Source organism: Micromonospora sp. WMMD967 (genome assembly GCF_029626165.1).
GTDB classification, from domain to species: domain Bacteria; phylum Actinomycetota; class Actinomycetes; order Mycobacteriales; family Micromonosporaceae; genus Micromonospora; species Micromonospora taraxaci.
The window spans coordinates 1,431,141-1,546,483 of the sequence record NZ_JARUBK010000001.1 but is presented as its reverse complement, the minus strand read 5'-3'; the positions used below and the strand labels follow the sequence as shown (position 1 = coordinate 1,546,483).

General features: G+C 70.9%; 104 protein-coding genes and 1 tRNA gene (2 of these 105 cut by a window edge). 40 read left to right on the top strand and 65 right to left on the bottom strand.

Annotated elements, in window-relative coordinates; translation table 11 throughout:
- A protein-coding gene (locus tag O7631_RS07375; RefSeq protein ID WP_278143583.1) for an esterase-like activity of phytase family protein crosses the window boundary here: on the top strand, window positions 1-108 show its 3' portion. 2,199 nt of this gene lie to the left of the window's left edge; 108 of the gene's 2,307 nt are visible here — the last part of the coding sequence; its start codon lies off the left edge, out of view; it ends in the stop codon at window positions 106-108.
- A 311-nt stretch (window positions 109-419) separates the two neighbouring features.
- Here O7631_RS07375 and ligD (O7631_RS07370) read toward each other — a convergent pair whose 3' ends face one another.
- Together ligD (O7631_RS07370) and ligD (O7631_RS07365) are read right to left on the bottom strand one after the other, a co-directional pair.
- Entirely contained in the window at window positions 420-1,337 is a 918-nt protein-coding gene (ligD, locus tag O7631_RS07370) for a non-homologous end-joining DNA ligase (protein ID WP_278143582.1), read from the bottom strand.
- The gene (gene ligD, locus O7631_RS07365; protein WP_278143581.1) at window positions 1,327-2,268 is read right to left on the bottom strand and encodes a non-homologous end-joining DNA ligase; all 942 of its coding nucleotides are present in this window, start codon (window positions 2,266-2,268) and stop codon (window positions 1,327-1,329) included. The genes ligD (O7631_RS07370) and ligD (O7631_RS07365) overlap by 11 nt, the downstream gene beginning before the upstream one ends.
- An 85-nt stretch (window positions 2,269-2,353) precedes the next feature.
- Here ligD (O7631_RS07365) and O7631_RS07360 point away from each other — a divergent pair, with 85 nt between their 5' ends.
- The 6 genes from O7631_RS07360 (at window position 2,354) to O7631_RS07335 (ending at window position 7,654) form a co-directional block, all read left to right on the top strand.
- On the top strand, window positions 2,354-3,382 hold the full coding sequence (locus O7631_RS07360; protein ID WP_278143580.1) for a Ku protein: 1,029 nt from the start codon (window positions 2,354-2,356) through the stop codon (window positions 3,380-3,382).
- 74 nt (window positions 3,383-3,456) lie between these two features.
- Window positions 3,457-4,095 carry a DUF4241 domain-containing protein gene (locus tag O7631_RS07355; RefSeq protein ID WP_278143578.1) on the top strand — a complete coding sequence of 213 codons (639 nt, stop codon included), beginning with the start codon at window positions 3,457-3,459 and terminating at the stop codon, window positions 4,093-4,095.
- Between the two features lie 145 nt (window positions 4,096-4,240).
- On the top strand, window positions 4,241-4,912 hold the full coding sequence (locus O7631_RS07350) for an FKBP-type peptidyl-prolyl cis-trans isomerase (RefSeq protein WP_278143576.1): 672 nt from the start codon (window positions 4,241-4,243) through the stop codon (window positions 4,910-4,912).
- 189 nt (window positions 4,913-5,101) lie between these two features.
- Window positions 5,102-5,929: a hypothetical protein gene (locus O7631_RS07345; RefSeq protein WP_278147871.1), complete on the top strand. Its 828-nt coding sequence runs from the start codon at window positions 5,102-5,104 to the stop codon at window positions 5,927-5,929.
- A gap of 32 nt (window positions 5,930-5,961) precedes the next feature.
- Window positions 5,962-6,615, top strand: coding sequence for an HAD family phosphatase (locus O7631_RS07340; RefSeq protein ID WP_278143575.1), 654 nt, complete (start codon window positions 5,962-5,964; stop codon window positions 6,613-6,615).
- Between the two features lie 28 nt (window positions 6,616-6,643).
- Window positions 6,644-7,654: an NADPH:quinone reductase gene (locus O7631_RS07335; protein WP_278143573.1), complete on the top strand. Its 1,011-nt coding sequence runs from the start codon at window positions 6,644-6,646 to the stop codon at window positions 7,652-7,654.
- Window positions 7,655-7,841: 187 nt separating this feature from the next.
- Here the strand turns inward: O7631_RS07335 and O7631_RS07330 are convergent, their stop codons facing one another.
- Window positions 7,842-9,476: a fatty acid--CoA ligase gene (locus O7631_RS07330; protein ID WP_278147870.1), complete on the bottom strand. Its 1,635-nt coding sequence runs from the start codon at window positions 9,474-9,476 to the stop codon at window positions 7,842-7,844.
- 71 nt (window positions 9,477-9,547) lie between these two features.
- Between O7631_RS07330 and O7631_RS07325 the strand changes: the two genes are divergently transcribed.
- A complete protein-coding gene (locus O7631_RS07325; RefSeq protein WP_278143572.1) occupies window positions 9,548-10,039 on the top strand; it encodes an NUDIX domain-containing protein in 492 nt (163 codons plus the stop codon).
- 116 nt (window positions 10,040-10,155) lie between these two features.
- Here O7631_RS07325 and O7631_RS07320 read toward each other — a convergent pair whose 3' ends face one another.
- The gene (locus tag O7631_RS07320) at window positions 10,156-11,832 is read right to left on the bottom strand and encodes an MDR family MFS transporter (protein ID WP_278143571.1); all 1,677 of its coding nucleotides are present in this window, start codon (window positions 11,830-11,832) and stop codon (window positions 10,156-10,158) included.
- Window positions 11,833-11,991: 159 nt separating this feature from the next.
- On the bottom strand, window positions 11,992-12,531 hold the full coding sequence (locus tag O7631_RS07315; RefSeq protein WP_278143570.1) for a type 1 glutamine amidotransferase domain-containing protein: 540 nt from the start codon (window positions 12,529-12,531) through the stop codon (window positions 11,992-11,994).
- A 161-nt stretch (window positions 12,532-12,692) separates the two neighbouring features.
- On the opposite strand from O7631_RS07315, the gene rfaE2 reads away from it, so the two are divergent.
- Both rfaE2 and O7631_RS07305 read left to right on the top strand, forming a co-directional pair.
- The gene (gene rfaE2 / locus O7631_RS07310) at window positions 12,693-14,510 is read left to right on the top strand and encodes a D-glycero-beta-D-manno-heptose 1-phosphate adenylyltransferase (protein ID WP_278143569.1); all 1,818 of its coding nucleotides are present in this window, start codon (window positions 12,693-12,695) and stop codon (window positions 14,508-14,510) included.
- Window positions 14,507-15,385 (top strand): glycosyltransferase, encoded by an 879-nt coding sequence (locus O7631_RS07305; RefSeq protein WP_278143568.1) that lies wholly within the window; start codon window positions 14,507-14,509, stop codon window positions 15,383-15,385. Before rfaE2 ends, O7631_RS07305 begins: the two co-directional genes overlap by 4 nt.
- 6 nt (window positions 15,386-15,391) lie before the next feature.
- Here O7631_RS07305 and O7631_RS07300 read toward each other — a convergent pair whose 3' ends face one another.
- The 3 genes from O7631_RS07300 to O7631_RS07290 are packed head-to-tail and all read right to left on the bottom strand — an operon-like array spanning window position 15,392 to window position 17,558.
- Window positions 15,392-16,501 (bottom strand): glycosyltransferase family 9 protein, encoded by a 1,110-nt coding sequence (locus O7631_RS07300; protein ID WP_278143567.1) that lies wholly within the window; start codon window positions 16,499-16,501, stop codon window positions 15,392-15,394.
- Between the two features lie 8 nt (window positions 16,502-16,509).
- A complete protein-coding gene (locus tag O7631_RS07295) occupies window positions 16,510-17,055 on the bottom strand; it encodes an Hsp20/alpha crystallin family protein (protein ID WP_278143566.1) in 546 nt (181 codons plus the stop codon).
- A complete protein-coding gene (locus O7631_RS07290; protein WP_278143565.1) occupies window positions 17,055-17,558 on the bottom strand; it encodes a DUF2231 domain-containing protein in 504 nt (167 codons plus the stop codon). Before O7631_RS07290 ends, O7631_RS07295 begins: the two co-directional genes overlap by 1 nt.
- Window positions 17,559-17,711: 153 nt before the next feature.
- Here O7631_RS07290 and O7631_RS07285 point away from each other — a divergent pair, with 153 nt between their 5' ends.
- Window positions 17,712-18,329: a pyridoxamine 5'-phosphate oxidase family protein gene (locus tag O7631_RS07285; RefSeq protein WP_278143564.1), complete on the top strand. Its 618-nt coding sequence runs from the start codon at window positions 17,712-17,714 to the stop codon at window positions 18,327-18,329.
- Between the two features lie 13 nt (window positions 18,330-18,342).
- Here the strand turns inward: O7631_RS07285 and O7631_RS07280 are convergent, their stop codons facing one another.
- Both O7631_RS07280 and O7631_RS07275 read right to left on the bottom strand, forming a co-directional pair.
- On the bottom strand, window positions 18,343-18,894 hold the full coding sequence (locus O7631_RS07280; protein WP_278143563.1) for a DUF4240 domain-containing protein: 552 nt from the start codon (window positions 18,892-18,894) through the stop codon (window positions 18,343-18,345).
- A 31-nt stretch (window positions 18,895-18,925) separates the two neighbouring features.
- Window positions 18,926-19,102, bottom strand: a complete 177-nt coding sequence (locus O7631_RS07275) for a VOC family protein (RefSeq protein WP_278143562.1) — start codon at window positions 19,100-19,102, stop codon at window positions 18,926-18,928.
- 25 nt (window positions 19,103-19,127) lie between these two features.
- On the opposite strand from O7631_RS07275, the gene O7631_RS07270 reads away from it, so the two are divergent.
- From O7631_RS07270 to O7631_RS07245, 6 genes are all read left to right on the top strand, one after another.
- On the top strand, window positions 19,128-19,730 hold the full coding sequence (locus O7631_RS07270) for a DUF5565 family protein (protein ID WP_278143561.1): 603 nt from the start codon (window positions 19,128-19,130) through the stop codon (window positions 19,728-19,730).
- A gap of 3 nt (window positions 19,731-19,733) precedes the next feature.
- Window positions 19,734-20,378: a class I SAM-dependent methyltransferase gene (locus O7631_RS07265; RefSeq protein ID WP_278143560.1), complete on the top strand. Its 645-nt coding sequence runs from the start codon at window positions 19,734-19,736 to the stop codon at window positions 20,376-20,378.
- A 343-nt stretch (window positions 20,379-20,721) separates the two neighbouring features.
- Window positions 20,722-21,237: a hypothetical protein gene (locus O7631_RS07260; protein ID WP_278143559.1), complete on the top strand. Its 516-nt coding sequence runs from the start codon at window positions 20,722-20,724 to the stop codon at window positions 21,235-21,237.
- The gene (locus O7631_RS07255; protein WP_278143557.1) at window positions 21,234-21,929 is read left to right on the top strand and encodes a toll/interleukin-1 receptor domain-containing protein; all 696 of its coding nucleotides are present in this window, start codon (window positions 21,234-21,236) and stop codon (window positions 21,927-21,929) included. The genes O7631_RS07260 and O7631_RS07255 overlap by 4 nt, the downstream gene beginning before the upstream one ends.
- The gene (gene fxsT, locus O7631_RS07250; RefSeq protein ID WP_278143556.1) at window positions 21,929-25,387 is read left to right on the top strand and encodes an FxSxx-COOH system tetratricopeptide repeat protein; all 3,459 of its coding nucleotides are present in this window, start codon (window positions 21,929-21,931) and stop codon (window positions 25,385-25,387) included. The genes O7631_RS07255 and fxsT overlap by 1 nt, the downstream gene beginning before the upstream one ends.
- Before the next feature lie 521 nt (window positions 25,388-25,908).
- Window positions 25,909-26,829, top strand: coding sequence for a Nif3-like dinuclear metal center hexameric protein (locus O7631_RS07245; protein WP_278143555.1), 921 nt, complete (start codon window positions 25,909-25,911; stop codon window positions 26,827-26,829).
- Window positions 26,830-27,324: 495 nt separating this feature from the next.
- On the opposite strand, the gene O7631_RS07240 is transcribed toward O7631_RS07245, so the two are convergent.
- A tRNA-Thr gene (locus O7631_RS07240) sits at window positions 27,325-27,398 on the bottom strand.
- Window positions 27,399-27,512: 114 nt separating this feature from the next.
- Here O7631_RS07240 and O7631_RS07235 point away from each other — a divergent pair.
- The gene (locus O7631_RS07235) at window positions 27,513-29,294 is read left to right on the top strand and encodes a metallophosphoesterase (RefSeq protein WP_278143554.1); all 1,782 of its coding nucleotides are present in this window, start codon (window positions 27,513-27,515) and stop codon (window positions 29,292-29,294) included.
- Window positions 29,295-29,396: 102 nt separating this feature from the next.
- Here the strand turns inward: O7631_RS07235 and ricT are convergent, their stop codons facing one another.
- From ricT to tmk, 6 genes are all read right to left on the bottom strand, one after another.
- Window positions 29,397-30,236 (bottom strand): regulatory iron-sulfur-containing complex subunit RicT, encoded by an 840-nt coding sequence (gene ricT / locus O7631_RS07230; RefSeq protein WP_269681451.1) that lies wholly within the window; start codon window positions 30,234-30,236, stop codon window positions 29,397-29,399.
- Window positions 30,237-30,543: 307 nt separating this feature from the next.
- On the bottom strand, window positions 30,544-31,224 hold the full coding sequence (locus tag O7631_RS07225) for a hypothetical protein (protein ID WP_278143552.1): 681 nt from the start codon (window positions 31,222-31,224) through the stop codon (window positions 30,544-30,546).
- A complete protein-coding gene (locus tag O7631_RS07220; RefSeq protein ID WP_278143550.1) occupies window positions 31,224-31,529 on the bottom strand; it encodes a hypothetical protein in 306 nt (101 codons plus the stop codon). Before O7631_RS07220 ends, O7631_RS07225 begins: the two co-directional genes overlap by 1 nt.
- 1 nt (window position 31,530) lies before the next feature.
- Complete coding sequence (locus tag O7631_RS07215) at window positions 31,531-31,860, bottom strand: YbaB/EbfC family nucleoid-associated protein (RefSeq protein WP_007454690.1); 330 nt, start codon at window positions 31,858-31,860, stop codon at window positions 31,531-31,533.
- Window positions 31,861-31,983: 123 nt separating this feature from the next.
- Window positions 31,984-33,249 carry a DNA polymerase III subunit delta' gene (locus O7631_RS07210; RefSeq protein WP_278143549.1) on the bottom strand — a complete coding sequence of 422 codons (1,266 nt, stop codon included), beginning with the start codon at window positions 33,247-33,249 and terminating at the stop codon, window positions 31,984-31,986.
- Window positions 33,249-35,339, bottom strand: a complete 2,091-nt coding sequence (tmk, locus tag O7631_RS07205; RefSeq protein WP_278147869.1) for a dTMP kinase — start codon at window positions 35,337-35,339, stop codon at window positions 33,249-33,251. Before tmk ends, O7631_RS07210 begins: the two co-directional genes overlap by 1 nt.
- A 317-nt stretch (window positions 35,340-35,656) precedes the next feature.
- On the opposite strand from tmk, the gene O7631_RS07200 reads away from it, so the two are divergent.
- Window positions 35,657-36,865: an amino acid deaminase/aldolase gene (locus O7631_RS07200; RefSeq protein WP_278143548.1), complete on the top strand. Its 1,209-nt coding sequence runs from the start codon at window positions 35,657-35,659 to the stop codon at window positions 36,863-36,865.
- Between the two features lie 32 nt (window positions 36,866-36,897).
- Here the strand turns inward: O7631_RS07200 and O7631_RS07195 are convergent, their stop codons facing one another.
- Complete coding sequence (locus O7631_RS07195; RefSeq protein WP_269683700.1) at window positions 36,898-37,494, bottom strand: TetR family transcriptional regulator; 597 nt, start codon at window positions 37,492-37,494, stop codon at window positions 36,898-36,900.
- Between the two features lie 226 nt (window positions 37,495-37,720).
- On the opposite strand from O7631_RS07195, the gene O7631_RS07190 reads away from it, so the two are divergent.
- Entirely contained in the window at window positions 37,721-39,037 is a 1,317-nt protein-coding gene (locus tag O7631_RS07190; protein ID WP_278143546.1) for a D-arabinono-1,4-lactone oxidase, read from the top strand.
- A 57-nt stretch (window positions 39,038-39,094) separates the two neighbouring features.
- Here O7631_RS07190 and O7631_RS07185 read toward each other — a convergent pair whose 3' ends face one another.
- The 7 genes from O7631_RS07185 to O7631_RS07155 form a co-directional block, all read right to left on the bottom strand.
- Window positions 39,095-40,036 carry a hypothetical protein gene (locus O7631_RS07185; protein WP_278143544.1) on the bottom strand — a complete coding sequence of 314 codons (942 nt, stop codon included), beginning with the start codon at window positions 40,034-40,036 and terminating at the stop codon, window positions 39,095-39,097.
- Between the two features lie 139 nt (window positions 40,037-40,175).
- Window positions 40,176-43,004 (bottom strand): type I DNA topoisomerase, encoded by a 2,829-nt coding sequence (topA, locus tag O7631_RS07180; protein ID WP_278143543.1) that lies wholly within the window; start codon window positions 43,002-43,004, stop codon window positions 40,176-40,178.
- A gap of 380 nt (window positions 43,005-43,384) precedes the next feature.
- Window positions 43,385-44,110, bottom strand: a complete 726-nt coding sequence (locus tag O7631_RS07175; protein ID WP_278143542.1) for a hypothetical protein — start codon at window positions 44,108-44,110, stop codon at window positions 43,385-43,387.
- Window positions 44,101-44,643, bottom strand: coding sequence for a hypothetical protein (locus O7631_RS07170; protein ID WP_278143541.1), 543 nt, complete (start codon window positions 44,641-44,643; stop codon window positions 44,101-44,103). The genes O7631_RS07175 and O7631_RS07170 overlap by 10 nt, the downstream gene beginning before the upstream one ends.
- Before the next feature lie 102 nt (window positions 44,644-44,745).
- Window positions 44,746-47,106, bottom strand: a complete 2,361-nt coding sequence (locus O7631_RS07165) for a sodium-translocating pyrophosphatase (RefSeq protein ID WP_278143539.1) — start codon at window positions 47,104-47,106, stop codon at window positions 44,746-44,748.
- Window positions 47,107-47,423: 317 nt separating this feature from the next.
- Window positions 47,424-47,861 (bottom strand): ATP-binding protein, encoded by a 438-nt coding sequence (locus O7631_RS07160; RefSeq protein WP_030334228.1) that lies wholly within the window; start codon window positions 47,859-47,861, stop codon window positions 47,424-47,426.
- Window positions 47,858-48,214, bottom strand: a complete 357-nt coding sequence (locus O7631_RS07155) for an STAS domain-containing protein (RefSeq protein WP_088986718.1) — start codon at window positions 48,212-48,214, stop codon at window positions 47,858-47,860. The genes O7631_RS07160 and O7631_RS07155 overlap by 4 nt, the downstream gene beginning before the upstream one ends.
- Before the next feature lie 188 nt (window positions 48,215-48,402).
- On the opposite strand from O7631_RS07155, the gene O7631_RS07150 reads away from it, so the two are divergent.
- The 3 genes from O7631_RS07150 to O7631_RS07140 all read left to right on the top strand — a co-directional run bounded on the left by O7631_RS07150 (window position 48,403) and on the right by O7631_RS07140 (window position 52,010).
- The gene (locus O7631_RS07150) at window positions 48,403-50,982 is read left to right on the top strand and encodes a DEAD/DEAH box helicase (protein WP_278147868.1); all 2,580 of its coding nucleotides are present in this window, start codon (window positions 48,403-48,405) and stop codon (window positions 50,980-50,982) included.
- 98 nt (window positions 50,983-51,080) lie between these two features.
- Window positions 51,081-51,290, top strand: coding sequence for a hypothetical protein (locus O7631_RS07145; protein WP_088986720.1), 210 nt, complete (start codon window positions 51,081-51,083; stop codon window positions 51,288-51,290).
- Window positions 51,291-51,431: 141 nt separating this feature from the next.
- Window positions 51,432-52,010 (top strand): hypothetical protein, encoded by a 579-nt coding sequence (locus tag O7631_RS07140; protein WP_278143538.1) that lies wholly within the window; start codon window positions 51,432-51,434, stop codon window positions 52,008-52,010.
- Between the two features lie 136 nt (window positions 52,011-52,146).
- Here the strand turns inward: O7631_RS07140 and O7631_RS07135 are convergent, their stop codons facing one another.
- The 8 genes from O7631_RS07135 to O7631_RS07100 form a co-directional block, all read right to left on the bottom strand.
- Window positions 52,147-52,551 (bottom strand): Rv3654c family TadE-like protein, encoded by a 405-nt coding sequence (locus tag O7631_RS07135; RefSeq protein WP_278143537.1) that lies wholly within the window; start codon window positions 52,549-52,551, stop codon window positions 52,147-52,149.
- Complete coding sequence (locus O7631_RS07130; RefSeq protein ID WP_278147867.1) at window positions 52,551-52,943, bottom strand: TadE family type IV pilus minor pilin; 393 nt, start codon at window positions 52,941-52,943, stop codon at window positions 52,551-52,553. The genes O7631_RS07135 and O7631_RS07130 overlap by 1 nt, the downstream gene beginning before the upstream one ends.
- 80 nt (window positions 52,944-53,023) lie before the next feature.
- Window positions 53,024-53,191 carry a DUF4244 domain-containing protein gene (locus O7631_RS07125; protein ID WP_076470820.1) on the bottom strand — a complete coding sequence of 56 codons (168 nt, stop codon included), beginning with the start codon at window positions 53,189-53,191 and terminating at the stop codon, window positions 53,024-53,026.
- A gap of 23 nt (window positions 53,192-53,214) precedes the next feature.
- Complete coding sequence (locus O7631_RS07120; protein WP_278147866.1) at window positions 53,215-53,814, bottom strand: type II secretion system F family protein; 600 nt, start codon at window positions 53,812-53,814, stop codon at window positions 53,215-53,217.
- A 74-nt stretch (window positions 53,815-53,888) separates the two neighbouring features.
- On the bottom strand, window positions 53,889-55,175 hold the full coding sequence (locus O7631_RS07115) for a hypothetical protein (protein ID WP_278143536.1): 1,287 nt from the start codon (window positions 55,173-55,175) through the stop codon (window positions 53,889-53,891).
- Window positions 55,172-56,383, bottom strand: a complete 1,212-nt coding sequence (locus O7631_RS07110) for a TadA family conjugal transfer-associated ATPase (protein WP_278143535.1) — start codon at window positions 56,381-56,383, stop codon at window positions 55,172-55,174. The genes O7631_RS07115 and O7631_RS07110 overlap by 4 nt, the downstream gene beginning before the upstream one ends.
- The gene (gene ssd / locus O7631_RS07105; RefSeq protein ID WP_278143534.1) at window positions 56,380-57,483 is read right to left on the bottom strand and encodes a septum site-determining protein Ssd; all 1,104 of its coding nucleotides are present in this window, start codon (window positions 57,481-57,483) and stop codon (window positions 56,380-56,382) included. The genes O7631_RS07110 and ssd overlap by 4 nt, the downstream gene beginning before the upstream one ends.
- Window positions 57,484-57,703: 220 nt before the next feature.
- Entirely contained in the window at window positions 57,704-57,955 is a 252-nt protein-coding gene (locus tag O7631_RS07100) for a hypothetical protein (protein WP_278143533.1), read from the bottom strand.
- 238 nt (window positions 57,956-58,193) lie between these two features.
- Here O7631_RS07100 and O7631_RS07095 point away from each other — a divergent pair, with 238 nt between their 5' ends.
- From O7631_RS07095 to O7631_RS07070, 6 genes are all read left to right on the top strand, one after another.
- Entirely contained in the window at window positions 58,194-58,778 is a 585-nt protein-coding gene (locus O7631_RS07095; RefSeq protein ID WP_278143532.1) for a hypothetical protein, read from the top strand.
- A 139-nt stretch (window positions 58,779-58,917) separates the two neighbouring features.
- Window positions 58,918-59,295: a carboxymuconolactone decarboxylase family protein gene (locus tag O7631_RS07090; RefSeq protein ID WP_088986731.1), complete on the top strand. Its 378-nt coding sequence runs from the start codon at window positions 58,918-58,920 to the stop codon at window positions 59,293-59,295.
- A 400-nt stretch (window positions 59,296-59,695) separates the two neighbouring features.
- Window positions 59,696-60,502: an HAD-IB family hydrolase gene (locus O7631_RS07085; RefSeq protein WP_269681479.1), complete on the top strand. Its 807-nt coding sequence runs from the start codon at window positions 59,696-59,698 to the stop codon at window positions 60,500-60,502.
- Window positions 60,503-60,818: 316 nt separating this feature from the next.
- Window positions 60,819-61,715, top strand: coding sequence for a hypothetical protein (locus O7631_RS07080; protein WP_278143531.1), 897 nt, complete (start codon window positions 60,819-60,821; stop codon window positions 61,713-61,715).
- A complete protein-coding gene (locus O7631_RS07075; RefSeq protein ID WP_278143530.1) occupies window positions 61,712-63,076 on the top strand; it encodes a methyltransferase in 1,365 nt (454 codons plus the stop codon). The genes O7631_RS07080 and O7631_RS07075 overlap by 4 nt, the downstream gene beginning before the upstream one ends.
- A complete protein-coding gene (locus O7631_RS07070; protein WP_278143529.1) occupies window positions 62,971-63,603 on the top strand; it encodes a TetR/AcrR family transcriptional regulator in 633 nt (210 codons plus the stop codon). Before O7631_RS07075 ends, O7631_RS07070 begins: the two co-directional genes overlap by 106 nt.
- 7 nt (window positions 63,604-63,610) lie before the next feature.
- On the opposite strand, the gene O7631_RS07065 is transcribed toward O7631_RS07070, so the two are convergent.
- Window positions 63,611-64,357, bottom strand: a complete 747-nt coding sequence (locus tag O7631_RS07065) for an oxidoreductase (RefSeq protein WP_278143528.1) — start codon at window positions 64,355-64,357, stop codon at window positions 63,611-63,613.
- Between the two features lie 641 nt (window positions 64,358-64,998).
- On the opposite strand from O7631_RS07065, the gene acs reads away from it, so the two are divergent.
- The 4 genes from acs to O7631_RS07045 all read left to right on the top strand — a co-directional run bounded on the left by acs (window position 64,999) and on the right by O7631_RS07045 (window position 73,904).
- Window positions 64,999-67,020, top strand: coding sequence for an acetate--CoA ligase (gene acs, locus O7631_RS07060; protein ID WP_278143527.1), 2,022 nt, complete (start codon window positions 64,999-65,001; stop codon window positions 67,018-67,020).
- 224 nt (window positions 67,021-67,244) lie between these two features.
- On the top strand, window positions 67,245-70,040 hold the full coding sequence (locus O7631_RS07055; protein ID WP_278143526.1) for an immune inhibitor A domain-containing protein: 2,796 nt from the start codon (window positions 67,245-67,247) through the stop codon (window positions 70,038-70,040).
- Between the two features lie 332 nt (window positions 70,041-70,372).
- A complete protein-coding gene (locus O7631_RS07050) occupies window positions 70,373-72,805 on the top strand; it encodes an immune inhibitor A domain-containing protein (RefSeq protein WP_278147865.1) in 2,433 nt (810 codons plus the stop codon).
- A gap of 166 nt (window positions 72,806-72,971) precedes the next feature.
- A complete protein-coding gene (locus O7631_RS07045; protein WP_269681486.1) occupies window positions 72,972-73,904 on the top strand; it encodes an alpha/beta hydrolase in 933 nt (310 codons plus the stop codon).
- A gap of 4 nt (window positions 73,905-73,908) precedes the next feature.
- Here the strand turns inward: O7631_RS07045 and O7631_RS07040 are convergent, their stop codons facing one another.
- Window positions 73,909-74,274 (bottom strand): hypothetical protein, encoded by a 366-nt coding sequence (locus O7631_RS07040; RefSeq protein WP_145785941.1) that lies wholly within the window; start codon window positions 74,272-74,274, stop codon window positions 73,909-73,911.
- Window positions 74,271-77,117, bottom strand: a complete 2,847-nt coding sequence (locus O7631_RS07035) for an SseB family protein (protein ID WP_278143525.1) — start codon at window positions 77,115-77,117, stop codon at window positions 74,271-74,273. The genes O7631_RS07040 and O7631_RS07035 overlap by 4 nt, the downstream gene beginning before the upstream one ends.
- A 152-nt stretch (window positions 77,118-77,269) precedes the next feature.
- On the opposite strand from O7631_RS07035, the gene mycP reads away from it, so the two are divergent.
- The gene (gene mycP, locus O7631_RS07030; protein WP_278143524.1) at window positions 77,270-78,493 is read left to right on the top strand and encodes a type VII secretion-associated serine protease mycosin; all 1,224 of its coding nucleotides are present in this window, start codon (window positions 77,270-77,272) and stop codon (window positions 78,491-78,493) included.
- 97 nt (window positions 78,494-78,590) lie between these two features.
- Here the strand turns inward: mycP and O7631_RS07025 are convergent, their stop codons facing one another.
- Window positions 78,591-78,884, bottom strand: coding sequence for a WXG100 family type VII secretion target (locus O7631_RS07025; protein WP_278143523.1), 294 nt, complete (start codon window positions 78,882-78,884; stop codon window positions 78,591-78,593).
- 22 nt (window positions 78,885-78,906) lie between these two features.
- Window positions 78,907-79,227, bottom strand: coding sequence for a WXG100 family type VII secretion target (locus O7631_RS07020; protein ID WP_088986744.1), 321 nt, complete (start codon window positions 79,225-79,227; stop codon window positions 78,907-78,909).
- Between the two features lie 282 nt (window positions 79,228-79,509).
- Between O7631_RS07020 and eccE the strand changes: the two genes are divergently transcribed.
- From eccE to rarD, 4 genes are all read left to right on the top strand, one after another.
- A complete protein-coding gene (gene eccE / locus O7631_RS07015; RefSeq protein ID WP_278143522.1) occupies window positions 79,510-81,393 on the top strand; it encodes a type VII secretion protein EccE in 1,884 nt (627 codons plus the stop codon).
- A gap of 62 nt (window positions 81,394-81,455) precedes the next feature.
- On the top strand, window positions 81,456-81,842 hold the full coding sequence (locus tag O7631_RS07010; protein WP_278143521.1) for a phage holin family protein: 387 nt from the start codon (window positions 81,456-81,458) through the stop codon (window positions 81,840-81,842).
- A 106-nt stretch (window positions 81,843-81,948) separates the two neighbouring features.
- The gene (locus O7631_RS07005; protein WP_278143520.1) at window positions 81,949-82,446 is read left to right on the top strand and encodes a GNAT family N-acetyltransferase; all 498 of its coding nucleotides are present in this window, start codon (window positions 81,949-81,951) and stop codon (window positions 82,444-82,446) included.
- A complete protein-coding gene (gene rarD / locus O7631_RS07000) occupies window positions 82,443-83,378 on the top strand; it encodes an EamA family transporter RarD (RefSeq protein WP_278143519.1) in 936 nt (311 codons plus the stop codon). Before O7631_RS07005 ends, rarD begins: the two co-directional genes overlap by 4 nt.
- A 198-nt stretch (window positions 83,379-83,576) precedes the next feature.
- Here rarD and O7631_RS06995 read toward each other — a convergent pair whose 3' ends face one another.
- Both O7631_RS06995 and O7631_RS06990 read right to left on the bottom strand, forming a co-directional pair.
- Window positions 83,577-84,287 carry a zf-HC2 domain-containing protein gene (locus O7631_RS06995; protein WP_278143518.1) on the bottom strand — a complete coding sequence of 237 codons (711 nt, stop codon included), beginning with the start codon at window positions 84,285-84,287 and terminating at the stop codon, window positions 83,577-83,579.
- On the bottom strand, window positions 84,284-84,799 hold the full coding sequence (locus tag O7631_RS06990; protein WP_088986748.1) for a sigma-70 family RNA polymerase sigma factor: 516 nt from the start codon (window positions 84,797-84,799) through the stop codon (window positions 84,284-84,286). The genes O7631_RS06995 and O7631_RS06990 overlap by 4 nt, the downstream gene beginning before the upstream one ends.
- 214 nt (window positions 84,800-85,013) lie before the next feature.
- Between O7631_RS06990 and O7631_RS06985 the strand changes: the two genes are divergently transcribed.
- Window positions 85,014-87,140 (top strand): PhoX family phosphatase, encoded by a 2,127-nt coding sequence (locus O7631_RS06985; protein ID WP_278143517.1) that lies wholly within the window; start codon window positions 85,014-85,016, stop codon window positions 87,138-87,140.
- A 108-nt stretch (window positions 87,141-87,248) separates the two neighbouring features.
- Here the strand turns inward: O7631_RS06985 and O7631_RS06980 are convergent, their stop codons facing one another.
- Complete coding sequence (locus O7631_RS06980) at window positions 87,249-88,031, bottom strand: IclR family transcriptional regulator C-terminal domain-containing protein (protein WP_145785932.1); 783 nt, start codon at window positions 88,029-88,031, stop codon at window positions 87,249-87,251.
- A gap of 154 nt (window positions 88,032-88,185) precedes the next feature.
- Between O7631_RS06980 and O7631_RS06975 the strand changes: the two genes are divergently transcribed.
- Complete coding sequence (locus O7631_RS06975; protein ID WP_278143516.1) at window positions 88,186-89,415, top strand: MFS transporter; 1,230 nt, start codon at window positions 88,186-88,188, stop codon at window positions 89,413-89,415.
- Here the strand turns inward: O7631_RS06975 and O7631_RS06970 are convergent.
- The 24 genes from O7631_RS06970 to paaC all read right to left on the bottom strand — a co-directional run.
- A complete protein-coding gene (locus O7631_RS06970; protein ID WP_278143515.1) occupies window positions 89,391-90,476 on the bottom strand; it encodes a polyprenyl synthetase family protein in 1,086 nt (361 codons plus the stop codon). The genes O7631_RS06975 and O7631_RS06970 overlap by 25 nt on opposite strands.
- A 90-nt stretch (window positions 90,477-90,566) precedes the next feature.
- Window positions 90,567-92,120 carry an NADH-quinone oxidoreductase subunit NuoN gene (gene nuoN, locus O7631_RS06965; protein WP_278143514.1) on the bottom strand — a complete coding sequence of 518 codons (1,554 nt, stop codon included), beginning with the start codon at window positions 92,118-92,120 and terminating at the stop codon, window positions 90,567-90,569.
- Window positions 92,117-93,652 (bottom strand): NADH-quinone oxidoreductase subunit M, encoded by a 1,536-nt coding sequence (locus tag O7631_RS06960; protein WP_278143513.1) that lies wholly within the window; start codon window positions 93,650-93,652, stop codon window positions 92,117-92,119. Before O7631_RS06960 ends, nuoN begins: the two co-directional genes overlap by 4 nt.
- A gap of 64 nt (window positions 93,653-93,716) precedes the next feature.
- Window positions 93,717-95,645 carry an NADH-quinone oxidoreductase subunit L gene (gene nuoL, locus O7631_RS06955; RefSeq protein ID WP_278143512.1) on the bottom strand — a complete coding sequence of 643 codons (1,929 nt, stop codon included), beginning with the start codon at window positions 95,643-95,645 and terminating at the stop codon, window positions 93,717-93,719.
- Between the two features lie 11 nt (window positions 95,646-95,656).
- Entirely contained in the window at window positions 95,657-95,974 is a 318-nt protein-coding gene (gene nuoK / locus O7631_RS06950; protein ID WP_088986756.1) for an NADH-quinone oxidoreductase subunit NuoK, read from the bottom strand.
- The gene (locus O7631_RS06945; protein ID WP_278143510.1) at window positions 95,974-96,744 is read right to left on the bottom strand and encodes an NADH-quinone oxidoreductase subunit J; all 771 of its coding nucleotides are present in this window, start codon (window positions 96,742-96,744) and stop codon (window positions 95,974-95,976) included. The genes nuoK and O7631_RS06945 overlap by 1 nt, the downstream gene beginning before the upstream one ends.
- Window positions 96,741-97,382, bottom strand: coding sequence for an NADH-quinone oxidoreductase subunit NuoI (nuoI, locus tag O7631_RS06940; protein WP_088986758.1), 642 nt, complete (start codon window positions 97,380-97,382; stop codon window positions 96,741-96,743). Before nuoI ends, O7631_RS06945 begins: the two co-directional genes overlap by 4 nt.
- A gap of 1 nt (window position 97,383) precedes the next feature.
- Window positions 97,384-98,736: an NADH-quinone oxidoreductase subunit NuoH gene (nuoH, locus tag O7631_RS06935; protein WP_278143509.1), complete on the bottom strand. Its 1,353-nt coding sequence runs from the start codon at window positions 98,734-98,736 to the stop codon at window positions 97,384-97,386.
- Window positions 98,733-101,231 (bottom strand): NADH-quinone oxidoreductase subunit G, encoded by a 2,499-nt coding sequence (locus tag O7631_RS06930; protein ID WP_278143508.1) that lies wholly within the window; start codon window positions 101,229-101,231, stop codon window positions 98,733-98,735. Before O7631_RS06930 ends, nuoH begins: the two co-directional genes overlap by 4 nt.
- A gap of 58 nt (window positions 101,232-101,289) precedes the next feature.
- Window positions 101,290-102,606 carry an NADH-quinone oxidoreductase subunit NuoF gene (gene nuoF / locus O7631_RS06925; RefSeq protein ID WP_088986761.1) on the bottom strand — a complete coding sequence of 439 codons (1,317 nt, stop codon included), beginning with the start codon at window positions 102,604-102,606 and terminating at the stop codon, window positions 101,290-101,292.
- Window positions 102,603-103,760 carry an NADH-quinone oxidoreductase subunit NuoE gene (gene nuoE / locus O7631_RS06920; RefSeq protein ID WP_278143507.1) on the bottom strand — a complete coding sequence of 386 codons (1,158 nt, stop codon included), beginning with the start codon at window positions 103,758-103,760 and terminating at the stop codon, window positions 102,603-102,605. Before nuoE ends, nuoF begins: the two co-directional genes overlap by 4 nt.
- Window positions 103,757-105,082, bottom strand: coding sequence for an NADH-quinone oxidoreductase subunit D (locus O7631_RS06915; protein WP_088986763.1), 1,326 nt, complete (start codon window positions 105,080-105,082; stop codon window positions 103,757-103,759). The genes nuoE and O7631_RS06915 overlap by 4 nt, the downstream gene beginning before the upstream one ends.
- Window positions 105,079-105,816, bottom strand: coding sequence for an NADH-quinone oxidoreductase subunit C (locus tag O7631_RS06910; RefSeq protein WP_278143506.1), 738 nt, complete (start codon window positions 105,814-105,816; stop codon window positions 105,079-105,081). The genes O7631_RS06915 and O7631_RS06910 overlap by 4 nt, the downstream gene beginning before the upstream one ends.
- Window positions 105,813-106,490: an NADH-quinone oxidoreductase subunit B gene (locus O7631_RS06905; protein ID WP_145785918.1), complete on the bottom strand. Its 678-nt coding sequence runs from the start codon at window positions 106,488-106,490 to the stop codon at window positions 105,813-105,815. Before O7631_RS06905 ends, O7631_RS06910 begins: the two co-directional genes overlap by 4 nt.
- 14 nt (window positions 106,491-106,504) lie before the next feature.
- Window positions 106,505-106,870 carry an NADH-quinone oxidoreductase subunit A gene (locus O7631_RS06900; protein WP_007454588.1) on the bottom strand — a complete coding sequence of 122 codons (366 nt, stop codon included), beginning with the start codon at window positions 106,868-106,870 and terminating at the stop codon, window positions 106,505-106,507.
- A 190-nt stretch (window positions 106,871-107,060) separates the two neighbouring features.
- Window positions 107,061-108,338 carry a geranylgeranyl reductase family protein gene (locus tag O7631_RS06895; protein WP_088986766.1) on the bottom strand — a complete coding sequence of 426 codons (1,278 nt, stop codon included), beginning with the start codon at window positions 108,336-108,338 and terminating at the stop codon, window positions 107,061-107,063.
- Window positions 108,339-108,477: 139 nt separating this feature from the next.
- Window positions 108,478-108,702, bottom strand: a complete 225-nt coding sequence (locus O7631_RS06890) for a hypothetical protein (protein ID WP_088986767.1) — start codon at window positions 108,700-108,702, stop codon at window positions 108,478-108,480.
- Window positions 108,703-108,791: 89 nt separating this feature from the next.
- Window positions 108,792-109,526: a demethylmenaquinone methyltransferase gene (locus O7631_RS06885; protein ID WP_278143505.1), complete on the bottom strand. Its 735-nt coding sequence runs from the start codon at window positions 109,524-109,526 to the stop codon at window positions 108,792-108,794.
- A gap of 164 nt (window positions 109,527-109,690) precedes the next feature.
- On the bottom strand, window positions 109,691-110,965 hold the full coding sequence (locus O7631_RS06880; RefSeq protein ID WP_278143504.1) for a cell wall anchor protein: 1,275 nt from the start codon (window positions 110,963-110,965) through the stop codon (window positions 109,691-109,693).
- A 426-nt stretch (window positions 110,966-111,391) separates the two neighbouring features.
- The gene (gene mqnC / locus O7631_RS06875; RefSeq protein ID WP_278143503.1) at window positions 111,392-112,582 is read right to left on the bottom strand and encodes a cyclic dehypoxanthinyl futalosine synthase; all 1,191 of its coding nucleotides are present in this window, start codon (window positions 112,580-112,582) and stop codon (window positions 111,392-111,394) included.
- Window positions 112,583-112,660: 78 nt separating this feature from the next.
- Window positions 112,661-113,056 carry a hypothetical protein gene (locus O7631_RS06870; protein WP_278143502.1) on the bottom strand — a complete coding sequence of 132 codons (396 nt, stop codon included), beginning with the start codon at window positions 113,054-113,056 and terminating at the stop codon, window positions 112,661-112,663.
- Entirely contained in the window at window positions 113,053-114,162 is a 1,110-nt protein-coding gene (paaE, locus tag O7631_RS06865) for a 1,2-phenylacetyl-CoA epoxidase subunit PaaE (RefSeq protein ID WP_278143501.1), read from the bottom strand. The genes O7631_RS06870 and paaE overlap by 4 nt, the downstream gene beginning before the upstream one ends.
- Entirely contained in the window at window positions 114,159-114,638 is a 480-nt protein-coding gene (gene paaD, locus O7631_RS06860; protein ID WP_278143500.1) for a 1,2-phenylacetyl-CoA epoxidase subunit PaaD, read from the bottom strand. The genes paaE and paaD overlap by 4 nt, the downstream gene beginning before the upstream one ends.
- Window positions 114,632-115,343: the 3' portion of a 1,2-phenylacetyl-CoA epoxidase subunit PaaC gene (paaC, locus tag O7631_RS06855; RefSeq protein ID WP_278143499.1), read on the bottom strand. It continues 14 nt past the right edge of the window; only the last 712 of its 726 coding nucleotides appear in the window; its start codon lies beyond the right edge, outside the window — the gene reads right to left on this strand; the stop codon is at window positions 114,632-114,634. Before paaC ends, paaD begins: the two co-directional genes overlap by 7 nt.

The following is a 115,343-nucleotide window of genomic DNA, read 5'->3' as shown; positions in this document are numbered from 1 at the left end:
AACGGCGAGGTGTACGCGATCACCGATAACGACGCGGTGCAGGACGCCACCGGCGAGACGGTGCTCCTGCGGCTCGGCTCCAGCCGAAAGGTCTTCGGCCGCAACTGACCCACCGCCAGTCCCCGACGGCCGGCGTCCACCCTCGCGGTGGGCGCCGGCCGATCACATCGGGTGATCTCGGCACGGGGCCACCACCCCCACCTCACAGCCTTTGCTTTGCATACCTATGTGCGACGCACACGCTCCGCGAGGAGGGTTCCATCCCCCAACTGCACGGCCATCAGTGAAGTACCAGGTCACAGCGGTGTCGCCTATAGGTATGCAGAGCAAAGGCGGCGGGTGATGTGGGCGGGACACCGCGGTCCGTAACACTCTGTTGCTGATAGCAACCTGCGGGCCATCTGGGCGTTCGTTATTACCTAGCGTGAGCCTGGCAACTCCGGGCCGCCGTCGAGCAGCGGGGCGAGCAGGTCGTCGTACTCCTCGACCCGGGCCAGGACCTCGGCGGCGGTGAACTGGCGGACGGCGGGCTTCCGGCCACGGGCGCCGGCCTCGACCTCGTCCCAGGTCAGCGGCGTCGACACCGACGGCACCGACTGGGCCCGCAGGGAGTACGGCGCCACCGTCGTCTTCGCCGCGTTGTTCTGACTCCAGTCGATGAATACCTTGCCCGGGCGGAGGTTCTTCGCCATCTTCGAGACGATCAGCTTCGGGTGGGCCTTCTCCAACTCCTGGGCGATCCGTCGGGCGTAGTCGGAGACGAGATCGGACGACTGGGTGCCCGCGATCGGGCAGCAGAGCTGCATGCCCTTCTTGCCGGAGGTCTTCGGGTACGACTCGATCCCGTCGTCCGCGAGCCGGTCCCGCATCAGCACCGCCACCGGGCAGCATTCGGCGAGCCCCGCCGGCGGCCCCGGGTCCAGGTCGACGACCATCATGTCCGGGTGTTCGCCGACCTTCCACTGCGGCGTGTGCAGCTCCAACGCGGCCAGGTTGGCCAACCACACCAGTGTGGGCAGGTCGTCGGCGACCACGTAGTCGATGGTCTCCCGGCCCTTCGTCGACCCGGGCGCGGGCAGGTTCTCCACGCGCACCCAGTCCGGGGTCGCGGCCGGCGTGTTCTTCTCGAAGAACGACTTGTCGTCCACGCCGTTCGGGAAGCGGATCCGGGTCACCGGCCGGTCCCGCAGGTGCGGCAGCAGCACCGGCGAGATCCGGGTGTAGTAGTCGATCACCTCGCCCTTGGTGAAACCCGCCGCCGGGTAGAGCACCTTGTCCAGGTTGGACAGCTCCAGCGGGCGGCCCTCGACGTCCACCCGTAGCCGCTCAGCCGGCATCGTCGACCTCCTCGGGAGGTTTGTCCGGGCGCAACCGCAGCACCCGGGGGAAGCGCAGCCGACCGTCGGGGGTGCGTTGGCCGTACTTCACCTCCACCACCACCCGGGGTTCTACCCAGATGGCTCCCCGCGCATCCTCGCGCGGCACACCGGGCGCGAACGGCGACGCGCCGGACCGCAGCGGCTCCAACTCGGCGAGGAGCTGCCGCTCGATGGCCGCGCCGATTCCGCCGCCGACCCGACCCCGGTAGATCAACCTGCCGTCCGGGCCGGGCACACCGACCAGCAGGCCGCCGATCCGGCGCGCGCCCGGTCGCCAGCCACCCACGACGAAGTCACCGGTCACCTCCAGCTTGACCTTCACCCAGTCCGGTGAGCGCACCCCCGGGCGGTAGACGGCACCGACCCGCTTGGCCATCACGCCCTCCAGGCCGTGCTCACCGGCCGCCTCGTAGGTGGCCGGCCCGTCGGCGAACATCGGCGGCACCGCCCACCGGGGACCGCCGAGGCCCAGCCCGTCCAGGGCCTCCCGGCGGCGCTCGTACGACCAACCGGTCAGGTCGTCGCCGTCGAGCCGCAACAAGTCGAAGATCATGTACGTCACCGGCATGACCGCCGCCAGCCGGGCGGCCTTGTTGCGGTCCCGCACGTGCATCCGCTCGGCCAGCGCGGTGAACGACGGCTGCCCGCCCTCGCCGAGCAACACCACCTCGCCGTCGAGCAGCGCGTCGTCGACCTGCTCGGGCAGTGTAGCCAACTCCGGGTACGCGGCGGTGATCTCCACGCCGGAACGGGCATACAGGTGCTGACCACCACCGGAGATGTCGGCGAGCGCGCGGACCCCGTCCCACTTGAACTCGTACGCCCAGCCGTCACCCGCCGGGAGCGGCCCGGTCATCGCGAGCATCGGCTTGAGCGGCGCGCCGGGCACGACCCGACTGTAGTAGCAGGCCGAACACCTCGCGTCCGGTTCTTTCGGATGCGAGCATGGTCGATACCGGGGAAGGGAGCGCAAGATGCGTGCCATCTGGAAGGGAGCCGTGTCGTTCGGGCTCGTCTCGATCGGGGTGAAGCTCTACTCCGCGACCGAGGAGAAGGACATTCGGTTCCACCAGGTGCACCGCGAGGACGGCGGCCGGATCCGCTACAAGCGCACCTGCTCGGTCTGTGGCGAGGAGGTCACCTACGACGACATCGCCAAGGGCTACGACATCGGCGGCGGCGAGATGGTGATCCTCACCGACGAGGACTTCGCCGACCTCCCGCTGACCAGTTCACGCGCGATCGACGTGCTGGAGTTCGTACCGGCCGAGCAGGTCGACCCGATCCTCTACAACAAGGCGTACTTCCTGGAGCCGGAGGGCGCGGCGACCAAGCCGTACGTGCTGCTGCGCGACGCGCTGATCGACTCGGAGCGGGTGGCCATCGTCAAGGTGGCGCTGCGCCAACGGGAGCAGTTGGCCACGCTGCGGGTCCGTGAGGGTGTGCTGCTGCTCAACACGATGCTCTGGCCCGACGAGATCCGTACCCCGGACTTCGGTTTCCTCGACGAGGACCTCAAGGTGCGCCCGCCGGAGCTGGCGATGGCCAGCTCCCTGATCGACTCGATGACCGGCGAGTTCGAGCCGGACGTCTTCACCGACGACTACCGGGCCGCGTTGCAGGAGGTCATCGACGCCAAGGTGGAGGGTCGCGAGGTCGTCCAGCCGGAGGAGGTCGAGGAGGCACCGGCCGCCGCGGTGGACCTGATGGCCGCGCTGAAGGCGTCGGTGGAACGCGCCAAGGCGGCGCGTGGTGAGCAACCCGCCCGTGGTGGCGGTGGCGGCGGTGAGCCGACGCCCATCTCGTCGGCCCGGTCCGCCCAGAAGGCGGCCGAGAAGAAGGCCGCCAAGGCCCCCGCGAAGAAGACCACGGCGAAGAAGACCGCCGAGAAGAAGACTGCCGAGCCGGCGAAGAAGACCGCCGCCAAGAAGACGCCCGCGAAGAAGGCGGAGCCGGCGAAGAAGACGGCCGCCCGCAAGACCGCACCCCGCAAGAGCGCCTGACCGGTACGGCAGCGGCGGCGGTGTCCGCCGGGCCGGGTACGCTCCGCCGGCCGCTGGCCACCGGAGGAGCCCCCATGCCGTACACCCCTGATTTGGACCGGTTGTTGACGCCCGGAGCCCGCTTCACCGACCAGCACGGCGCGTACCTGATCGAGGCCCACCCGGTGGACGACGTCGTGCTGCCGACCGGTCGGGTGGTCGGGTGTGACCCGCTGGTCTGCCCGGAGGCCGAGCCGTTCACTGTCACGGTGCCGCCGGGGCGGTATCCCGCTCGCGCCTGGGTGGCCGTGGTGCTCCGCGAGGACACCGAGGTGGACCGACGGGTGGCCGCGTTCGAGCTGGTCGTCTCGGCCGAGCCCACCAGTCGTTGGGAGCTGGCCGTCGCGGGCGACCAGGATGTCGCCACCCTCGGCGCCGACGACTACTTCGGGTACGGGGTGGACGCCGGCGCCGGCACCCTGGCCGACCCGACGGCGCTCGCCGCTCTGGAAGGCTGGGACGAGGACCGGATCGAGGAGGTCTTCGTCCCGGACGAGCTGCCCATGTCGCCGGTGCGCGGGTTGGTCACCGCTGTGCTCGACGAGGCCAGTGGTGCCAACGTGGTCACGGTGGCCACCGGGTGGGGCGACGGTTGCTACGGCACCTGGATCGGCCGTACCGCCGACGGACGGGTCACCTCGTTCGTGACCGACTTCATGGTCGTCCCGGAATAACGCCGGGAAAGGTCCCGGAAGTGCCTCGCCGGGCGATCCGAGGCGTGCGCGGCGGGCACGGTGGGCCGTGGTGCGGGTACCGTGTGCGTCGGCTTTCCCCCCGGCACCGGGTGCCGGCCACACTTCGCAGCAGGGAGTCGACGACGTGAGCGAGCGGACGCAGCAGACGGGCCCGGACCAGAGCCCGGCGACCAAGTCGGGGCGCCGACTGGCCGCCCAGTTGGCGGCGAAGAAGGCAGCCGACGCGAGGCGGAAGCGCAACGCGTGGGCCAGTGGCCTCGCCGCGGTCGCCGTGGTCGGGGTGCTGATCACCGTCTTCGTGGCGATCGGCGGGGGCGACGACAAGCCCAAGAACCAGGCCGACGCGACCCCGTCCGCCTCCGCTCCGGCCCCCGACGCGGCCGGCGCTCCCCCCGCCCCGCAGCTTCCCGAGGGGGCCGACCCGGCGCTGGGCACCAAGCCGACCGTCACGCCGGGCACTGGTGACCTCAAGAAGCTCACCGTCACCCCGCTGATCAAGGGCACCGGACCGGCGGTGCAGAAGGGCCAGAACATCACCACCAACTACGTGGGGGTGTTCTACAAGGACGGCAAGGAGTTCGACTCGTCCTGGAAGGCCGGGCAGCCGGCCACCTTCCCGATCGGTGTCGGTCAGGTCATCCCCGGTTGGGACCAGGGTCTGGTCGGCGTGAACGTGGGCAGCCGGGTGCAGCTCGACATCCCGGGTGAGTTGGCGTACGGCAACGACGAGGCGAACGCCGGCGGACGCCCGACCGGTCCGCTGCGCTTCGTGGTGGACGTCCTCGCCGCCCAGTGACCTGACCGAATCGCCCCGGTTGTCCACCGGTCGCGATGGAGTTGTTCACATGGGGCTTCCGGCCCGTCACCCACCGGCAGTAGGTTCGGCGTCACCCCGGGCGGTCCACCGCCCGGGGTGAGCATCCGTAACCGGGACGCGGAGGTGTGTGTGACGGCGCTGGACGAGGCTGGACGGACGGCCCGCGTGATGTGGGCGTACTTCGAGCCGGTGCACGCGGTCACCTACCTTCATCCCCGGGCCCGCGCCGCGTACGAGGCGGTCGGGTTGCGCGGCTACTGGCGGGGCTACTTCGCCGGCCGGGCCGCACCGCTGGGCGCGACCGAGGCGGCCCCGGTGGTCGCCGCCTTCTTCAACTTCGCGCCGCCGATGGTGGCCCGGGCGCTGCCGGCGGTCTGGCGGTTGGCCACCCCGCAGGAGGCGCTCCGCGCCCGCCTGACCGGCGCGGTGCAGGCGCTCGCCGAGCTGACCTACGAGCTGCCGGAAGCCCACCTGGCCGAGGCCGCCGACCTGCTGGAGCGGGCCGCCTTGGCGGTGGAGACCGCCGGCCGGGTGCTCGGCGCGGCCAACGCGGCGCTGCCGGTCGGGGAATACCCGCTGGCCCGCCTCTGGCAGGCCGCCACGACGCTGCGCGAGCACCGGGGGGACGGGCACGTGGCGGCGCTGGTGGCCGCCGGGCTGGACCCGGTCGAGACGCTGACCTGGCGGGTGGCGATGGACGGCTCCCCGCCGCAGTACCTGCTGGGCCGGGGCTGGTCCGAGGAGCAGTGGAAGGCCGCCCGCGAGCGGCTGACGCAGCGGGGCTGGCTGGCGGCGGACGGCACTGTCACCGAGCACAGCCGGGTCGAGTTCGAGGCCGTCGAGGAGGCCACCGACCGGGCCGCCAGGCACCCGTGGGAGGCGCTCACCCCGGACGAGACGGACCGGCTCCGGGAGCTGTTGGAGCCGATCGCCCGGTCCGGCCACACGCTGCTCCCCGAGGGCAGCCCGGTCGGCCTGCCCGCGCTGCCCGGCTGACCGGGCGCCCACCGGTCGGGCAGGATGGTGCCGTGACGGATGCGGTGGTCTTCGACCTGGACGGCGTGATCGTGGATTCCGAGCCGGTGTGGGAGGAGGTCCGCCGGGCGTACGTGGCGGCGCACGGCGGGACGTGGCAGCCGGACACGCAACGTCGCCTGATGGGGATGAGCACCGGCGAGTGGGCCCACTACCTCAGCGGTGAGCTGGGCGTCGACCGCACCGCCGAGCAGGTCGCCGCTGAGGTCGTCGAGGAGATGACCCGGCGCTACCGGGACCACGTACCCCTCATCGACGGCGCCGACCAGGTCGTCCGCCGGCTGGCCGGGCGTTGGCCGCTGGGGCTGGCCAGCTCGTCACCGACCCGGCTGATCGAGGCGGCGCTGGCCGCCACCGGCCTGACCGACGCGTTCGGCGCGACCCTCTCCACCGAGCAGACCGAGCGCGGCAAGCCCGCGCCGGACGTGTACCTGAGCGTGGCGGGACGCCTCGGCGTCGACCCGGCCCGCTGCGTGGCGGTGGAGGATTCGTCCAACGGGGTCCGTTCGGCGGCCGCGGCGGGCATGCGGGTGGTGGCGGTGCCGCATGGTTCGTACCCTCTCGACCCGGACGCCGCCCGGCTGGCCACCGTGACGCTGGGCGCGATCGGTGAGCTGACGCCGGAGGTGGTGGACGGCCTGGGTTGACCGGGGCCGGGAGGGGTAGAGACCACGAATGAAGGCCATCGTGTACGAGCGGACCGGCGACCCTTCGGTGCTGGAACTGGTCGACCGGCCGGTGCCGGAGCCGGCTGCGGGCGAGGTGCTGGTCCGGGTGGCGGTCTCGGGGGTCAATCCGACGGACTGGAAGTCCCGCCGCAATTCCGCCCCGGACGGGTGGCAGATTCCCGGGCAGGACGGTGCGGGGGTGGTGGAGGCCGTCGGCGAGGGGGTCGACCCCGACCTGATCGGTGAGCGCGTCTGGATCTGGGAGGCGGCCTGGCAGCGGCCGTGGGGCACCTCGGCGGAGTACACGCTGGTGCCGGTCCGGCAGGCGGTACGCCTCGGTGCCGCCCCGTTCGAGCTGGGGGCGGCCCTGGGCATTCCGTTCCTCACCGCGCACCGCTGTCTGACCGCCGGGGAGTTCATGCCGGACACGCTGCGCGCCGGTGCGTTGGCGGACCACACGGTGCTGGTGCAGGGCGGGGCGGGCGCGGTCGGCAACGCCGCGATCCAGCTCGCCCGCTGGGCCGACGCCACTGTCGTCGCGACGGTGAGCAGTGCGGAGAAGGCGCAGCTCGCGGCGGCGGCCGGCGCCTCGCACGTGATCAACTACCGGGAGCAGGACGTGGTCGAGGAGGTCCGTCGGATCGCCCCCGACGGGGTCCACACGATCGTGGAGGTGGCCCCGGCCCGCAACGCGGCGGTGGACGTGCAGGTGCTGCGGCACGGCGGCGCGGTCTGCATGTACGCGGACAACGGCGGGAGTGAGGTGAGCATCCCGATCCGGGCGATGATGGCGCCGAACGCCCGCTGGCAGTTCGTGTTGGTCTACACCGAGCCGAAGGCGGCCAAGGCGCAGGGCGTGAAGGACGTGGCCGCGGCGGCCAGCCAGGGCGCGCTCCGGGTCGGCGCGGAGGCCGGTCTGCCTCTGCACTACTACCCGCTGGCCGAGACGTCGGCGGCGCACGAGGCGGTGGAGAACTCCACGGTGGGCAAGGTGCTGGTGACCACCAGCGACGCCTGATCGAGTCGCGGACCACCCGATTTCCGCGTCATCAGGACAGAAGCGAAGAACTTTCGCAACAATGACGGTGCGGGTCATCCGCGTGGAACGGGCGGCCCCGGCGCGGTGCGAACGCCGGGGCCGCCCCCTGGGGAGGGATCTTCAGGAGTTGCCCCTGCCCCAACAGGCGACAGTGCCGGGAAAAACGTTACGGGGCTGTCAGCTCCCGGACAGTCAGCTCACCGTCGGCGTACCGCGAACGGACGACCTTCTTGTCGAACTTTCCCACGCTGGTCTTGGGCACCGCGTCGATGAACGCCCAGCGCTCGGGCAGTTGCCAACGCGCCACCGAGTCGGCCAGGAAGTCCCGCAGCTCCTCGGCGGTCACCGTGGCACCCTCCCGAACCACGACGGTGGCCAGCGGTCGCTCGTCCCACCGCTCGTCCGGTACGCCCACCACGCACGCCTCCAAGACGGCCGGGTGAGCCATCAGGGCATTCTCCAGCTCCACCGACGAGATCCACTCACCCCCGGACTTGATCACGTCCTTGGCGCGGTCGGTCAGCGCGATGTACCCGTCCGGCGAGAGGGTACCCACGTCCCCGGTACGCAGCCAACCGTCGCGGAACTTCTCCTCGTCCGGGGTGTCGTCACCGACGTACCGGGCGGTCACCCACGGCCCACGGACCTCCAGCTCGCCCACGGCCGTGCCGTCGGTGGGCAGCGGCTCGCCCGACGGTCCGACGATCCGCGCCTGCACACCCGCCGGCACCCGCCCCTGCGTGTAGCGGTAGCGCCACGCCTGCTCCCCGGACGCCCCGGCAGGTGGACGCGAGACCGACCCCAGCGGTGACATCTCGGTCATGCCCCAGGCATGGATGACGTCGATCCCGTGTCGCTCGTCGAAGGCGTGCATCAGCGCGGGCGGGCAGGCCGAGCCGCCGACGATCACCTCGGTGAGCGACGAGGTGTCCACGTCGTGACCGTCCAGGTAGGCCAGCAGATCCGTCCAGATGGTCGGCACCGCGCCAGCCAGGGTGGGCCGCTCAGCGGCGATCATCTCGGCGATCGGCGCGGCCTGGAGGAACCGGTCCGGCATGATCAGTGACGCGCCGGAGAGGAAGGCCGCGTAGGGCAGACCCCAGGACATGGCGTGGAACATCGGCACGATGGCCAGCTCCCGATCGGTCGGCCCGAGACCGAAGCCCTCCGGCATGCAAACCTGCAACGAGTGCAGGTAGATCGAGCGGTGCGAGTAGGCGACGCCCTTCGGGTTGCCGGTGGTGCCCGAGGTGTAGCAGAGCGCGGCGGCGTCGCGCTCGTCCACCTCCGGCCAGTCGTACACCTCGGGCCGGTCGGCGAGCAGCGCGTCCCAGTGGTGCACGGTGATCCGGTCGCCGGCTGCCGCCACCAGCGGCGCCGGGTCACCACCGCCGACCACGACGACGTGCCGCACCGTGGTCAGCTCGCCGATCACCCGGGCCAGCAGCGGGATGAGCGTGGTGTCGACGAGCACCACCCGGTCCTCGGCGTGGTTGGCGATGTAGACGACCTGGTCGGGAAACAGCCGGATGTTGAGCGTGTGCAGCACCGCGCCCATGCTCGGCACCGCGAAGTAGGCCACCAGGTGCTCGTTGTTGTTCCACATGAAGGTCGCGACCCGCTCGTCACCTGTCACCCCGCACTCGTCACGCAGCGCGTGCGCCAGCCGGGCCGCGGAGCGGCCCACCTCGGCGTACGTCATCCGACGGGGTTCGGCACCGGTCCAGGTCACCACCTCGGCCGTGCCGTGCACTCCTGCGCCGTGATCGAGGATCCGGGAGACCTGGAGAGGGGCGTCCATCATCGTGCTACGCATGGGTAACAAGTTAGTGTCGCCGGTCACACGTTGGGAACCCCCGTAAGTTGTCGCAGGTGAGCATCTCCTGGGCCGACTCGTACGTAGGGCAGTTACGCGCAATCGCCGGGGACCGGACGCTGATGTTCGTCGGCGCTCGTGCCGTGGTCAACGACAACGCCGGACGCATCCTGCTGATCCAACGCTCGGACAACGGCCAGTGGGCCATGCCGGCCGGCGCGATGGAGCTGGGCGAGTCGATTGCCGACTGCGCCGTCCGGGAGGTCCGCGAGGAGACCGGGCTGCGCGCGTTGCGGGTCTGCGCGTTCGCCCTCTACACCGGGCCGGACCGGACCAGCACCAACATGTACGGGCACACGTACCAGGTCTTCACGACGGCGTTCAAGGTGGAGGAGTGGGACGGGCAACTGGCCCGGGTCACCGACGAGACCACCGACGCGGGCTTCTTCGCCCGGGACCGGTTCCCCGCCCCGCTCTCCACCTCGGTCCTGGAGACCCTGGCCGACCTGGACGTCTTCGAGCAGACGAACCGGCTCATCCTGAAGTAGGTCGGCCGGGCCGCGTTACTGCGGGTGGCGCATCCCGGCGGAGAACCCCTCCTGAAGCGGCCGCCGGATGACGTCGGCCGCCCCGGAGAGGTCCGGGGCGGCCGACGTCGACACGATCAGATCATCGTCTGGGACTTGGCCTCCATGTCGGCGGCGGCCTCCTCCTTGGATTCGCGGGTCAGCGGCTTGCCACCCGGGGCCGGCGCCTCGCCGCCGAGCGGGTCGGCGCCGCCGGTGGCGCCCTGCGGACCGGCACCGCGCAGTTGGGTGTTGGGCAGCGTCAGCGTGACCACCACCGCCAGGATCGCGATCAGACCGGCGGTCAGGAAGACCATGTCCAACGCGTCGACGAAGGCCCCCTGGATGGCCGCGCGCACCGGCGCCGGCAGGGCCAGGATGGTCGCCGGATCGTTGATCGAGATGTTGGAGCCGCCACTCGCCGCAACGGCGGCCTGCTCCTGGGGCGGGAGCTGCGCGATCGCACCGGGCAGCCGGTCGGCGAGCCCGCCGGTCAGCCGGGACGAGAGCACCGTGCCGAGGATCGCCACCCCGAACGAACCACCCAGCGACCGGAAGAACGTGGCCGACGAGGTGCCGGCCCCCAGGTCACGCACGGACACCGCGTTCTGCACGGCAAGGATCAGCGACTGCATGCACAGACCCAGCCCGACGCCGATCACCACCATGAACCCGAAGGCCACCCAGAGCGAGGTGGCCACCTCCAGCCGGGTGAACAGGAACATGCCGACCAGGAGGGTCACCGACCCGGCGACCGGGAACCACTTGTACCGGCCGATCCGGGTCATCGCCCGGCCGGTCAGGATCGAGGTGATGATGATGCCGGCCATCATCGGCAGCATCAGCAGACCACTGCGGGTCGGTGAGGCGCCCTTGACGATCTGCAGGTACAGCGGGATGAAGATGATCGAGCCGAACATCACCAGACCGATGATGAGCAGCGCCGAGTTGGCCAGGGCGAAGGTGGCGCTGCGGAACAGCCGCAGCGGCAGGATCGGCTCGGCGACCCGGGCCTCCTGGACGACGAAGAGAACCCCCAGCACCGCACCGACGACGAACAGACTGATGATCACGCCGGAACCCCAGGCGTACTCGTTGCCGCCCCAGCTCAGCGCGAGCAAGAGCGCGCTCACCCCGGCGACCAGCAGGCCGGCACCGAGCCAGTCGATCGAGTGCTCCCGGCGCTCGAACGGGATCAACCGCATCACGTGGTAGCAGACCACGATGGCCAGGATCGCCAGCGGCACGTTGATGTAGAAGATCCACCGCCAGTCGGTCTCCGCGAAGTAACCACCGACCAGCGGCCCGGCCACCGACGAGATTCCGAAGACCGCACCGAACAGACCCTGGTAGCGCCCGCGCTCACGGGGGGACACCACGTCCGAGATGATGGTGAACGCCAGTGTCAGCAGACCACCCGCGCCGAGGCCCTGGATGCCCCGGGTGATGATCAGCTGGGTCATGTTCTGGGACAGTCCGGCCAGCAACGAGCCGACCAGGAACGTGCCGATCGAGAAGAGGAAAACCGGTCTACGTCCGTAGAGGTCGGCCATCTTGCCGTACAGCGGGGTCGACGCGGTCGAGGCGAGCAGGTACGCGGTCACCACCCACGAGTAGTGGTTGATTCCGCCCAGCTCGCCCACGATGGTCGGCAGGGCCGTGCCGACGATGGTCTGGTCGAGCGCGGCCAACAGCATGCCGGTCATCAGACCGAGCATGAGCAGTCGGATCTGCTGACGGTTCAGCATCGGCGCGTCCGAGGCTTCGGTGGTCATGTGGCCTTCTATCCGGCGAGCCGAGGAACATGCGCCCAATCCCCAAAAAGCCCCCACCACCCCTGTTGATCAAGAGGTTTGCGTCAGGAAACACTGCGGGAATGACGCAAACCTCTTGATCAATGAGAGCGGGAGCGGGGTGGGTGGGGTGGGTGGGGGTCAGGCGGCGAAGGTTTCGGTGATCTTCTGGCAGAAGGCGGGGAGGTCGTCGGGGTTGCGGCTGCTGGTCAGGTTGCCGTCGGTCACGCACTCCTCGTCCACCCAGGTGGCGCCCGCGTTGGTCAGGTCGGTACGCAGGGTTGGCCAGGAGGTGATCCGGCGACCGCGCACCACGTCCGCCTCGATGAGCGTCCACGGGCCGTGGCAGATCACCCCGACGGGCTTGCCCGCGTCGAAGAACGCCCTCACGAACCGCACCGCGTCCGGGTCGCCCCGCAGGAAGTCCGGGTTCGCCACCCCACCGGGCAGCACCAGCGCGTCGTAGCCGGCGGCGTCCGCCTTGTCCGCTGTCACGTCCACGTCGTACGTCTTGGACTGGTCCAGGTGGTTGAAGGACTGGATGGTGCCGGGCTTCAGCGAGACCAGCTCGACCGTCGCACCGGCGTTCTCGACCGCCTCGCGCGGCTGGACGTACTCGACCTCCTCGACGCCGTCGGTGGCCAGGAAGGCGATCCGCTTGCCGTTCAATGCCGCTGTCATGTCGGTACATCTCCTTTCCAAGGGGTACCTCAATCCCCTTCCCCGCCCGCAACGCCCGAAACAGACCCGACCGGTGACGAACCACCGAAAGGCGTACGACCAGCGGCGGGACCGACCGTCGCCCAGGTTTGGCCAGGGGGGCGGTGGGGACCCGGGGAGGCATGGCAGGAGCAGCAGCGGAACAGCGCCGGCTCGCCACCGTCGTGGAGAGCTGGCTCGGACGCCCGGTCCTGATCGTCGGTGACGCCATGTTGGACGAATGGCGGTTCGCCGACTCCGATCGGCTCTGCCGGGAGGCACCAGCTCCGGTCCTGACCCTGCGCAGACGGATCTCCGCAGCCGGTGGTGCCGCGAACACCGCTGTCAACGTCGCCGCGCTGGGCGGCAAGGCGGTGCTGGTGGCACCGGTCGGCGCCGACGTGGCCGGCGACGAACTGCACGACTGTCTGGACCGCGCCGGCGTCTGGGACCGCACCGTCAACCAGCCGGGACGACCCACCCCGGTCAAGCGGCGGATGCTGGCCGGTAACCAGATCCTGCTGCGGGAGGACTCCGGCGACCCGGACGACGCCCTCGACCCGGAGGGCGTGAGCCGGCTGCTCACCGCGCTGGCCTGCGCCACCGAGGAGCTGCGCGCCGCCGCCGGCGGCGAGGCCCCGACCCTGGTGGTCTGCGACTACGGCCTGGGCGCGCTGCCCGCGCCGGTCCGCGCGTGGCTGGTCGAGCAACGCGAGCGGTACGCCACCGTCGCGCTGGACGCCCACGATCTGGCCGACTGGCGAGGGCTCGCCCCGACGGTCGTCACGCCCAGCTTCGCCGAGGCGACCCGCCTGCTGGCCCGCGCCGGTGGCACGACCCGGCCGGCGGGCGGGACCGACCTGCACCTGGAACACCCGGACATCGACCCGGCTGACGGGCCCTCGGAGATGACAGTGGGCGCGGCCCCGGGCGGGGTACGTGCCGACGACGCCGCCGACCGCACCGGCCCGGTCGGTGAGCCGATCCGGGGCGAGGGCCGGGTGGCGCTCACCGGCGACGGGCTCAGCGTCACCGGCACCGGCGTCACGGTGAACACCCGGGCCGGGGAGGGCGTCGACCGGGCCGTACTGGCCGAGTCGCGGCTGGCCGAGTTGCGCGCGCACACCGGCGCGGACGTGGTCGCGGTGACCCTGGACACCGAGGGTGCCGTCGTCGGCGGTGCCGACGGGGCACCACGACGCAGCCACAGCACCCCGGTCCCGGCCAGTCACGCCGTGGGCGCCGGGGACGCGTACCTGGCGGCGATGACGTTGGCCCTGGCCGCCGACGCGCCGCTGCCCACCGCCGCGCAGCTCGCCCAGCTCGCGGCGACCATCACCGTCTCCGACACCGGCACCTGCGTGTGCCGGCGGGAGGACCTGCTCACCGCGCTCGACCAACCGACCGGAAGCACGGACCGCTCGGGGCTGGTCGGCACCGACGAGTTGGACGCGATCGTCGCCGAGTACCGCGAGGCGGGACGGTCAGTGGTGTTCACCAACGGCTGCTTCGACGTGCTGCATCGCGGCCACGTGCGCTACCTGGAACAGGCCCGCGCCCTGGGCGACCTGCTCATCGTCGCCGTCAACTCGGACGGCAGCGTACGACGGTTGAAGGGCCCGGACCGCCCGGTCAACCCGGTCGAGGACCGGGGTGCCCTGCTCGCCGCGCTGGCCTGTGTGGACCACGTCGTGGTCTTCGAGGAGGACTCGCCCGCCGCGCTGATCGAGGCGGTCCGCCCGGACGTCTACGTCAAGGGCGGCGACTACCCGCCGGAGCTGGTCCCGGAAGGCCCGCTGGTGCGTCGCCTGGGCGGGCAGGTGCGCACCCTCGGGTATGTGCCGGACCGGTCCACCTCCGCGATCATCGAGCGGATCCGGACGCACAGTCAGGACCCGGCCCCGCGCGCCTCGGACCACACGCCCGACGAGTCGCTGCGCACCCGAACCCAGGCGTCGTGAACCGCCCCCTCGACCTCGGCGACCCGGAGGAGTTCCGCGCCGACCGGCTGCTCGACGTGCTGATTCCGACCCGGAACCGGCCCGCCGAACTGGCTGTCACCCTGGCCGGGCTCGCCGCCCAGGACGGGGTGCCCGGCTTCGGGGTGGTGGTCAGCGACCAGTCCGACGGGGAGCCCGCGTACGCGCACCCCGCCGCGGCCACCATGGTCCGGGCGCTGCGCCAACGGGGTCACCCGGTGCTGTTGACCCGTCGGCTGCCCCGCCGGGGGTTGGCCGAACATCGGGCGTACCTGCTCGCCGCCTCGGCCGCCCGGTACGTCCTCAACCTCGACGACGACATCTGGTTGGAGCCGGGGGCGGTGCACCGGCTGGTCACGGCGATCGGTGAGCTGGGCTGCGGGTTCGTCGGCAACGGCGTGCACGGGCTGTCGTACACCGACGACGTGCGGCCGGAGTCGCACGGGCACTACGAGGAGTGGATCGGCCCTCCGACGCCGGAGCGGATCCGCCCGGACACCCCGGAGTGGAACCGCGCCCGGATCCACTCGGCGGCCAACCTGCTGCACGTCACCGAGCGGTTGGCGCTGCCGCCGGGCGCCTGGCGGGCGTACAAGGTGTCCTGGATCGGCGGGTGTGTGCTCTACGACCGGGCCAGGCTCGTCGACGTCGGCGGTTTCGACTTCTGGCGTCGGGTGCAGGAAAAACACCAGGGTGAGGACGTGGCCGCGCAGCTCGCCGTGCTGGTCCGGTACGGCGGGGCGGGCATCCTGCCCAGCGGCGCGTACCACCTGGAGTCGCCGACCACCGTCACCGACCGGGACGTCGAGGCGTGGGAGGTCGTCCTCGCCGAGGAGGACAGCCCTCAGCCGGCCTGATCGCCGTCACTCGGCGCTGAGCAGCTCCCGCGCGGCTTCGAGCACCTCGACCACCGGCACGTCCGCCACGAACGAGTCCCGGTGTGGGCACTCGCCGTCCCCGGGGCGGTGCGGGTAGATGCCCGGTGTGCAGTCCACCCCGCAGACCGGGCAGTGCACAGTCCAGGAACAGATTGGCCGGTGCCGGCCCCGCAACGGGTTCGCCGTGTTGATCAGGTTGCCGACCCAGAAGATGCCCACCGTGGACGTGCCCACCGCGGCGGCCACGTGCAGCGGGCCGGTGTCGTTGGAGACGACCAACGCACAGTCGGCGTAGCAGCCCAGCAACCCGCCGAGGCTGAGCGTCCCGACCTGCGGCCGGACCGGAACCCCGGCCGCCGCGACGACCCGGTCCACCACGTCCTGCTCGGAGGGCGTACCGGTGACCAGCACCTCGTAGCCGTCACCGTGCAGCTCCCGGGCCACCTCGGCGAAACGCTCGGCGGGCCAGCGGCGGCGGGTGTCGCTGGCCCCGGGGTGCAGCGCCACCCGGGGCCGGTTCGCCGACCCGAGCACCTGGGCCGCCTCTGCCCGGTCGGCGTCGGTGACGGTCAGCGTCGGAGTGATGGTGGTCGCCGGTGCCCCGACCAGCGCCACCACCTCCAGGTAGCGGATCACCTCGTGCTGGTAGTAGACGTAGCGGAGCCACCGGTCCAGCGGCGGCGCGTCCTCGGCGCGCAGGCCGACCGTCACCCGGGCACCCAGGCGACTCATCAGCGGGTTCGAGTTGGCGCCGCCACCGTGGATCTGCACCGCCAGGTCGAACCCCTCACCGGAGGCAGCGGCGACGAAGTCGTCCATCGACGACTCCGGCTCACCCGGGTCGGGAGTACGTATGCCGGGCGCCGGCGGCACCACCAGCACCCGGTCCACCGGGCCCGGCCGGTCGCGCCAGAGCTTCGCGTGCCACGGCGCGCCGAGCAACACGATCTCCGCCGAGGGGTACGCGGCGCGCAGCGCGTCCAGCGCCGGCAGGACGAACACGAAGTCGCCCAGTGCGTTGGCGCGGAGCACGGCGATCCGCCGCACGTCGGGAAGGCGCTCGGCGGTCGGGCCGAGCACGGACGGGGTGACCACGCAGCCCGCTACTGCCGGTCGATCTCGCCGACGGTGTCCGGGCGGTGCAACTCCCGGTCCGCGGCGGGATCGGCAGGCATCGGCGTACCCGTGGAGCCGGAGCGCGGGCCGGTGCGACCGACGGTGATGGTGCGCGGCGCGGGCCGGGTCGCCCTGGGCAACCGGACCCGGAGCAGGCCGTGGTCCATGACCGCGTCGATGGCGTCCGGGTCGACCCGGGCGGGCAGGTTGACGCGATATTCGAAGCCGCGGGTCTCGAAACCGCCGGGGATGCCCTGGTCGGCGTTGACCTCCGCCTCGGATCGGGCCCGCACGCACAGCTCGCTGTCGTCCAGTTCGACCGCCACCTCTTCCGGGGCCACGCCGGGCAGCCGGACGACGACCTCCCAGCCGTCCGAGGTCTCGGTCAGTTCGACGTCGGACGCGCCGGCCCGACCGCCGACCAGCCGGCTCAGCTCGGCGCGCAGCGACTGCAACTCGCCCATCGGGTCCCAGCCCTGCTGTCGGCCGCCCCGCCAACCCCGGCCGAAGCCGCCGGTCTGCTGCTCGCTCATCACACGTCTCCGATCCGCTGTGCGGCCGCTGGCGGCCGTAGTGAGCTGGGCGCGTCCAGGTTGGCGTCGCGGTCGACGCCCACGCCGAGCCGGTCGACCAGCTCGCCGCCCAGCCAGGCGCTGATGCCGAGGATCGCCACAGCGACCACCTCGATGGCGATCAACGCGCCGCCGGCAGCCCGGGAGTCGGCGTTGAGGCGGACCACCCACACGGCCGCGAAGAGGAGGATCACCGCGACGTTGGCGGCGGCGTGCAGCAGACCCACCCGCTTGGCGCGGGTGCCGGTCGGGATCGCCAGCAGGTCGAACGACCCGGCGGCCGCGGCGAGCAGACCCCCGATGAGGCCCACTGTGATGTTCCAGTACGCGACCTCGCCCAGGAAGTCGGGACCACCGACGGTGTCGACCACGTCGAACAGCACCGCCGTGACCAGCAGCGCGACCGGGAACATGACCAGCATCGGGTGGACTGGATGACCCAGCACCTTGAGTCGGCTCTCCATCTCCCGGCCTCCACTGGTCGGCTTCACTGCGCGACGGCTCGTACGGCGGGCCGTACCCCCGGCGACCTGGCGCAAACCTCGCGCTGGTCAGGACGGCCTAGGCTGGCGAACGGTGCTACCCGCCAACGGGTCAACGCCTGAGGGAGGAGCAACGTGACGGTGGAGATCACTTCCCACGAGGAGTTACGCGACCTGCTCGGTACGCCGAACGCACGAGCCGCCGACAAGGAACGCGCCCGCCTGCACGAACTGGACCGCGAATGGCTCGCCGCCTCACCGTTCTGCCTGGTGGCCACGGCCGGCGCGGATGGCAGCTGCGACGTCTCCCCCAAGGGTGACCCGGCGGGCTTCGCCCTGGTGCTGGACGACACGACAATCGCGCTGCCCGAGCGGCCGGGCAACAAGCGGGCCGACGGCTACCACAACATCATCGACAACCCGCACGTCGGGCTGCTCTTCATGATCCCCGGGCGGACCGACACGCTACGGATCAACGGGAGGGCCCGCCTGGTCGGCGACGCGCCGTGGTTCGACGACATGGTGGTCAAGGGGCACCGGCCGGTGCTCGCCGTGGTGGTGGAGATCGAGCAGATCTTCTACCACTGCGCGAAGGCGTTCCTGCGCTCCGCGTTGTGGAAGCCGGACACCTGGCAGCCCGACCTGCTGCCGTCCCGCGCACGCCTGATCAAGGAGGTGGAGGCACCGGCGGAGAGCCTCGAAGACCTGGAACGGCACTACGGCCCGGAGTACGCCAAGAAGATCTACGTCTGATCGCCCGGCCGGGTCAGGTCGACCAACCGGCGGGGTTGCCGAACGACTCCCGGGAGATGCCGGAGCCGGTCTCCGGCCACGAACCGAACCGGTCGTTGTGCAGATGGGCGAAGAAGTAACACATGCTTTCGCACTCGGCGTCCGGCAGGGCCATGGCGGGGTCGGCGCGCACTGTCTCGTAGTACGCCCGACCGAGCGCGACGATGAACCCGCGGCAGTAGAGGAAGCCGTCGTCCGACCCGTCGGTCACCTCGTGGATGTCCTCCCGATCGATGTCGTACAGCTTGCGCTCCACCACCCGGTCGAGGTCGGTCAACTCCGGCCCGGTCAGCTCGGCACACAGGTGCTTCAGCCGGTCGAGAAACCGGTCGAGCCAGTCGTCGATCGCGTAGGACGGGTCGCCATCGTCATCGTCGTCGTCGGTCGGGTCGCGTTCGACGAGGGCCTGCCGGAGCGCGGCAGGCTCCGCGCCCAACTCGGCCCACGCCGACTCGATGAGCGCCCACAAGCGGGCCTCGTCGGCGGGGGTGGGCAACGTGCCAGGGGCATCAGTGGTCACGGTCACCGGTGGACCGTATCCACCACCACCGACGCTTTCAGGACCCCGAGTCGACCGAGACCATCCACAGGTGACCGTCCGGATCGGCGAAGGCTCCCGCGTACCCCCAGGGTTGTGTTGTCGGCTCGGTGACCACGTCGGCGCCGGCGGCGACCTGCCGAACCGCAATAAGCCGTGGCAGTGCGCACCACCGCTCCTTCATGCTGTGCGGCACCAGCGCAGCAGGAAGGAGCAGGCGCGTGCGGAAGATCCCGACCCTGTTTCGACGTGACCCGGAGGACATGCGCCGGGTGACGTCAGACGTCCACCCGGACTGCCGGTGGGTGCTCGACGGCGAGGGAGTAGCCACCCGGAAGTACGACGGCACCTGCGTCATGTACGACGGCGAACGCTGGTGGGCCCGGCGTGAGGTCAAGCCGGGCAGGGCCACGCCGCCTGGGTACCAGCCGGTCATGACCGACGACGTGACCGGCAAGACCGTCGGCTGGGAGCCGATCGAGCAGTCCGCCTTCGCCGCGTTCCACGCCGAGGCCCTCGGCGCCATCGTCGACCAGTTCGACGGCCCACAGCCAGGCGCCACCTACGAACTGGTCGGGCCGAAGGTGAACGGCAACCCGGAGAAGGCCACCGGCCATCAGCTCGTCCGCCACGGCTTCTCCGCTCCAGGGGACGTCGAGGAACTGAGCGAGGCGCCGCTGGACCACGACGGGCTGCGTGAATGGCTGCTGGGCCACCCGGGCTGGGAAGGCGTGGTCTGGCACCACCCGGACGGCCGGATGGCGAAGCTCAAGCGCCGGGATTTCCCCACGGGGTCCGGGCCTTTCGTTGCTCGGGCCAGCTGAGGCATGAGCGTCGACGACTGGCTGTCCGACACCCGAACCTCCTACGACACCGTCGCCGTCAGTTACGCGCACCTGTTACGCGACCTCCTGGCGCAGTCACCGCACGAACGGGCGGCTCTGGCGTTGTTCGCCGAACTCGTCGACGCGGCCGGAGGCGGGTCGGTCGTCGACGTGGGCTGCGGAACCGGGCGCATCACCGCCCACCTGCACACGCTCGGCGTCGACGCCTTCGGGATCGACCTCTCACCCGGGATGATCGCGGTGGCCCGCCGTGATCATCCCGGCCTGAGGTTCGAGGTCGGCTCGATGACCGACCTCGACCTGGCCGACGGTTCGGTCACCGGCCTGATCGCCTGGTACTCACTCATCCACATCCCGGACGACCAGCTCGGCGCGGTGCTCGCGCACTTCCGCAGGGTGGTGCGTCCCGGAGGCCCGCTGCTGCTCGGCTTCCACGTCGGCGACGAGACGACCCGCAAGACGGAGGGCTACGGCGGCCACCCGATGAGTGTCGACGTGCACCGTCGCCAGCCCGACCAGATGGCGGCCCGGCTGCGGACGAGCGGCTTCCGGGTGGAGTCGCAGACGACCCTCACCTCACCCGAGAGCAAACTCGGAGGGATCATCTTCGGGAGACGCGAACCCTGACCCGGGACGGCGGTACGCGGTCGTCCGCTGGTGGCCGCTGGTTCGGCTGCTCATTTGGCTGCTCGTGCCGCAATCGGGCACCACTCCGTCCCGGTCCGTGGCCGCCTCGTCAGCGCAGGAGATAAGCCCGGTGGCCTTCCACGAAGGACAATGCGTAACGTGGGCTGCCTAACCCATGGCGGGCTTCACTAAGGGCAGCCGTCCAGCGGCCATTGCTGTTACGCCGCCACCTCGGCGAATTGGGCGAATATGGACGGCGCGGCACGGAAACCGGGAGGTGCCGCGCTGCCCTGGCAGGGCGTCGGCATGATGGGTACGTCGCATCGGCATGAGGATGGGATTGGTGATGGTTCGTCCGCCCGAGAGTGTCGAGGTTCAGCTCGACCTGGAATTGGTTTCGGTGGCCGGGACGTGGGAGCTGAACAACACCGAACGGGCTGCGGCGTGGCTGCACGTGGAGCTAATCACCCGGGCCGGGGTTGCCCCGCTGCAGCGTGGGCTGCTTCGCGCAGCCATGACTAGCCTGTACTCGCTGTTCGGCATCTCGCGAGAGGCGCTGCGCCGCTACGACCCCGACGTCGCCGAGCCAAAACACGGCAAAGAGTGCAACCTCGGCTACCTAGTCGTAGTCATGCTCAACTATGCTGTCCGCCCGGTGTTGTTCTACCGGCATCCGGAGAATCGTCGCGACCGGAGTGTCTCGCCACTGGATCACAAGCGGGCCCGGGACCGTACCGACGAGCTGCGCGCCGCACTCGACACGACCTGGAAGCACCTAGCCGCCTACGCCGGCCTACTGGCTGCGGCCTGTGGTGTGCCGGCTCTAGGTGCGGCCATCCCTACCCCATCCCAGCCGTGAGTGTTCACGACCGCCAGCCCGGCGAGCTCGTGTCGGTAAAGAACGAGCAGACCATCGGCGGTGCACCGTCCTCGCCGATGGAGGGATGTTACGAGTACGACGTCTTCCTCAGCTACTGCCGGCGCAGCGGCAGTGCGGCCGAGTGGGTTACCGAGTACTTCGCACAGCTGCTGGAAAAGTTCCTTGGCGACCTGTTGCCGGACCGGCCAAGGATTTATCTCGACGCCCAAATGGAGACCGGCGAGCGGTGGCCTGACCATCTCCGTCGTGGCTTGTCTCGCTCAAAGCTGATGATCGCCGTCTGGAACGCACCCTATTTCTCCTCACCATGGTGCTTGGCGGAGTGGTATTCCATGCAGGAGCGGGAGCGGATATGTTCCCACGCCGGCCCGACCAACCCTGCCGGATTGGTTCTTCCCTTGCACTACGCCGACGGCAACTACTTCGACGCGGAGGCTCGGACGCGCACAAAGACCAACGTGCAGAAGTGGTGCCGCGTCAGCCCGGCGTTCGCCCAATCCGCCGACTTTCTGACTTTTGAAGAATGCATTAGGCGCCTAGCGGAGTTGGTAACCCAGAGGCTGGAATGGGTTCCGCCATGGCAGGATTGGCCAGTCAGGATTCCCGATCCGGCGTCGGTGCCGCCGGCACCGGCCGCCACGGATCCGAAGTCTTGGTTAGGAGGTGCCTGATGGCCGGCAATGTCGTGACGTTCTACTCGTACAAGGGCGGGGTCGGCCGCAGTTTCGCGCTGGCCAACGTGGGCGCCATCCTCAGCCGCTGGGGATTCCGGGTGCTCTGCATCGACTGGGACCTCGACGCGCCCGGTCTCACCTACTACTTCCGTGACTGGCTGTCACGACCACCGCTGGGCGGCGTGGTGGATATGATCTCCGAGTGGGAGCGGGGGGGCATCGGCGACCATGACCAGCACATCATCGACGTTTGCCTGCCCGACATCCGGGGCGACCTGCACATATTGCCAGCTGGCAGTTCGGGGCCCGATTATATCGACTCAGCGCAGTCCTTGAATTGGTCATGGCTCTACGAGGAGCGCGATCTCGGTGGCTTCCTGGAGGCCCGTCGCAGACACTGGTCGGCGGAGTACGACTTCGTCCTCATCGACAGCCGCACCGGAATCACCGACATCGGCGCAGTGTGTACCGCTCAATTGCCTGACGTGCTCGTCATGCTCTTCACGGCGAATCGGCAGAGCCTGGACGGCACTTTGGACGTAGCGAAGCGGGTTGAAAAGGCACGCAACGGCCTGCCATATGATCGCGCTCGCCTGTCGATCGTTCCCGTCCCTGCGCGATTCGACGAGACCGAGGAGTACGACCGAGCGGTGGAGTGGAAGGACCGCTTCCAAACGCAACTAGCGAGTCTGTACTCGGGCTGGCTCTGGCGGGATATGCCCGTCGAGAAGGTGCTTTCTTACACGACAGTGCCGTACGTGTCTGCCTGGTCTTTCGGTGAAGGGCTCGCCGCATTGAGCGAGCGAGAGCCGACACCTCGGCAGATTTCCTATTCTTTTGAGGTTATCGCCGCGCTTATCGCGCACAATCTCGACCGGACGGATCTCCTTGACACCAGTCGCGAGTCCTATATCGCGGCTGCCGAACGGGAAGGGCTGTTGCGGCACGGCAACGTCAGTTACGACGTCTTCGTCAGCAGCTCTGCGGCCGACCGTGCAGTTGCCCGAAAGCTGGTGACAGAACTGAGAAACCGGGGTGGCCTACGGGTCATCTTCGACGCCGAAATGGCTTCCAACGACGACAGTTGGACCGAGGCAATCGAAGAAACGCTGACCCAGTCCCGGCACATGGTGGCGCTGGTCGGTAGCCACAGCGACAAGGCCAACTTCACGATACCTGCGCAATTCTTCCGCCAGACCCTCGACGACGATGCCCGGCGGCTGTTGATCCCGTGTTATCTTCCCGGCGCCCGGCGAGACGCGTTACCCGGATTCTTCGGCAGTATCAAAGGCCTTACCGTCGACCCAACGGACTTGGGCTCGACAGCCGAGGCAATCATTTATGCCGTCGCAGCGGCCAGGGAGCCACACGGCTTGACTCAGACCCTTCCCGTCTTTACCGAGACTCACCGGCTGCCCGGCTCACTGCCATCGGTATGGAATGTGCCCCCTCGCAACCCCGCCTTCACCGGCCGGGATCGGATGCTTGTCGACCTCCGGCAGGCGCTGGTCAGCGGCGGCCGGGCCGTTGTCTACGCCCTGCAGGGCATGGGCGGGGTGGGTAAGACCCAGTTGGCCATCGAGTACGCGTACCGGTTCGCTCGTGAGTACGAGTTGGTGTGGTGGATCGCCAGCGAGCAGCCCGAGCTCATTGGCGAGCAGTTCGCCGCGCTTGCCACTGCCGTCGGCGTCGCCGACGCTGACACCGACGTCCCATCTGCGGTCACCAGCGTCAAGGGTTTTCTCCGCTCGGCCGATCGACTGCTACTGGTCTTCGACAACGTCGAGGCCCGGGAGGATATTGACCCGTGGCTACCGGGCGGCTCGGGTCATGTGGTGGTGACCTCGCGAAGTCCGGTGTGGACGGGCGTTGCTCAACCGGTCCGAGTGGATGTGTTCGCCCGGTCGGAGTCGATGGCGCTGCTGCGTACCCACCTGCCACAGGTGGGCGAAGCGGAGGCAGAACAACTCGCCGGTGCCCTCGGCGATCTGCCTCTTGCGGTGGCGCAGGCCGCCGAGCTGCTCGCCGAAACCGGCCTGCCCGTTCCGGACTATCTCCAGACCTTGGACGAGCACGCCGCGGACTTGCTCCGAGACCGGCCACCGGTCGGCTACCCGGTCGCCCTCGGCGCCGCGATACGCGTCGCCGCAGAACGCCTCAACCGGGAAGACCCGGCCGCTGGGCAACTGCTGACGCTGTGCGCGTTCCTCGCCCCTGAACCCGTTCCCCTGCACCTGTTCCGCGACGTCCCCGACCAAGCCCTGCCCGAGCCCCTCGCCACCACCGCACGCAGCGCGATCGCCCTAGACCGGACCGTCGGACACATCACCCGCTACGGCCTGGCCCGCCCCACCGCCGACGGGCCAATCCTGCACCGCCTCACCCAAACCATCCTCAGGGATACCTTCACCCCCGAACAGCGCACCACCTACCGCCAGCAGGTCGACCAACTGCTCATCGCCGCGCGGCCCGACGACGGCACCGACCCCGCTCACTGGCCCCGCTGGGCCCGGCTGATGCCCCACATCCTCGCCAGCGACCCTGCCGCCACCACCAACATCCAACTGCGCTATCTCGCCTGCAGTGCCGTGTGGCACTTGCTCGCCCGCGGGGACGCCCGCACCGCCCTGCCCCTGGCCCACCACCTGCATACCGAATGGACCGACCGATATGGCCCGGACGACGACACCACTCTCTTCGCCTCAACCATGCTCGCCTACGCCCACCGACAACTCGGCCAACACCAGCGGGCTCACGCCCTCGATGAAGACGCCCTCCACCGACGACGCCGCATCCTCGGCAACGACCACCCCGACACCCTGACCTCCGCCAACAACCTCGCTATTGATCTAGACGAGCTGGGCCAGCACGAACAGGCCCGCGCCCTCGACGAAGACACCCTCAACCGACGACGCCGCCGCCTTGGCCACGACCACCCGGACACCCTGACCTCCGCCCACAACCTCGCCGTCGACCTGCGCCAGCTCGGCCAGTACGAACAGGCCCGCGCCGTCAACGAGGACACCCTCAACCGACGCCGCCGCATCCTCGGCAACGACCACCCCGACACCCTGACCTCCGCCCAGAACCTCGCCGTTGATCTAGCCGAGCTGGGGCAGTACGAACAGGCCCGCGCCGTCAACGAGGACACCCTCAACCGACGCCGCCGCATCCTCGGCAACGACCACCCCGACACCCTGACCTCCGCCCACAACCTCGCCGTCGACCTGCGCCAGCTCGGCCAGCACGAACAGGCCCGCGCCCTCAACGAAGACACCCTCAACCGACGCCGCCGCACCCTCGGCAACGACCACCCCGACACCCTGACCTCCGCCCACAACCTCGCCGTCGACCTGCGCCAGCTCGGCCAGCACGAACAGGCCCGCGCCCTCAACGAAGACACCCTCAACCGACGCCGCCGCACCCTCGGGGACGACCACCCCGATCCGCAGTGACCTGCGGCGAAGAGAATCCGGCGTACAGGTCGACTCGTCCGTCGCCCACCAGGTCAGCCGCCGTTTCCTGACGGCTGACCCTGCTGTTCCTTCGGGTGCCACTGGTCGTCTCCGGTCATCTTCGGTCGGTGATTGACGGCCAGCGTCCTTCTCGCCCAGGCGCGTGCCCGCCCTCCGACCTCGGTACATGGCGGCCTAGCAGCGGAAACACCTCTCGACATCTCACACCACTCCCCCGCTTTCGGTCGGCCTCCTGCCGACTAGATGCGGACTGCAGGTCAGGCGGCGGAGCGTCAGTTTGGAATAGCGTGCTCAACGGGCCGTGATGCCCGAAACGCCTGCGATCGGCAGCAGAGCCGAATGCCGCTCGTGCCCGCTCATGACCGCGGTGCGCCACGGTTACTGGCCCGTGGATGGCCCATCGCGGCCACCGGACCGGTTGGGTACACCGACATCGGTGCGGTCCGACGCCTACCGGGCTGCAGGTGCTCTCCGCCCCGGTGACGTCGTAGGCTCCGCGGATGGTTGTGGATCTCAATCGGATCGTCGCCGCCCTGGATGAGCTGTTCGCCCTCAACGCGTCCGCACCCGACACCGCGATGAGCCGGCACCTACCCCGGGTCTTCGATGAGGTCGGCACCGACTGGCGGGCGTTCGTCGAGCCGCTTTTCGCCCAACGGTTCAACGGGCTCATGCGCCGCGGCCACCCGACAGTTCGCACCGTGTACGGTGCCTGCTTCCCATCGGCCGAAGTCATCGACGCTTGGCTGGCCGTGGCCAGGCGCGGCGACCTGCTGGTCACCCACCATCCGATCGACGTGCGTAACGGCTCACCCGAAGACGACACCTGGGCAGAGGGCTTCGTACCGATCGACGCGACCCAACTGAAGGCCATCGCCGAGCGTGAACTGTCGATGTACGCCTGCCACGCCCCGATGGACACCTCGCTGCGGGTCGGCACCGCAGCGGCCATCGTTGAAGCACTGAACGGCACTGTCGTCAACCAGTTCTGGCCGTATGGCGACGGCCACGCCGGGCTCGTCGCCGACATTCCGACGATCAGCAGCACCGCTCTCGTAGACCGCGCCCGGGAAATCTTCGCCGTGGACACCGTCGAGGTCGCGGGAGCAATCCACGACGCGCTAACCCGTGTCGCGGTAGTCGGCGGCATCGGGGATCACGTCGACCAGATGGCATTGGCCGAACGTATGGGCGCTCAGGCGTATCTGACCGGTGAGCTGCACGTACGCATAGAGGGCGACTACGGACGCCGCAAGTTCGCCGACGTAAATGCCTTCTCAGCCACCACCGGTATGACCCTGATCGGCGTCTCACACGCCGCCAGCGAACACCTGGTCATCGAGACACAGCTCGCCCGCTGGATCGCGGAAAACCACCGGATAACCCTTCGCCCCATCCGGGAACCGCGCTGGTGGCGTTGAAGTGTGAGCGAGTGCTCTTGGCGAATGAGCAGATCTCCTCGTCGGTCAGTCGCCACACCGTCCAGCCTCCCCGGACGGGGACAAGGTGGAGCGCCCTACCGGACGTGCGACCTTGGCCCCGTCCGGGGAAGCTGGCAGCCCGTGTGGTGCCCGGCGAGGTGATCTGCGGCGGCATCTCTGAGGAGGGTCGGGGTTCGGAGCAGCGCCCCGAGGTCTTCCGAGGTCTTGTCGTCCCCAAGCGTGGCCGGCAGGCCCGGCCGATGCCGGCCGAAGGTCGCCAGCAGGCCGGGGCCGGGCCGGCGCGGCCCGCTTGCGGGCCGCCTTGACGTGTACGCCGGGCTATTCGGTGACGACCTGGACGCGGTCGCCAACCGGCTGGACGAGGCGGGTCGCGGCTCGGGATGCGGACTATCTGCGGACTGGCACGTCCGGCGGCGGTGTCGTGGACCTTGGGAAACGGCGAAGCCCAGGTCGATGACCTGGGCTTCCGTGCCGAGCCGCCTGACGGAATCGAACCGTCGACCTACGCATTACGAGTGCGTCGCTCTAGCCGACTGAGCTAAGGCGGCAACGATCAGCAAGTGTACGGCACCCCGACGTCGCCAGCCGAACGGGATACCCCCACACCGTCCGTGCGCACCAACCGGACATCAATCGCTATCTGGACGTTTACCAGACAGCGGATGATCGGGACCGGGACTACGCTGCGGCGGGTGAGCGACGAACGCGACCACCCCGGCCACCCGAACGACGCCACCGAACGCCCTGATCCGGTACCGGCCGAACGCGCCGCCCACCGGCCGAGCAGCACCGACCCGCTTGAGCTGGGCTTCACGCCCCGCAAGCCGGTTCCGTGGCTGGCGCCGTTCCTGCTGATCAGCACCGGCATCCGTACGCTGCTGGCGGTGCTGTTCGGGGCGTACCTGGACAAGCGCGAGTTGCAGAACGCGTTCGACGACGGTGTCTTCCGCCAGGTGGGGCCGGACGGCGGGCTGTGGCTGGACTACGTGGCGGACCTGGGCGACGGCTTCAACGCCACCTACTCGGTGGCGTACCTGCTGGCGCAGCCCGAGCTGACGGTCGACGGGCACCGGCTGCCCCGGGCGCAGACGCTGGTGATGGGTGGCGACCAGGTGTACCCGTCGGCGGCCTACGCCTCGTACGAGGACCGGTGCAAGGGGCCCTACCAGGCCGCGCTGCCCGTGCCGCCGCCCGAGAAGCCCACGCTCTTCGCGGTGCCGGGCAACCACGACTGGTACGACGGTCTGACCGCGTTCCTGCGGTTGTTCGTCCGCTCCCGGGACCGGAACTTCGCCGGGTGGGGCACCGGCCAGTCCCGGTCGTACTTCGCTGTCGAGCTGCCGGCGGGCTGGTGGCTTCTCGGTGTGGACGACCAGTCCGGCTCGTACCTGGACGACCCGCAGTTGGCCTACTTCGACGAGGTGGCCCGACGGCTCGGCCCGGAGTCGAAGGTGATCATCGCAGCGCCGGCGCCGACCTGGGTCAAGGCGGCCGACAGCCCGACGGCGTACGACTCGATCGACTACTTCATCCGGACGATCATCGATCCGACCGGGGCGCGGGTGCGGCTGTTGATCTCCGGGGACCTGCACCACTACGCCCGCTACTCCGGGCCGGAACGGCAACTGATCACGTGCGGCGGAGGCGGCGCCTACCTCTACCCCACCCACAAACTGCCCGAGCGCATTGAGGTGCCGCCGCGGGACACCCTGGCCCGCCGGGCCAGCTCTTCCCAGCCGTACGACCTGGTGGCCCGCTATCCGGACGCGGCCCGCTCCCGTCGCTACGGCTGGGGCATCTTCCCGAGGCTGCCGTTCCGCAATCCGGGCTTCACCACCCTGCTCGGCATCCTGCACACCCTGCTGATGCTGGCCATGGCGGGCGCGACGGCGAACTGGGCGGACAGCACGGGTCAGCGACTGTTCAGCGTCCCGCTGGTGGTGATGGTGCTCGTGACGGTGCTGGCGGCGATCCTGTTCGCCAAACCGCCGAGTGCGAGCGGCAAGCGGCACGTACGGCACGGGATTCTCGGCGTCGGCCACGGCGTGGCGCAGGTGGCCCTCGCGGCGGCCGGCACGTGGGCGTGGTTGGCCCTGCCGTTCTACGACTGGCCGTGGCCGCTGCCGGCGGTCGCCGCGGCGGTGCTCTACGGTCCGGTGATCGGCCTGGTGGCCAGCCAGTTGGTGGCCGCGTACCTGCTGGTGGCGGGCTCGTTCGGGGTGAACGTCAACGAACTCTTCGCCGGTCAGGGCATCGAGGACTCGAAGGTGTTCCTGCGGTTGCGCATCGACCCGGACGGCACGCTGACGATCTTCCCGATCGCTGTCGACCGGGTCTCCCGGGACTGGCAGGTGAACCCGGACCAGTCCCCAACAGCAAGCTGGCTGACCCCGAAGACCACCCTGACCCCCCGCCTGGCGGAACCCCCCACAGTCCTGCCCTGACCCCTACCCACCCGCAGAGCGCAGGTGATCAAGAGGTTTGCGTCAGAAATCGAGCCGAGCATGACGCAAACCTCTTGATCACCGCGAAAGCGGGGTTGGGGGTTAGGGGGTGTAGTGCTGGTCGTGGGCTTGGCGGGGGGCGCAGACGGAGGCGCGGGAGCAGGAGCAGCGGGAGCCGTCGGCGTCCAGGCGGACCGTCACCGCGTCTCTCGGGACGCTGTGGCCGACCACCCGGCCGTCACCCTCAGGGGTGGAGACCCGACTGCCGACCGCCGGAGCCGTCTCCTGGAAACGCTGGTACAGCGGGTGTTCGTACTTCAGGCAGCACATCAGCCGGCCGCACGCACCGGAGATGCGCAGCGGGTTCAGTGGTAGGTCCTGGTCCTTCGCCATCCGAATGGTCACCGGCTCGAAGTCGGTCAGGAAGGTGGCACAGCACAGGTCCCGACCGCAGGAGCCGATGCCGCCCTGCACGCGCGCCGAGTCACGGGCGGAGAGCTGACGCAGCTCGACCCGGCAGTGCAGGGTGGCACCCAGGTCACGGACCAGGGAGCGGAAGTCCACCCGGTGCGGTGCGGTGAAATACACGGTGCTGCGCTCGCCGCCGCCTTCGGCGGAGCCGAGCACGTGGTCGACGGCAACCACCTTCATCGGCAGGCCGTGCGAGCGGATGAGCCGTTTCGCGGCCACCTTGGCCTCGGCCTTGCGGCGACGCAGCGTCTCGTCCCGCCGCAGGTCGTCGTCGGCGGCCAGCCCCAGCAGCCGGGGGAAACCGTCGGTCTCCTCGGTCACCCACTGCGCGGCCCACACGCACTCCGCCACCTCGGGCCCGTCGTCGGTGGGCACCAGCACCTTGTCGCCGACCTGCGGGCGCAACTCACCGGGATCGAGGTAGTAGAGGCGCCCGTACCGGTTGAAGCTGACCGCGCAGAGCATGCCCATCCCCCCACCCTACGACGCCTTCGTGGCGGAGAGCACCTCGGTCGATGACGCCATTCGCATCCATGACCGTCGAATCGACCTATTGCCGGGCGGCCCGTCGTGCCGTTGCTCCTCGCCCGGACGGTTGAATCCGGGCCCGGGCAGGAGACAAGACGTACCCCGACAGCGTTGAGTGAAGGCACACCTGCGGGGGGTGCAGGGGGAAGACCACGGCGTCGCCGGGGAGCCGACTCAGGTCAGGCGCCCGTGAGCGACGCCGTGGTCTGTCCGGGACCTGTGCGGCGACGGCCGTGGACCGGGGCGCCGGCTACCAGCCGACCCGGGTGGGCTGGTCGTAGCGGGGTCGCCCCTCCATCGGTGGTCGCCACGTCGCCTCGGCGAGGCTCGGCGCCCACTGACGCAGCAGCGTCTCCGCACCGTCGTACGCCACGCAGAGCACCGCCAGCACCCGTGCGGCTATCTCGGCCGCGTCGGCAACGCCGGGGCCGACCGGCCCGGGCCGCGTCGACACACCGGTGGCGGTGGCGGCCACCACGGCTACCGCTTCCGCGGAGCGCAGCACGTCGGCCAGCGTCCGGGCCAGCGCGAGTCGGCTGCCCTCCACCCAGTCGGCGAGAGCGTCGGCGTAGCCGGCTGTGGATTCGAGCCGCCCGACCAGGCTGTCCGGCCCCTCGTCGAGGTGGTGCAGCAGTGCCGCCCGCTGCTGCCCGTACGCCGTGGCGGCCGGGCCGGACCAGAGCACCGCGTCGGTGAGCGCGGCGGAGACGTCGTCGTACCCCCGGACGAGCCGACGCACCGCGTGCCCGGCGCCGGCGAGCGGTGCGGGGTGGAGGTCGAGGAAGCCGCGCACCGCGTCGCCCGGCAGCACCTGCATCCGACGCAGCAGCGGCCAGACCCGGTGGCCCTCCGGGACTCCCGCCGCGATGAGGGAGTCCACCCGGTGCAGCAGGTCGAGGCCGGGCTCGGCGAGCCGGTCCAGCGCGTCCATCACTGCTCTCCGGCGAGCCGGCGGCGGGCCGCGCGGTCGACGTCGGCATAGCGGTCGGCGGCCTCCCGCACCGCCGCGGCGGCGGTGGCCAGTCGACCGGCGGCGGCGCGGGCCTCGCGGGCCCGGTCGTCGGTGGCGGTGGCCCACTGCCGGTGCAAGGCACGACCGATCTCGCCGGGCCGACCCGGGGCGTCGGCACCGAAGGCGGCCTGGGACGGGTCGGTGGCGGTGACGGTGTGCGAGACGGCGGTGAGCGTGGCGCTCGCCTCGTCCAGTCGGGCGGAGAGCGCGCGCAGTGTGTCCATCTCAGGCTCCCGCGAGCGGTCGGTAGGCGGCGAACGTCTCGTTGTGCAGCTTTTCCCGGGCCCATTCGGCGGCGTCCGCCGCTGCGGTGACCGCCGCCTGCACGGAGCCGGCCACGTCCCGAGGGCTGCGGGTGTGCAGCGGCCCGAGGAACCGGACGTCGGTGATCCGCCCCCCGGCGGTCACCACCACCTCGACCAGACCGTCCGGAGAACGGACGGTGACCTCGACGGTCGACACCGCCTGGTCGAACTCGGCCTGTAGCGACTCGATGCGGCGGTAGCGCCGCACCGCCTCCTCGATCCAGGCTTCGTCGATCTCCCCCCGCGGCATCGGCCGACTCCTCCCGGGTGATCCCTTACTCAGCGTGCCCTCACCGTCACCACGGCACACGGACCGTACCGCACAGCAATCGGACCTGTCGATGCCTGTGGACAACGCTCGGAGGGGTGCGGGTCAGCCCTTCCAGAGGGCGAGCATCATCGCCTCGACGGCGATCCGCGGTTTCACGTTCGACTCGATGGCCGCCCGGCAGGCGAGCACGGCCTCCAGCCGGCGCAGTGCCCCCTCGGCGTCCCACTTCTGCGCGCCGGCACCGGCCAACGCGGCGGTGTCGGTGTGCACCGGGGCGACGGGCGCGCGCAGCGCCATCGTGAGCGCGTCCCGGTAGAAGCCGGCCAGGTCGACGAGCGCCCGGTCCAGCGCGTCCCGCTGGGCCCGGGTGGCCCGGGACTTCTGCCGCTTCTCCAACTCCTTGAGCTGACCGGCGGCACCCCGGATCGCGCCGGACGCGCCCCGGCCGGTGCCACCCGCGCCGAGCGCGGTCTCCAGTGCCGCCCGCTCGGCCGCGTCGGCCTCGGTGACCGACGCCGCCGCCTCCGCCTCGGCCGCCTCGATCAGCGCGGACGCCGCGTCGAACGCCGCGCCGACACCTGTCAACCGGCGGGGCACCGCGAGCACCGCCTCGCGCCGCTTGCGTGCCTCCGGGTCGCGGGCCAGGCGGCGGGCCCGACCCACGTGCCCCTGCGCTGCCGCCGCCGCCCACTGCGCCACGTCGGGCGCGACGCCGTCCCGGCGGACCAGCACCTCGGCCACCGCGGTGGCAGGCGGCTGCCGCAGGGGTACGACGCGACAGCGCGACCGGATGGTCACCGAGATGTCGTCCGGGTGGGTGGACGGCGCACAGAGCAGGAAGACCGTACGCGGCGGGGGTTCCTCGATCGCCTTGAGCAGCGCGTTGCCGGCGGCCTCGGTGAGCCGGTCAGCGTCCTCGATGATCACCACCTGCCAGCGGCCGCCCGAGGGGGTGCTGGCCGCCCGCAGCACCAGCGCACGCATTTCGTTGACGCCGATGGACAGCCCTTCCGGCACCACCAGCCGAACGTCGGCGTGGGTGCCGCCCATGGTGGTGCGGCAGCCGGGGCACTCACCGCAGCCCGTGCCGTGCACGCACTGGAGTGCGGCGGCGAACGCCCGGGCGGCGACCGAGCGGCCGGAGCCGGGAGGGCCGGTGAAGATCCAGGCGTGCGTCATCCCGGCGGCCGGGTCCACCCCGCCGGCCGGGGTGTCGCCATCGAGCGCGTCGGCGTCGCCGGCGGCGATCAACGCGGGCGCCCGGTCGACCGCGCCCGCGCGCAGCACGGCCGCCGCCGCGGCGGCGGCCCGGCGCAGCTCGGTCACCGCCTCGTCCTGACCGACCAGGTCGGCGAAGACGTCCGGCATCAGGTCTTGTGCTCCATCGTCACCAGCTCCGCGTCGGATAACTCAGGCTGCACCGAGGTGTTCGGGCCCTGCGCCGGCCGGGGGTGCACGATGCCGCCCGGGCTGCCGAGCATCTCCTCGACACGGCGGACCACCTGCCCGGTGATCTCGTCGGCCGGTCGGGACGCGTCGAGGACCAGGTAGCGCTTCGGGTCGGCGGCGGCGAGGTCGAGGAAGGCGTACCGGACGCGCTCGTGGAAGGCGACCGACTCGGCCTCCAGCCGGTCGGTGCCGGCGTTGCGCGAGGCGACCCGGGACAGGCCGGTGTGCGGCTCGACGTCCAGCAGCACGACCAGGTCGGGCTTGAGCCCACCGGTGGCCCAGGAGGAGAGCCAGGAGACCTCGTCGACGGGCAGCGTCCGGCCCGCTCCCTGGTACGCCAGGGACGAGTCGACGTACCGGTCGCTGATCACCACTCCGCCCCGGACCAGCGCGGGCCGGACCACGGCGGCCACGTGGTGCGCGCGGTCGGCGGCGTAGAGCAGCGCCTCGGCCCGCGGCGAGGGGGCCTCGTCGCCGGACGTGTCCAGCACCAGCGACCGGATCCGCTGACCGACAGCTGTCGCCCCCGGTTCCCGGGTGACCACCACGTCGCGCCCCTGGCCGCGCAGCCGCTCGGCGAGCGCGGCGAGCTGGGTGGACTTGCCGGCGCCCTCGCCGCCCTCGAAGACCACGAACAGCCCGGTGGAGACGAACGGCTCGGAGGGCATCAACGGACGGCCCCGGATCGAGCCCCAGAGGTCGGCGAGGACGGGGACACCCTTCTTGTCGTCCATCTGGCCGAACGCGCTGATCCCGGCGAAGATGCCGGCCGCACCGGCGGCGAGGAGCAGCAGCCGGGTCGAGGAGATGGACACGCCCAGGTCGGCGATGGCCAGTTTGCGGGAGCCGCCGACGCCGACCAACACGCTGCTCAGCCCGATGGCCAGGATCAGCACCAGCCGGGTGCCGATCTGCACCACGGCGAAGACCCGGCCGCGCACCTCGTCGGCCACCTCGCCACCGAGCAGCGTCGTGCCGGCCAGGAACGCCATCCCGGCACCGGCGCCGACCAGCACCGCACCGACGATCGCCATGGACAGGTGGATGGCGAAGGCGAGGGTCATCACGGCGGCGCTGGCGAGCACGATGCTCATGCCGAACCAGCGACGCCGGGACATCTCCTTGACGATCATCGGGCCGAGCCCGATGCCGAGCGCCAGGCCGACGAAGATGGCCCCGAAGAGCAGGGAGAACGCGGCGTCGCCGGCGCCCAGCGAGTTGGCGAAGAACTTGGCCGTTCCGACCACGATGCCGCCACCGGCGAACGCGCCGAAGATGCCCAGCACCAGGCCACGGACGAGCGGGGTCTGGCCGATGTACTTCCAGCCCTCGGAGAACTGCCGGAACATGCTCTGCTCGGCACGTTCGGCCTCACCGCGTTGCGCGTCGCTGATCTCCTTGATCCCGAACGCCACCACCAATGCGGTGGCGAGTCGGGAGAAGGCGTTGATCCAGAGCGCGAGCTGGGCCGGCTCGGCCCAGGAGGGAAGATCGCCGCCGACGGCACCACGGACGCCTCGGTCGAGCACGGCGAGGCCGATGGCGGCGGCGACCGGGGTGAGGCCGTACGTGGTGATCAGTGTGAGCTGGTTGGCCGCCTCCAGCCGGGCGCGCGGGATCAGGTTGGGGACCGCGGCCTCCTTGGCCGGGATCCAGAGCAGGGTGAGTGACTCGATCAGGAACGTGGCGATCAACGCCCAGCCGACCACCAGGCCACCGGCCGCGCCGGAGAGGGCGTAGAGCGGAATGGAGGCGAAGAGCACGAAGCGCAGCAGGTCACAGATGACCATCGTCCAGCGTCGGTCGAACCGGTCGGCGAGAACGCCGGCCACCGGGCCGAGTACCAGCGCGGGCAGCAGCCGGATCGCGGTGACCCCACCGAACGCGGCACCCTGGGCGGTGCTGCCCTGCACCTGCGAGGCGGCGAAGAGGGCGGTGGCCAGCAGGCCGAGCCAGTCACCGAAGGAGGCCGCGCCGAGCACGATCCAGAGCCGGCGGAACGGCTGGATGCGCAGAACTGACCGGATGGCGGCATAGCCGGACGGATCGACCTGACCGCCGCTGGGCTGATTGGCAGCGGCATCGGATCGATCGCCGGAGCGCGACACGCCGGGCGACTCGCCGCTGTTCTGGCTTTCGATGGCCGTACCTCCACGTGCCGGCCCATCACTGGGCGCCTCCGGTGGAACACTCTAGACCCGGTGGGGGGCCACCCCACCGGCGACATTCTCCTGCTCGCTGAGCCTAGGCCGCCGGAGCCACCGGCCGCAGCCCGGACGTACGCGAGGGTATTTCGCATTCGCCGTCGGACAGTTAGCGTGCACACGTGGCCATCGAAAGCGACAAACTTCGCGAGCGCCTGGATCGGGCGACCGCCCACCTCGACCCGCCCTACGCCGTGGTCGACCTCACCGCCTTCGACGCCAACTCGGCCGCCCTGGCCGAGCTGGCCGGCGGCAAACCGGTCCGCCTGGCCAGCAAGTCGGTACGCAGCCGAGAGTTGATCAGTCGGGCCCTCGCCCGCCCCGGCTGGCAGGGGATCATGGCGTTCACAGTGCCCGAGGCAATCTGGCTGGTCCGTGCCGGTGTGAGCGACGACGTCCTGGTCGCGTACCCGAGCGCGGACCGGGCCGCGATCGCCGAGCTGGCCACCGACCCGACCCTGGCCGCCGCGATCACCCTGATGATCGACGGCACCGGGCAACTCGACCTGATCGACGCCGTCCGGGCCCCCGGGCAGCGCGCCGAGCTGCGACTCTGCCTCGACCTGGACGCCTCCTGGCGGCCGATCCGGGGGCGGGTGCACGTCGGCGTCCGCCGCTCACCGGTGCACAGCGCACGGGCGGCCGGCGCGCTCGCCGCCACCGTCGCCGGCCGCGCCGGCTTCCGGCTGGTCGGGCTCATGTCGTACGAGGCGCAGATCGCCGGTCTGGGCGACGCGCCGCCGGGGCAGACGCTGCTGGCCGGCGCGATCAGGCTGGCCCAGCGCGGGTCGTACCGCGAGTTGCTGGCCCGCCGGGGTGCGGCGGTGGCCGCGGTACGCGAGCACGCCGACCTGGAGTTCGTCAACGGTGGCGGCACCGGCAGCGTGGCGGCGACCAGCGCCGATCCCGCGGTAACCGAGATCACCGCGGGATCGGGTCTGTACGGGCCGACGCTGTTCGACGCGTACCGAGCCTGGCGACCCACTCCGGCGGCCTTCTTCGCCTGCGCTGTGGTCCGCCGGCCGACGCCGGAGCTGGCGACGGTGCTCGGTGGCGGCTGGATCGCCTCCGGTCCGGCCGCCGACAGCCGGCTACCTCGGCCGTGGCTGCCGGCCGGGCTCAAGCTGGTCGGCACCGAGGGTGCCGGTGAGGTGCAGACCCCGCTGTCCGGCGCGGCGGCGGCCACCCTGCGCGTCGGCGACCGGGTGTGGTTCCGGCACGCCAAGGCCGGCGAACTCTGCGAACGGGTCAACGACCTGCACCTGGTCGAGGGGGACGCGGTCGTGGCGAGCGTGCCCACCTACCGGGGGGAGGGGCAGGCGTTCCTCTGACCCGCCGCCCGCCCCCGGGCCGCGAGCACGGATCAGGCGGGCTGGGCCTGCTGGCCGACAGCGGGCCGACCGCTGTCCTCGCCGTCGACCTGCCGGTGCAGGTACTCCCGGATCAGCGCCTTCGCTTCGAGCAGCACCCGCTCGTCGCCGTCGGACTTGCGCCGGAACGCGAGCTTGATCAGCGCGTCCGCCGCCTCGACCGCGATCTCCAGGACGAAGCGGAGCTTCGGTACGTCGGTGAGCCCGAAACGCTCGGTGAGCACCCGGGCCAACTGGTCGGCGATCACGCCGTTGTTGTCCCGCTGCTCGTCGAGCAGGTGCAGGTCGACCACGTCGCCGAAGTGCAGGGTACGGAAGCCGGGGACGGTGCGGTGCATGGTGATGTACTCGTCGATGCCGGCGTCGACGCCGTCCCACCAGTGGGTCATCTCGTCGGAGGCGAACCGCTCGTCGAGGCGCTGGAGGTAGGACTCCATCGTGCGCAGGGTCAACGCCTGCACGATCGCCCGCTTGTCCGGGAAGAACTGGTACACCGACCCGATCGCCACCTCGGCCCGCTCGGCGAGCAGGGTCGTGGTCAGCCCTTCGTACCCCACCTCGTCAACGAGTTCGGCGCAGGCATCCAACATGCGCTGTACCCGCGCGACACTTCGACCCTGCACCGGTACGCGGCGCAGCGGACCGGTCGTGGCGGCTGGTGTGGACACTCTGCGCCACCCCCCTTCGACGGATGAACATATCTCCACGTCACGAGTCCGTGACTACCGGTACAACGAGCGGATCGCAATTGCGGTATTTACCAGGTACAACGTTCCTGATATGAAGTCAGTTCATATTCATGAATGAGGAGCGCGCATGGTCGGCACCGCATCGCTCACCGCTACCTGGTCCAACTGGGCCGGCAACCAGCGTGGCAGCGCCACCGCGATCCTGCGCCCCGGCTCGCCGACCGACGTCGCAGAAGCCGTCCAGGACGCCGTCGCCGCCGGTGGCCGGATCCGCGTTACCGGCAGCGGCCACTCGTTCACCGCCGTCGCACTCGCCGACGACCGCCGGATGGAACTGTCCGAGCTGGAGACCCCGGTCAGCGTCGACGTCGCCCACCGGCTGGTCACCGTACCGGCGGGGATGACACTGCACACCCTCAACAGCCTGCTCGCCCGGCACGGCCTCGCACTGCCCAACCTCGGCGACATCGACGCGCAGACCGTCGCCGGGGCGATCTCCACGGGCACCCACGGCACCGGCGCCGGCTACGGGTGCCTCTCCACCTTCGTCGAGGCGATCACACTGGTCACCGGCACCGGCGAGGTGCTGCACTGCTCCGCCGACGAGAACCCCGACGTCCTCGCCGCCGCCCGGGTGTCGCTCGGGGCGCTCGGCGTACTGGTCGAGGTGACCCTGCGCTGCGTGGACGCCTTCGTCCTGCACGCCCACGAACGCCCGGCCGAGATGGCCGATGTGCTCGGCGAACTGCCCGCGCTGATCGGCCGGCACGACCACGTCGAGTTCTACTGGTTCCCGTACACGTCCCGGGTCCAGGTCAAGGCCAACGACCGGGTACCCGCCAACGACCGACCGCTGTCCCGCTGGCGCGGCTGGCTGGACGACGACTTCCTGTCCAACCGGGTCTTCGCCGGGGCCTGCCGACTCGGCCGGGCCGTGCCCGCCCTCGCGCCGGGGATCAGCGCGGTCTCCGCCCGCGCCCTCACCGAACGCCGGTACACCGGCCGCTCCGACCGGGTGTTCTGCACCCCGCGTCGGGTCCGCTTCATGGAAATGGAGTACGGGCTGCCCCGCGAGGCGCTGCCCGAGGCGCTCGCCGCGCTCCGCCGGATCGTCGACGGTCTGCCGTTCAAGGTGCTCTTCCCGGTCGAGGTGCGCTTCACCGCCGCCGACGACATCTGGCTCTCCCACGGCTACGGGCGGGACAACGCCTACATCGCCGTGCACCAGTACGTCGGCATGCCGTACGAGCCGTACTTCCGGGCCTTCGAGCAGGTGGCCGCCGGGCTGGGCGGCCGCCCGCACTGGGGCAAGATGCACTACCGCGACGCCGCGTCGCTCGCCGAGGCGTACCCCCGCTTCGCCGACTTCCAGGCCGTCCGCGACCGCCTGGACCCGAACCGCGTCTTCACCAACCCCCACCTGACCCACGTCCTCGGCGCGTAGCGGCCCTTGCAGATCTTGGAAGGAAGTTGCCCCAGGAGGGGCGTTTTCCTTCCAAGATCAGCCCGGCCAGCCAGCGGCTTTCAGGGCGGCGCGGAGTTGGGTTTCGACCTCGTCGGGGTGGGCGCGCACCGCCCAGTCGGGGAAGCGCAACAGGCGGTCGCCGTCGACCCAGAGCGCGTTCTGGCGGCGCATGTCCGCCCACCAGGCGCGCGGATCGAGGTGCTGCCCGCCGTCGATCTCGACGTGCACTCCCCACTGCTCGAAGTAGGCGTCCAGGTGGCGACGTCGTCCGGTCGAGTCGTAGCGAATCTTCTGCCGCGCCGGCTCCGGTAGGCCCGCGCGACGAACCAGGCCGAGGAAGTCCAACTCCGCCAGGGAGTGGGCACCGCCAGCGGCGTCGGCCGCCGTGGCCAGGATCAGTTGACGACGGCGGACCCGGGGCAAGGTCTCGACGATCCTGTGCAGGTCGTCGCCACCCACGAGCCGTTGTTGGAATGCGGCGGCGACGACCGCGCGTGCCTGCTGGTCATCGTCGGCCCACTGGACGGCGTCCACGATCGAACGAGCCGGCATGGTCCGTCGAGGCTGCCCGACGGCCAGCACGTCCTGATCGCGCAGCGTCCCGGTCCGGTGCGCAACGACACCGGGTGGCAGCGAGCCACGACGGCAGGGGGCGGGGAGCAGGATGTGTATCGGGCGACCGCGGAACCCCCGCAGCCCTCCGGCCTGCGCAGCGGTCAGGCCACCAAGGATCGCCCGCGGCCCTGCGGCGAGAACCGCCGTCCACCGGAACTGGTCGGGACTGACCGGCCCGTTGTGCGCGACGAACACAGCTCGGTGGACCTGCCGCCACTTTCCGGTCGCCACCCGGTGCCGGATGGCCTTGGGTGACAGGTGCCGCCGCGCCTGGTCGAGGCTCACCACATCATCCTGATGGAAGAGCAGCCAGGTCAGCTCGTCCGCGTCATCATCCGGCAGCCGACGCCCCCAGCCAGCCACGACGCCCCCCGAAGACTCATAACCCCAAAGTCTCCAGATCGCCCCCCCTTGCCGGCTGCCCCTGTGGACAAAGCCGAGATCTTGGAAGGAAATCGCCCCAGGAGGGGCACTTTCCTTCCAAGATCTCCAAGAGCAGGGGTTACTCGGTGCTGGACGCCGCCTTGCGGGGGGCGGCCTTCTTGGCTGGGGCCTTCTTGGCCGTCGTCGCCTTGGCGGTGGTGGTCTTCTTCGCGGCGGTCGACTTGCTGGCGGCGGCCGTCTTCTTCGTGGCCGCCGTCTTCTTCGCCGGAGCCTTCTTCGCCGCCGCCTTCTTGCGCGGCGCCGGACCCTTGGCCCGCTTCTCGGCGAGCATCTCGGAGGCTTCCTCGATGGTCAGCGCCTCCGGGGTCTGCCCACGCCGCAGGGAAGCGTTGACCTCCCCGTCGGTGACGTACGGACCGAAGCGACCGTCCTTGATCACCAGCGGCTTCTCGGTCGCCGGGTCGACGCCCATCTCCCGCAGCGGCGGCGCGGCGGCCCGTCGGCCACGCGTCTTCGGAGCTGCCAGCAGGGCCAGCGCCTCGTCCAGGCTGACCGTGAACATCTGCTCTTCGGACTCCAGGGAGCGGAACTCCTCGCCCCGCTTGACGTACGGGCCGTAGCGACCGTTGTTCGCGAAGACCTCGACGCCGTCCGGCGCGACACCGACCAACCGGGGAAGGCTGAGCAGCTTGAGCGCCTGCTCCAGGGTCAACGAGTCCGGTGTCTGCGTACGCAGCAGGGACGACTTGCGCTCGCCGCTGGACACGTACGGGCCGAACCGGCCGGACTTGAGCACGATCGGCTCCCCGGTGGCCGGGTCGTCGCCGAGCTTGCGCTCGCCGCCGCCGCCGAGGAACAGCTCGTGGACCTTCTCCGGGGTCAGCTCGTCCGGGGCGAGGCCCTCGGGGATCGGCGCGCGGTCGCCCTGGGCACCGCCCTCCTCACCCTCGGCCGGTGTCGCCGGGGCCTCGCCGGGCACCGCCCGCTGGAGGTACGGCCCGTACCGGCCGACCCGGACGACGACCTCACGGCCGTCGTCGTCGGTGAAGAGCGGGATGGAGTTGACGCTGCGGGCGTCGATGTCGCTGAGGTTCTCGGTGACCAGCTTCTTGAGCCCACCGGAGCGGGCGATGTCCTGGTCACCGGCACCGTTGGCGCTGCCGAAGTAGAACGCGGTGAGGAAGTCGACGGCGGCGTGGTCACCACCGGCGATCTCGTCCAGCTCGTTCTCCATCGAGGCGGTGAAGTCGTAGTCGATGAGGCGGGGGTAGTGCCGCTCCATCAACCCGATCACCGCGAACGCCAGGAAGGTCGGGATCATCGCCTGGCCGCGCTTGGTGACGTACCCCCGGTCCTGGATCGTCTGCATGATCGACGCGTAGGTGGACGGGCGGCCGATGCCCAGCTCCTCCAGGGCCTTGACCAGCGACGCCTCGGTGTAGCGCGACGGCGGCTGGGTGTGGTGACCCTGCGCGGCCAGCTCGTCGGCGGTCAGCGGCTGGTCCTTGACCAGGTTGGGCAGGCGGCGCTCGGCGTCCTCGGCCTCGGCGTTCTCGTCGTCGCTGGACTCGACGTACGCGCGCAGGAAGCCCGGGTCGGTGATCGTCTTACCGGTCGCCCCGAAGTCGGCTTCCTCCTGGGAGGTGGAGACCGCCCGGATGCGCACCGAGACACTGGAACCGACGGCGTCGGTCATCTGCGAGGCGATGGTCCGCCGCCAGATCAGCTCGTAGAGCTTGAACTCCTCGGCGGACAGCTCCTTGGCGACCTCGCCCGGGGTGCGGAAGTTGTCCCCCGCCGGACGGATCGCCTCGTGTGCCTCCTGCGCGTTCTTCACCTTGCCGGTGTAGCGACGCGGCTCCGGCGGCACGCTGCGCTCGCCGTACAGCTCGACGATCTGCCGGCGGGCCGCCGAGATGGCGGTCTCCGACAGGTTCACCGAGTCGGTACGCATATAGGTGATGTAACCGTTCTCGTACAGCCGCTGGGCGGTGCGCATCGTCTGCTGTGACGACAGGCGCAGCTTGCGGGCCGCCTCCTGCTGGAGGGTCGAGGTGATGAACGGCGCGTACGGGCGGCGACGGTAGGGCTTCTCCTCGACCCGGGTGACGGTGAACGGCCGCCCCTCCAGCCGAGCGGCCAGACCACGGGCGCCGCCCTCGTCGAGGTGCACGACGCCGGCACCTGCGCGGACGCGACCCGTCGTCGGCTCGAAGTCCTTACCGGTGGCGATCCGGTCGCCGTTCAACGCGATCAGGGTGGCGTTGAAGTTTCGCGGGCCCTCGCCGGCGTTCGCCACGGCGAGGGTGGCCAGGATGTCCCAGTATTCGGCGGTGCGGAACGCCATCCGCTGCCGCTCCCGCTCGACCACGATGCGGGTCGCCACGGACTGCACCCGGCCGGCCGAGAGCTTCGGCATGACCTTCTTCCACAGCACCGGGGAGACCTCGTAGCCGTAGAGCCGGTCGAGGATCCGTCGCGCCTCCTGGGCGTCGACCAGGTCGCGGTCGATCTCCCGGGGGTTGGCGACGGCCGCCTGGATCGCCGGCTTGGTGATCTCGTGGAAGACCATCCGCTTGACCGGGACCTTGGGCTTGAGCGTCTCGACCAGGTGCCAGGCGATCGCCTCGCCCTCGCGGTCCTCATCCGTCGCCAGGAAGATCTCGTCGACCTCCTTGGCCAGCTTCACCAGCTTGGTGATCTGCTGCTTACGGTCGGCGGAGACGACGTAGAGCGCGTGGAAGCCGTTGTCCACGTCCACCCCGAGCCGGGCCCAGGGCTCACCCTTGTACTTGGCCGGCACGTCGGCGGCGTTGCGCGGCAGGTCGCGGACGTGACCGAAGCTGGCCTCCACGACGTACCCCGGGCCAAGGTAGCCCGAGATCGTCTTGGCCTTCGCCGGTGACTCGACGATGACCAGACGGGTGGTTCCAGCGTTGCTAGGCACGTCTCTCCCCGACCTCACTCCTGCTCGTGGCCTGCCGGCGCCCGGACAGCGACCGCTTTCGACCCCGCCGTCGCACCGACGGTCCGGATGTCCAACGTAACGCGCCGCCCGCGTTTCGGGTTTCGCGGGCGGTAAACCGCTTCGGCACTGCCGGACGGCGCCACCGTACACCGTGGGTAGGGCTCCGAGAGGGTCACCGTGACGATCCCGGGCCCACGGCCAAGGTCCAACCCGCCCGTTACCGCCCGGATTCCCCGGCCCAATGTCCAACACCAGACAGCCAGCCGCCGCCCCGAACCCTCGGCGATCATGGACTCGTGGTGGGCGTTTTGGCCCCGAACATGCAGTAGATCCCCACCACAACCCCATGATCGACGCTTTTAGGGGGGTGAGGGCCAGGCGGTGGGGGGTGCCGTGGGCGGTGGTGCGCCGACTAACTCGGCCAGTCGGGCCAACCGGCGGCGGCCGGTGATCCGGTAGGCCGGGCCGCCCTCCCCCGGGCCGATCAGGTCCCCCGCCAGCCCCGCCGCCGCGAGCGCGACGCCGATCGGCTCCCAACACTCCTGCTCGTCGGCGCCCAGCCGCAACAGGAAGCCGTCGGGAGGCTCCGGCGTGCCGGCGGCGGCGAGCCACAGCCGCAACCTCCGGCCGGTCAGGTGGAAGGTGGCCGGTGGGCGCTTCGTCGCACCGTGCAGCCAGGCGACAGCGAGGGGCTTCAGGACCCGGGTGTACGACGTACGGACGGCGTGTCGCTCACCCTCGGCCGGCTCCCAACTCGCCGCCAACCCCCGTGCCGCCAGTTCGGCGACGAGAACGTGCACCCGCCAGGCGGCGTCCACCCGCACCGAGAGACGGGCGGTACCACCCATCCGGACCACCTCGCCCGGTCCGGCGAGCAACCCGGCCAGGTCGGCGACAGCGGGTTCGGCCGCCTCGGCGCCGAAGAAGACAAGTTGCCGGCCGGCGTCGTCACCCGGAGAGGAAGGACCGTTGCGGGCCGGGCCGCCGCGTCGTCGCGCGGGTGTGGGCGCGTCCGCCTCGGGCGCGGGAAACAGCGCCGCGGGCGGTTCCGCCTTCGGAGTGTCATCGAACCCACTCAGCGACACTCCGGCACCTCGTCGAAGGCCTGTTTCAACTCCTCGGAGTTGAGCTTGCTGGTGTCCAGCGCGCTGGCGTCGTACTCCTTGTTGAGGGTCTCCACCGCGGCCCGCACGCCGTCGTAGAAGACCGTCGGCTCACCGGTGCCCAGCCCGTCGATGGTGTCCCGGGCGCGGCCGTACGCGTCCCGCATCTTCCCCAGCGAGCTACGGAACCCCGCCGAGATCGCCTCGCCGTTGTCGGTCTCCGGGATGCCCGCCTGCTCCACCTTGCGGCGTGCGGCCTCGCTGGCCTGCTCCGCACCACCGAAGAGCCGCACCAGGTTCTCCTTGGCCTGCGCCGGGGTGGTCTGCGCGGTCATCTGCTCGTCGGTGCTGCTGGTCAACTTGCTGATCTCGGACCGCCACGGGGTGAGCGCGCCGCAGACCGATGCCGCCCACGCACGTGGACTGGGCCCGCCGCCGCAACCCGCGAGTACGACGACGACCGTGGCCAGGACCACCGTGAACCTTCCGGCGGCAGACGCCTGGCACGTACGCATGCGTTGCAGCGTACGGCCTTCGGCGAGGTGTGGCACCGGGCCGGACGGCCGGGGTCCCCGGTCGACGCGTACGTCGACCGGGGACCCCTCGCCCGTGCCAGGTCAGGCGTTGACCGTCTCCGGCCGGTGGTCGGTGCTGCCCGCGCCGGTGTTGCCGTCGGCGTCGGAGTCGGACATCGCGATGCCCTTGCGCTTGCTGAACACCACCGACGCCACGATGATCAGCGTCGCCACCAGGGCGATGCCGATCCGCAGGCCGACGTTGCGGTCGTCGCCGACGCTCCAGGCCACCACGGCGGGTGCGATCAGCAGCGAGACCAGGTTCATCACCTTGATCAGCGGGTTGATCGCCGGGCCGGCGGTGTCCTTGAACGGGTCACCGACGGTGTCGCCGATGACAGTGGCGGCGTGCGACTCGGAGCCCTTGCCGCCGTACGCGCCGTCCTCGACCAACTTCTTGGCGTTGTCCCAGGCCCCACCGGAGTTGGACAGGAACACCGCCATCAGGGTGCCGGCACCGATCGCACCGGCCAGGTACGCGGCGAGCGCGCCCGGCCCGAGGCCGAAGCCGACAGCGATCGGCGCCAGGATGGCGAGCAGACCGGGGGTCATCAGCTCGCGCTGCGCGTCCCGGGTGCAGATGTCGACGACCTTGCCGTACTCCGGGCGCTGGGTGCGGTCCATGATGCCGGGCAGCTCACGGAACTGCCGGCGAACCTCCATCACCACGGCACCGGCCGAGCGGGACACCGCGTTGATGGCCAGACCGGAGAAGAGGAAGACCACCGCCGCACCGATGATCAGGCCGACCAGGTTGCGCGGGTTCGCCACGTTCAGCGCGTTGAGGATCTCGTTGCCGACATCGCTCACGCCAGCCGTCGCGTACGCGCTGCTGAGCGTGTCGGTGTACGAGCCGAACAGCGCGGTCGCGGCGAGCACCGCCGTGGCGATCGCGATGCCCTTGGTGATCGCCTTGGTGGTGTTGCCCACCGCGTCCAGCTCGGTGAGGACCCGCGCGCCGTGCTCGTCGATGTCGCCGGACATCTCGGCGACGCCCTGGGCGTTGTCGGAGATCGGCCCGAAGGTGTCCATCGCCACGATCACACCGACGGTGGTGAGCAGGCCGGTGCCCGCCAGCGCCACCGCGAACAGCGACAGCGTGATGGAGCTACCGCCGAGCAGGAACGCGCCGAAGACGCCGGCGCCGATCAGCACCGCCGAGTAGACCGCCGACTCCAGACCGACGCTGATGCCGGCCAGGATGACGGTCGCGGCACCGGTCTGCGAGCTCTTGCCGATGTCCTGCACCGGCCGCTTGTTGGTCTCGGTGAAGTAGCCGGTCAGCGCCTGGATCGCGGCGGCCAGCACGATGCCGATCACGACCGCGCCGATGGCCACCAGTCGCGGGTTGCCGGGCGCGTCGGTCAGTCCACTGTCGAACTCGCCGAAGGTCGCCGGGAGGTACGCGTAGGCGGCGACCGCCACCAGCACGGCGGAGAGCAGCGCGGAGAGGTAGAACGCCCGGTTGATCGCGGTCAGACCATTGCGGTCGGACGCCCGAAGCCGGGTGATGAAGACGCCGACGATCGCGATCAGCACACCGATGGTGGAGATGATCAGCGGGAAGACCAGGCCCTCCTCGCCGAACGCGGCCCGACCGAGGATCAGCGCGGCGACCAGCGTCACCGCGTACGACTCGAACAGGTCGGCGGCCATGCCGGCGCAGTCACCGACGTTGTCGCCCACGTTGTCGGCGATGGTGGCGGCGTTGCGCGGGTCGTCCTCGGGGATGCCCTGCTCGACCTTGCCGACCAGGTCGGCGCCGACGTCGGCGGCCTTGGTGAAGATGCCGCCGCCGACCCGCATGAACATCGCGAGCAGCGCGGCACCGAAGCCGAAGCCCTCCAGCACCGTCGGCGCGTCACCCCGGTAGACGAGAACGACGAGCGCGGCGCCGAAGAGGCCGAGGCCGACGGTGAGGAAGCCAACGACACCACCGGTCCGGAACGCGATCTTCATGGCGGCCTCGCGGCCACCTTCGCGCTCTCTCGCGGCGGCGGCGACCCGCAGGTTGGCGCGGGTGGCCAACCACATGCCGGCACCACCGATGAACGCGCTGAACAGCGCGCCGACCACGAAGAACGCCGACCGGCCGATCTTCACTGCCAACTCACTGCCGTCGGTGTCGTGCACCGGCAGCAGGAAGAGCAGCACCACCGCGACGACCACGAAGATCGCCAGGGTACGGAACTGGCGGAGCAGGTACGCCGAGGCGCCCTCCTGGACCGCCCCCGAGATCTCCTGCATGGTGGCGGTGCCCTTACCGGCAGCCAGCACCGTCTTTGTGAGGGCGGCCGCGAAGGCGAGCGCCACCAGCGCGATTGCCGCGGCGATGACGACGTAGGTGACATTGCTTCCGGTAAGGGAAAGCCCGCCGCCGTCGGCGGCCAAGGTCTCGGACATCTGTGTCCTCCTGTTACCGAACACTCGCGCCGGTGAGTGGAGACGCACTGACCGACGCCTGGATGCGGACTCGCAAGCGCGCGCCAACCCACCCCAGCGGACCAGCGATGAACACCCATACCCGCTGGCTGCGGGATGGATCACTTGCTGACAACCCGGGTACTGTAGCCCTCCGCAGTGTCGGAGGTCACACGCAGGTCCCACCGTGTCGCGATGATCTTCGTCGCTGTGTTATGAAACGAAATCTGATATAGGGCCCGATCCATGCACGAAGGCCGCACCCCCGGCAGGGGATGCGGCCTGGAAACGAAACGGGGTCAGCGGCCGACCGGCCACACCATCCGCACCTCGGTGCCGATGCCCTCGTCGACCGGGCGCACCTGAAGGTCCTCGACGAACCCGGCGAGCAGCGCGAAGCCGACGCCGGTGGTCAGCGCCTCGTCGGTGAGCGACTCGTTGGCCAGCTCGTCCGGCGGCAACGCGGTCAGACCGATGCCCGCCTCGATCGGCGCCCGGTCCACCACCCGCACCGCGTACGAGCCACCGTCGGACATCTCCACCAGCACCGGGTCGGCGAGACCGTACTGCCGGTGCAGGGCCACCGCCCGGGTGCACGCCTCACCGATGGCCAGGCGCACCTCGTCCAGCAGGTCCTCCCGGACCCCGGCACGCCGGGCGACGGCGACGCCGACCAGCCGGGCTGTACGCACGTGCACCGGGGCGGGCGAGAACGAGAGCTTGACTGTCGCCATCACGCGCCGGCGCCCGCCGGGTCGGCGCTGATCGCCGCGTCGACCGTCGGGTGCAGCGGGAACACCTGGTCCAGTGCGGTGATCCGGAAGATCTTGAGCAACGGCTCCTTGTCGCAGACCAGGGCGAACGAACCGCCGGCCGACCGAAGCCGCTTGAGCGCGCCGACCAGCACGCCCAGCCCGGTGGAGTCGAGGAAGTCCACCCGACCGAGGTCGACCACCACGTGACGGGCGCCACCGTCGATCAACTCGAGGAGTCGTTCGCGGAGTCGGGGCGCGGTGTAGACGTCCACCTCACCACCGACCTCGAGCACCGTGTGCTCACCCACGGTGCGCGTCGCCAGCGACAGCTCCATCGGTCCTCCTCGCCAGAGCCGTAAACTCTCGTGGGCATCTAACCACTACCGCCGGCACGGCCTGCGAACGCCAGCGGAGGCTTCCCCTTACCCCGGTGTCCGACTTTTCATCTCCGAACACCAGTGCGAGAGTGCAGGGCGTGACCACCAACGACTTCAGCGCTGCGCGTCCCACGCCGCGCCACGACCTGGAGTCGTCGTCGCCGGCCACCGTATCCGCTGGTCACGGCCCGGGGCCAGCGCCTGCCGACCTGCTGCGCCGGCTACGCGCCCGAGGCGCCGGAGACCCGGTCACCCACGTGGAACGGGTGCCGGCACGCGCCGGGGCGCCCGCCCCGTGGCCATCCTGGGCACCGGCGGAGCTGCAAGCCGCATTCACCCGGCGTGGCGTGGTCGCGCCGTGGCAGCACCAGGCCCAGGCGGCCACCCTGGCGTACGACGGCGACCATGTGGTGATCGCCACCGGCACCGCGTCCGGCAAGTCGCTGGCGTACCAGCTCCCGGCCCTGGCCACCCTGCTCGCCGACCCCCGGGCCACGGTGCTCTACCTGGCACCGACCAAGGCCCTCGCCGCCGACCAGCTGCGGGCCGTCGCCGCGCTGGAACTGGAGGGGGTACGCCCCGCCTGCTACGACGGGGACACCCCGCGCGCCGAGCGGGAGTGGATCCGCCGGCACTCCCGGTTCGTGCTGACCAACCCGGACATGCTGCACCACGGCATCCTGCCCGGGCATGCCCAGTGGTCCGGTTTCCTGCGCCGACTCGCGTACGTGGTGATCGACGAGTGCCACACCTACCGGGGGGTGTTCGGCTCGCACGTGGCGCACGTGCTGCGCCGACTCCGCCGGCAGTGCGCCCGGTTCGGGGCCACCCCGGTCTTCGTCCTCGCCTCCGCGACCTCCGGTGACCCGGCCACCGCAGCCGGACGGCTGACCGGGCTGCCGGTGACGGCTGTCACCGAGGACGCGTCGCCGCGTGGCGGGGTGACCTTCGCGCTCTGGGAGCCGCCGCTGCTGCCGCCCGACTCCGGCGCCGCTCCCCCCGACTCTTCGTCGGTGCCCGGCCAGGCGGCCGGAAACCGCTCCTCTGCCCCGGCCCTCGGCCAGGCGGCAGGCGACCGCTCCTCTGCCCCGGCCCTCGGCCAGGCGGCCGGCGACCGCTCCTCTGCCCCGGCCCCCGGCCAGGCGGCCGGCGACCACTCCTCTGCCCCGGCCCCCGGCCAGGCGGCCGGCGACCGCTCCTCTGCCCCGGCCCCCGGCCAGGCGGCCGGCGACCACGACGACCTTCGGCAGGTCCGCCGGTCGGCGCTGCGCGAGACCGCGGACCTGCTCGCCGACACGGTCGCCGAGGGGGTACGCACACTCGCGTTCGTCCGCTCCCGCAAGGGCGCCGAAGTCGTGGCCGCCAACGCGCGCCGGTCGCTGGACGACGCCGTCCCGGGGCTCGGCGACCGGGTGGCCGCCTACCGGGGTGGCTACCTGCGCGAGGAGCGGCGTGAGCTGGAACGGGCGCTGCTGCACGGCGACCTGCTCGGGCTGGCCTCCACCAACGCACTGGAGCTGGGCGTGGACCTGGTCGGGTTGGACGCGGTGCTGATCTGCGGCTACCCGGGCACCCGGGCGTCGCTGTGGCAGCAGGCGGGCCGCGCCGGGCGTTCCGGGCAGGAGGCCCTCGCGGTCCTGGTGGCCCGGGACGACCCGCTGGACACCTACCTGGTGCACCACCCGGAGGCGATCTTCGGGGCGCCGGTGGAGGCGACGGTCCTCGACCCGGCCAACCGGTACGTGCTGGCACCGCAACTCGCCTGCGCCGCTGCCGAGGCCCCGCTCACCCCAGCCGACCTGGTGCTCTTCGGGGACGGGGCGAAGGAGGCCGTCGACGAACTGGTGGCGGCCGGCGCGCTGCGGCAGCGGCCCACCGGCTGGTACTGGCGGCACCGGGAACGCCCCGAGGTGGACCTGCGCGGCGAGGGCGGCGCACCGGTCTGCGTGGTCGAGTCGGCCACCGGCCGACTGCTGGGCACCGTCGACGGCGGTTCCTCGCACTTCCTGCTCCACCCCGGCGCGGTCTACCTCCACCAGGGCGTCTCGTACGTGGTGGACGAGCTGGACCTGGCCGACGGCTGCGCGTTGGTGCACGTCGAGGAGCCGGACTGGTCCACCCACGCTCGCGACGTCACCGACCTGTCCGTGGTGTCCGTGCGCTCGTACGTGGACGCCGGACCGGTCGGCATGTTCCTCGGCGAGGTCGACGTGACCAGTCAGGTCGTGTCGTACCAGCGGCGGCGCATCGCCACCGGCGAGGTGATCGACACCCGGCCGCTCGACCTACCCGCCCGGGAGCTGCGCACGGTGGCGGTCTGGTTCACCCTGTCACCGCAGTCGTTGGCTCTCGCCGGAGTCCAGTCGGCCGACGTGCCGGGTGCGCTGCACGCCGCCGAACACGCCGCGATCGGCCTGCTACCGCTGATGGCCACCTGCGACCGGTGGGACATCGGCGGGCTATCCACCGCCGTGCACGCGGACACCGAGGCACCGACCGTCTTCGTGTACGACGGGCACCCGGGTGGCGCGGGGTTCGCCGAGCGGGCGTACGGGACGGCGTCGGCGTGGCTGCGGGCCACCCGGGACGCGATCGCGGAGTGCGGCTGCGAGACCGGCTGCCCGTCCTGCGTACAGTCACCGAAGTGCGGAAACGGCAACAATCCGCTCTCCAAACCGGACGCGATCCGGGTGCTCGACGTGGTGTTGGCGAACCTGCCCGAGTAGCCGGTTGCATGAATTGCTCCGGCACTGGGCACAATGGCATGGGAGCGCTTCCATCGATGTCCATGCTGTTGACTTGCCCCCGTGCCCGAGGAGAAGCCGTGGCCGACACGATCGCCGAAACCGTCGACCTGCTCTACACCATCGACCAGGACCACCTCACCCTCGACCAGCAGATCGCGCTCGGGTCGGCGCTGGCCGCCCTGGCCCAGGCGGAACGACTGGAGCTGATCAACGAGCGGTTGCGGGTGATCCATCAGGTGCTCAACACCTGGGCGATGCGCGCCGCAGCCACACCTGACGTTCGCTGATCCGCCCCCGCTCGTCGGCACGGGCAGCGGGTGTCGGGTGGCGCTTCGACCGCTCCGCAACCAGTGGTCGTCGATGGCGGGGAACGCGACGGTTGTCGAGCTGTGCGAGACTCCGGCGCACAGTCCCCCTGAGGAGATCAGATGCAGCTCGACAACTTGCAGAGTCAGCACCAGTTCCACGTTCGCCAGCGACTGCGCATGATGGTCAACCAGTACGAGGTCCGGGCCGTCGCCGCGGACGGCACCGAGGGTGAGCTGCTGGCGTTCGCGCAGCAGAAGCGCCTCGCCTTCAAGGAGCAGGTGACGATCTACACGGACGACTCCAAGCAGCAGCCCCTGCTCGGCTTCAAGGCCCGCCAGCGCCTCGACCTCGGCGCCACGTACGACGTCACCGACGCCGCCGGCAACGCGATCGGGCTGTTCCGCAAGGACTTCGCCCAGTCGCTGCTCCGTTCCACCTGGCACGTCGAGCAGGCCGGCCTTCCGCAGGTGACCGGCCAGGAGCGCAGCATGCCGGTGGCACTGCTGCGCCGCTTCGTCGACTCGCTGTCCTGGCTGCCGTACCACTTCGACTTCACCGCCGGTGGCCAGCCGGTCTTCACAGTGGTCAAGAAGTGGGGCCTGCGCGACAAGTACGTCGTCGAGGTGCAGAACCCCCAGATCGATCGACGTCTGGTCATCGCGATGGCCGTCGCCCTCGACGCGCTCCAGGCCCGCTGACCGACCCGGCCACACACTTCTCGGGCTGCTGGCCGGGGCACGGCCCCTGGGGGCCCTGATCCCCGGCCAGCGGGCCCGCGCGGCGAGTGCGGGCGGAGAGGCCCCGACGGCCTGCGCAGCAGCACTGCCTGCTCGTTCAGGCGCGCACCGGGCCGGCGCGGGCCGTCGATGTGGCGACCCGGGTCAGTCCGGGAAGTGGGGTGAACGCCACCTCGACGGTCACCAGCACGTCCAGCCCGCCGAGGTGACAGCCGACCATCCGACCGGCATTGCGGGCGACGATGTCGGCAGCGGACGCGCAGGCCGTCATGTCCCCGTCGAGAGCCTGGGCGGCGCCGGCCAGAGCGCCGAGATCGGCTGCCACCATCGCCCGCTGATCGGCCATCCCGGCGACGGTGATGGCAGCGCCGAACGTCCCGAACAGCACGAGGACCAACCCCATCGCCAGCAGCAGGACAGTCGCACCGCCCCGCTGCCCGTCCGGGCTGCTCTGGTCGATCCGCTCGGCGGGTCCACACCGGACACGAACTGACAGGCACATCACGGCTGCCCTTCGGCGACGCCTGGTTCCACGGCGGCGACAGCCGTCGCGACCACGGTGATCCGTGGTAGTCGACCGCCCAGTGTGCGAACGGGCGCGCGTACCGTCGCCCGCACCCGGCTGCCGTCGACGGACACCGACACCTCCGCTCCTGGCGGTGCCGCGCGCCCCGCCGCCGGGCTGCCGTCCTCGCCGCGGGCGGCGGCCAGCGCGGCTTCCCGGGCCACGTGGAGGCAACTCGCCTGCGCGCTGACGGCGTTGACCGAGGTCAGGCCAGCCAGCAGGAGCAGGAGAAGCGCCGGCAGGCCGGCCGCCAGTTCGGCGGTGAACGACCCCCGGTCCCCGCGAGCGGCCGATTGGACGGTTGCCCAGCCGCCGCGACCGGCCCGCAGCGAGGGGCCAGACCGTGAACCGCGATCGGCTCGCCCCGAGGGGCCGGGCCGTAGACGGCTACCGGCCTGCCGGCGCCTGCTCACTTCAGGGCCCGGTCGATGACTGCGGTCAGCGCCGACTGGACGTTGCCGGAGGTCAGCACCTTCAACAGGATGCCGGCGAAGGCGACCGCCGCCAGCGTGCCGACCGCGTACTCGGCCGTGTTCATTCCGGCGTCCCCGCGCAGGCGGGCGAGCAGTTTGCGCATGACTGTTCCCTTTCTCGTTGTGGTCAGAGCACGTCGCCGAGGACAGCGACGATCACCGGCACCAGGCCGGCGAGAATGAACGCCGGCAGGAAGCAGAGCCCCAGCGGCAGGACGATGAGCACCCCTGCCCGGCGTGCGGACGCCTCGGCGGCGGTGGCCCGGTCGGCACGCAGGTCGTCGGCGAGCCGGGTCATCGCCCCGGCCAGGGCGGCACCGCTATTGGCCGAACGCAACGCCGCTGCCGTCAAACGGTCCGCACCGGGTATCCCGTCCAACGCGGACCACGCCTCCGCCGGGCCACCGCCGAGCAGGAGCGTGCGGCCGACGCGGGACAGGCGACCGGCGAGCGGCCCGTCCAGCGTCTCGGCTACCGCCAGAATCGAGCGGTCGACCGGGGCTCCCGCGCGCATCGCCGCAGCAAGGAGATCAGCGGCGAGCGGCAGGTCGGCCGCCTCCTGGAGCCGCCGCTTGCGAGCACCAGGAGGCTCGATCCGCCGCAGGAGCCGATCCAGCAGGAATGCGGTCGGGACCGCGCCCAGCAACCCGAACCAGCCACCGACGACGACGGCCACGGCAAGCCCACCCAGCGCTGCCGCGAGCCGGATCGTGTCCGGCCGCAGCATCGATGACGAGCTGCGCTTGCCCGCCGAGCCGCGTCGATTCGCCACGCTGCCCTGGCCCGTCGGGCCCCTGGGCGTCATCCGGTCCGCCCCGGTGTCGCGCTCAGTCGTTCTGCCCAGAGAAGGCCCACAACCTGCAGGGCGACGGCGAGAACCGCACAGGCCCCACCGACAGTGCTGTGCAGGAGCACCGCCACCGGGTCGACGCCGATGCCGTACCCGAGTCCGATCCCTCCGACCGGCAACGCCGCCAGTAACCAGGCCGTGGCTCGGGCGCCGGCCGCCTGTGCCGCTGCGGCGGCCAGACCTCGGTCGGTCGCCCGAGCATCCGCCTCGATCCGCTCGACGAGTTCCGCGAGCGGAGCGCCGGTGCGGTCCGCCAGTCGTACCGCTGCTGAGGTCAGCTGACGCAGCCGGTCCGGCCCGTCGGCGGCGACGACGTCGAGTGCGTGTGGGATCGGCAGACCGGCCCGGAGGTCCGCAGCGAGGCCGCAGAGTTGGTCCAGCCCGCGTCGTCGGATCTGTTCGATGCTGCGGCGCGTTCGCCAACGCAGCACGGCACGCACTGCCAACGTGCCGTAGCTGGCCAGCGCGACCGCGGCCACCGGGCCACCGACCACGGCGCCGACGCCACCGCCGAGGATGCCGGCCAACGGCAACACACGTGCCGTCGACCGCATGGTCCGCGGCCTCGCGACGACGCTCGTCCCGCCGTTCGTCGTGTCGGCCGTTCGCTGGTCACCGGGTTCGAGATCGCCGCTCGTCCTGGCCTCGGGCGAGCTGAACGGGGCGCTCCGGGAGCCTGCTGCCACGTCTTGCCGCTCGACGGACGGAGCTGGGCGCTCGACGTCGACCACGTCTAGGGCGTCGGTCGCGACAGCTGCCACCGTCGTGCCGCCCCCACCCTTTGCGCCTGAGGTCGTGTCCTCCGGTCGGGCGGTGCCGGCTGGCCGCCGAGGGTCCCGGCGGGTCGGCGGGCGCGTCGGGCCCGCCGGACCCGTCGACCACACGGACCCGCCCGCTCCGGCCGGCCCGCCCAACCCCCCGGGCCAGCTCGGTCTCCCGGTGGCGTCCCGGGCCGGCCAGCCGAGGACCGTCGATTTCGCGCCGGCCTGTGGCTGGTAGGCGATGCCGACCGGACGGCCCACGGTCGGCGACTCGGTGAGTCCTTCGACAGACCCGTCCGGAGTACGGCCGAGTTCCCGGATCCACTCCACCAGTGCCTCGTCCGGGTCGGCCCCGGTCTTCCCGCGTCCCGTCTCAAACACGCGACGTCGACGAGCCCGGATGCTCTGCACCGGCCACGCCACCAGCGCGGCGGCGACCAGAAGCAGCGCCGCCACCGCCAGCGCCCCGCCGGTCATACCGGACCTGCCGATCCGGGCCACGGCTCGCTGAGGATCGGCGGCACCGCCACCCCGCGCTCCCGCAGCAGCGCCCCGAGCGCGCGGGCGGCCAACCCGAGGCCGCTGCCGCGCACCCAGGCGGGCACCACTGTCACCAGGCGCTCGGGCCCCTCCGGCAGCAGCAGGCAGACCGACTCCAGGACGCGTCCCCGGTCGCCTCGTCGCACCTGGAACAGGACCTGCAGGGCGGCGGCGACCTGGGCGTGCAGCGCGGCGCGGGGCAGGCCGCCCAGCATGCCCAGGGCCTCCAGCCGGGCTGGCACGTCGGACGGGGTGTTGGCGTGCAGCGTGCCGGCGCCCCCGTCGTGGCCGGTGTTGAGGGCACCCAACAGGTCGACCACCTCACCACCCCGGCACTCCCCGACCACCAGGCGGTCCGGCCGCATCCGCAGGGCCTGCCGGACCAGGTCGCCAAGGCCGACGACGCCGGAGCCCTCCACATTGGCGGTACGAGCCTGCAGCCCCACCACGTGCGGATGACCTGGCCGCAGCTCGGCGGCGTCCTCCACCAGCACGATGCGCTCGGTGGCCGGCACCATGCCCAGCAGCGTGTTGAGCAATGTCGTCTTGCCTGACCCCGTCCCACCGGTCACCAGGTAGGCCAGTCGGGCCGAGACGACGGCGGCGAGCAGCGGTGCGACCGGTCGCGGCACCGTCCCCTGACGTACCAGCTCGTCGAGGGTGAACGGCCGATGACGGAAGGTCCGCAGGGACAGGTACGGACCCTCCGTCGCCACCGGCGGCAGCACGGCGTGCAGCCGAGTGCCGTCGGGAAGCCGGGCATCCGCGTACGGAGATCCGTCGTCCAGCCTCCGGCCGGAGCTGGCGATCAGCCGCTGCGCCAGCCGGCGTACGTCCTCGACCGAGCCCACCGGCACCGCGACCTGCTGCAGCCCTGAACCACGGTCGACCCACACCCGAGTCCCGTTGACCAGGACGTCGGTCACCTCCGGGTCGGCGAGCAGCGGAGCCAGCGGCCCGGCGCCCACGAGCTCGTCGCGCACCCGGTCGGCGATCCGCAGCACGGCGGTGTCGCCGAGCACGGCGGCGTTGGGCTCGGCCCGGACCGCGGACACGATCGCCGCCGGCGTTACCGGAGTGGTGGCGGCGGCGATGCGCTGCCGTACGCGGCCGGCGAGGGTGCCGTCCTCCGGCCTGCCGCTCATGCCGCACCCGCCGACGGCACGCCGGTGAGGTCGGCGACGATCCGTTGGCAGAGTGCGGCAAGAGGTCCTTTGCCCGCGGCGGCGGGTGCCTCACCTCGCTCCAGCCCTCGGCAGAGCCCCGGCTCGGGACGCAGCGTGCCCGCCAGTGGGAGGCCGAGAGCCCGTGCGACCTCGGCCGCGCGTAGCCGACCGGGGGCCGGCCCGCGCACCACCACCGACAGCGCCGCGCAGTGCGGGGCGGCAGCAGCCACGACCCGCGCCGCCGCAGCGGTGGCGCGCAGCTCGGCCGGGACGACGACGAACGCCTGGTCGGTCGACTGCAACGCCACCACTGCCGCGTCGTCCAACTGTCGGGGCAGGTCGACCACCACGAAGTCACGACCGCGCCGGGCGGCGTCCACGGTGGCCGCCATCGCCGCAGCCGGCAGCGCCAGCATCTCGCCGCGATCCCAGGAGAGCACCACCAGGTCACCTCGACTGGGCAGTGCCTGCACCAGCGCCGGGGCGTCCACCCGTCCGTCCGCACCGGTGAGCGACGGCCACCGCAGCCCTTCCAACTGTTCCCAGCCCAGCACGAGGTCGAGGCCACCGCCGAGGGGATCGGCGTCGACCAGCAGAGTGCGTAACCGGGCCCGCGCGGCGGTCACGGCCAGGCCACCGGCCAGGACGCTCGCCCCGGCGCCGCCCCGACCGCCGAAGACCGCGACGATCCGGGCCCCACCACCGTCCGGGCGATCCGGCCCCTGCTCGGCGAACCGGTCCACCAGCCACGATTCCGCGGCGGGCAGCATGGCGACGTACTCGGCCCCGACCAGCTCGGCGATCTGCCAGCCGGGGTCGAGCTGACCGGACCGACCGACCAGCACCAGCCGGGGTCGCTGCGGCAGGCGGGCACGCAGACATGCCTGCGCCTGATCGATGCCGAGTATCACCAGCGGCGCGGGAACCCATCGGGTACGCGCGGCCGCGAGGTCGCGGGCGAGTTCCACCTCGGTCCCGCCTGCGGCGGCGAGCCGGAGCACATCATCGAGCAGATCGTCGTCACCGGTGACGACCAGCGGGAGCCGGCGGATCGGCGGGACGGAGGTACGGGATGGCATCGCGGCCTCCAGCGGTCGGGCTCTGGTATGCCGCCGACCCTGCTCCGAATCCGCCCCGCATTCGGTCCCACTGCGGTCGCCTGTGGACAACCTCGTGGGCTGTGGAAAACGCCCGCTGAGACATTTGATCTGCTACGTGCCTGGGTATTTCCGCAGCTCGTGCTCCTACGGAAATGACAGCGGGCCCGCTCCAGGAGGGAACGGCCCCACAAGTCGACGGTCAGCCGGCTTGGCGGACCAGCCGGTACAGGTCGTGGCGGACGGTCGACCAGTCATCGCCAACCGCGTGCCGGACGGCACTCACCGCGTCGAGCGCTGCCAGCCCACTGCCCGTCGCCGCGTACAGGGCGTGGACCGCCGAGGAAGCGCTGCGCACGTCGGCGTCCTGCACCGTGAGACGGTGGATCACCCTCAAACGGGCTTCCTCGTCCAGGCTCGCGCCCCGCTCGACGGCGTCCACCACCTGCCGCAACAGGTCGTCGTCGCTGAACCTGAACCGCCTGGTGACCGCCCGTACGGCAAGCGCCAGCGCAGCCCGCCGTACCCCCTCCGGCGCGGCCCGCAGCCGCGCGTCGAGGTCGGGCTCGTCGTGCCCAAAGTTCGCGGGCAGCCTCGGGTCCGGCGGCCGGCAGGTTGGTTCGGCGGTACGACAGGCCGAGGCGCTCGACGCGCAGCGACCTTAGGCTGACGCCCATGTCGTGGAGCATGCGGTGATCGACCTGGACGAGCGCGATCACCAACCGGCAGAGTCGAATCCCACTGCCCAAGACCGCCCCGTGACCAGACAGAAGGTGGTTCTGGGATTCGTCGCCGTCTTCGTCGTCGGCGCTCTGATCGGCGGCTTCGCTGTCCAACGGCGAGCGTCGCACGAGCAGCGGGAGCGGAACTTGGTGGTCGCACTCGTGGCCTTCCCTCAATCGGCCAGTCTGGGAAGCCCGACCTTCCAGACAGTCGCCCTGGACGGAGGCAGCGACGCCCCCCAGGTCAAGATGACCGGGCATTTGGTGGTGATCAACGCCGGTCCCGCGCCGATCACGGTTAGACAGGTTGCCGCGGAAAGGCCGGGCATGGCGTTAGCCAGCGCTGGACAACCTCGGCTGTCACCCCTTGGCGGCACCGGTGAGCTCGTGGTCGAGCTGTTGTTCGAATGCTCGGTCGCGTTTTTTCAGGAGCCGCTGCCCATGGCCTTCGAGGTCGAGACCGAGGACAAACACGTTCGAGAGGTCAGCTACCCGGTCACCCTCGCGGGAAGCGACTGGCAGCGCGTCGCCCCGGCCAATTGCGGGAGCGCATAGACACGGCGGGCCCATACAAGCAGACCACCGCTGCTATGCCGACCACCGGTTCCCGGAACGGCCGACCGAACGCCGGGCTAGGCGCGATGCTGGAACCGAACGGCAGTCAATCGGCTGACACTTGCGGAGGTGGCGACGCATGCCCGACGATCCCCGATACCAGCAGGCCCTCGACACTGCGGAGCGCCTCCTCGGCCAACCGTTGACCCTGCCGCTGGCCGACGGAGAACCCGCGGTCGGTCAGGACTTCCGGCGGCTGGCGACCGAGCACACCTTCGGCGACTCGTGGCCGCGACCGGGCCTGGATCTGCGGAGCCGCTGCCTGATCTCGGTGGCCGTCGCGGCAGCGCTGGGCACCCACGAGCCGCTGCGGGGGCAGTTGCGCATCGCGCTGACGTCCGGCGTGACCAAGGAGGAGATCGTCGAGCTCTTCATCCACCTGGAGGCGTACGCCGGGGCGGCCCGGGCGTTCGACAGCTACCAGGTGGCCGCGGCGGTCTTCGGCGAGCACCGCTGACGAGGCTCCCACCATCCTCTCACTGTCTGCCGCCAACCCGGGCCTGTGACCTGCGGCGGTGTAGCGCTCCCAGAAAGGGACGACCCCCGTCGGGGGGAGACGGGGGTCGTCGAAGGTTCGGCTCCGGGGGGGTCGAGCCGAACCACTCAGCGGTCACGGGGGGTGCAACCGCCGAGCGTCTGCCTGTTTTCGGGTATGTGAAAGCTCGTCGTACGGACAAGTTTGCCTGAGCGCGCCCGTCACGTCGAGTGGTGCTTGCTCCACTCACCGCGAAAATCTCCTCGCAGAGTGTGAGCGCGATCACGCGAAGCGGAGAAGGTGCTGCCTGCCCGCAGGTGTGAGGGGTGGCCTGACCCCGGGCACCCGCCGACGATAGACCATCCGGCTAGACTTTCGCGCCGTGGGCCGAAGTGCCGCTTTCTTCGATCTGGACAAGACCGTCATCGCCAAGTCGAGCGCCCTGGCGTTCGGTCGGCCGTTCTACCGGGACGGGCTGATCACCCGGCGGGACGTGGTCAAGTCGGCGTACGCGCAGCTGATGTTCCGGCTGGGCGGCACCGACGAGCAGACCATGGCCCGAACACGGGACTACCTGGCTGCGCTCTGCAAGGGCTGGCAGGTGGAGCAGGTCCGCCAGATCGTCGCGGAGACACTCCACGAGCTGATCAACCCTTACGTGTACGCCGAGGCCGCCGTCCTGATCGCGGAGCACCAGGCGGCGGGGCGGGACGTGGTGCTGGTGTCGGCGTCGGGCGAGGAGATGGTCCGGCCGATCGGCGAGTTGCTCGGGGTCACCGACGTGATCGCCACCCGCATGACGGTCCGCGACGGCCGGTACAGCGGTGAGGTCGAGTTCTACGCGGCCGGTCCGAGCAAGGTCGAGGCGGTCAGCGAGCTGGCGGCGGCCCGGGACTACGACCTGGCCGACTCGTACGCCTACTCCGACTCGTACAGCGACCGTCCTCTGCTGGAGTGCGTCGGCCACCCGAGTGTGGTCAACCCGGACCGGCAGTTGCGCAAGCTGGCCTCGGAGAACGCGTGGCCGGTGCTGGAGTTCCGGCACCCGATCCCCCTGGGTCGCCGCCTGCGGGAGCGACCCGCGGTGCCGGTGGCAGCGGCGGCGCTCGGCGTCGGCGTGGGCGTGGCCATCGGCATCGCCTGGTACGGCCGGCATCGTCGCACCCGCGCGGCCACGACCACCGCCTGAGCAGGCCCGATCGGGTACGCGCGACCATCACCAGCGCCTGACGAGACCTGCCCGGCAGCACACCACCAGCGCTCGACCAGGCCATCCGGGCGCGCACCAGCACCGCCCGACCGGGCCCGCTCGGCCACCGTCACCGCTCGACTGGGACAGACGAACGGTTCGCGCGGCTGCCAACCTCTTCCGGCAGCACTTCGAGCAACGTCGAGTGTCATCTATCCGACCCAGCGCCTCACCCCTGCCTGAACACCGTCTTGAGCGTTCGCTCAAATAGTCGTACCCTCCGTTTGAGCGAACGCTCAAAGACGGGGGAGATCGCATGACTGATGACACCGAGCCGACACAACGCGCGGTCCATGCACGCTGGATCCTGGCCGGGCTGATCACGCTCCTCGGGGCGATCCTCTTCGTCGGGGTGGTCAACCAGGGCCGCGCGGACAGCGCGATGCTCTTCGTGGCGCTTCCGGTGCTGCTGGCCGCCGGCCTCACGCTCGTGCCGCACCGGACAGCCCACGGCCAGGTCTTCGCAGCCACGACGATCGCACTCCTGCTGGCGGCGGTGGCACTGCACGAGGGCGCGATCTGCGTCCTCCTGGCCGCTCCGCTGGTCTACGCGGTGGCACACGGCACCACCGCGCTGATCCGCGTCCTGCGCGACGCCAACCGCCCGTACGTCATGGTGGCCGTGCCTCTGCTGCTCCTGCCGGGCCTGGAGGGCAGCGGCATCGCTCCCCGCGTCGCTCCGGAGCAAACGGTCGAGGTGACCCGGGTCGTCGGGCTTCCGGCGGATCGGGTGGCCGAGCGTCTCGCCACCGGCCCCCGCCCGACCGACGTCCGGTCGGTGCCGCTGCGGCTCCTGGGCGTGCCGACACCCGGGCAGGTCACCGGCGACGGGCTCGACGTCGGCGACAGGTGGATGTTCGGCTACCACGGCAGCGCGCACGGCCCGGGCGGCCACCTGCTCGCCGAGGTGGCGAGCGCCGCCCCCGGGCGGGTCGGCTTCCGCTTCGTCGAGGACACCTCCATCACCGCGCGCTGGTTCACCTGGCGGCACGCGGAGCTGAGCTGGCGGGCTGTCGATTCCGAGCACACCGAGGTCCGGATCCGGGTCGACTACACGCGGGGCCTGGACCCGTCCTGGTACTTCGGTCCGGTGCAGCAGGTGCTGCTCGGCGCCGGGGTCGGGCACCTTCTCGACATGCTGGCGTTGGAGTGACTGTCGCCCGCTGGCTGAGTCTGGCACTGCCGCTGGCCGCCGTGCTGGCCGTCGGCGCTCAGGAGCGGGACCGGTCCGTCCGAGCCGCGGGGCTGCTGGCGTTCCTGACCGCCGGGATCGGCATCGCCGCGCTGCACGAGGTCGCCCGCCTGGCCGGCTGGTACGCCTTCGCTCCCGTCGACGGCGCGTACCGGGGGATGCCGGTGGACCTGTGGATCGGTTGGGCGGCCCTCTGGGGCCCGCTGCCGGTGCTGCTGCGCCGGGTGCTGCCGCTGCCGATCGCGCTGGGCCTGCTGCTCTGGGTCGACGCGGTGGCGATGCCGGCGCTGCACCCACTGGTCGACCTCGGACCGCACTGGCTCGTCGGGGAGGTGGTGGGCCTGCTCGTGGTGGCGCTGCCCGCCCAACTGCTCGGGCGGTTCAGCGCCGACCGCCGGCACCTGGGCGCTCGCACGTCACTCCAGGTGGGAGTCTTCGCCGTACTGCTGCTCTGGTTCGTCCCCAGCCTGGCCTTCGAGGTCGGCGGCGGGTCGTGGGCCGGGCTGACCGAGCTGGACCGCACCGGGTTGCTCCTCGTCGCACAACTGGCCCTGCTGGTGGCCGCGCCCGCGCTGGCCGCCGTCGCTGAGTTCGCCGTGCGGGGTGACGGCACACCGTACCCGTGGGACCCGCCGCGCCGCCTGGTCACCACCGGCCCGTACGCGTACCTGGCGAACCCGATGCAGCTCGCCGCCGTGGCGCTGCTGCTGTTCACCGCAGCGGTCACCCGGAGCGCCACAGTGGCTCTGGCGGCGGTGTCGGCGGCGGCGTTCGGCGCGGCGGTGGCCGGGCCACACGAGCACCACTACCTGCGGACGCGGTACGGCGACTCCTGGCGGTCCTACCGACGGCAGGTACGCGACTGGTGGCCCCGCTGGCGGCCGTACCCCTCCGAGCCGTCCGCGGTGCTCTGGCTGGACGACGACTGCGGGCCCTGCGCGGCCCTCTGGCGGATGGTGGCCCGGCGGCACCCGGTCGGGTTACGGATCCGGCCCGCGCGGGAGCACGAGCACGTGCTGTGGCGGGCGGAGTACGTGGGCGGCGACGGTCACACGGAACGGGGGGTGGCCGCCGTCGCCCGCGGACTCGAACATGTCCACCTCGGTTGGGCGTTCGTCGGTTGGACACTACGACTTCCCGTGGCCACCTGGCTGGCCCAGCTGGTGACCGATGCGATGATCGCACCGCCGCATCCGGCCCGCCCGAGAGGAGAGCCATGTCCGACACCAAGCAGCGTCTCCTCGACGGCGCCATCGCCGCCATCCGCGAGCACGGCATCGCCGGTGTCTCCGCCCGGACCATCGGCGCCGCGGCCGGAGTGAACCAGGCGCTGGTCTTCTACCACTTCGGCACTGTGGACGACCTGCTCACGGCGGCCTGCCGGGCCAGCACGGCGGAACGGGTCGAGCGATGGTCGGAGCGGTTGGCCTCGGCCCGGTCGCTGCGCGAACTGCTCGCGGTCGGGCGGGAGCTGCACGAGGAGGAACGTCAGCTCGGCAACGTCACCTTCCTGGCCCAGATGTTGGCGGGGGCACAGGCGGACCAACGCCTGGCCGCCCCCACCGCCGGTGCGCTCCAGCTATGGGTGGACGAGATCGAGATGGTCCTGCGGAGGCTGCTCGCCGGCTCTCCGTTCGCCGAGGTCGCCGACGTGCCCGGCCTGGCCCGCGCGGTCTCCGCCGCGTTCATCGGGCTGGAACTCTACGACGGGGTGGACCCGGCGGGCGCCGACCAGGCGCTGGTGGCGCTCGACCAGCTCGCGCTCCTCATGGAGATCGTCGACGATCTCGGGCCGATCGCCCGCCGGGCGCTGCAAGCGAAGGTCAGCCGGGCGACGCGGCGGGACTGATCGCCGCTCAGGCGGCGGCGAGGACCTCGTCGCCGATGGCGGCGAGCTGGTCGGCACCCACCTCGACGGCCGCCATGTAGTGGCGTAGCCAGGAGCGCAACCCGTCCGGGGTGCCGGTGGCGAACGCCCCCGCCGAGCCGACGTACTCGGGCTCCCGCTCGCGATGCCCGACGTCGACGGCGAGCAGGCCACGCGGGTCGAGGCCACTGGCGAGCAGAACCAGCCGGGCCGCGCCCCGGGCCACCACACCGGACGGTCCGGCGAACGGGCGCAGGTTCAACAACTCCCCGTGTACGACGGCAGCGAGCACCAGTGGGGAGACCTTCGTGCCGCCGGCGACCAGCCCGGCCAGCCCGTCCAGCCGGGTGGCAACCACGGGGTCTGCCACCGGGCGGCCCAGTTCGGCTTCCGGCACCAGATCCCGGGCGGCGAGGACGTGCAGCTTCGCGAGTGCCTGCCGGGGTGCCCTGGGCCAGAGTTCGCTCAGCCCGGGTAGTGCTCCGGCGACCCGCAGCGCCCCCTGGAGCAGCGGGTCGGTGACGGTGCCGGCGCGGACCGCCTCCCGTTCGTGCACGGCCCCTTCGAGGGCGGCGCTGGCCACCGCGGAGCGGAGGCTGACCTCGGCCGCGACCTGGCCACCGTGTCGGCGCAGCGCGCGGTGTCCGAGCGCCTGGTCGAACCGCGCGCGGGCCTGCTCGACGGCAGCGGCGATGTCGGCGAGGGCGAGCAGCGGTGCGAGCGGGTCGGTGGTCACCCCGTCACGCTAGCGACCCGCCCCGGCCCGGCGAGCCACACCCGGCCGCAACGCGAGCCGCGCCACCCGCGCCGGCCAGTCTGCGCGGCCCTCGGCCCTCCCAGACCGTCCCCGGAGCCGGCCCACCGGCCCACCGGCCCACCGGCCCACCGGCCCACCGGCCCACCGGCCCACCGGCCCACCGGCCCACCGGCCCACCGACCCACCGGCCCACCGGAGCATGATCAACACAACATCGCCGATAGTGCGGTGTCCCAGCGCCGCGATACCCCCACATCGGCGAACTCGCGTCGATCATGGCCAGGCCACCGCGGGCGGGGCGGGACCGCACGAGGCAGACGGCGGGCGGCGTGGGACCGCTCGGGCCAGCCCTGCGAGCGGGGTGGGGACCGCACGAGGCAGGCGGCGGGCGGCGTGGGACCGCACGAGGCAGACGGCGGGCGGGGTGGGACCGCACGGGCCAGCCCTGCGAGCGGCGTGGATCGCCCGGGGCGGGCTGCGGGTGGGACGCGTCCCGCCGCCGGGCGCGTGGCGAGGGCCGCTCGGCGCGACGAGGCGGGCAGCCCTCGCTGGCCGGGGGCCCGCCGACTACCCTCGTGGCCAGCGAGACCCAGGTCACCCGAGCGACGAGGAGTCACGGCATGAGCGAGGCATTGGCCAATCTGCTGAACGAGACGCGCCAGTTCCCCCCGCCGGCCGAACTCGCCGCGCACGCCAACGTCACCATCGACGCGTACGCCGAGGCGGAGGCCGACCGGCTCGCCTTCTGGGCGAAGCAGGCCGATCGTCTGGCCTGGTCGAAGAAGTGGGACGAGGTCCTCGACTGGTCGAACCCGCCGTTCGCGAAGTGGTTCGTGGGTGGCCAGCTCAACGTGGCGTACAACTGTCTCGACCGGCACGTCGAGGCCGGGCTCGGCGACAAGGTCGCCATCCACTGGGAGGGTGAGCCGGGCGACACGCGCACCATCACGTACGCCGACCTGCACGAGTTGACCTGCCGGGCGGCGAACGCGCTCACCGACCTGGGGGTCACCGCCGGCGACCGGGTGGCCATCTACCTGCCGATGATCCCGGAGGCGGCGGTGGCCATGCTGGCGTGCGCCCGGGTCGGCGCCGCGCACAGCGTGGTCTTCGGTGGCTTCTCGGCCGACTCGCTGAGCAACCGCATCCAGGACGCCAGCGCCAAGGTGGTCATCACCGCTGATGGTGGTTACCGGCGGGGCAAGCCGTCGGCGCTGAAGCCGACGGTGGACGAGGCGGTCGCGAACTGCCCGTCGGTGGAGCACGTGCTGGTCGTCCGCCGCACCGGCGAGGACGTGGCGTGGTCGGACAAGGACCACTGGTGGCACGAGACGGTGGAGACCGCGTCGGCCGACCACACCGCGCAGCCGTTCGACTCCGAGCACCCGCTGTTCATCCTCTACACGAGCGGCACCACGGCCCGGCCGAAGGGCATCCTGCACACCACCGGTGGCTACCTCACGCAGGCGTCGTACACGACGCACGCGGTGTTCGACCTGAAGCCGGAGACGGACGTCTACTGGTGCACCGCCGACATCGGCTGGGTCACCGGGCACTCCTACATCGTCTACGGTCCGCTCTCGAACGGCGCGACCCAGGTGATGTACGAGGGCACCCCGGACACCCCGCACAAGGGTCGGTTCTGGGAGATCGTCGACAAGTACAAGGTGAGCATCCTGTACACCGCTCCCACCCTGATCCGGACGATGATGAAGTGGGGCGAGGACATCCCGGCCGGCTTCGACCTGTCGTCGCTGCGCCTGCTGGGCAGCGTCGGTGAGCCGATCAACCCGGAGGCGTGGATCTGGTACAGGCAGCACGTCGGTCGGGGTGAGCTGCCGGTCGTGGACACCTGGTGGCAGACCGAGACGGGCGCCATCATGATCTCCCCGTTGCCGGGGGTGACCGCGGCGAAGCCGGGGTCGGCGATGACCCCGCTGCCGGGCATCGTGGCCGACGTGGTGGACGACCAGGGCCAGTCGGTGCCGAACGGTGGTGGCGGTTACCTGGTGCTGCGTGAGCCGTGGCCATCGATGCTGCGCACCATCTGGGGTGACGACGACCGGTTCATCGAGACGTACTGGTCGCGGTTCGGTGCAGGCGCCGGAGGCGTCGGGTCTGGGCGGGAGGCCGGGGCCGAAGGCCACCGCGGGTGGGTGTACTTCGCCGGGGACGGGGCGAAGAAGGACGACGACGGGCACATCTGGCTGCTCGGCCGGGTGGACGACGTGATGCTGGTGTCGGGGCACAACATCTCGACGACCGAGGTCGAGTCGGCGTTGGTGTCCCACCCGTCGGTGGCCGAGGCGGCGGTCGTCGGTGCGACCGACCCGACGACCGGTCAGGCAATCGTCGCGTTCGCCATTCCGCGTGGCAGCACGGACATCAGCGGCGACGCGGGTGAGCAGCTCATCGCCGACCTGCGCAATCACGTGTCGAAGACACTCGGGCCGATCGCCAAGCCGCGCCAGATCATGCTGGTGCCGGAGCTGCCGAAGACCCGCTCCGGCAAGATCATGCGCCGGTTGCTGCGGGACGTGGCGGAGAACCGGTCGCTGGGCGACGTGACGACGTTGCAGGACTCCTCGGTGATGGACCTGATCTCCTCCGGGATGAGCGGCGCGAAGTCCGACGAGGACTGACGAGTAGACGTACCCCTGCGGTGGGTGGCGGTCCGGACGGACCGTCACCCACCGTTGTCTTTTGTGGAGGTACGACGAGCAGCGCTGCCACCGAACGGGTAACGCATCGATCACGATCCTGTCGTACGGCTTGTTCGTCATTTAGTTTCACGCTCGTCGGCCGGTCCCGACGCGCCCCGGCGCACGGGTCCCGCCGACGTCCTCTGCCCGAGAAACGGAGTGGCATGAACAGAAACTCCCGTCCGGGGTCGCGCCGACGACTACTCGTCGCGTTGCCCGTCATCGCCCTCGCGGCCACGTCACTGACCGTGACTGGCAGCGCGGCCGCGCAGTCGTCGTCCCCCACCCCCAGGGCGGTGATCGGGGCCGACGAGCACTACATCAACTACGCCGAGCCCGAGGTGCAGCCGGACACCAACGGTCGTGAGGTCAAGGGCAAGGGCGGCGTCTACACCCCTGCCGCCGAGTCGGCGCGCGCGTTCGACCGGAAGCACGCCCGGGGCAACCCGGTGGCGGCCCGGCAGTTGGCCAAGGCCGAGGCCCAGTCACTCAAGACGGGCCAGAACCCCCGCAAGTTCAAGAAGGCTCCGACCACGCAGACGGCGAAGCTGCTGACGCTGCTTGTCGAGTTCAACGACAAGGCCAACGACGACTTCACCGGCGTGATGGTGCCGAAGACGGTGTTCGAGGACCGGACCTGCGTCCCCGGCACCGTCCAGAACGGCCCGAAGCACAACAAAATCCCGGACCCGGCGCGGCTGCCGCACGAGGACAACAACTCGATGTGGGTGCCGGACTTCTCGCCGCAGCACTACAACAAGATGCTGTACAGCAAGAAGGGCATCACCGAGCGGGTCCGCACCGACCTGAAGGGCCCGGACGGCAAGAAGGGCATCGACCTGTCCGGTCGCACGATGCACAACATGTACCTGGAGATGTCCAAGAACGCGTACACGGTGGACGGGCAGGCCAGCCCGTGGATCACCGTGCCGCACTCGGAGGGCTGGTACGCAGCCAACCGCTGCTTCCAGGACGAGACCGGTGCCTGGGTGCCCGGCCGTGAGCAGTCGATGAACGGTCACCCGGACAACCCGGCCGGCGCGGGCCGCCTGGCGACCGACGCGATCGACGCGCTCGTCGCGAAGGACCCGAACTTCCCGTGGGCCGACTACGACATCGAGGACCAGGCCGACCGCGACGGTGACGGCAACCTCTTCGAGCCGGACGGCGTGATCGACCACCTCGTGCTGGTGCACGCCGGTCAGGGCAAGTCGCGCGGCGGCGGCGACCAGGGCGTGTACGCCGTCTGGGCGCACTCCTCCACGGTTGCCGGCGGTTACACCATCCCGGGCACCAACATCAAGGCGTCGAACTACATCGTGCAGCCGGAGGACGCCGGCGTCGGTGTCTTCGCCCACGAGTTCGGTCACGACCTGGGCCTGCCGGACCTCTACGACACGTCCGGCAACGCCGACTCCGATGTGGACTTCTGGGACCTGATGGCCTCGGGCTCGCACTCGGGTGAGATCTTCCAGGCGCTGCCGACGCACATGGGCATCTGGGACAAGTGGGTGCTCGGTTGGGCCGACCCGCTGACCATCCGTCCCGGCTCGAACCCCCGCGAGGTCAAGCTGGGCCAGACGTCGCGTACCCCGATCGACTCCGAGGACGGCATCAAGGTCGACCTGCCGGACAAGGTGACGACGCTGGCCACGCCGCACAGCGGCACGAAGATGTGGCACAGCAACAACGACCAGGAGTGGGCGGACGTCAAGCTGAGCCGCTCGGTCGACGTGCCGGCGGCGGCCGACTCGAAGTTCTGGATGTGGAACAACTACATCATCGAGGAGGACTGGGACTACGGCTTCGTCGAGCTCTCGACGGACGGCGGTACGACCTGGACCGAGCAGAAGGTGTACGACGAGTCCGGCACCGTGGTCACCACCCCGGACGGCTACGCCGACCCGAACGGCCGGATGAACGACTTCGGCGGCAAGAAGTACGGCCTGACCGGCAGCACCGACGGCTGGCGGCACGACTACGTCGACCTGTCGGCGTACGCCGGGACGACGGTCCAGGTGCGGCTGCGTCTGGCCACCGACGAGGCGTTCGAGGAGCGCAACTGGTTCGTCGACGACTTCTCGGTCACCGGCGGCGGCGCGACCACCTGGAGTGACGACGTCGAGGGCGGCGACAACGGCTGGACGGCCACCGGCGGCACGTTCGTCGACACCACGGGCGCGGGCTGGAAGGTCTCCACCGGCACCGAGGTGCACGCGCAGTACTACCTGGCGGAGTGGCGCAACTTCGACGGCTTCGACAAGGGCCTCCAGTACGCCTACGACACGATCTACTCGCACGAGGCGTGGAAGGTCGACCGGATCTCCTACAACGCCCCGGGCATGCTGGTCTGGTACCGGGACACCGCGCTCGGCGACGTCAACCACGTCACCGGGCAGATGACCGCCCTGCCCAGCTACGGCGCGAAGGGCGGGTTGCTCATCGTCGACTCGCACTTCGACCCGCTGCGCCGCACCGGCGAGGCGGCCGTGAAGGACCCGTCGGTGACGGACAACCTGCCGAGCCGTCCGCAGTCGTCGAACGCGGCGTTCTCGCTGAACCGGACGTACCCCTTCACGGAGTGCCTGGAGGCGGCGGACGAGCCGTACAGCGCGTACTGCACGAAGTTCAAGGGTTTGCCGCCGGTGAAGTCGTTCACCGACGCCAAGGGCTGGTACCCGGGCATCGAGATGCGCGACGGTGCCGCGTACGCCCGGGACAACGACGCGTCGGTGGTCCTGCCGTCGCGTGACAACGCGCCGTACACCACCCGGGTCACCAACCCGGACGGTAGCCCGGCGCCGGAGTTCTACGGCGTCACCCTGGGCGGCGGGGCGATCGTGCTGGGCACCGGTAACCCGGGCGACCAGGGCGTGAACTACGGCGTCTCGCTGACGATCAAGAAGGCGGCGAGCGACAACTCATCCGCCCAGATCTTCGTCACCCCGGCGAAGAAGTAACGGTTTTCCGGTTCGACAACTGACAGTGGGGCCGGTGACGGAGACGTCACCGGCCCCACTGTCGTACATCGATCATATTGATCGAAATGGGTCGCTGTATACGGGACTGGACCCATCATCGCTGGTCAGCGTGGCTGATGAAGCCCTGGTGTGTGACGGTGAAAAGCATTCCCAACAAAATCTTGCAACAAATCGACGCGTCCGTCTTCCCACCCGTCCCGGCAGTGTCTATGTTCACCATTGGTCCCACTAGTGGGATCGATCTCCCACCGGCCCGTACCCCCGTTGGGCCGGTTCCCTCACACCGGAGGTACCACGTGCGCAAAGTCGCAGTGGGTCTGCTCGGGCTTTCACTGACGGCGACAGGCCTGGCGTTCGGCCCGTCCGCCTCGGCGGCCCCGCAGCCCAAACTGCCGGCAGCAGCACCGGCCGCTGCCGAACCACAGGCGCTGAAGGATGAGCTCCCCGACAAGCTCGAGGACAAGCGCCGCGAGCTGCGTGAGCAGGGCCTCGCCGACGTGCTGAGCGGGCGCAGCAAGCCGATCGAGCGCAACGGCAGCACTGTCGTCAAGGTCGGCCAGGTCGGCAAGGCGGGCACCAACGCCCGCGCCCGGACCGCCGGCGGCGGTCAGGAGACCAGGGACCAGTACGTCGAGCTCAAGCGTGAGCGGACCGACAAGATCTTCGTGATCCTGGCCGAGTTCGGTGACGAGCGGCACCCGTCCTACCCGGACAAGGACATGAACCCGGACATCGCCGGACCGGCGACGTTCGACGGTCCGTTGCACAACAAGATCCCCGAGCCCAACCGGGCCGTGGACAACTCCACCATCTGGCAGCCGGACTTCAGCCCGGAGCACTTCCGCCAGCTGTACTTCGGCACCAACCCGGGCGACGAGTCGCTCAAGCAGTACTACGAGGCGCAGTCCTCGGGTCGCTACACCGTCGAGGGTGAGGTGACCGACTGGGTCAAGGTCCGGTACAACGAGGCCCGTTACGGTCGTTCCGACGACCCGAAGGCCGACGACGACCCGACCGGCGACCCCGCCGTCTGCGGCGACAACGTCTGCTCGAACACCTGGAACCTGATCCGCGACGCCGCCAACCAGTGGGTCGCCGACCAGAAGGCCAAGGGCCGGACGGACGCGGAGATCGCCGCGGAGATGAAGTCCTTCGACCAGTGGGACCGTTTCGACTACGACGGTGACGGCGACTTCAACGAGTCGGACGGCTACATCGACCACTTCCAGATCGTCCACTCCGGCGGCGACCAGGCCGACGGTGACCCGCAGCAGGGTGAGGACGCGATCTGGAGCCACCGTTGGTCGGCGTTCAACAGCTCGCCCGTGGGCCCGCCGAACTTCCCGATCGGCGGCACCCAGATCGGCAACACCGGCGTCTGGATCCGCGACTACACGATCCAGCCGGAAAACGGCGGTCGTAGCGTCTTCTACCACGAGTACGGCCACGACCTGGGCCTGCCGGACGACTACGGCCCCGCCGACAACAGCAACGAGCACTGGACCCTGATGGCCCAGAGCCGGCTCGGTGCGAAGAACGACGCCGGCATCGGCGACCGGGGCGGCGACCTCGGCGCCTGGAACAAGTTCCAGCTCGGCTGGCTCGACTACGAGGTGGTCGTGGCGGGGCAGAAGCAGACGCTGAAGCTCGGCCCGCAGGAGTACAACTCGAAGGAAGCACAGGCCGTGGTGGTCGTGCTGCCGCAGCGGGAGTACACCTTCAACTACGGTCCGCCGTTCGAGGGTGCCAAGCAGTACTTCTCCGGTAACGAGGACAACCTCGACAGCAAGATGACGAGGACGTTCGACCTCACCGGCAAGTCCTCGGCGGCGCTGTCGCTCAAGGGCAAGTACAGCATCGAAGCCGGTTACGACTACCTCTACTTCGAGGCGTCCACCGACGGCGGTCAGTCCTGGACCGACCTGGACGGCACTGTCAACGGCAACCCGATCGGCGTGGACGGTGCCGGTCGCCCGGCCCTCGCCGGCAGCAGCAACGGCGCGTGGGCGGACATCAACATCCCGCTGACCTCGGTCGCCGGCAAGACGGCGCAGGTTCGCCTGCACTACGTCACCGACGGCGGTGTGTCCGAGGGCGGCTTCTTCGGTGACGCGATCACCGTGACCGCCGACGGTCAGACCGTGCTCAGCGACGGTGCCGAGACCGACGCCGGTTGGGCCCTGGAGAAGTTCGAGGTGGTCGGGGCGACCTACACCCGGCTGTTCGACAACTTCTACATTGCCGGAAACCGGTCGTACGTCTCGTACGACAAGTACCTGAAGACCGGCCCGTACTTCTTCGGCTACGCGAACACCCGCCCGGACTGGGTGGACCACTACGCGTACCAGGAGGGCCTGCTCATCTCGTACTGGAACACCCGGTTCTCCGACAACAACACCGCCCCGGCGTCGCCGACCAACCCGGGTGGTCACCCGGGTGAGGGTCGCAACCTGTACATCGACGCGCACCCGCGCCCGATCTACAACCTGACCGGTGCCCCGTGGCGCGCCCGCGTCCAGATGTACGACGCGCCGTTCAGCCTGAACAAGGCCGACTCGTTCACCCTGCACCTCAACAGCCAGCCGCAGTACATCCGTGGCCAGGCTGCCGAGCCGCTGTTCGACGACACCAAGAAGTACTTCTACGAGGAGCTGCCGAACCACGGCGTCAAGCTCCCCGCCACCGGTGTCAAGATCAAGGTTCTGGAGCAGGACGGCACCTCGATGAAGATCCGGATCAGCTGACCACTGATCCACCAGCACCAAGCGACGCCCGGGCAGGCCACCTGCCCGGGCGTCGCCCGTTGTGCGGGTCGGGACCCTGGCACCGCTCCGGGTCAAACCCGGGCTTTCCCCTGTTCAACGCGACCACCAGGGTCGTCGGCGGCAGTCGGGCCCTAGGCTGTCTGCCATGACCGACCAGCGCGGCGGAGCCGTCGACGAGTCCTGTGTCCTCACCGAAGGGCCGTGGACGCACCGCTTCGTCGGCGCCAACGGCACCCGGTTCCACGTGGTCGAGGCCGGCACCGGGCCGATGGTGCTCTTCCTGCACGGCTTCCCGGAGCACTGGTGGGCATGGCACCAGATGTTGCCGGCCGTCGCCGACGCCGGGTTCCGGGCGGTCGCCGTCGACCTGCGCGGTTACGGTGCCAGCGACAAACCCCCACGGGGGTACGACGGCTACACCCTGGCCGCCGACATCGCCGGGCTGATCCGTGCGCTCGGAGAACGGTCGGCGACGATCGTCGGCAGTGGCCTCGGCGGCATGGTGGCCTGGACGGTGGCCTCGTTCCACCCGTCGCTGGTGCGTCGGCTCGTGGTGCTGGGTGCGCCGCACCCGCTGCGACTGCGCGCCGCCATCTTCGCCGACCCGCGTGGGCAGTTCGCCGCGTCCACACCGGCGCTGAAGTTCCAGCTACCCCGCTACGAACACGTGCTGACCCGGGACGGCGCGGCAGGTGTCGCGGAGATCCTGCGCCGCTGGGGAGGGCCGCGCTGGGTGGCGGGGCCGGAGTTCGCGGCGTACACCGAGCGGTGCCGGGAGGCGATGCGCATCCCGCAGGCCGCGTTCTGCGCCCTGGAGGGCTACCGGTGGGCGTTCCGTTCGCTGTTGCGGCTGCACGGCTACCGGTTCGTCCGCCTGATGCAGAAGCCGTTGTCCACCCCGACCCTGCAACTGCACGGCGCGCTGGACGTCGCCTCGCTGCCTCGTACCGCCCTGGGCTCCGGACGCTACGTCGTCGCGCCCTACGAGTGGCGGCTGCTCGACGGGGTGGGGCACTTCCCGCACCTGGAGACGCCCGATCTGGTGCTCGGCGAGATCCTGCGGTGGGCCAAGAGCTGACCGCTCAGACCCGCTGCTCCCGCAGGTCGGTGACCTCGGCGGCCGGCGCCCACCCCTGGTAGACGCCGAAGTCGAAGACCTCCAGCCGCATCGCCTCCGCCACCGGCCAGCGACCACCCGTGTATTCCACCCGCAGCCAGGCGTCGTGCTCGCCGAGCACGATGAACGGCTGCCCCTGCCAGGTGCAGGTGGTCCGCACGTACGCCAGGTCCTCGATCTCACTCGCCGGCAGCACCCGGACGTACCGGCCGGCGCGGACCTCGTCGAAGCCCTCGCCCGGCTCCGGCTGGTAGAGGCGGATGTTGTCGCCGTCCGGGCTGGCCTGGTATTCCCGGCCCTGCCAACGGGCCACGTAACCGTCGCGCTTCACGCCTCACCGACCCGTCGCCAGACCACCGTGTCGGTGTCGAGTTCCGCCACCACCCGTTCGGTGCCGTCCGCGCCGATCCGCCACAGCTGCGCACCGTGCGGAAGGCGTGCGCTGTCCACCTTGAACTCCGCCACCACGTCACTGCTCTCGCCCGGGGCGAACCCGTTGCCGCGGAACGGTGGACGCTCGATGACCCAACCCTCCATGGCTCGCATCGCCGGCTCGTTCTGACCGCCGTACGGAATGCGGTAGAGGCTCGGCCGGTGCGCCGGCCAGCGCAGCACGTAGATCTCCTCGGCGTCGCGGGAGAACGGCGAACCGGGGTAGCTGAGGCCGAGCGCGTCGTGCACCTGCGCCGGCGTGGTCAGGTGGGCCAGCTCACCGGCCCGGTGCACGAAACCGGAGACCCGGTCGTACCCCCGGTCGAGGTAGTAGGCGAGCTGCGAGGGTGCGATCGCCTTCTGCATGACGGTCGGTCGGGTCGGGTCGACGGCCGCCGGGGCGTACCGGGGGCGGGCGGTGGGCTCCGCCTCGACCGGGGCTTCCTCCGGGTCGACCTCCAGGTCGTCACCGAGCCCCACCTCGGCGGCCCAGTTGGCCAACGCCACGATCTGCTCCCCGGGCAGCTTGGCACCGACAGGTGTGCCCGGGTTGACGGCGAACGACCAGTCCTCGTCCGGCCAACGCCGGATCAGTTGGGCGAACTTCACCCGGACCGTGTCGACGTCACCCTCGAAGTGGTCGGCGAGGCGCTCCGGGGACGTGTAGACCACCACGTACGTCTCGCCGTCGAGTTGCGCCGTACGCCAGACGAAGCCCGTGTCCCCGGGGCGGCTCCCGCGCAGCGACTCCGGCGCTGCCGGCAGCAGGACCCGGGCCAGCAGCAGTGTGGACAGGAATGTGTCGGTGCTGCCGGAGCCGGCGGCGCCGAGAAGGTCCTCCTCGACCGTGTTGGCCGGCTCGAAGTCGGCCGCCGCCGGGTCGTCGGCGGGCGGGCGCTGCCTGTCGCCGTCCGCGGCGCGGCTCTCGTCGCCGACGGGCAGATCGGTGCCCGGCACGCCGTCCGCCTGGATGCCGAGGTCGGACGGACCGCCACCGAGCGGGTTGTCGACGCTGTCGGGTGCGGTCTCCGTCGGAACGGTGTCTCCCGCAACGGACGGGCTCGGCACCGGCTGGGTCGGGATGAACGACGGTTGGGCCGGGCCGAACGACGACGGGCCGAACATGCTCGGCCCGGAGGACGTCGACCCGAACGGCGGCGGGGCGGTGTCGGCAGGGTTGCGGGGCCATCGGGCGGCGTCGGCCGGGCCGCTGGTCTCGGCCGGGGCGGTGAGATCACGGGACTCGATGATGGTGCCCTCGATGACGATGGGCGTGAAGCCGCGGCGCGGCGCAGGCGGGCCGGACACCGGCTCCGCAGCCGACGTCGACAGCTCCTCCACCGGCGGGTACGGGCTCGGCCGGTCGCGGGGGATCGCCTGGGTCTCCTCCGCCGCAGGGCTGGGCCGCTCCGGCCTCCGGGCCAGCGGCGGCTCGCCGGTCATCCGGAAGGCGCGGGTGGGCTCCTCCGCCAGCAGGTCAGGCCGGCGTGGAGGCAGAGGCTGGGTGACCTCCTCAGCGGGCGCCGGTGCGCGCACCCCTCGGGGTGCGCCGAGGTCGGCCACCGGCTGCCGGAATGGCCGGGTCGCGTCCGGATCGCCCATCGGGAAGGCCCGGGTGGCGGTCTCGTCGGCCGGCGCGTCGGCCGGGCGGCGGCGTGGGAAGGGTTGACTGCCACGCCCGAAGCGCGTCGGCGGGGCGGCCCGGTCACCTGGACGGCCTCCGCTCGTGCTCGGGTCGGGTCCGCGATCCCGGGTGGTGCTGGGTTCGAAGAAGGAGCGACGGGCAGCCTGCGGCCCACCGTTGCCGTTGCCGCCGAGCGGACCGTCGTCGCCTGGGCGATCCGCCGCGGGCCAGCCCGCGCCGGGCCTCGGCTGGTCGGCACCGGGGTGGTCGGCAGGCGTCAACGGTGCGAACCGGGACGGCCGACCGGGCCGGGGCAGGGCGCTCGGTCGGGGCGGCTCGGTCGGTGGGCGCTGACCGGCGGGCAGATCCTCCGCACCGGATCGACGCGACGGCTCGGCAGGGGTGGGCGTGCGGGACGCCGGACCCGGCGCCGATGGGGCACCCACCCGGGGTTGCGCATCCCACGCGGGCCCGCGAGGAGGAACCGGGGCAGGCGGGACCGGGGCAAGCGGAACGGGGGGAGGCGGGACCGGGGCAGGGGGAACGGGGACAGGCGGAACCGGCGGCGGAGTCGAAGCGAACGCTGTCGCGTCCGAGCCGAACGACGACGTACCAGTCGCCGACTGTCGACCAGCGGCCGGCGTCGCGTCCCGACCGGAAGACCCGGTCCGGGTGCGGGCGAGGGTCTCCGCCCGTTCGAGACGGGCGCGGGCACCCATGGCACGGCCGGGCAGGCGAACGTCTCCCCGAGAGAGTTGAGCGAGGAACCAGGCCGGCAGGTAGCCCTCGACCGGCAGGCCAGGGTTGACGGCGAGCCACCACTCCTGATTGGGCCAGCCGACCGCGAGGTCCGCGAAGGGGACCCGTCGGTTGCTGCCCGGATGCTCACCGAGGCACGCCCGCAGTGCTGCGGCGGAGGTGAAGGCCAGGACGTGCGTCCGACCACCGGTGGTCCAGGTGCCCCAGCCGGTGGGCGGCTGGCCGGGCTGCGTCGGGGCGGAGACCGGCAACAGCAGGTCGGTGCGGGACAGAAGCCGGAAGTAGAGCTCCTGGTCGTTGGCGTGCAGCGCGTCGCGCATCGCCACCTCGGCCTCCGTGGCCGGCTCCCATTCGGTCACGGCCACCTCCCCTTCCGAGAACAGGCCACAGGTATCGCGTACAACCTACAAGGTGGTATCAAGATCACAATGGCTGGCCGTCGGCGGTCTGCCGGGGCCTGGGTGAGGCGATAACATCCCGTTCCGGAGCCGACACGATACGGAGGCCGTCGATGTCTCGACCGATCACGCGCCCGGTCGTCGCAGGTCTGGCAGCCGGCCTCCTGACCGTACCGGCCCTCCCGACCGTCGCCGCCACCGCCGGGCTGCGCATGGTGCCGGCCTGCACGACCTCCCCCGCCCCGGCCCGGCCGGTCACGGCCGCACCCTGGCCACAGCGACGGTACGACCCGACCCGGCTCGCGCCCCTGGCCACCGGCGCCGGGGTGACCGTGGCGGTGGTCGACTCGGGGGTGGATCGGGCGCACCCCCAGCTGGCCGAGCGGGTGCTGACCGGCACCGACCTGCTCGACCTCGGCGGGGACGGCAGTCGGGACTGCGCCGGGCACGGCACCGGCGTGGCGAGCATCATCGCGGCGGCCCCCCGCCCCGGGGTCGCCTTCCACGGCCTCGCACCGGATGCCCGGATCCTGCCGGTGCGGGTGAGTGAACAGCAGGTGGTGCAGGGTCGGGAGTCGGGTCGTACGGTCACCGCCGGCGAGTTCGCCCGGGCGATCCGCTGGGCCGTCGACCACGACGCCGACGTGGTCAACCTGTCCGTCGTGTTGTACGCGGACGACCCGGAGGTGCGCTCGGCGGTGCAACATGCGGTCGACCGGGACGTCGTGCTGGTGGCCGCCGCCGGCAACCTGCACGACAGTGGTGACCCGCAACCCTTTCCCGCCGGCTACGACGGGGTGATCGGCGTGGGGGCGATCGGGGCGGACGGGGTCAGGGCCGCCTTCTCCCAGACCGGCCCGTACGTCGACCTGGTGGCGCCCGGCAGTGAGGTGCTGACCGCCGCGCCCGGCGCCGGCCACCATCAGGTCGAGGGCACCAGTTACGCGGCGCCCTTCGTGGCCGCCACCGCCGCGTTGCTGCGCGAATATCGACCGGAGCTGACCGCTGCCCAGGTGGCCGAGCGGATCATCGCCACCACCGACCCGGCTCCGGGAGTCGGCCGGGGCGGCGGGTACGGCGCCGGTGTGCTGAACCCTTACCGGGCGGTCACCGAGACCGGCGGCAGCCGTGCGGCCGGCCCGGGGCAGGTCACCGCGCTCGCCGACGACCGAGCCGACCCGGCGACGCTCGCCCGCCAGGCCCGGCGGGCGTCGGCACGGGACCGGGCCCTGCTGGTCGGCGTGGTGGTCGGCCTGACGGCGGTCACCGTGGTGCTGCTCGCCCTGGTGCTGCCCCGCGGCGCCCGCCGACGCTGGCGTCCAGCCGGCGAGGCCTGACCTCGCAGGCCCGGCGCTCCGCGCACCACCCCGGCCGCCGCCGCGCAGCGGCCGGGGCACCGACCTGGACATGGTCAGCGCTCCCGGCTCACCGCAGTCACTGGAACAGCCCGGTGTTCTTCTTCTCGGTGTCCAGATAGTCGGAGGCGGAGTCACCCACCGCCACCTTGATGTCGCGCAGCATGGCCTGGAGGTCCTGCGAGGCGGAACGCCACCGCGCCTGCCGTTGCTCGTACGCCTCGCGGGCCTCGCCCGTCCAGCTCGCCACCAGCGGAGCGGCGTCGCGTTCGAGTTGTCCGAGTTGCGAGTCGAGCCTGTTCAACGCCTTCTGGATGTCCGCGCCGGCCTGCTGAAGCGCGGCGAAGTTGACGACCAGCACACCTTGGTCCATCGGATGTCCTCCCCGGGCGGGTTCAGAGCGGCAGTTGGATGCCGCCGCGGTTGGTGCCGGCTACCCGGCTGGCGGCCTCGTCGTCGGAGACGTCGTACTGCCGGCCGGCGGTGCGAATCGCGCCGGCGGTCTCCCGCAGCGCCCGGTGCAGCGCCGCCTGGTCCTGAGACCACTGCTGCTTGACCTGCTCGAATGATCGACCACCGGCGCCACGCCAGGCCTGCTGCAACACCTCCAGTTCGGCCAGCAGGCCGGTCAGCATGGATTGCAACGACTGGTCCACCTGCTCGAACTTCGCGGCTGTCTGCTGCATCACCGCTGCTTCTGCCTGCGTCTGGGACACCCGGACGTCACCTCGTCTCTCCGCTCGCACCTGGCTCTCGACGCGCCCACCCTGGGGGCGCGTCGGCCGCTCGGCCCGGCCGTCGAGCACTGAGACACGGGTCAGCGACGAACTTCGTGGCTGACGGTAGCGACCTCGTAGCAGTTCTGCTACCCCCTGCGGCTCCCCTGTGGACAACCACGGCAACCATCGGTCACTTACGATGTGCTGCAGCCACGTCGCGGCGCGTGACGGCCGGTCGGCCGTCCGCCCGACACGGTCCCCACAGGTCGAGGAGGCGCGGTGCCGGCGATCACCACCGGAGGACCGCACCGGGCGACACCGGCCCGGTCCGGGTCGGCGACCGTGCCACCGACGGTCGGCCCGCCCACCGACCGCGGGCCAGGGCTCGCCGATCAGCAGGCACCACCTCGCCGGTCGCCGTTCGCGCGGGGCGCCGATGTCGGCGTCCGAGCCGGTCAACTGGTCACCGCGCAGGTCGCGGCGGCACTCGTTCTCGTCGCCCTCGGCCGGCCGGCACCGGTCACCGCGGCGGCGACGCTCGTCGCCGTACTGCTGGTGGCGGTGGCCGTGGTCCGGATCCGGGGCCGGTGGCTCTTCGAGTGGTTGGGCACGGCCGCCGAGCACCTGACCCGTCGTCGGGAGTTGCCCGGCCCGGCCGGCGCAGCCGAGTTGCTCGAACTGGTCGCTCCGGGCACCGTCGTCCAGTCCACCGAGCTGACCGGCGGGCCGGCCGCGGTGCTGGAGGACACCGCGGGCATGGTGGTGCTGCTGGAGCTCGGCGACCCGGGCGACCTGCTCGGCGACGCGTCCCGGGCCATCCCCGCGCCGTCCGCGTTGCTGCCGCCGGCCGGGCCGGATGTTCCCCCGCTACGGGTCCAGCTGCTGCTCAGCGGGGCGCCGGCCCCGGTGCCGGCGGCGGCCGGGACGGTCGGCACGTCGTACCGGCAGCTCACCGACGGGCGGCTCGCCGGTCGGGAGCGGGCGGTGGTGGCGGTGCGGGTGCTGCGGGTGGACGGCTGGACCGGAGAGGATCTGCGCCGCGTGCTCGCCGGCACGGTACGCCGGATCGTCCGCCGGCTCGGGCCGCTGACCGCACGGCCGCTGGGTGTGCCCGCGGCCCTGCGTGTGCTGGGCGAGTTGGCCCATCACGACGGGCATCCGGTCCGGGAAGCCTGGCTCGCGCTTCGGTCCGGCCCTCTGCACCAGGCTACCTTCCGGCTGGTCCGCTGGCCCGACGGCACCGGTGGACGGCGGCTGGTGCCCCGCCTGCTCGCGCTACCGGTGACCGCGACGACCGTGTCGATCTCCACAGGCCCGACCCCGACCGCCTCCGACCCAGGGGTGCCGACCGAGCTGACCGTACGCCTGGCCGCCGGCACGGCGACCGAGCTGGCCGTCGCCGCCGAGGCGTCGACGCGCCTGGTGGCCGACCTCGGAGGGGAGCTGCGGCGGCTCGACGGCGCGCACCTGAGCGGGCTCGGCGCGACACTGCCGTTGGCGCTGACCACCAACGAAGCGCCGGCCCGCCCCGCGTTGGACGACTGGGAGCTCACAGTGGGCGACGCGGGGATGATGGTCGGCAGGAACCGGCACGGCGGAGCCGTCACCGTACGACTGTTCCGGCCGGAGAGCACCAGGGTGTTGCTGGTCGGCGGGGTGCGCGCGGCCCAGTTGGTGGCCCTGCGCGCCCTGGCCCTCGGCGCGCTGGTGGTGGTGCAGACGACCCGGCCGCGCGCCTGGGAACCGTTCGTCCGGGGTGTGGGCGCGCCGGGCGGGACGATCCCGTTGATCCCGCCCGGTCGACCGGTGGCCGACGGGGTGGGCAGCGCGCTGCGCCCGTTGCTGCTGGTCGTCGACGCGGGGCCGGTGCCGGCCGATGCCGAGCCGGGCCCGCCGTGGCGGGCCACGCTCGTGGTACGCGACGAGCTGACTTCGGCGGACGTGGACACGTTGAGCCGCGCCGACCTGGCGTTGCTGCAACCGCTGAACGCCGCCGAGGCCGCCTTGGCCGGCACCGCGCTCGGGCTCGGCGGGTCGGCCGAGTGGTTGACCCGGATCCGGGACGACATGGTGGCCGTGGTCAACCGCAGGGCGCTGCGCTGGGCACTGCTCTCCCCCACGCCGATCGAGTCGCAACTGATCGGACGACCGGCGCGCGGTTGATCCCAGCAGGATGGTCAACTGCCGGGTTACGCGGGTGCGTGGTCCGTGGCACGATCCCCGCCATGGGTTTTCTGAAGGGTCTGCTGATTCGGCTGGCCAGCACAGCGCTGGCTTTCTGGCTGGCCACACTCCTCATTCCGGGCATCTCTCTGGACTCGAACTCGGCAGCCGAGACGGTGACCACGCTGCTCCTGGTGGCGGTGATCTTCGGCGTGGTCAACGCGGTTCTCCAGCCGATCATCAAGACGGTCGGCTGCGGCTTCTACCTGCTGACCCTGGGTCTCATCGCGCTCGTGGTGAACGGGCTGCTGTTCCTGCTCACCAGTTGGATCGCGGACCAGGCCGGGCTGCCGTTCACCGTGGACGGTTTCTGGCCGGCCGCCGTGCTCGGTGCCCTCTTCGTGAGCATCGTGACCTGGATCCTGGGCGCCGTCCTCGACCGCGACTGACCGCCGACCAGATCGGCCCGTCCCGGCCCTCTGCCGGGGCGGGCCGCTGACCACCCTTCGGGAATTGGCCGCCGTCGGTGCCCGCCTCGGCGGTTAACGTCACGTGATGTTCGCACTGACCCGCGCCGACGGCCATCTGCTCAGCACCGACCCCGCCCGGCTCGATCTGGAGCTGGTACACCACTGGTTGTCGACGGACGCGTACTGGGCACTCGGACGGGACCGGGCCGTCACCGACCGGGCGTTCGCCGGCTCGCTGCCGTTCGGCGTCTACCGGCCCGAGGACGGCCGCCAGGTGGCGGTGGCCCGGGTGGTCACCGACGGCGCCACCTTCGCCTGGCTCTGCGACGTGTACGTCGACCGGGCCGCCCGGGGCCGCGGGCTGGGTGGGTGGTTGGTCGGCGCTGCCCGTGACCACCTGGCCGAGCTGGGCGTACTCCGGATCCTGCTGATCACGAACGACGCACACCAGGTGTACGCGCGGGAGGGCTTCACGCCGTTGGACGTCCCGGAGCGGTGGATGATCCTGGACCGTCGTCCGCCGGTGACCCCGGTCACCGGAAAGGAACAAAGCGGCGGTACGCCCCTTACGGTGGAGGCGTGACGCCTCTCCGCCTGGGATACCTCTACGGCCTCGGCGCGTACCTGCTCTGGGGTTTCTTCCCGCTCTACCTCAAGCTGCTGCGGCCAGCCGGCGCGCTGGAGATCCTGGCCCACCGGGTCGTCTGGTCGGTGGTGTTCGTGGCGCTGTTGCTGGGCGCGCTGCGCAATGTCGGCTTCCTGCGGGCCCTGCTGCGTCGCCCCTGGGCGATGGCCGGGATGGTCGCCGCCGCCGGGCTGATCGCTGTCAACTGGGGCACCTACATCTACGGGGTCAACTCCGGTCGGGTGGTGGAGACCGCGCTGGGTTACTTCATCAACCCGCTGGTCGTGGTGCTGCTCGGTGTGACGGTGCTACGGGAGCGGCTACGACCGGCGCAGTGGGTGGCGTTGGGCATCGGCGCGTCGGCGGTCGTGGTGCTCACCGTCGACTACGGCCGGCTGCCCTGGCTGGCGTTGACCCTGGCGTTCAGCTTCGCCGGCTACGGCCTGGTCAAGAAGCGGCTGGGACTGCCGCCGGCGGAGGGGCTCTTCGTCGAGTCAGCGGTGCTGGCGCTGCCGGCGCTGGGTTACCTCGCCTGGTTGAGCGCGCGGGCCGAATCGACCTTCGGACACGTCTCGGCCGGGCACACTGCGCTGCTGGTGCTGGCCGGAGCGGCCACGGCGATCCCGCTGCTGATGTTCGCCGGGGCGGCCAACCGGCTGCCGCTGAGCAGCCTCGGCATGGTCCAGTACCTGGCGCCGATCCTGCAGCTCGGCTGCGGTGTGCTGATCTTCCACGAGCCGATGCCGCCGGCCCGCCTCGCTGGCTTCGGGCTGGTCTGGCTGGCCCTGATCGTGTTCACCACCGACGCCGTCCGGACCTCCCGCAGAACCCGGTCCCGTCGACCCGAATCCACCGTCGATCATGGAGTAGTGGTGCCCGCCCAGTCCTAGTTCGGGCGGTTCGTCGCGCCCCGCGCCCCGCGCCCCGCGCCCCGCGCCCCGCGCCCCGCGCCCCGCGCCCAAGATCCTCACAACATCGGGGATGTTGCTGCCTCAGACACGCAGGACACAGCAATATCCCCGATGTTGCGCGGATCTTGGTGCCGAACACGCGGTCGCGGTGGCGGTCGCGGTGGCGGGCGGGGTGGGTTACGGGACGGCGTAGGTGAGCAGGGGGGTTCCGTCGGCTTTCTGGAGTTCCACGCTGGCCAGCTCGGCGTCGGTGAACCTCGTGTTGCCGGTGAAGCTGAGGTCGTCACCGGGGGCCGCGAGCCACGAGCCGATCTGCTCGGTGGCGCCGTTCGGGCCGTGCGCCACCAGCCGGAACGGGTACGCCTTGCCGTAGCTCGCCCGCGCGTCGTACCCGCACCGCATGGTCACCCGGGTGCCCCACTTGGTGCCGACCAGCCCGATGTCGGCGTGCACCGGCCCGGCGGTGGCCACCGGCCGCATGGCGACCATCGACACCTGTGGGCCAGGGGTGCCCTGTGCCGTCGGCGCCGGGGTGACCGGTCGGGGCAGCACCGCCGCCGTACCGACACCCACGACCAGGGCCAGCCCGGCGGCGGCCAGTGTGGTCAGCGCGTACCGTCGCCGGTCCGCGGAGCGTTGCCGACGCCGGCGACGCCGGGCCTCGTCGAGCAGCGCGGGCACCCGGGGCGGGGCCGGCGGGGGCATGATCTGCTCCAGTCCCGCCGGGTCGAGGCGCCCGAGCAGCCCGGGCAGCACGGCGATCTCGGCGACCGACTCCCGGCAGGAGGCGCAGCCGGACAGGTGCCGTTCGTACGCCGCCCGTTCGGCGGGGGCCAAGGCACCCAGCACGTACGCGCCGTCGTCGTACGCGAACTCGCACCGGGTCATCCCGTCACCCCCATCTCGGCAAGGACCAAACGTAGAGACCGCAACGCGTAGTGCGTGCGGGACTTCACGGTCCCCGGCGGTACGCCCAGGCGGGACGCCGCCTCGGCCACCGACCGCCCCTGGTAGAAGCATTCGACGAGCACTTCCCGGTGGGTAGGGCTCAGTCGGTTCAGCGCCTCGGCGACGGTCCACGCCTCCACTGCCCGCTCGGCCTCGTCGATCACCTCCGGCGGTTCGGGCAGGTCGTCGGTGAACACCTCGCCCACCCGGGTGGACCGTCGCCGCCAGGCGTCGATGGCCAGGTTGCGGGCGGTGGTGAACAGCCACGACCGCACCGAACCGCGTTTCGGGTCGAGGGACTCCGGGTGTCGCCAGGCCCGCAGCAGCGTCTCCTGCACCAGGTCCTCGGCGCGCTGCCGGTCCCCGTTGACCAGCCGCAGGGCATGGGCGTACAGCGCCTCCGCGTGCTCGTCGTGCAGCGCGCGCAGCAGTTGGGCGTCGTGGTCGCTGATGGCGGTCTCCTCGCTTCCTGCGCGCGTCCGGCGGTGCGTCCGCCCGTGAATACGTGCGGTCACGCCGAACGGTTCAGCCCGAGGTCAGACGGTTGCCGTCCGGAGAGGTGTTCATGCCTGGTTCACATCGCGGCCGACGAGCGCTCACCACGTCCTCTTAGCGTCCGGCGGGTACGCCGCCTGTCGTGCCACCGACTCCCTGGAGGCTCCCCCCATGAGCGACCGCCCCCGGCTGCTCCCCCTGTTGACCGGCAACCGCCACGGCACCCGTGACGCCATGACCTGTCTGTACCGGTGCGGAAACGCCTGCGACCACCCGGTCCCGAACACCTCCGACAACGCGTACTTCGGTGACGTGGTGAACGCGGAGGTGTCGCGGCGCGGCGTGGTCCGGGCCGGCGCTGTCGGCGCGCTGGTCCTCGGTTTCGGCGGCGCGGCGGCCGGTGCGCTCGCCGGCGCGGCGCCCGCCGTGGCCGCCCCCACCACCCCGGACGTCCCGGAGGCCTTCGGCTTCGGCCGCCCCAGCACCGGTATCGGCAACGGCGCGCTGACCTTCAAGCCGATCCCGCCGAACAAGCTGGACACCCTCGTCGTGCCGAACGGCTACGACCACGCCGTCGTGATCAAGTGGGGTGACCCGGTGCTGCCGGGCGCACCCGAGTTCAACCTGCACCACCAGACCGCCGCGGCGCAGTCCAGGCAGTTCGGTTACAACAACGACTTCGTGGGCGTGCTGCCGCTGGACAAGCAGGGCAAGCGGGCGCTGCTCGTGGTCAACCACGAGTACACCAACGAGGACCTCATGTTCCCGGGCTTCCCCGGCCTGGACGGGCTCTCCGTGGAGCAGCTGCGCACGGCCATGGCCGCGCACGGCATGTCGGTGGTGGAGATTGAGCGGGTCGCCGGCACCGGGCAGTGGAAGCCGGTCGGCAAGGGCCCCCGCGCGTACAACCGGCGGGTCACCGCGCTGAGCACCAAATTCGACTTGACCGGGCCGGCCGCCGGGTCTGCCTGGCTGAAGACGGCCGCCGACCCCAAGGGTCGTACTGTCGTCGGCACCCTGAACAACTGCGCCGGTGGCGTGACCCCGTGGGGCACCGTGCTCTCCGGTGAGGAGAACTTCAACCAGTACTTCGTGGGTGCCGACGCGGCGCCGGCCGAGCTGAAGCCGAAGCTGGACCGCTACGGCATCAGCACCGCCAGCCGCTACCCCAGCGGCAGCCGCAAGTGGGAACGCGCCGACGAACGCTTCGACCTGGCGAAGCACCCCAACGAGGCACACCGGTTCGGCTGGATCGTCGAGATCGACCCGTTCGACCCGGAGAGCCGCCCGCGCAAGCACACCGCGATGGGCCGGTTCAAGCACGAGGGCGCGAACGTGATCGTCGCCAAGGACGGCCACGTGGTCGCGTACATGGGTGACGACGAGCGGTTCGACTACCTCTACAAGTTCGTCTCGGACCAGAAGTTCATGAAGGGCAACTCCTGGGCCGCCCGCAAGCACAACCTGACCCTGCTGGAGTCCGGCACGCTCTACGTGGCGCAGCTCGACCAGACCAGCGCGGCCGAGATCGACGGGTCGGGCAAGCTGCCCGCCGACGGCGCGTTCAACGGCCGGGGCCGCTGGATCAAGCTGGTCAGCGGCAACCGGTCGTTCGTCGACGGGATGACCGCCGCGGACGTGCTCACCTTCACCCGGCTCGCCGGTGACAAGGTCGGCGCGACCAAGATGGACCGCCCCGAGGACGTCGAGCCGAGCCTGCTCACCGGCAAGGTGTACGTGGCGTTGACCAACAACACCAACCGTGGCGTCGGCAGCAACCCGAAGCCGGACGAGGCCAACCCGCGCAACGCCAACAAGCACGGGCAGGTCCTGGAGTTGGTGGAGGACCGCGGCGACAACACCTCGGAGACCTTCGCCTGGTCGCTGCCGATCGTCTGCGGCGACCCGACCGACCCGTCGACCTTCTTCGCCGGGTACGACAAGACCAAGGTCTCCCCGATCTCCTGCCCGGACAACGTCGCCTTCGACGCCACCGGCAACCTGTGGATCTCCACCGACGGCAACGCTCTGGGCAGCAACGACGGCCTGTTCGCCACCGCCGTGGAGGGCCCGGAGCGGGGGCACCTGAAGCAGTTCCTGACCGTGCCGCTCGGTGCGGAGACCTGCGGCCCGTTCATCACCGGTGACAACCGTTCGGTGTTCGTCGCGGTGCAGCACCCCGGCGAGATCACCGGCGCCTCGGTGGAGAACCCGGCCTCGAACTGGCCGGACGGGGACTACGCCAAGCCGGGCGTGGTGGTCACCTGGCGCCTGGACGGCGGCCCGGTCGGCAGCTGACGTTGCACCCGCGGCCGGCCGGTCGCTGACGTTGCTCAGGCGGTCCGGGGCTGGACCGCCCTCGGAGGCCCTCTCCCAGCCGGGGAGAGGGCCTCCGGCGTTGCGGGGTCAGTTGTCGGAGGCGATGCCGTCGGCGACGCTGCGGGCCACGGTGAGCAGCTTGGCGCGGACCACCCGGGCGGAGGTCATCATCTCGCTGGCCGGCAACGCGCACGCCAGCACGACGCGGCGTTCCATGTCCTTGTCCGGGGCGACGAGCACCGCCGCGCAGGCGACCCCCTGGCGGAACTGCCCCATCTCCAGCTGCATGCCGCGCCGGTCGCCGGCGGCCAGGTCGGCCTCGAACGTTTCGGTGGTGGTCAGCGTGGCGGTGGTGAACGGGCGCATGCCGTACTCGCGCAGGTAGCGGTGGCGCTGGTCGACGCTGAGGGTGGCGAGCAGCGCCTTGCCGAGGGCCGTCGCGTGCGCCCCCTCGTCGAAGCCGGGGACCAGGTCCTCCAGGTACGGCGAGCGGTGCCCCTCGGCGACCGCTGTGAGGGCCACCTGACCGCCGACGAAGCGGCCGAGGTAGTGGCTGTAGCCGGTGTCCAGGGCGGCCCGCCGGAGGGTCTCACCGACCGCTGGAGGGCCCCGGAACGCGGTCACCAGCTCCCGGTACCGGTCGGCCACCTCCAGCCCCACGATGTACGTGCCGTCCTCGCGACGGATCACGTAGCCCTCGTAGGCGAGTGTGCGGACCAGGTGGTAGGTGGTGGCCACGGTCAGCTCGCACCGTCTGGCGATCTGCTTGACGGTCAGGCCCTTGGGGGCGCGACCGACCGACTCCAGCACCCGCAGTGCTCGGGACACACTGCGGATCAGGTCCGAAGGTTCTGCCAAGGGGTCGCGCACAACCACCTCCGCCGCCGGGGACTTACACCATATGAAAAACAGGCCCGGTGCGAAATGCCTGTTCGGGTCGAGGATGCCAGATCACCATCCACAGCTCGTGGCCCGACCGTCACGGCGAGTGGTCTGAGACGGATTCACGTAGGTTTGCCGGACGATGACCAACACCGCCATCACCCACGAGCCGACCGCCGCCCGATCCCACCCGATCCGGGCCAGCGCCGGCGCAGTCGCCACCACAGTGGCCTGCGTACTCCCCGTGTTCCTGCTCGGCGGTCTCGCCGTACAGATGGGCAGCGACCTCGACTTCTCCCCGGCCGGCCTCGGTCTGGCCGTATCCGTTTACTTCGGCGTCAGCGCGCTGGCGTCGGTGCCCTCCGGCCGACTGGTCGAGCGGTACGGGCCGGCCCGGGTGGCCCGCTGCGGCATCGTGCTGGCCGCCGTGTCGATGCTGGCCGTGGCGGCCGTCGCCCGGTCGTACCCGGTGCTGGTCGGGTTGCTGGCCCTCAGCGCCGCCGCGAACGCCCTCGGCCAGTTGGCCAGCAACACGGCGCTGGCCCAGCACGTGCCGGCCCGACGGCAAGGGCTGTCGTTCGGTGTCAAGCAGGCCGCCATCCCGATCTCGACCCTGCTGGCCGGCGCGGCGGTGCCCGTCATCGCGCTCACCGTCGGCTGGCGGTGGGCGTTCGTGGCGGCGGCGGTGGCCGCGATGACGACGCTGCCCGCCGTACCCCGGGAGCTGCCCGGTCCACCGCGTCGGGCCGGGGCGGCGCGCGCCGGCCGGGCGACGGCGGCGCTGGTGGTGGTCGGGGCGGCGGCGACGTTGGCAGCGGTGGCAGCCAACGCGCTGGGCACCTTCCTGGTGGACTCCGCCGCAGCCCGGGGCATGTCGCCGGGCCTGGCCGGCCTGACGCTGACATTGGGCAGCGCGGTCTGCGTCGCGGCCCGGGTGGGTGCCGGCTGGCTGGCCGATCGGCGTGCCACCGGTCACGTCGCCCTCATCGCCGCGATGCTCGTCGTCGGCGCGGTCGGGCTGGGCCTACTCGCGCTGACCGGCCCGGTGCCGCTGGTGGTCGGCGTGGTGCTCGGCTTCGGTCTGGGCTGGGCATGGCCCGGCCTGATGACCTTCGCGGTGGTCCGGCTCCACCCGCAGTCACCGGCCGCGGCCACCTCGATCACCCAGACCGGGGTGTACGCGGGCGGTTGTCTCGGCCCGCTGAGCCTGGGCCCGCTCGCCGCCCACCTCGGTTACCCGGCCATGTGGACCACCGCGGCGGCGTCCATGCTGCTGGCCGCCGTCCTCATGCTCGGCGGCGGCCGCCTGCTGGGCCGTGCCGCCGCCGTTGGAAGCCGGGGCGAAGGTCAGCTGGTGCGGTCGGCGATGTAGTCGCAGAGCGATTCGAGCGCCTGCCGCGACGGGCCCTCCGGAAGGGGGGCCAGACGGGCGCGGGCGTCCTCGGCGTAACTGCGCACGGTCTCCCGGGCGCGCTTGAGCGCCGGGCTCTCCCGGAGCAGCCCCAACGCCTCGGCGTGCAGCGCGTCGTCGGTCAGCGGGCCGGTCGCGAGGATCTCCCGCAGACGCACCGAGGCGGCGTCCGAGTCGTCCGACTGGCGCGCGTAGAGCACCGGCAGCGTCGGGACGCCCTCGCGCAGGTCCGTACCCGGCGTCTTGCCCGACTGCACCGACTCGGAGGCGATGTCGAGCAGGTCGTCGGTGAGCTGGAAGGCGACGCCGATCGTCTCGCCGTAACCGGCGAGGGCCTCCACGTGCTCCGGGGCGGCCCCACCGAACATGCCGCCGAACCGGATCGACGTGGCGATCAGCGAACCGGTCTTGTCGGCGATCACGTTCAGGTAGTGGGTCACCGGGTCGTCGTCCGCGCGCGGCCCCACGGTCTCCGCGATCTGGCCGTGCACCAGCCGGGCGAAGGTGCGCGCCTGCAACCGGACCGCCTCCGGGCCCAGGTCGGCGGCGATGTCCGCCGCGCGGGCGAAGAGGTAGTCACCGACCAGGATGGCGAGCGAGTTGGTCCAGCGGGAGTTCGCGCTCGCCGCGCCCCGGCGAACGACAGCCTCGTCCATCACGTCGTCGTGGTAGAGGGTGGCCAGATGGGTGAGCTCCATCACCACGGCGGCCGGGACCACCTGCGGACCGGTGGGGTCACCGAACTGTGCGCCGAGCGCCACCAGAAGCGGTCGGAAACGCTTCCCGCCCGCCTCGAGAAGGTGCCGGGCGGCCTCGGTGACGAACGGGTCCGCGCTGGACACACTGGCCCGCAACTCGACCTCGACCGTGTCCAGAACCGCCAGCACCGACGCCTCGACCCGCGGATCGGCAAGGTGGAGGCCGATCGCGCCGAACTGACTCGTGCTCGCCCGACCCCGCCGACCGCCGGAGCCGGAGGCACCTGAACGCTCACCCGCCGGATTCACCACGCTATCAACCATGCCACACCCGTTCGACCTGCTCCGGGTCGGGGATACGCACCGGGGGCCGGCACGTGAACACGCGCCGGCCCCCGGTGATCGATCTTTCCGTCAACGAACGAATTCGGCAGCTCCGGTAGCCAGATCGAGCAGCGGCGCCGGGGCGACACCCAGCACCAGGGTGGCCAGCACACCGATCATCAACGCGGCGGCGGTGAGCCCGCCGGGCACCGTGACGGTCGGGGTGGACTCGCCCGGCTCGGAGAGCCACATCATCACCACGACCCGCAGGTACGGGAACGCCAGCACCATGCTGGTCAGCACACCGGCGATCACCAGCCACGCCTGACCAACGTCGAGCGCCGGCCCGAAGATGGCGAACTTGCTGGTGAAACCACTGGTCAGTGGGATACCGGCGAACGCCAGCAGGATGAAGGTGAACAGCGCGGCGAAGAACGGCGACCGCCGACCCAACCCGGCCCAGCGGGACAGGTGGGTCGCCTCCCCGTCGGAGTCCCGCACCAGGGTCACCACCGCGAACGCGGCCAGCACCGAGAAGCCGTACGCGACCAGGTAGAACATCGTGCCGGAGAGCCCGTCGCGGCTCGGCGCCAGCACACCGACCAGCAGGTAGCCGGCGTTGGCGATCGAGGAGTACGCGAGCAGCCTCTTGATGTCGGTCTGGGTGACCGCGAGCACCGCGCCGACCAGCATGGTCAGCACCGCCACCGCGCCGAGGACCGGGGTGAAGTCCCAGCTGGCGTCGGCGAACGCGACGTGGAAGACCCGCAGCAGGGCACCGAACGCGGCGACCTTCGTGCAGGCCGCCATGAAGCCGGTGACCGGGGTCGGCGCACCCTGGTAGACGTCCGGCGTCCAGACGTGGAACGGTGCCGCCGCCGCCTTGAAGAGCAGGCCGATCGAGAGCAACGCCATGCCGGCGAAGAGGAGCACCGGGCTGGCCGGGGATTCGCCCACCGCCGCGTCGATAGTGGCGAAGTCGACGCCGGCCGGCCGGCCCGGGATGCCGGACGTGAAGCCGTAGATCAGCGCCACCCCGAACAGGAAGAACGCGGAGGCGTACGCGCCGAGCAGGAAGTACTTCATCGCCGCCTCCTGGCTCAGCAGCCGCCGGCGACGGGCCAGCGCGCAGAGCAGGTAGAGCGGCAGGGAGAAGACCTCCAGTGCGATGAACATGGTCAGCAGGTCGTTCGCCGCCACGAAGATCAGCATGCCGCCGATCGCGAACGTGGTGAGCGGGTAGACCTCGGTGAGGCCGTTGCGCCCCTCGGCCTGACGCCGGTCGTCGGCCGACTCGGCGGTCACCGCGGCCTGGGCGACGAACGCCCCGCCGCGCTCGACCGAGCGGTCACCGATCAACAGCAGCGCCATCGCGGCCAGCACCAGGATCGCGCCCTGGAGGAACAGCGTGGGCCCGTCGATCGCGAGGGCCCGGCCGGCGGTGACGATCCGCTCGTCGGCGTTGAGGACCACCATGGTCAGCGCCGCGAGCACGGCCAGCAGCGCCAGCGTCAGCTGCACGACGTGCCGCCAACGCCGGGGCACGAGAGCCTCGACCAGCACGCCGAGCAACGCGGTGCCCAGCATGATCAGGATCGGGGAGAGCGCCGCGTAGTCGATCGACGGCAGTTTCAACTCGGTCACTTTGCCGCCTCCTGGACGGTGCCGCCCACGGACGGCGCCGGGTCGGTTCTGCCGATGTCGTCCATGGTTGCCTGGACGGCCGGGTTGATCACGTCAGTGACCGGCTTGGGGAAGAAGCCGAGCAGCACGATCAGTGCGATCAGTGGGGCGACCACGACCTTCTCGCGCAGGTTGAGGTCCTTGCGCATCCCGTCGACCTCGGTCAGCGCCGGGTTGAGGGTGCCCTGGGTGGTGCGCTGCACCATCCACAGCACGTACGCGGCGGCCAGGATGATGCCGAGCGTGGCGATGATCGCGACCGGCTTGTTCACCGTGAAGGTGCCGATCAGCACCAGGAACTCGGAGATGAACGGCGCCGTGCCCGGTAGCGCGAGCGAGGCGAGACCGGCGAAGAAGAGCACCCCGGCGAGCACCGGGACCAACTTGCCGGCGCCACCGAAGTCGCTGATCAACGCCGAACCACGCCGGGAGATCAGCATGCCCACCACCAGGAAGAGCAGGCCGGTGGCCAACCCGTGGTTGAGCATGTAGAGCACCGCGCCGGTGCCGGCCTGGGTGGTGAAGGCGAAGATGCCCACGCCGATGAACCCGAAGTGCGCGATCGAGGTGTACGACACCAGCCGCTTGAGGTCGTTCTGGCCGACCGCCAGCAGCGCGGCGTAGACGATGCCGATCACGCCCAGCGCCAGCGCCCACGGCGCGAACCACTTCGACGCCTCGGGGAAGAGCGGGAGGCAGTAGCGCAGGATGCCGAACGTGCCGACCTTGTCCAGCACACCGACGAGCAGCGCCGCGGCACCCGCGGGGGCCGCGCCACCGGCGTCCGGCAGCCAGGTGTGGAACGGGAAGAACGGCGCCTTGATCGCGAACGCGAGGAAGAAGCCGAGGAACAGCCACCGCTCGGTGCCGGTGCTGATGTCCACCTGCGACAGCGCCTGCCAGTCGAAGGTCTTGCCGCCGACCACCCACAGGCCGATCACGGCGGCCAGCATGAACAGACCGCCGACGAGCGAGTAGAGGAAGAACTTCACCGCCGCGTACTGCCGCTGGTGGCCGCCGTAGCTGCCGATGAGGAAGTACATCGGGACGAGCATGACCTCGAAGAACACGTAGAACAGGAAGACGTCGGCGGCCGCGAAGACACCGATCATCGTGCACTCGAGAACCAGCAGCAACGCGAAGTAGACGGGCACCGACCGCTTCGACGACTCGGCGTCGTGCCAGGACGCCAGGATCACCAGTGGCACCAGCACCGCGATCAGCATCAGCATCACCAGCGCGATGCCGTCGGCCGCGAAGGTGAAGCTGACACCCCAGTTCGGGATCCACGAGTACGACTCGCGGAACTGGAAGCGGTCACCGCCGGTCTTGAAGCTGACCCACATCACCACCGAGAGCACCAGCACGAGCAGCGACCAGGCGAACGCCACCTGCTTGGCCAGCTCCGGCCGGTGGCGCGGCAGGAAGGCCACCACCAGGGCGCCCACCAGCGGCGCCACGGTGAGCACCGAGAGGAACGGGAAGTTGGACATTATGCGGCCTTACCTCCGTCGTCACTGCGTGGTCCGCCGGCGGGGGCGGCCGGGAAGAGGTCGATCACGCCAACCACCCGGCCTGCACCGCCAGGAACGCCGCCATCACCAGCAGCGCACCGGCCAGGATCGAGGTGGCGTACGAGCGGACGAAGCCGGTCTGCATCCGCCGGAGGCGACCCGAGCCACCGCCGACCGCGGCGGCGAGCCCGTTGACGAGCCCGTCGATGCCCCGGTTGTCGAGGTACACCAGCGCCCGGGTGAGGAAGATGCCCGGCTTCTCGAAGACCGCCTCGTTGAACGCGTCGGTGTAGAGGTTGCGCCGGGCGGCGGTGACCAGTACACCGGCCGGCTGCGGCGCGGTGGCCGTACCGGCGCGGAACAGGAACCAGGCGAGCCCGGCACCGAGCACCGTGACCAGCAGCGACAGGATCGTGATCACCGTGTGGGAGAGCACGCCGTGCGCCTCACCGGCGGCCTCCTCGCCGAGCACGGGCGACAGCCACGAGGCGACACCGTCGTTCCAGGCCATCAGGCCACCGGCCACCACCGAACCGGCAGCCAGCAGGATCAGCGGGATGGTCATCAGCTTCGGCGACTCGTGCGGGTGCTCGATGTCCTCGGTCCACCGCTTCGGGCCGTGGAACGTGAGCACGAAGAGCCGCGTCATGTAGAACGCGGTCAGCCCGGCGCCGAGCAGTGCCGCGCCGCCGAAGAGCCAGGCGGTCCAGTCCTCCCGCTCGAAGGCGCTCGCGATGATCGGCTCCTTGGAGAAGTAGCCGGAGAGCGGCGGGAGGCCGATGATGGCCAGCCAGCCCATCATGAAGGTCAACCAGGTGATCTTCATGTGCTTCGAGAGGCCACCGAAGCGGCGGATGTCGACCTGGTCCTTCATGCCGTGCATCACCGAGCCGGCGCCCAGGAACATGTTGGCCTTGAAGAAGCCGTGCGCCAGCAGGTGGATGATCGCCAGCGCGTACGCGCCACCGCCCAGGCCGACGCCGACGAACATGTAGCCGATCTGGCTGACCGTCGACCAGGCGAGCACCCGCTTGATGTCGTCCTTGGCCGCGCCGATGATGCAGCCGATCAGCAGGGTGAGCGCACCGACACTGACCACGACGAGTTGCAACGTCGAGTTCGCGGAGAAGATCGGGTTGGACCGGGCGATCAGGTAGACGCCCGCGGTGACCATGGTGGCCGCGTGGATGAGCGCCGACACCGGGGTCGGGCCCTCCATCGCGTCCGGCAGCCAGGCCTGGAGCGGGAACTGGCCCGACTTGCCGGCCGCGCCGAGCAGCAACAGCAGACCGAGGACCAGCACCGTCGCGCCGGTCAGCGAGCCGACACCGTTGAACACCTCGTCGTACTGGGTGGTGCCCAGGGTGGCGAACATGATGAAGATGCCGATGGCCAGGCCGGCGTCGCCGACCCGGTTCATCAGGAACGCCTTCTTACCGGCGGTGGCCGCGCTGGGCCGCTCGGTCCAGAACGAGATCAGCAGGTACGACGCCAGACCGACGCCCTCCCAGCCGAAGTACAGCATCACGTAGTTGTTGCCGAGCACCAGCAGCAGCATCGCCGCGACGAACAGGTTGAAGTACGCGAAGAACCGGCGACGACCCGCGTCGTGCGCCATGTACTCCACCGCGTACAGGTGGATCAGGAAGCCCACCCCGGTGATCAGCAGCACGAAGACCGCGGCCAGCGGGTCGAACAGCAGGCCGAAGTCGACGCGCAGGTCACCGACCGCGATGAAGTCCCAGAGGCTCAGCTCGACCGACTTGTTCTCCAAGCCACGCAGCTGGAAGAAGAAGGACAGGCCGAGCACGAACGCGGCGCCGATGGCCGCCACACCCAACCAGTGCCCCCAGCGGTCGGCCCGCCGGCCGAGCAGCAGCAGGACGGCCGCGCTCAGCAGCGGGATCGCCACCAGCAGCCAGACGCCCCCGAGCAGCCCCGTGGCCTGGGCGTATTCCACAGTCTCTTCCACCGGTGGACCCCTCAGTACTTCAGCAGGTTGGCGTCGTCGACGCTCGCCGAGCGTCGCGTCCGGAAGATGGCCATGATGATCGCGAGCCCGACCACGACCTCGGCCGCCGCCACCACCATCACGAAGAACGCCATGATCTGGCCGTTGAGGTCACCGTTGATCCGGCTGAAGGTGACCAGCGTCAGGTTGGCCGCGTTGAGCATCAGCTCCACGCACATGAACAGCACGATCGCGTTGCGCCGGATCAGCACCCCGGCTGCGCCGATGGTGAACAGCACCGCGGCGAGGACGAGGTAGTAGTTCGGCTCGACCGAGAAGAACGATTCCATTATTTGTCCGTCCCCTTCAGCGAGGTTTCCTCGGCGGTCAGCTCGCGCTGCGGAAGGATCGCCGGGGTGCTCCGGTCGGTCAGGCGGCCGTCGGGCAGCCGGGCCGGGGTGGCCACCGAGGAGGAGGTCGCGAAGACACCGGGGCCGGGCTTCGGACCGGGGTAGTTGCCCGGGGCGAAGCGCGCCTTCATGGTCGACACCTGGTCGACCTTGTCCTGCTTGCGCCGCTCCACGTGGGCCAGCACCATGGCGCCGACCGCCGCGGTGATCAGCAGCGCCGAGGTCAGCTCGAACGCGAAGACGTACTTGGTGAACAGCAGCCGGGCGATGCCCTGCACGTTGCCCTCGGCGTTGGCCTGATCCAGGCCGACCGCTGTGGTCCGGTCCAGCGCCTGGTAGACGCCGGTGCCGACCAGACCGGCGAAGCCCACGCCGAGCACGATCGCGGCGACCCGCTGGCCGCGCAGCGTCTCGATCAGCGAGTCCGTGGAGTCCCGACCGACGAGCATCAGCACGAACAGGAACAGCATCATGATCGCGCCGGTGTAGACGATGATCTGCACCATGCCGATGAACGGGCCGGCCTGGAGCACGTAGAACACGCCCAGACAGAGCATGGTCAGCACCAGCCACAGCGCCGAGTGCACGGCGTTGCGCGCGGCCACCATCCCGATCCCGCCGAGCAGCGCGAGCGGGGCGAGGATCCAGAAGGTGACCGCCTCGCCGCCGGAGACCGAGCCCGCCGCGGCGAACACCGTAGACGTGGTCATGCCTTCTCTCCCTTGCCGGCTGCCACGCGCTGGGCGGCCTGCTCGGCACCCGGGAACGTCACGCCGGGGTGTTCCTCGACCTGGTAGCGGCCGGGGCCCATCGGGGACGTCTCGGCACCGGCGGACGTGCCCGGGTTGTCCAGCGCGCCGACGTAGTAGTCCTTCTCGCTGTCACCCAGCCGCATCGGGTGCGGCGGCTGCTCCATGCCCTCGAGCAGCGGAGCGAGCAACTGCTCCTTGGTGAAGATCAGGTCCTGCCGGTTGTCCCGGGCCAGCTCGTACTCGTTGCTCATGGTGAGCGACCGGGTCGGGCAGGCCTCGATGCACAGCCCGCAGAAGATGCACCGGGCGTAATTGATCTGGTAGATGCTGGCGTACCGCTCACCCGGCGAGAAGCGCTGCTCGTCGGTGTTGTCGCCACCCTCGACGTAGATGGCGTCCGCCGGGCAGGCCCAGGCGCACAGCTCGCAGCCGATGCACTTCTCCAGGCCGTCCGGGTGCCGGTTGAGGATGTGCCGCCCGTGATAGCGCGGCGCCGACACCGGCGGCTTGAACGGGTAGTCGGTGGTGACGACCTTCCTGAACATGTGCGAGAAGGTGACACCGAATCCCTTGAACGTTCCGGTGATCGAGCCCACGTCACACCTCCCTGGAGTCCGAGCCGGCGACGATGTTGGCCGGCTCCCGCTCGGCGACCACGCGCGTGATACGCGGGCTCGGTGGTACCTGTAGATCCATCGGCGGCAGCGGGAAGCTCCCGTACGGCCGGTTGTCGACCTGTTCCTGCGTCGTCGGTTTCGGCTGCGGCTTGCGGCTGGGCCAGAAGAGCGTGGCGATCAGCAGGATGCCGGCCGGGATGCTGACGGCGATGACCTTGCCGCGCGTGTCCCAGTCCTCGATGGAGCGCAGGCCCGACAGGACCAGGATCCAGACCAGGTTGATCGGCAGCAGCACCTTCCAACCGAGGCGCATGAACTGGTCGTAGCGCAGCCGGGGCAGCGTGCCGCGCAGCCACACGAACACGAAGACCAGCGCGATCACCTTGCCGAAGAACCAGAGCATCGGCCACCAACCGGAGTTGGCGCCCTCCCAGAGGGTGATCGGCCAGGGTGCCCGCCAACCGCCGAGGAACAGCGTGGTGGTGACCGCGGACATGGTCACCATCGCGACGTACTCGCTGAGCATGAAGAGCGCGAACTTCAGCGAGCTGTATTCCGTCATGAAGCCGGCGACCAGCTCGGACTCGGCCTCGGGCAGGTCGAACGGCGCCCGGTTGGTCTCACCCACGGTGGCGATGAAGAAGATGATGAAGCTGGGCAGCAGCAGGATCGCGTACCAGCCCGGCGCGGGGATCTCGGTGCCGAAGATGGTCAGCCGCGTGGCGTCGCCCTGGGCGGCGACGATCCCGCTGGTGCTCATCGTGCCGGCGGTCATGAAGACCGCCACGATGGAGAGCCCCATGGCGACCTCGTAGGAGATCATCTGGGCGCTCGACCGCAGACCACCGAGGAGCGGGTACGTCGAGCCGGAGGCCCAACCGCCCAGCACGATGCCGTAGACGCCCATCGAGGAGCAGGCGAGCAGCAGCAGCACCGCCACCGGCACGTCGGTGACCTGCAACGGCGTGTGGTGGCCGAAGATGCTCACCATCGGGCCGAACGGGATCACCGACAGGGCGGTGACCGCGCAGATCACCGAGATCGTCGGGGCGAAGAAGTAGACGACCTTGTCCGCCGCCTTCGGGAGGATGTCCTCCTTGAAGGCCATCTTGAGACCGTCGGCGAGGGTCTGGAGCAGGCCGAACGGGCCGACCTGGTTGGGGCCGGGTCGCACCTGCATGTAGCCCACGACGCGCCGCTCGAACCAGACACCGAGCAGGGTGGCCAGCAGACCGAACGCGAACGCGAAGACGATCTTGCCGAGGACCAGCCACCACGGATCCTTGCCGAAGTCGGCGAGCGTCGGATCCTGGGCCAGGACGATCGAGTTCACTGGTTACCCCCAGAACTGAGGATGGTCTCGTCGGCCGCCACGCGTCCGGCCGGGATGGCCGTACCCGATGCGGGGACGGAGATCCGGACGACCGCGCCGGACGTCGCCCCGAGGCTGCGTCGCACCGTCGAACCGGGTGAGTTGGTCGGCAACCAGACCACGCCGTCCGGCATCTCGGTGAGCTCGGCCGGCAGGGTCAGCGCGCCCCGGTCGGTGCCGACCGTTACCGCGTCGCCATCGACCACACCGAGCGCCTCGGCGGTGCCCTTGCCCAGCCGGACGACCGGCGGGCGGGCGGTGCCGGCGAGGTTCTCGTCGCCGTCGGTCAGGGTGCCCAGGTCGACCAGTTGGTGCCAGGTCGCCAGCACGGCCTCCCCGGCGCCCGGCTGCGGCACCCGGCCCGGCGCCACCGACGGAGCGGTCGGCCGGGACGTCCGGGACGCCGGCAGCGAGCCCAGCTCACGACGGACGCTCGGCACGTCGGCAGTGCCCAGCCGCACGTCGAGCAGCGCGGCCAGGGCGTCGAGCACCCGACCGTCGGTCATCGCTGCGGTGTTCAGCACCGCCTCGAACGGACGCAGCCGGCCCTCCCAGTCGAGGAAGCTGCCGGACTTCTCGACCACCGGTGCGACCGGCAGCACCACGTTCGCCCGTCGGGTGACAGCGCTGGCGCGCAGCTCCAGACTGACCAGGAACGGCACCGCGTCCAGGGCGGCTTCGGCCAACCGAGGGTCGGCCAGGTCAGCCGGGTCGACACCACCGACGACCAGGGCACCGAGCTGCCCGTTGGCGGCGGCGTTGAGGATGCCGTCGGTGTCCCGACCGGCCTGGCTCGGGATCACGCCAGCCGGGATGTCCCACGCCTCGCCCAGCTCGGCCCGCGCGGCCGGCTCGGTCACCAGACGTCCACCGGGGAGCAGGTTGGGCAGGCAGCCCGCGTCGACAGCGCCGCGGTCACCCGCGCGCCGCGGCACCCAGACCAGCTTCGCTCCGGTACGCCGGGCCACGTCCGCGGCGGCGGAAAGTCCACCCGGCACGGTGGCCAGCCGCTCACCCACGATCAGGATCGCGCCCGGCGCGCTCAGCGCCTCGGCGACCGTGGCGTGCTCGGCGAGCACGCTGGCCTCCTCGCCCGGCACCACCCGGGCCAGCTTGGCACCGAGCTTCTCCAGGCCGCGGGTCGCGAACGGCGCCAGCGCGTACACCGTCAGGGTCTTCTTCAGGTACGCCTTGCGCAGTCGCAGGAAGAGGATGGGGCACTCCTCCTCCGGCTCGAGGCCGACCAGCACCACCGCCGGCGCGTTCTCCACGTCGGTGTAGGTCACGTCGGTGACACCGGCGACCGAGCTGGCCAGGAAGTCGGCCTCCTCGCGGGAGACCGGCCGGGCCCGGAAGTCGATGTCGTTGGTGTTCAGCGCGACCCGGGCGAACTTCGCGTACGCGTAGGCGTCCTCGACGGTCAGCCGGCCGCCGGTGAGCACCGCCGTGCCCTGTCCGCTCTCCCGAGCCGTGTGCAGCCCTTCGGCGGCCACGGTGAGCGCCTCACTCCAGGACGCCTCCCGCAGCTCACCGGTGCGCTCGTCCCGGACCAGCGGGGTGGTCAGCCGGTCGGTGGCGCGGGTGTACTGGAAGCCCCAGCGCCCCTTGTCGCAGTTCCACTCCTCGTTGACCTCCGGCTCGTCGCCGGCCAGCCGGCGCAGCACCTTGCCGCGCCGCCAGTCGGTGCGCTGCCCGCAGCCGGCCGAGCAGTGCTCGCAGACGCTCGGGCTGGACACCAGGTCGAACGGGCGGGCCCGGAAACGGTACTGGGCACCGGTCAGCGCACCCACCGGGCAGATCTGCACGGTGTTGCCGGAGAAGTAGGAGTTGAACGGGACGTCCCCGCTGTCCTCCCCGGACTCCGCGCCGTACGCGTCGTCCCGGTAGATGTTGATCTCCTCGGCGGACGACCGGCCCATCAGGTCGATGAACTTGTCGCCGGCGATCTCCTCGGAGAACCGGGTGCACCGCTGGCAGAGCACGCAACGCTCGCGGTCCAGCAGCACCTGGCTGCTGATCGCCATCGGCTTCTCGTACTCCCGCTTGTGCTCGTGGAAGCGCGAGTCGGTGCGGCCGGTGGACATGGCCTGGTTCTGGAGCGGGCACTCACCGCCCTTGTCACACATCGGGCAGTCCAGCGGGTGGTTGAGCAGCAGCAGCTCCATCACCCCCTCCTGCGCCTTCTTGGCCACCGGGGAGGTGATCTGGGTACGCACGACCATGCCGTCGGCGACGGCCTGGGTGCAGGAGGCCACCGGCTTCCGCTGGCCCTCCACCTCCACCAGGCACTGCCGGCACGCGCCGGCCGGGGCCAGCAGCGGGTGGTCGCAGAACCGGGGGATTTCGGTACCCATCTGCTCGGCGACCCGGATCAGCAGCGTCCCCTTGGGGGCGGTGACCTCGACGCCGTCGATGGTGAGGGTGACCATGTCGGTCTGCTTGGCTACGTCGGTCACAGTGCTTGCCTTTCGCTCGCGACTGCGGGGCTCGCTTCGCTCACTCCTCGCGCTCGCATCAGTGGGCTCCCACCAGCTGCTTGTCGGAGAGCTTCGGCGCGGTCCGTCCCTCGATGTAGTCGAGGTAGTCCTGCTTGAAGTACTGCAGCGACGAGGTCACCGAACTGGTCGCGCCGTCACCCAGGCCGCAGAACGAACGGCCGAGGATGTTGTCGCAGGTGTCCAGAAGGGTTTCCAGGTCCTCGTGGGTGCCCTGACCGGCGAGGATCCGCCGGTAGACCCGAACCATCCAGTAGTTGCCCTCGCGGCACGGGGTGCACTTGCCGCACGACTCGTGGTGGTAGAACTCCAGCCACCGGTACGTCGCGTAGACCGGGCAGTCCTGGTCGGAGAAGATCTGCGTGGCGGTGGTGCCGAGGATCGAACCGGCCGCCGCCACCCCCTCGAAGTCCAGGGGCACGTCCAGGTGCTCGGCGGCGAGCAGCGGCGTGGACGAGCCACCCGGGGTCCAGAACCGCAGGTTGTGGCCGGGCTGCATCCCGCCCGCCAACTCCAGCAGCTCGCGCAGGGTGACACCCATCGAGCACTCGTACTGGCCCGGGTTGGCCACCCGGCCGGACAGCGAGTAGATCATCGGGCCGGAGGACTTCTCGGTGCCCATGCTCTTCCACCAGTCGGCACCGCCGAGCACGATCGGCGGCACGCTGGCGATGGTGCCGACGTTGTTCACCACCGTCGGGCTCGCGTACAGGCCGTGGGTGGCCGGGAACGGCGGGCGCAGCCGGGGCTGACCCCGGAACCCCTCCAGGGAGTCCAGCAGCGCCGTCTCCTCGCCGCAGATGTACGCCCCGGCGCCGGAGTGCACCACCAGCTCCAGGTCGTAGCCGCTGCGCAGGATGTTGCGGCCGAGGTAGCCCTTGTCGTACGCCTCCTGGACCGCGTTGCGCAGCCGACGCGCGGCGTGCACCGCCTCGCCCCGGATGTAGATGTACGCGCGGCTGGCCCGGATCGCGTACGACGCGATGATCACGCCCTCGACCAGCGCGTGCGGGTCGTGGGTCATGAGCGGCAGGTCCTTGCAGGTGCCCGGCTCGCCCTCGTCGGCGTTGACCACCAGGTAGTGCGGCTTTCCGTCGCCCTGCGGGATGAAGCCCCACTTCAGACCGGTCGGGAAGCCAGCGCCACCCCGGCCCCGCAACCCCGAGTCCTTGATCAGCTGGATCAGGTCGTCCGGGTGGGCCTTGAGCGCCTTGCGTAGTGCGGCGTAACCGTCGAGCTGCTCGTAGGTGCCGATGCGCCAGGCGTCCGGCGAAAGCCAGCGCTTGGTCAGCACCGGCGTCAGCTTGGCCAGCGTCTCCGGGCGGGGAGTGGTCACTTCTGGGCCCCCGTTTCGCTCGCGTCCGCCGGTCCGGCGCCGTCGGCGTCAGTGCCAGCCTTCGCTTCGGTGAGGTTGCGCTCCTGCGCCCCGGCCTCGTCGCCGGCGGGCTTACCGTCGCCGGCCGGCGCGTTGGCGGCGACACCGGCGGCCTCGGCCGACCGCGCGTCACCAGCCGCCGGCGCGGTGCCGGTGCCGTCCGTCGGGACCTTCGTGCCAGGGGCGTCCGGCACTGCCGTGTTGGCGTCCGGCTGCCGGGTCTCGGCGGTACGCACCTGCGGCGACTTGTCGTCCGGTGCCTTCACGTCCGGCGCGGTGCTGCCGGCGGCGGCCTCCGGCTTCACCGGCTCGGCCACCCCCGTTGGGGCGGACGCGCCGTCACCACCCTTGACCGGGGCCGTGGTGGCCTCGACGGGCGCCGGCTTGGCGGCCTCCGCCTTCGCCTTGGCCTCGGCGGCGGCCTTGTCCGCCTCCGCCTTGCTGCGGATCGGGGTATTCGGGTCGAAGCCCGGCACCGAGACGCCGTGCTGCTGCGCCAGCCGCAACCCGCGCAGGGTGGGCTCGCCCGGCCCGCCGTCGGCGACCGCGCCGTCCCGCTCGTCGGCGAAGCCGGCGAGCTGCACAGCCATCTCCTTGAGGGTGCAGAGCCGGGCACCGCGGGTCGGCATCGGCCGTCCGCCCGCCCGCAACTCGTCCACGACACCGACCGCTGTGGACGCGTCCACGCCGTCGAAGAAGTCGTAGTTGACGGTCATCACCGGCCCGTAGTCGCACGCCGCCAGGCACTCGGCGTGCTCCAGCGTGATCGTGCCGTCGGCGGTCGTCTCGTCGTGCCCCACGCCCAGGTGCTCGGAGAGGGTGTCGTAGACCTCCTGACCACCGAGCACGTTGCACATGGTGTTGGTGCAGACGCTGACCAGGAAGTCACCGGTCGGCTTGCGCTTGTACATCGTGTAGAAGGTGGCCACCGCGCCGACCTGGGCCTTGTTCAGTCCCAACACCTCGGCGCAGAAGGCGACCCCGGCCGGGGAGACGTACCCCTCCTCGGCCTGCACCAGGTGCAGCAGCGGCAGCAGCGCCGAGCGGGACCGGTCCGCCGGGTAACGGGCGATGATCTCGCGCGCCCGCTCGCGAGTCGTGTCAGTGAAAGTCATCGGTCACACCCACCCATCACCGGGTCCAACGAGGCGCCGCCGGCGATCACGTCGGCGATCAGGCCACCCTCGGCCATCGCCGGGAGGGCCTGGAGGTTGACGAAGCTGGGCTCCCGGTAGTGCACCCGGTACGGCCGGGTGCCACCGTCGGACACCGCGTGCACGCCCAGCTCGCCGCGGGGTGCCTCGATGGCGACGTACACCTGGCCCGGCGGAACCCGGAAACCCTCGGTCACCAGCTTGAAGTGGTGGATCAGCGACTCCATCGACTGACCCATGATCTTCGCGACGTGCTCCAGCGAGTTGCCCATGCCGTCCACGCCGATGGCCAACTGCGCCGGCCAGGCGATCTTGCGGTCGGCGACCATCACCGGGCCAGGCTTGAGCCGGTCCAGCGCCTGCTCGACCAGCTTCATCGACTCCCGGATCTCGGCGAGCCGGACCTGGTAGCGGCCCCACACGTCGCCGTCGGGGTGGGTCGGCACGTCGAACTCGTACGTCTCGTAGCCGCAGTACGGCATGGTCTTGCGCAGGTCCCAGGCGAGGCCGGCAGAGCGCAGCACCGGCCCGGTGATGCCGAGCGCCACGCAGCCGGTCACGTCCAGCACCGCGACGTTCTTCGTCCGCTCGGTCCAGATCGGCTGGCCGGAGAGCAGGTCCTCGTACTCCTTGAGCTTCTTCGGCATCATCTTGAGGAACTCGCGGATCTTGCGGACCGCGTCGTCCGGCACGTCCTGCGCGACCCCACCCGGCCGGACGTACGCGTGGTTCATGCGCAGACCGGTGATGGTCTCGAAGATGTCGAGGATGTACTCCCGCTCACGGAAGCCGTACAGCATGATCGAGATCGCGCCCAGCTCCATGCCGGTGGTGGCCAGCCAGACCAGGTGCGACGAGATCCGGTTGAGCTCCATCATCAGCACGCGGATGGTGGTGGCCCGCTCGGTGATGTCGTCGGTGATGCCCAGCAGCTTCTCGACCGCCAGCGCGTACGCCGTCTCGTTGAAGATCGGGGCGAGGTAGTCCATCCGGGTCACGAACGTCGAGCCCTGAACCCAGTTGCGGTATTCGAGGTTCTTCTCGATGCCGGTGTGCAGGTAGCCGACGACGGAGCGGGCCTCGCGGACCGTCTCGCCCTCCAGCTCCAGGATCAGCCGCAGCACCCCGTGCGTGGACGGGTGCTGCGGACCCATGTTGACGACGATCCGCTCGTCGTTGATCGGGTCGGTGCCCGAGACGATCGTGTCCCAGTCCCCACCGGTGACGGTGAAGACCCGACCCTCGTCGGTCTCGTGCTCGCTGGCGTAGTTCGACGTCGTCACTGGTACGACCTCCGCTCGTTCGGCGGCTGGATCTCCGCACCCTTGTACTCGACGGGCACGCCGCCGAGCGGGTAGTCCTTGCGCTGCGGGTGACCCTCCCAGTCGTCCGGCATGAGGATCCGGGTCAGGTTGGGGTGGCCGTCGAAGACGATGCCGAACATGTCGTACGCCTCCCGCTCCTGCCAGTCGGCGGTCGGGTAGACGGCGGTCACGCTGGGCAGGTGCGGTGCCTCGGCGGAGACCGCGGCCTCCAGCCGGACCCGCCGCCGGTACGTCATCGAGGTGAGCAGGTAGACCACGTGCAGCCGGCGCTCGTCCGCGCCCAGGTAGTCCACGCCGGAGACCGACGAGCACAGCTCGAACCGCAGGGCCATGTCGTCCCGCATCACCTGGCAGACCTCGGCGATCCGCTCCGGGCGTACGTGCAGGGTCAGCTCACCCCGGTCGACCACTACCTTCTCGATCGCGTCGCCGAAGGCCGGGTACGCCTCCTCCAGCGCGTCGCGGACCTCGTCGAAGTAGCCCCCGTACGGCCGGGACGCCTCCTCGATGGGCTGGCGCTGGCGGACCAGGCCGCCGTAGCCGGACACGTCGCCGGTGCCCTGGTTGCCGAACATGCCGCGCCCCGCCGGACTGGCCGGCGGGTACTCGGCCGGGGCGGTGCTGCTGGCGCCGACCGGCGTGACCGGTACCGGCACCCCGCCGTCGTTGGGCTTGTCCGTGGGTGACGTCATTTCGGGCCTACCTGCGGGTGGAGGTGGTTCTGAGCGTTCATCCAGTTCTCGATCCGCAACTGCTCCTCGCGTCCCTCGCGGACCGCCCTGGTCCACTCGGCACGCCGGGCCTTGTCGTTGCGGTACGAGGAGGGCATGGAGCCGTAGGGCACGACGGGGACGTCGCCGCGCTCCTGCCGGGCCGCCAGCATCTTGCGGCCGTTCGGGCCCAGCGGCTCATACATGATCTTCTCGCGGAGCTTGAGGATCGCGTCGATGAGCATCTCCGGCCGCGGCGGACAGCCGGGCAGGTACATGTCGACCGGCACCACGTGGTCGACGCCCTGCACGATCGCGTAGTTGTTGAACATGCCGCCGCTGCTCGCGCAGACGCCCATCGAGAGCACCCAGCGCGGCTCGGCCATCTGGTCGTAGATCTGGCGCAGCACCGGGGCCATCTTCTGACTCACCCGGCCGGCGACGATCATCAGGTCGGCCTGCCGGGGCGACGCCCGGAAGACCTCCATGCCCCAGCGGCCCATGTCGTAGTGCGGACCACCGGCGGCCATCATCTCGATGGCGCAGCAGGCCAGGCCGAAGGTCGCGCCCCACACGGACGACTTCCGGGACCAGTTGACCAGCTTCTCCACCGAGGTGAGCAGGACGCCGGCGGGAAGCTTCTCCTCGATGCCCATCTGACGTTCCTTCCTCAGTCCCAGTCCAGGCCGCCGCGCCGCCACACGTAGGCGTACGCAACGAAGACCGCGACGATGAACAGGACCATCTCCACGAAGCCGAAGATCGGCAGAGCGTCGAACGAGACCGCCCAGGGGTAGAGGAAGATGATCTCGATGTCGAAGACGATGAAGAGCATCGCCGTCAGGTAGAACTTGATCGGGAACCGGCCGCCGCCGACCGGCTGCGGGCTGGGCTCGATGCCGCACTCGTAAGCCTCGAGTTTGGCCTTGTTGTATCGACGGGGACCGGCGAAGCGGGCGGCGCCGACGGAAAACAGCGAGAACGCCGCGGCGAGGGCGAACAGCCCGATGATCGGTGCGTAAGGCGAGAGCGACATCGTTTTCTCCTGCTCGTCCTTCCCTGCCCTCGGTGCTTGACGAAAATCACACTATTCACGTCCCTCGCAGTGGCAGTCGGCGGGGGTCGATCTTTGTCGGTGTCGGAGCCGTGACCAGCACCGATGCCGTCCTACGTATACGGTTCCCGCTGTCATCGATGACCGCTGGACCGCAAGGCCACCCTTCGCGCTACACAGCCGGAGCTGCCTTCGTCATCGCGTTGATGACCCGGTCCATCGCGTCCCCGCCACGGGGATCGGTCAGGTTGGCCAACAGCTTGAGCACGAAACGCATCAGCGTCGGGTGCGGCATGCCGTGTTTGGTGGCGATGCGCATGATCTCCGGGCGGCCGATCAGTTTCACGAAGATGCCGCCCAGCCGGTAGTAGCCGCCGAGCCGCGCCTTCAGCTCGTTCGGGTACGCCATCAGCGCCCGTTCCCGCTCCGGACCGGCCGGCCGCGCGAGAGCCTGGACCACGACCTCCGCCGCCAGCTCACCGGACTCCATCGCGTACGCGATGCCCTCGCCGTTGAACGGGTTGACCATGCCGCCCGAGTCACCGACCAGCAGCACGCCACGGGTGTAGTGCGGCACCCGGTTGAAGCCCATCGGCAGCGCGGCGCCCAGGATCGGGCCGTCGGCGTTGGCCTCGTCGGTCATCCCCCAGTCTTCCGGGGTGTTGGCGAGCCAGTCGGTGAGCAGCCGGCGGTAGTTGGTCTTGCCGAACGCGGACGACGAGTTAAGCACGCCGAGGCCGACGTTGACCCGACCATCACCGAGGCCGAAGATCCAGCCGTAGCCGGGCAGCAGGTTGTCGCCGCTGTCCTTGCTGCGCAGCTCCAACCAGGATTCGAGGTAGTTGTCCTCGTGCTTGGCGGGCGAGCGGTAGTAGCGGCGGACGGCCACGCCGATCGGCCGGTCCTCCCGCTTGGCCAGCCCGAGCGCGAGCGGGAAGCGGCCGGAGACCCCGTCCGCCGCGACGACCAGCGGGGCGTGGAAGGTGGCGGGCTCCTTGCCCGGGCCGACCTCCGCCTCGACGCCGGTGACGCGGCCGTCGCCGTCGAGCACCGGACCCAGCACGTTCACGTTGGTACGCAGCTTCGCGCCGGCGGCCACCGCCCGCTGGGCGAGCAGGTCGTCGAAGTCCAGCCTCGTACGCACCAGGCCGTAGTTGGGGAAGCTGGCGAGCTCCGGCCAGTCCAGTTCGAGGCGTACGCCGCCACCGATGACCCGCAGACCGCGGTTGTGCAGCCAGCCCGCCTCGGGCGAGGTGTCCACGCCCATCCGGATGAGCTGCCGCACGGCGCGCGGGGTCAGCCCGTCGCCGCAGACCTTCTCGCGCGGGAACTCGGTCTTCTCCAGCAACAGCACCCGTACGCCGTGCCGGGCCAGGTGGTACGCAGTCGCTGACCCACCGGGACCGGCGCCCACGACGATGACATCGGCATCGTGTTCCACCGCGGTCATTCGCGCCTCCTCCCGCACGCTCGTGAAATGCTTCACAAGCCAGACGGGACGAGTGTATGACCGGCGTCATACCAGCGCAGGATCAGGGGTACCTAACTCGCCGATGTGACAGTCCCCGACCGTCCACAGCAGGCAGGTGTCAGGCCGGGCTGGGGGCGTCCAGCCCCGCATCGACCCGGATGGTCTCCGGCAGATGCTCACGGAGCGCTCCGCCCGCCGCCCGGTCGAGTGCCGCCAACACCTCGGCGACGACCTGCCGGACCTCCACCGGATCAGCGCCGGCCAACGCACGCAACTGCGCGATGAGTTCCGCCGCGTCGTCGTCGGTGGCGGCCACCGGGCCCGCCGGGTCTGCTCCGGTCATGCGATCCAGCGTACGGGGCAAAGTGGACTATAGACCGATATTCACGGAACCTGAATAATGTCCGCACTGTTCCGTGCGGATGTCAACCGCTACTCGCGGATGCCCCGGTGCAGAGCCACCACGCCACCGGTCAGGTTGCGCCACGCCACCCGTCCCCACCCGGCCGCGGCCACCCGCCCGGCCAGTGCGGCCTGGTCCGGCCAGGCCCGGACCGACTCGGCGAGATAGACGTACGCCTCGGGGTTGCTCGACACCGCACGGGCGACCGCCGGCAGCGACCGCATCAGGTACGACAGGTAGACGGTCCGGAAGACCGGGTTGACCGGGGTGCTGAACTCGCACACCGTCAGCCGCCCACCCGGCCGGGTCACCCGTGCCAACTCCCGCAGGGCCGCGTCGGTGTCGTTGACGTTGCGCAGCGCGAAGGAGATGGTCACCGCGTCGAAGCTGCCGTCGGCGAACGGCAGCCGCAGCGCGTCTCCCGCCAGCAACGGCACCTCGGGCCGGACCCGCTTGCCGGCGTACAGCATGCCCAGCGACAGGTCGACCCCGACCGCGTACGCTCCCGACTGGGCCAGCTCACGGGTCGAGACGCCGGTGCCGGCGCCCACGTCCAGCACCCGCTCGCCCGGCCGCAACCCGAGCGCCGCCCGGGTGGACCGGCGCCAGGAGCGGTCCTGACCCAGCGAAATCACCGTGTTGGTCAGGTCGTAGCGCTCGGCCACGCCGTCGAACATGGCGGCGACCTCGTGCGGCTGCTTGTCCAGGCTGGCGCGCTGGCCCTGCGGATTACGGCTCACCCCACCACTCTGCCAGCCGTCCATCGACCGACGCTCGGAGGGTGGCGTGGCCCGCGCCGGGCACGCGGAAGGCGAGGCGGCGTGGTCCGCGCCCCAGACGCGCGAAAGGGCGGGGTGGTCTCCCACCCCGCCCTCGCGTCGTGCCAGCCTGCCGCCGCTCTCACCCACGCGGCCCGGGAGCGACTTCGTCAGTCGGTCGACTTCTCGTCGCCGGGGGCGACCAGGACGACCTTGCGCCGGCGGGAGAGCACCAGCAGGGCGCCGCCCGCGAGCAGGATGAGCGCGCCGATGCCACCGATCAGGCCGGCCTGCACACCGGTCACCGGCAACCCACCGCCGCCGCCGCCACCGCCACCGGCAGCCGGCGAGGTGGTGGTGCCCGGCGTGGACGTACCGGACGGAGTGGGCGTACCGGTCGGCGTCGCCGTGGGAGTGGGAGTGGGAGTGGGAGTGGCGGTCGGCGTGGGCGACGGCGAGGCGGTCAGGTCAACGAACGCCTCGAAGGTGGTGTGGTTGTCCATCACGTCGACCTCGGTGAACGCCTTGCGCTGCGCCAGGCTCGCCACCTCCGGCTCCTCCTCGGGCTGCCCAGCGGCACCGTCCAGCCCGTACGCGAAGAGGTCACCCTCGTGCAGCACCGGCTCGGTCACGTCGTCGCCGACGGTCACCCGGACGTCGGAGGTGTAGTACTCCCCCGGCTCCACGACCGCGCCGGCATCCTCGCAGAACAGCTGCTGCTTGCCCTGGAACACCTGCTCAAGGCAGCCCTGCGGCTTCTGCGCGAAGGTGACGCCCACCGGCAGGGTCAGGCCGTAGAAGACGCCTGTCGCCTTCTGACTGCCGTCGTTGTAGACCGCCCAGTCCAGCGGCACCGTCTCGCCGCGTCGTACCGGACGCAGGTTGGGATCGTCGCCCTTGACGCCGTTCACCACCACGTTGGCCTGGACGTCCTGCACCCAACTGGTCAGGTCGTAGCCGGGCTTGGCGACGGTGATCTCGTGCTCGACCTTGTTGTCGCCGCGCTTGGGGTCGACGGTGGTCGACTTGATGGTGACCACCAGCGTGCCGGCGTCGCCACGACCACCGGTGGAGAACAGCGGGATGCCGAAATCCTCGCTGGTGCCGGCCGGCAGATCGCCGAGTTGGCAGGTGAACGTCTTGCCCTTCACCTGGCAACCGTCGGGCACCACGAAGCCGATCTTGTTCTTCTTCAACAGGCTGGTGTCCGCGGTGTAGCTGACGCCCTTGGCGGCGACAGTGCTCCGGCTGTTGTCGACCCGGAACTTGAACGGCTTGGCCGTGGCCTGCGTGACGCCCTTGGCCAGCTCGTAGCTGAGCGGCACCAGGGCCAGATCGGCCTGGTCGGCGGCCTGCGCGGGTGCGGCCACGGTGGCCAGGCCACCGGTCGCGAGCAGAGCCACGACACCGGCGCGGGCCAGGGCCGAGCGGTGGAACGCTGTCATCAGTCCCCCGGGGGTAGGGAAGAAAGAGTGGTTGCGGAACGAGCGGACGCTATCGGAGGCCGATCTCCCACGCCAGCGGGCGCACGCGATTTCATCCGTCCGGCCCGACCTGCGCAGACGGTACGGGCGGGATGGTCACCCATCCCGCCCGTACCGCCGTGCGTTATATGAACGACCCGCAACGGGCCGATGGAGGACGAACCCACGACGAGGACCGCCGGACCACCCGCCACCAGCACGATCACACGATCTCGGCAACCGGCGGTGGCAATGGATACGAGCGGCGACGCTAGCCGTCGGCGATCATCTCCACCACCCCCACGCCGGGCAGCCTGACGAAGCGGCGACGGGGATCACCCGTACCGCCGGGGCGTTCCGGCGGGAGCATGAGCGGTGGTCAGCCGAACGGCCGGACGTCGTCAGGCGTCAGTTGACCTCGACCAGCGGCAGGGACCTGCCCGCGCCGCCGCCGGGCAACGCGATCGAGGAGAAGTGCGAGACCACGCGCTCGTCGGTCGGGTCGTCGGCCGGCGTGTGGTGCACGGCGAGCCGGTTGTAGAGGGTGTCCCGCTGTGCGGGGATCCGGTCCGCCGAGCGGATCATGCCGATCAGCTCGTGCAGGTTGGACCGGTGCCGCGCCCCGGCGGAGGAGATGACGTTCTCCTCCAGCATGATCGAGCCGAGGTCGTCCACGCCCATGTGCAACGCGAGCTGGCCGACGTCCTTGCCGGTGGTCAGCCAGGACGCCTGCAGGTGCGGAACGGTCTCGAAGAAGAGCCGGGCCACCGCTACCAGCCGCAGGTATTCCAGCGTGGTCGCCTGGGTGCGGCCCTTGAGGTGGTTGTTCTCCGGCTGGTACGTCCACGGGATGAAGGACCGGAAACCTCGGGTACGGTCCTGCACGTCCCGGATCATGCGCAGGTGCTCGATCCGCTCGGCGTGCGTCTCGCCGGTGCCCATCATCATGGTGGCGGTCGACTCGATGCCCTGCCGGTGGGCCAGCTCCATGACCTCCAGCCAGCGCTCGCCCGACTCCTTGAGCGGCGCGATGGCCTTCCGCGGCCGCTCGGGCAGCATCTCCGCGCCGGCGCCGGCGATCGAGTCCAGGCCGGCGGTCTTGATCCGGGCGATGGCCTCGTCCAGGCTCACCCCGGACACCTTCGCCATGTGCAGGATCTCGCTCGGGCCGATCGAGTGGATGACCAACTGCGGGTAGGCCTGCTTGACCGAGGAGAACAGCTCCTCGTAGTACTCCACGCCGTAGTCCGGGTGGTGCCCGCCCTGGAGCATCACCTGGGTCGCACCCAACTCGACCGCCTCGCCGCACCGGCGAAGGATCTCCTCGGTCGGGTGGGTCCACCCCTCGGAGTGCTTGGGCGCGCGGTAGAACGCGCAGAACTTGCACGCCGTCACGCAGACGTTCGTGTAGTTGATGTTGCGGTCGATCAGGTAGGTGACGACGTTGTCCGGGTAGCGCCGCCGGCGCACCGCGTCCGCCGCCTCGCCCAACGCGTGGAAGGGCGCCTCGGTGTAGAGCAGCAACGCCTCCTCGGGCGTGATCCGCCCGCCGTCCGCACCGCGCTGCAGGATGTCGTCGATCTCCCGGCTCACCGTCACGGTCCGAGCCTACGTCGCCTCACCCGACTCGACCGCCTGGCCCCGTCGAGGTGCGGCACGTCCCACAGCCCCGGTCGGTCAGCTCTCGCGCACCTCGATGCGGATGCCATAGGTGTCCCGCAGCTCGGCGGCGAGCACCGGGCCCGCCCACGCCGGCACGTACGCCTCCCACCACGGCATCTCACGCCGCGCCGGCATCCGCTGTTCGGAGAGCACCGCCCGGAACCGCTCGTCGGCCGCCTCGACCCGCTCCCGGACCCAGCCCATCTGCGGAAAGCCGAACAACCGTTCGTCGGTCAGCATCCTGTCGATGGTGTGCCGAATGCTGAGGTCGAACCAGTACTCGTCGAGGTTGTCGTGGTAGCCCTCCTCGCAGAACTCGACGACCTGCTCCCACCCCTCCACGAGGCCGGTCGGACGTCGGCCCCCGGTCACCTCGGCGAACCGTTGCACGAACTGCCGGTCGTCGGTCATGCGTCGTAGTCCACCACGAGCTTGTCGGTGGTCGGGCTGGACTGGCAGGTCAGCACGTACCCGGCGGCCAACTCGTCGGGCTCCAGCGCGTAGTTGCGGGCCATCGTGACAGCGCCGTCCACGACCTTCGCCTTGCAGGTCGAGCAGACGCCACCCTTGCAGGCGTACGGCAGCTCGCCGCGCACCTTCAGCGCGGCGTCCAGCACCCGCTCCTCGCGACCCATGGTGAAACTGGACGACCGCCCGTCCAGCACGATCGTCACCTCGGCGCCGGCGCCGACCTGGTCGACGGGACGACGGACCGGCTCCGGCGGCGCGTCGATGTGGAACAGTTCGGTGTGCACCGCCGACTCGGGCAGCCCTCGACCGGTCAGCACATCCCGGACGTCGACCACCATGCCGTACGGGCCGCAGAGGAACCACTCCTCGATCAGGTCGCCGGGCACGATGCTGCCGAGCAACCGACCCAACCGCTCCGCGTCGATCCGGCCGGAGAGCAGCGGAGACTCGCCCTGCTCCCGGGACAGCACGTGCACCAGGTGCAGCCGCGCGGGATAGCGGTCCTTCAGGTCGGCCAACTCCTCGGCGAACATCACCGTGTTCGCCGTGCGGTTGCCGTACACCAGTGTGAAGGTGCTGGCCGGCTCGACGGCCAGGGCGGTCGCGACCAGCCCGAGCACCGGCGTGATGCCGGAGCCGGCGACGACAGCGCCGTAGTGGCGCACCCGGTCCGGCGCGAACGCCGTGGTGAACGTGCCCAGCGGCGGCAGCACCTCGACCGTGTCGCCACTGCGCAGCGCCCCGCACGCGAACGCCGAGAACGCCCCGCCGGGAACCTCCCGCACCCCGATCCGCAACCGGCCGCGCCGGGCCAGGTCGTCGGGGGTCGAGCAGATCGAGTACGACCGGCGCACGTCGGTGCCGTCCTCGGCCACGCGACGGACGGTGAGGTGCTGGCCCGCGCGGAACGCGAAGACTTCCCGCAACTCCTCGGGTACGGCGAAGCTCACCGCCACGGAGTCGTCGGTGAGCCGGTCGACGGCGGCGACCGACAACCTGTGGAAGACCGGCCGTCGGCGGACCGGGCGGGTGATGGTGACAGTCACAGCGCCTTCAGGTGGTCGAAGGGTTCGGAGCAGGAGCGGCACCGCCACAGCGCCTTGCACGCGGTGGAGCCGAACCGGCTGACCTGCTCGGTCTCCGGTGAGCCGCACTGCGGGCAGCGGACCGCGAGGGTCAGCGCCACGACGCCGGCGGCCGGCGTCACCGCCGCCGGGGGTGCGATCCCGGCGGCGGCGAGCTTCGCCCGCCCCTCCGCGGAGATCCAGTCGGTGCTCCACGGCGGGCTGAAGATGGTACGGATCTCGGCCTCCGGGTGACCCGCCACCGCGAGCGCACGGCGGATGTCGGCCCGGATGACGTCCATCGCCGGGCAGCCGGTGTAGGTCGGGGTGATGGTGACGGTGACCCGCCCACTGGCCGGATCCTCCTCGACGGCCCGCAGGATGCCCAACTCGTCGATGGTGATGACCCGGATCTCCGGGTCCACCACCGACGCGGCCGCCGCCCTGGGGTTCACCACTGCGCCCCGGGATGGGCGCGGTGCAGCACCTGCATCTCGGCAAGCAGGTAGGCCAGGTGCTCGGTGTGCACACCTGTTCGTCCACCGCCCGGCGCCCAGCCGCTCTCCGGCCGGGTGAGCGTCGCCTCGGCCAGGACCGCACCGACGGTCTCGTCGAACGCCAGCCGCACTGTGGCCGGGTCGACCGGCGCCGCCGGGTCCGCGACGAACAGCTCATGGGTGTACGGCCACACCTGGTCGACCGCCGCCTGCATCCGATGGTGCGACTCCTCGGTGCCGTCGCCGAGGCGCTTCACCCACAGCGCGCCGTGGTCCAGGTGGTACGCCGACTCCTTGCGCGCCTTCGCGCCGATCGCGGCCAACCGCTCGTCCGCGCAGTCGACCAGCGCGGTGTACAGCGGCAACTGGTACGCCGCCAGGAAGAACAGCTTCGCCATCGTCACCGCGAAGTCGCCGTTGGGCAGCTCGACCAGCAGCGCGTTGCGGAACTCACGGTCGTCGCGCAGGTACGCCAGGGCGTCCTCGTCACGGCCCGCGCCCTCCAACTCACCCGCGTACGACAACAGCAGTCGGGCCGCGCCGAGCTGGTCGAGGGCGATGTTGGCCAGCGCGATGTCCTCTTCCATCTCCGGCGCGCGGGTGGTCCACTCGGCCAACCGCTGCGCCGCGATCAACGCGTCGTCGGCGAGCGCGAGTGTGAAGTCG

What these genes read in the sequence shown, in the direction of transcription:
- ligD (WP_278143582.1), bottom strand. Translation starts at nt 1,337, where the DNA reads ATGCCGGCTGAGCGGCTACGGGTGGACGTCGAGGGCCGCCCGCTGGAG.
- O7631_RS07360 (WP_278143580.1), top strand. Translation starts at nt 2,354, where the DNA reads ATGCGTGCCATCTGGAAGGGAGCCGTGTCGTTCGGGCTCGTCTCGATC.
- O7631_RS07355 (WP_278143578.1), top strand. Translation starts at nt 3,457, where the DNA reads ATGCCGTACACCCCTGATTTGGACCGGTTGTTGACGCCCGGAGCCCGC.
- O7631_RS07345 (WP_278147871.1), top strand. Translation starts at nt 5,102, where the DNA reads ATGTGGGCGTACTTCGAGCCGGTGCACGCGGTCACCTACCTTCATCCC.
- O7631_RS07335 (WP_278143573.1), top strand. Translation starts at nt 6,644, where the DNA reads ATGAAGGCCATCGTGTACGAGCGGACCGGCGACCCTTCGGTGCTGGAA.
- O7631_RS07330 (WP_278147870.1), bottom strand. Translation starts at nt 9,476, where the DNA reads ATGGACGCCCCTCTCCAGGTCTCCCGGATCCTCGATCACGGCGCAGGA.
- O7631_RS07320 (WP_278143571.1), bottom strand. Translation starts at nt 11,832, where the DNA reads ATGACCACCGAAGCCTCGGACGCGCCGATGCTGAACCGTCAGCAGATC.
- O7631_RS07315 (WP_278143570.1), bottom strand. Translation starts at nt 12,531, where the DNA reads ATGACAGCGGCATTGAACGGCAAGCGGATCGCCTTCCTGGCCACCGAC.
- rfaE2 (WP_278143569.1), top strand. Translation starts at nt 12,693, where the DNA reads ATGGCAGGAGCAGCAGCGGAACAGCGCCGGCTCGCCACCGTCGTGGAG.
- O7631_RS07295 (WP_278143566.1), bottom strand. Translation starts at nt 17,055, where the DNA reads ATGAGCGAGCAGCAGACCGGCGGCTTCGGCCGGGGTTGGCGGGGCGGC.
- O7631_RS07290 (WP_278143565.1), bottom strand. Translation starts at nt 17,558, where the DNA reads ATGGAGAGCCGACTCAAGGTGCTGGGTCATCCAGTCCACCCGATGCTG.
- O7631_RS07265 (WP_278143560.1), top strand. Translation starts at nt 19,734, where the DNA reads ATGAGCGTCGACGACTGGCTGTCCGACACCCGAACCTCCTACGACACC.
- fxsT (WP_278143556.1), top strand. Translation starts at nt 21,929, where the DNA reads ATGGCCGGCAATGTCGTGACGTTCTACTCGTACAAGGGCGGGGTCGGC.
- O7631_RS07245 (WP_278143555.1), top strand. Translation starts at nt 25,909, where the DNA reads ATGGTTGTGGATCTCAATCGGATCGTCGCCGCCCTGGATGAGCTGTTC.
- O7631_RS07235 (WP_278143554.1), top strand. Translation starts at nt 27,513, where the DNA reads ATGATCGGGACCGGGACTACGCTGCGGCGGGTGAGCGACGAACGCGAC.
- ricT (WP_269681451.1), bottom strand. Translation starts at nt 30,236, where the DNA reads ATGGGCATGCTCTGCGCGGTCAGCTTCAACCGGTACGGGCGCCTCTAC.
- O7631_RS07225 (WP_278143552.1), bottom strand. Translation starts at nt 31,224, where the DNA reads ATGGACGCGCTGGACCGGCTCGCCGAGCCCGGCCTCGACCTGCTGCAC.
- O7631_RS07220 (WP_278143550.1), bottom strand. Translation starts at nt 31,529, where the DNA reads ATGGACACACTGCGCGCGCTCTCCGCCCGACTGGACGAGGCGAGCGCC.
- O7631_RS07215 (WP_007454690.1), bottom strand. Translation starts at nt 31,860, where the DNA reads ATGCCGCGGGGGGAGATCGACGAAGCCTGGATCGAGGAGGCGGTGCGG.
- O7631_RS07210 (WP_278143549.1), bottom strand. Translation starts at nt 33,249, where the DNA reads ATGCCGGACGTCTTCGCCGACCTGGTCGGTCAGGACGAGGCGGTGACC.
- O7631_RS07195 (WP_269683700.1), bottom strand. Translation starts at nt 37,494, where the DNA reads ATGTTGGATGCCTGCGCCGAACTCGTTGACGAGGTGGGGTACGAAGGG.
- O7631_RS07190 (WP_278143546.1), top strand. Translation starts at nt 37,721, where the DNA reads ATGGTCGGCACCGCATCGCTCACCGCTACCTGGTCCAACTGGGCCGGC.
- O7631_RS07170 (WP_278143541.1), bottom strand. Translation starts at nt 44,643, where the DNA reads ATGCGTACGTGCCAGGCGTCTGCCGCCGGAAGGTTCACGGTGGTCCTG.
- O7631_RS07165 (WP_278143539.1), bottom strand. Translation starts at nt 47,106, where the DNA reads ATGTCCGAGACCTTGGCCGCCGACGGCGGCGGGCTTTCCCTTACCGGA.
- O7631_RS07155 (WP_088986718.1), bottom strand. Translation starts at nt 48,214, where the DNA reads ATGGAGCTGTCGCTGGCGACGCGCACCGTGGGTGAGCACACGGTGCTC.
- O7631_RS07140 (WP_278143538.1), top strand. Translation starts at nt 51,432, where the DNA reads ATGCAGCTCGACAACTTGCAGAGTCAGCACCAGTTCCACGTTCGCCAG.
- O7631_RS07135 (WP_278143537.1), bottom strand. Translation starts at nt 52,551, where the DNA reads ATGTGCCTGTCAGTTCGTGTCCGGTGTGGACCCGCCGAGCGGATCGAC.
- O7631_RS07125 (WP_076470820.1), bottom strand. Translation starts at nt 53,191, where the DNA reads ATGCGCAAACTGCTCGCCCGCCTGCGCGGGGACGCCGGAATGAACACG.
- O7631_RS07120 (WP_278147866.1), bottom strand. Translation starts at nt 53,814, where the DNA reads ATGCTGCGGCCGGACACGATCCGGCTCGCGGCAGCGCTGGGTGGGCTT.
- O7631_RS07115 (WP_278143536.1), bottom strand. Translation starts at nt 55,175, where the DNA reads ATGACCGGCGGGGCGCTGGCGGTGGCGGCGCTGCTTCTGGTCGCCGCC.
- O7631_RS07110 (WP_278143535.1), bottom strand. Translation starts at nt 56,383, where the DNA reads ATGAGCGGCAGGCCGGAGGACGGCACCCTCGCCGGCCGCGTACGGCAG.
- ssd (WP_278143534.1), bottom strand. Translation starts at nt 57,483, where the DNA reads ATGCCATCCCGTACCTCCGTCCCGCCGATCCGCCGGCTCCCGCTGGTC.
- O7631_RS07090 (WP_088986731.1), top strand. Translation starts at nt 58,918, where the DNA reads ATGCCCGACGATCCCCGATACCAGCAGGCCCTCGACACTGCGGAGCGC.
- O7631_RS07080 (WP_278143531.1), top strand. Translation starts at nt 60,819, where the DNA reads ATGACTGATGACACCGAGCCGACACAACGCGCGGTCCATGCACGCTGG.
- O7631_RS07070 (WP_278143529.1), top strand. Translation starts at nt 62,971, where the DNA reads ATGTCCGACACCAAGCAGCGTCTCCTCGACGGCGCCATCGCCGCCATC.
- acs (WP_278143527.1), top strand. Translation starts at nt 64,999, where the DNA reads ATGAGCGAGGCATTGGCCAATCTGCTGAACGAGACGCGCCAGTTCCCC.
- O7631_RS07055 (WP_278143526.1), top strand. Translation starts at nt 67,245, where the DNA reads ATGAACAGAAACTCCCGTCCGGGGTCGCGCCGACGACTACTCGTCGCG.
- O7631_RS07045 (WP_269681486.1), top strand. Translation starts at nt 72,972, where the DNA reads ATGACCGACCAGCGCGGCGGAGCCGTCGACGAGTCCTGTGTCCTCACC.
- mycP (WP_278143524.1), top strand. Translation starts at nt 77,270, where the DNA reads ATGTCTCGACCGATCACGCGCCCGGTCGTCGCAGGTCTGGCAGCCGGC.
- O7631_RS07025 (WP_278143523.1), bottom strand. Translation starts at nt 78,884, where the DNA reads ATGGACCAAGGTGTGCTGGTCGTCAACTTCGCCGCGCTTCAGCAGGCC.
- O7631_RS07010 (WP_278143521.1), top strand. Translation starts at nt 81,456, where the DNA reads ATGGGTTTTCTGAAGGGTCTGCTGATTCGGCTGGCCAGCACAGCGCTG.
- O7631_RS07005 (WP_278143520.1), top strand. Translation starts at nt 81,949, where the DNA reads ATGTTCGCACTGACCCGCGCCGACGGCCATCTGCTCAGCACCGACCCC.
- O7631_RS06995 (WP_278143518.1), bottom strand. Translation starts at nt 84,287, where the DNA reads ATGACCCGGTGCGAGTTCGCGTACGACGACGGCGCGTACGTGCTGGGT.
- O7631_RS06985 (WP_278143517.1), top strand. Translation starts at nt 85,014, where the DNA reads ATGAGCGACCGCCCCCGGCTGCTCCCCCTGTTGACCGGCAACCGCCAC.
- O7631_RS06975 (WP_278143516.1), top strand. Translation starts at nt 88,186, where the DNA reads ATGACCAACACCGCCATCACCCACGAGCCGACCGCCGCCCGATCCCAC.
- O7631_RS06970 (WP_278143515.1), bottom strand. Translation starts at nt 90,476, where the DNA reads ATGGTTGATAGCGTGGTGAATCCGGCGGGTGAGCGTTCAGGTGCCTCC.
- O7631_RS06960 (WP_278143513.1), bottom strand. Translation starts at nt 93,652, where the DNA reads ATGTCCAACTTCCCGTTCCTCTCGGTGCTCACCGTGGCGCCGCTGGTG.
- nuoK (WP_088986756.1), bottom strand. Translation starts at nt 95,974, where the DNA reads ATGGAATCGTTCTTCTCGGTCGAGCCGAACTACTACCTCGTCCTCGCC.
- O7631_RS06945 (WP_278143510.1), bottom strand. Translation starts at nt 96,744, where the DNA reads ATGACCACGTCTACGGTGTTCGCCGCGGCGGGCTCGGTCTCCGGCGGC.
- nuoE (WP_278143507.1), bottom strand. Translation starts at nt 103,760, where the DNA reads ATGACTTTCACTGACACGACTCGCGAGCGGGCGCGCGAGATCATCGCC.
- O7631_RS06910 (WP_278143506.1), bottom strand. Translation starts at nt 105,816, where the DNA reads ATGACGTCACCCACGGACAAGCCCAACGACGGCGGGGTGCCGGTACCG.
- O7631_RS06905 (WP_145785918.1), bottom strand. Translation starts at nt 106,490, where the DNA reads ATGGGCATCGAGGAGAAGCTTCCCGCCGGCGTCCTGCTCACCTCGGTG.
- O7631_RS06900 (WP_007454588.1), bottom strand. Translation starts at nt 106,870, where the DNA reads ATGTCGCTCTCGCCTTACGCACCGATCATCGGGCTGTTCGCCCTCGCC.
- O7631_RS06895 (WP_088986766.1), bottom strand. Translation starts at nt 108,338, where the DNA reads ATGACCGCGGTGGAACACGATGCCGATGTCATCGTCGTGGGCGCCGGT.
- O7631_RS06890 (WP_088986767.1), bottom strand. Translation starts at nt 108,702, where the DNA reads ATGACCGGAGCAGACCCGGCGGGCCCGGTGGCCGCCACCGACGACGAC.
- O7631_RS06885 (WP_278143505.1), bottom strand. Translation starts at nt 109,526, where the DNA reads ATGGACGGCTGGCAGAGTGGTGGGGTGAGCCGTAATCCGCAGGGCCAG.
- O7631_RS06880 (WP_278143504.1), bottom strand. Translation starts at nt 110,965, where the DNA reads ATGACAGCGTTCCACCGCTCGGCCCTGGCCCGCGCCGGTGTCGTGGCT.
- O7631_RS06870 (WP_278143502.1), bottom strand. Translation starts at nt 113,056, where the DNA reads ATGACCGACGACCGGCAGTTCGTGCAACGGTTCGCCGAGGTGACCGGG.